Origin of the sequence: uncultured Veillonella sp. (genome assembly GCF_900545795.1) — a bacterium.
Classification (GTDB): domain Bacteria; phylum Bacillota; class Negativicutes; order Veillonellales; family Veillonellaceae; genus Veillonella_A.
Genome location: NZ_URAR01000003.1, coordinates 1 through 115343, shown reverse-complemented (window position 1 = coordinate 115343; position 115343 = coordinate 1). Strand labels below are relative to the sequence as shown.

The following is a 115343-nucleotide window of genomic DNA, read 5'->3' as shown; positions in this document are numbered from 1 at the left end:
ACCAATAGCTATCATGTAAATGTGCGCGAAGAAATCAATGTATTTGATAAATTTAAATTTGAGTCAGAATTTCAAAAGAAATCGACTGGTGGCTGCATTTCCTACGCTGAAATTCCTAACATGACCAATAATATTCCGGCTGTATTGACTATGATTCAGTATATTTACGATAATATTTCTTATGCTGAATTTAATACTAAATCTGATTATTGTCATGTATGTGGTTTTGATGGTGAAATCAAGGTTAATGATGACAATCAATGGGAATGCCCTCGCTGTCATAATGCAGATCGTGATAAACTCACCGTTATCCGTCGTACTTGTGGTTACTTAGGAGAAAACTTCTGGAATGAAGGTCGAACTAAGGAAATCAAAGATCGTGTTATGCACATTTAACACAGTTAGCATATAAAAATAAATAACAGGTCATGTATAGCATGACCTGTTATTTTATCTATAAAGGGATTCAATATATTGAAAAATATAGAGAAAACATAAAAAAACATAGAAAAATATAGAGAAAAGATTGGAAAAGGGATAGAGTTATAGACTCGTGATTAAGTAGTGCTCAAATAGGAGTTAAACTAGTAGTTTGGAGGCGAAATTATGAATTATGGTCAGATTAGAAAATACGATATTGCTAATGGCTCCGGCATTCGCACATCCATTTTTGTAACTGGTTGTACTCATAAATGTTTTAATTGTTTCAATGAAGAATATCAAAATCCTGAGGCAGGTCAGTTATGGACTGATAAGGAGACAGCCGAAGTTCTTTCTTATGTAACAGATCCTAATGTGGCAGGCCTAACTTTGCTTGGTGGAGAGCCCTTTCAAAATGTAGATGGACTTTTACCAGTTGTTCAAAAAGTGAGAGAAGCGGCCCCTACAAAAGACATTTGGGCCTATTCAGGGTATACTTGGGAGCAACTTATTGCCTGTGAAGCCAAGAAGGCCTTACTTGAACAATGCGATATCTTAGTAGATGGCCGTTTTGTTGATGAATTAAAAGATCCGAGCCTTCGCTTTAGAGGGTCTAAGAATCAACGTATTATTGACGTGAAAAAGAGCTTGGCGCAGGGGGATATCGTTATTGCTATGAATTAGGTCGCATTGGCAATTATAAGGGCAGAGGCATATACGGAGACTTATAAGGAGAGAGATGTACGAAGAATTAATAAAGAATTTTCATCAGATGTGGGATAATTTTCCAGGGATGGTTCGTTTAATCGATAGTAAAAATAAAGTATTAGCAGTTAATGAAAAGGCGGCTGCATTTGGCTTTGTAGCTGAAGGGAATTGTGCTCGTGTAGGTAGCCCTGAGATTCATCGAAATTGTAAGAAGTTTGCAGCGTTGAAACAGCAGGCCGCACAAGTTGATCGCCCTAGCGCTGATAAATTGCGAGGATGGATTCCTGTAGAAGGGTATCCAGAGGTTGTGGTTCACTTTACCTTAGGGATTCCACAGTTAGATGAGGAGAAATAAAAATAAGGCCACTCTAAGACTTACGAAATAAAGCAAGTCTTAGGGTGGCCTATTTATATATTAAATTTTAACGCTTATTCTAGACGATAGTTGAACCATCATAAGTTTCGCCATCTGCATCAGGAAGGAAGCCATATTTTTCAGTCCACAATTGCTTGTACTTTAACGCTTGGTTGTGAATGCGCTTAATCTGTGTTTCGTCTGTGCGAATGACTTTCGCAGGGCAGCCCACAACTAAGGAATGTGGTGGAATCGTTGTATTTTCTAATACTACAGCGCCGGCTGCAATAATAGAGCCTGTGCCAATATGGCAACCGCTGAGAACAACGGATCCCATGCCAATAAGAACATTGTCTTCGATAGTGGAGGCATGTACGATAGCTGTATGGCCAACAGTTACAAAATCCCCGAGAATGCAAGCTTTATCGGAATCTACATGGAGCACTGCATTATCTTGCACATTAGTATAGCGGCCTATAACGATTTTATTAATATCCCCTCGCACAGTCACATTAAACCATACAGAAGCATATTCTTTTAATTCTACGTCGCCAATTAACTGTGCACTAGGCATAACATGGCTTTTTTTATCTAATTTTGGATATTTTCCATTAAAACGCATCATGATTGACATCTCCGTTCTACGTATTGATACAGTATCTTGATAGTAGTTTTGAATAGGCCCTACTAATGGTGCGCAGTGCGCAAAATAGCATGGGCTTTATATCAATATTAGTATATCAAGTTTTTATATTAAATAAAACGTTGAGCGCTTTTAATGGCCGTTTTAGCTTCTTCAATAACAGTGTCTACAATAACTTTGGCAGGTTCTACCTTAGTAAGGCGATTTAAGCTTAAACCACATTGGACAGCACCGTTCACAATGTCGCCATCAACAGCAGCTAGTTTATTAGTGCCTTTAGCTAGCGTAGTTAGTTCGTCTTTAGGAGCACCATTTTTTTCAAGCTCTAAATATTTAGCTGTAAATTCGCTTTTTAAGGAACGCACACCACCATGACCGCTCATAAGGCCAGTAACGGCAGAGTCTGTATCGACAGCATTAATGATGGCTTCTTTACAATTGTCATGCATTTGGCATTCTTCAGCTAGGATAAAACGAGAACCCATTTGAACACCTTCGGCGCCCATTAAGAGGGCAGCGGCTAAGGCGCGACCATCCGCAATACCACCGGCGATGATGACAGGAATTGACACTTCTGGTAACACATTTTCCATGAGGGCCATAGTTGTTTGTGTACCAATGTGACCGCCTGCTTCGAGGCCTTCAACGATGAGAGCATCGGCACCAGCAGCGGCAACGCGCTTAGCTAATTTTACATTAGGAACTACAGGAATAACTTTAATTCCGGCAGATTGTAAAGGTTCGATAAATGGTACGGGATTGCCTGCGCCAAGAGTTACGAAGGCAGGTTTTTCTTCTAAAATTACATCTACAATTTCTTGCACATTATCTGCCATGAGCATTAAATTGATACCAAATGGTTTATCTGTAAGTGCTTTAGTATTGCGGATTTCTTGACGTACCCAATAGGCAGTGCGACCGCCTGATGCAATAACGCCAGTAGCGCCAGCATTGGCTACGGCAGCAGCTAATTTATGTTCAGATGTCCAAGCCATAGCTCCTTGGATGATGGGATATTGAATACCTAATAATTCGGTTAATTTTGTTTGCATAAAAGCCTCCTTTTATTAAATAGGATGGTGTAAGTTGGAGTTTTCATTACTAAAATGAAGTAACTGAAAATTAATATTAACTACTCTTATATTATAAAAGATTTTTAAGAAAAAATATAGAAAAATCTAGATATAGGAAATTATATATTCGTTGCCTTTATGTTATAGTAGGACAGGATTGAGACGTTTGACTGATATATTGAATTAATGTGTAGATTGAGTAGTTGGAGAGATTAAATTTTTGTATTTTAATTTTATCTTGTAGGAGCGTGCATAATATGCCTCTTTTCATGTGTGCCTTATGAGCCGGAAATGAGTAAATAATATAGGCTGAAAAGTGAGAGGTATAGTTTTTCTAATTAAGCAAAAAAATTATTTTAAGAACTTGAAAAAGGGCTAAAAACCTAGATAAAATAAGGGTTTTAAAAAAATGTAAAATTAGAAAAAAGATATTGAATATTATCGATGTTTGTGATACACTTAATTCATAGATAGAGTGTCTATTAAAAGTGAAAGGAGGCAAGTGAAGATGGATAAATATGTATGCGTAGTATGTGGTTGGATCTATGACGAAGCAGTTGAAGGTGTTAAGTTCGAAGATCAACCAGCTGATTACTTATGCCCAGTTTGCGGTGTAGGCAAAGATCAATTCGAAAAAATGTAATAACAACAAGTAATACTTGTTTAAGAAAAGCCTCCTAAATGGGAGGCTTTTTTCTTTAGGCGTATTGTGGCTAATTAAAGTCATAATACGCCTTGTTTTTTTGGCATTTTTACTTGATTTCTTTAAGAGTAAAAAATATATTTTATATATTTTACTAAGACAGAGCTCTGTCTACCTCTTACGATAAAATATGATTACATAAAAGTGCCCATATCTAAAGGCTTTAAAGTGCTTTTCTTACTAGTAAGCTTAATTAAAAAGTAAGCATATGGAAAGTGATATGATATGGAAAAATGATTTATAGCCTTATTTTCAAGTAAAAGATTTTTAAAGCTATAAATTTTTCAATGTAAAGTGTTATTGATATAATTGTGAATAAGTAATGAGGTGATGTACATAGTAATCTCTTAGTTTTAAAATATTTTAGCTAAAGGAGCTTAGTATGAGGAGAATAGTACCTGGCGATATTGTTTTTTGTAAAAGAACCGGTTATGAACATTACGGGATATATGTTGGAGGGAATAGAATTATTCATTACGAATCTTCTATTAAAGATAAAATAGAGGGGCGACCTAAGGTCGCCGAAACAACCATAGCAAAGTTTAAAGGGGAAGATATTATATTTACAATTAACCCTGAGCATTTGTTGTCGTTTTTCCAAGATTATGGATTATTTGATGAGGGGAATTATAAGTTTTATTCACCTAGTGAAACAGTAAGAAGAGCTAAGTCAAAGTTAGGAACTGCAGATTACAATTTGTTATGGAACAATTGTGAACACTTTGCATTATGGTGTAAAACTGGACTTGCTACATCTAGTCAAATTGGTACTGCAGCTGAGTTTTTAATAAGTGGTATACCTATTATAGGATTCATTATAAATTCAAAGCGTTTGGAGAAGCAGATTTTTATGGAGGAGGCTCAATATTAGTCCAATAAACTATAATATCAATTAAATTTGAACTTTAGGGCAATGGATATAAAATTATATTTTATTGAACAATTAACTCTATTTAAGTTTTTATTGTATTTTAATATAAGCAAGAAAGAAACACATATGTAATTACTTTTTTGTTTTATATATTAATTTTAAGGGGTTAAATTAATATGCGGTTAATGAAATTGATGGGTGTAGGAAGTTTGCTTTTATTTATGTTAGTTAGTGCTGGGTGTGGTGAAATACGCTCAGATTATACAGTTAACAAAGATGGAAGTATCAGTATTGTTAATGAAGTCGGGGTAGCATCTAGCGCTAAGAATATGTTCCCAGGGGTAAAACAAGCATTGGATGAAGAGGCTGAAAATGGGAGAAAACTGGGCTATGATGTAAATAGAACTGATACTGGTTTAACAGAGAAAAAAAGATTTACAACTATTAATGATGCAGTTAAGTCTGGGATTAACCTTTTAAATGGTGATGAAAATCATGGTGGAGTTAGAGTGAAGCGTGGTTATTTATATGATACGTATTCATTTGACTTATATATGAAAGGACAAACTTACGAAGCACCTAAATCAAATATTAAATTTGCTGTAGAGCCAGAGTTTAATAGAAGAGATCCTTATTGGGGGTTAAAAGCTAGAGAGGTAAATAAAGTTAATAATCAGCTTAATAGCATGGTAGATAACTCTGTTGCTGTAATAGTCGAATCTATGAAGGCGGAATTTACTCTTAACTTACCGTATAGTGCTGACTCAAATAATGCAGACAAAGTTAGTAATAATGATATGACATTGACTTGGGATGTGAAAAAAGCCATTGTTGATGGAAAAGATTTAGAAATAAAAACCCAATTTAGAATTTATCATACTTATAACATAATTGTAGCAGTGGCTGGATTAGTTGTTGTGATTGCTGTAGGTATTACGATTATTGTATTATCTTATAAAAAACGCGAACGAGTAAATCAATGGAAAATAGGAATTGCAGTAGGTGCTCTTATGATTATAGGGGGGATAGCAGGAGGTCTATACACTCGCTATTTAATTGATAATCCACCAGCATTAACTCCTGCCGATAGGGTCATAGCAGCAAATGCTAAAGATTCATCGGATAACGCCTTATCTGAAACTATGGAAAAAGCAAAAAAGCAAGGATTAAATTCCATAGACGATGCATCTTCAGTTTTAAGAGTAAAGGGGGTAAGTGCTAATATTTTAGCAACATCCAAGATTGATGATGATGGATTTATAGCATTAGCCAATACAAGTGATGGCATGACCATTTATGGGTATAATAAGAAATTCGATAAAGTATTTAATTTAGTTGATGTTAGAAAAACAACAGAAGAAAATATTTTCTCTAGTTATGGAAAGTTATATCCAAACAAAGAAAATAACTATCACTCTGTAGTAATTGGTTTAGTAGTTAATGATGCAGATAAAAACAATGCAGATGCAAAATATGGTGAATGGCGTGGTACAACTCAAATACTTCCAATCTATATGACATATAGTCAAAACGAGAAAAAAGAGTTTGTGATTCACAGATATTATACAGGGCCTGGTTTAAAGCCGTACCGATATGATTATATACAAGATGAACGAAATAAGGCATTATCAAATACGGTGTTTTTCCATTTGGAAAGTTTAAAATTAGATATGATTAATAGAGGAATGAATACATCCACACCTGAATTGTAATTTTATTCTATGATTATATCTAGGGACGTTATTATGAGTTAATTATGTATTTATTTAGAGGAATAGTTGGTAAAGGAGTGAGCTTTGTGGAAGGTGCTTTAAAAAGAAGGCCTACGGTATCAGATTTATTTAAAAGTTATGAAAGAACTATTTTACAAACAGCTATATCGACATTTGGCTTAGATGGTTTGTCGTCATATCAACATGGAGGAGATGTTGATACTGTACATACAGTTAGACAAATTGGCAAGGATAGTCAAATGACTTATAAAAATGAGAATAATAAGAAAGCATATAATAATAGAGGTATATATGACTCAAAAGAATATCACTCTCATGCTGACTATAGGGCTGCTAATAGAAATATAAGTATTTCAAAGAAAGAAGGAACATTATTTGATGGGTATACAGGAAAAAGAATTGCTAGGAATGGCAAAGTCGATCAAGACCATGTAGTATCTGCATATGAGATTCATAATGACCCGGGAAGAGTATTAGCAGAAGTTGATGGGGCCAGTTTAGCAAATAAAAGTGAAAATTTAGTAGGAACCGATCCTTCTATAAATCGCAGTAAAAAAGCATTAACTGTGGATGAGTATGTAGAGGGAAGAGGTAAAAACTTAAATAAACGAACTAAGTCTAATATGCGACGTAAAGATAAAATTGCAAGAAACGCAATTAATAATGACATACATACCACATATTATACAAGTCAAAAGTTTTGGAAAGATACAGGTACTGCCGCATTAAAGGCTGGAAGTACAATGGCAATACGTCAAGGATTAGGTTTTTTCCTTGTTGAAATTTGGTTTGGAATTAAAGAGAAGTGCGTTGATTGTTGGTCTGAAGTTAATTCTCTTAAAGCTTTTAGAATTAAATTAGTTGAGGGAATAAAACTAGGATTTAGTAATGCAAAAGCCAAATTAAAAGAGTTGTGGAATCATATTAAGAATGGTGCTTTAGGAGGAATTATTTCGGTCTTAGTAACAACTCTGATTAATACATTTACAAGTACTCTAAAATCTGTTGCTAGATTAATTATGCAATTAGGAAAAACAGTTGTAGAAGCATTTCGTATTTTAGTTTTTAATCCTGAGAAGCTTTCATGGGAGGATAGGATTGAGGCATTAATTAAATGTATTATAACTGGCGGCAGTATAGCTTTAGGCAGTGTAGTTACGGCTGCATTAGATGCGCAATTAGTAGGAGTACCATTTGGTGATTTAATCGGTACCTTTTTAGGAGGATTGGTATCTGGAATTACAATGGCAACAGGTTTTTACTTAATTGATAGATATGAAGTAGGGAGTTGGTTAAATAAAGTTTTTGAAGATCCATGTTTTGAATATTTAAAGCAAGTAGGAGCTAATATAGAAAAAACTACGAAGTTAATTTCTGATATGGTAGAGCGAATGGTTCACTATGATTGGGCGGCTTGCGAAATGGCTTTGCAAAAATATAAAACTAGTACAGGTAAAGTAAGGGCGGATGTATCTTTAGAAATTGCTAGGGCTTGTGGCGTTAAAGAGGATAAACTTGTAAAGTCAATAGAAGAATTAGATGAGATTTTTGGTTAAATTCAGGAGGTCAAAATGTTTAAAAATGATGAAAGAAAAGCGGCTATTAAAAAATTAGAAAGTGTTCATGCTCAATACGTAGAGTCAGTTAAGCATGCCATAAAAGGTGTAGAACGTTTACACGAAGCGAAAGTAGCATCTACAGAGGTTTTAGAATTAGCACATAAAACTTTTAATTTGATAAGTGATAAGCCTGTTGAATTAGAAACTTATAACGAAGAAATTAAATTATCTTTTGAACAGTTTAATAAAGAGGTAGAAGAAATAAAGCGTATGAATATAGAAGCACCGCAAGGTGGAAGTGCAGTAGGAGGTGTCGCTGTTGGAGCAGGAATTGCTACTTTGGGACCTACTGCGTTGATGGGACTTGCAACAACATTTGGAACGGCCTCTACAGGTGCAGCGATAGGGAGTTTATCTGGTGCAGCAGCGACTAATGCAGCGTTAGCTTGGCTTGGTGGAGGTACTCTAGCTGCTGGGGGAGGCGGAATGGCATTAGGTAATGCTTTTCTTGCATTGACTGGACCAATTGGTTGGGGAATAGCAGGGCTTGTTGGTGTAGGGGGAACACTTTTTGCTAGAAGTAAAAATACTAAAATAATAGAAAAAGCAAACCAACAAGTTAAGGAAATTAATCAAGCAAAAGTAGAAATAATGGATAAAATAAGCATACTTGAAGGATGTATAGGAAATATATATGAATTGAAGGATACCATTTTAGATGATTTAAATTATTTAAAGAATAATAATATGCCGCGGAGTTATAAAAAATTTAGTGATGAGGAGAAGGAATTTTTAAGAGGAACTTTTATGTTATGTAGATCATTAGGGGAAGCGATTAATGAAAAACTATCATAAAGGATAAAACTATATTATAGTAACTTAAAATATTAAAGTTTTGTTTAAAGACCGATTTGACAAAAATGTCATAATCGGTCTTTTTTCTTTTAATTTTTACCGTAAAAGATTACAAACAGATTTTTAGTCAGACAGAGGTTTGTCTATGCTGTAGTCTAAAATAGTCATAGATGAACCAGATTATTATACTCGCAATATAGACTTTTTATAGGAGGGTTCTTATGGATAAGGGTAATTTAGTGGGTGAAATTGTGAGGAACATTTGATTTTTAGGCTATTGGTAATAAATTTGAAAATATAGTAATGGGTGTTTAATAAGGAGGGCGTTATTATGAATAAAGGCGTAGTGTTTGCACAGGGAGAGCAAATTTCATTAAATCTGCAAGATAACATTAATAACAGGATAGATGAGATTATTGAGCTATATAAAAATAATGAACAAGTGATAATTAGGTTAACTTTTGAAAGTATTACATTGTTAACTTCTATAAACGAGGACTTAGGATTAAATAATAGAGGCATTCTTAAACGTATACTTGGAGAGTTTATAAAAATTCCATCAAGCGTGCAGAGTTATAGTAGTGAAGAGAAAAGCATTGCACAGTTTGTAGCAAAAACGATTTTAAAAATACTAGCTGAACAGAATTTGTTAACATTTGACTTAATTGAAGCAGTTAAAGTGAGATTGCATACATTAACAAGAAATTCAGAGGAGCAGATGGAGGCTCTCCATAAAGAAATAATAAATTATTTAAATTATTATCAAAGTGAAATTATTCAACTAGAGAGACGTTTAGAACGTGCGGAGTGTAGAACTGATATTTTAACATGGGCTACTTCGGTTGGATATTTGCAATTAGGGAATCGGCAATATAATGAATTGGATGAAGTGAGTAAGCTTGTTTGTATGGCTCATGACTTTTTTGAAATAACCAAAGGTGAATGGAAATCTCCAGAATTACTAATTTTAAAGAAAACTATGGATGATTTGGGGCTTGACTCTAATCAGCCGATTAACTACGCGGACGTTATAGAAGCTGTCGCATATAATCCCATATTGCAAGAAAAGTTATTTGAAGATACTGCTTTAAGTAAATATGAAGTGCCTAACTATTTATTAGGATTTACATTATTGCAAGAGATAGATGCATTGCAAGCGAATGAAGGTGATGTAGTAAATGCGATTACGGAGATTGTGCAGGAGAATAATGTAGATGTTGATCGTAAGACAATCATAAGTCAACTAGCTAAACACTTTTTAAGAAAAACTACCTTGTTCAATTTAAATGTAGAGGTTTCTAGTTTTTCTGTTTTAGTCGATTTATTGTTTAATTTAAAGAATATAAAAGTCGCAAAAAATAGTGCAATACCATTAATTGGTGGAACTGTTTATGACGAACAAGAGGATCTTGAATTTAAAAAAGGGGAAGATTTATTTATAAAAGGAAAATTGGTAGAAGCTTTGCCAATTCTAAAAAAGGCAGCAAAAGATGGAAATCCTAGGGCTATGTATTATTTAGGTGAATACCCTAAAATAAATGAAGCCTTCGGTATTATTAAAGAAGAAGGCGAATCGTGGACAAAAAAGGGCGCAATCTTAGGTGACGTATTCGCTATGTTAAATTTAACTTATATAAGCGAAAGGCTAGATGTAGAATATATAGAAATGATATATCCTCAAATATTAGAATTAGCTGAGGATGGCAATGTTGTCGCTTTAAATGAATTATATATTTGGGGATTATGCTTAAATAAGTTTTATTTAGAATCTATATTTAAGTCAGCTGAAAAAGGATATTGGCGGGCAAATGAGTATTTGTTTAGATTATATCGAAATGGCAATGCAAAACTTGGCATTGCTGCTGATAAGGCAAAAGCAATTGAATATGCTAAAAGAGCTTATGAGGGTGGCTATGTTGAAATTTTATTAGAGCTTGGTAATTTTTATAAGGATATAGAACAACCGAATAAGGCAATAGAGACTTTAACCCAGTATTATAATTTAGGCGGGCTTAACAAAGGTCAGGCGGCAAATCAAATAGGGGTACTAGAAGAAAAGGTCGAGAAAAAATTAGTATGGTATAAAAGAGCTGCAGACTTAGATGATTATTGGGGAATTAGAAACTATGCGCTATATTTATTAGGTGAAAATGATACTATAGCTATTGAATATTATAAAAAGCTCTTACAATTTTCAGACACTGATTTAGATAAAATATATAAAAATATTGGAATAGGTTATTTTAATTTAGAAAAACTGGAAGATGCTTTTGATAATTTATTGAAAGCTGCTGAATGTGGAGATATAGATTCTATGGAAATAGTTTCAGTTCTGTATTTAAAGGGACAAGGAACTAGTCTAGATGTAAAAGAATCTTTTTACTGGACTATGATGGCAGCAAAAAATGGAAATAAAAATGCAGCTAGTAGATTAAATGACTATATAGTAGTTGATAAGTAATGAAAAAATTATGCTTTAATGCTAGGCCTATTATGACTAATTGCAGTCATAATAGGCCTTCTTTTTTTGTCTTTATGTCTTGTTTTTTTGAATAAAAATTGTAATTAAAAAATGGGCATATATTTTTAATCGGACAAAGGTCTGTCTTTTATATACAGTACAATAAACTTGCAAGGGAAACACTAGATAGTAAGGGGCTGTGTGGTGTTATATAGAAAATAGTTTTTGAAGTAAATTGTCTGTATTCTTTATCTTGATAAGGAAAAATAGATTCGTATAAGAAATACAATGTCTAAATGGAGCAAGAAAGGACGAGGTTTTTCAATGTATAGTGGAATTGATATAATTATATAAGAGTGATGAAAAGGAGAAATAGACAACTAGATAGAAGTATAATAAAGAAATGATGACATAAGATAATTGCGTACACTTTATTTTTAAGACTAACATTAAATATGTAATTATAAGATGAAAATTACTATTTAGTAAGAGCGTAGCTTGAGGTGTTTTATGGAGAATAATAAAAATAATCTACTTGAAGGTCAAAGTAAAAGTATACATAGTCACGAGCAACACGGCATGAGTATTGACCAAGATATCAATGTTACAGTAGAAGATATTGTAGCTGCTAATAATGCTATATTTGAATCAGCCGCACATAATGATAGACTTAACCGATTTAATGGACATCAAGGGCATGGTTTTGCAGCAGAGCAAGCTAATCATCAAATTGATATTATAAAAGGGAGAGAGGCCCTTATTCTTGGTGATGATAATGCTAAAAATGGTGCAGATCGAATGGTTGATGGACAATTAATACAAACCAAATATTGTCAGACTGCAGCGGAGTCAGTTAATGCAGGATTTCGTGATGGAGTATACAGATATTTAGATGCATCAGGAAAGCCGATGCAGTTAGAAGTACCATTGGATCAGTATGATGAAGCTGTAAAATTAATGGCTGATAAAATTAGAAAAGGACAAGTTCCTAAAACTAAAAATCCTGATGATGCGGTAAAGCTTGTGAGAAAAGGGAATGTAACCCTTCAACAGGCTCGCAATATAGCTAAAGCGGGGAATATTGATTCTATTATGTTTGATGCAAGTAGTGGGGCCGTTATTGGACTGAGTGCAGCCGGGATTGCTGGCTCAATTACTTTAGCCAGAGCTCTTTGGAATGGGCAAGCCATAGAAAAAGCACTTGATTTAACCATATATTCGGGATTACAGGCTGGCGGGATTGCATTTACTTCTTCAATTTTAACGGCTCAGCTGACTAGAACTTCAATTAACAATGCATTAATGCAGCCGTCAGTAGCTCTTGTAAAATTACTACCAAGCAATGTTAGGCAATATCTTGTTAATTCAATGAGAACTAATGCGCCAATATATGGCTCAGCAGCTACGAAGAATTTGGCTAAGTTAGTTAGAGGTAATATAATCGCAAGTGCTGTTACGGTAGTTGTTTTATCCTCTGGTGATATTTATCAGTATTTCAATGGAAAAATATCAGGAAAGCAGTTGTTTAAAAATATAAGTGTATTAGGAACTAGTGTTGCTGTAGGTGGTGCAGTTGGTCTTGCCGTAGTTGGCGTGCCTGCTTTAGCAGGAGCCGCCCCTTATTTGGCTGCCATAATCGGTGGTGCCGCAGGGATTGTAAGTGGTGCAGGAGGAAAAAAGATATTAGACTCTTTTATTGAAGATGATGCTATTGAGATGGTTCGAATTATTAATAAATGTTTTATTCCTCTAGTGCAAGATTATTTATTATCAGAGGAAGAAATGAAACTTGTTGTAGATGACTTAAAAGTTGTATTGGGCAATAATGTGTTATTAGCTATGTTTGCAAGTGCTAATAGGGAACAGTATGCTAATGACTTGTTAATTAAATTAATAGAGCATACCATATCGTGGCGTACAAAGATTAGAGTACCAAGCCAAGAAGCGTTTACACATAGTATTGGTAGAGTTCTTGGGACTGCCTTGGATGGAGGTGACCTTGAGCGATTATTAATGCCTGAAAAGATTGATACAGTAGAACTAGGCAAACAGTTATTAAATACTGAGTTACCAGAACATAGTGCAAATAAGGCTTGGTATGTTACTAAACAGATGAATTTAACTCTTATGCAGGGAGAGATAACTTTACAGCGGATGTTAAAAAATGAAAAACTTTTCGAAGAAGAACATCAAAAATCATTAGAACGAATTGAAGATTATAAAAAAGAAATTAATCAACTGATGAGGAGGAATTAATTATGAGTAACGAATTATCTTTTGCAGTAGGGAATCAACTTCCAGTAGAAGTACAGGGGGAAATTAGTCAAAGAATTGATGAGATTATTAATGCACATAAAGATAATAGACAAGAGTTAAATCGACTCACATTTGAAAGTGTTGCAGCGTTAACTACTGCAGATGAAGCTACGGCAGAATTAAATAATAAGGGCTTTTTTAAGCGTATTATTGGAGAATTTACAGGAAGTAATCAAAAGACACAAAATCTTATTAATGAACAGCGATCTATTGTGCAGTATGCGGCCAAACAGTCTTTAAAAGCATTGGTTGAACAAAATATGCTATCTTTTGATTTAATTGAAGCGGTTAAAACAAAGTTAAATACATTAACATTAAAAGTAGATAATGAAATTGAGAATATTTATAAAGGGTTAAAAGAATATTTAAATTATAACCAAAGTCAAATTGTTCAATTAGAGCAGCGCTTGAATCGCATTGAACGCAGAACTGATATTTTATCTTGGAAAGCTTCGATAGGATATTTACAATTAGGAACAAAAAAATATAATGAATTAGATGAAATTAGTAAACTTGTTTGTATAGTCCGTGATTTTTATGACATAACAAAAGGGGATTGGAAGTCTCCAGAGCTATTAATATTAATGTCAACTATGGAAACATTAGGAATTAATCCTAACGCTCCAATCAATTATTCTAAAGTCATAGAGGCAGTTTCATATGATCCGTTATTACAACAAAAATTATTTGACAATAAGTCTTTAAATATGATTGAAGTGCCAGATTATTTGTCAGCCTTTACATTGTTACAAAAGACTGTTGCTTTACAAGAAGATGAAAGTGATGTAGTTGATACTATTACGGATATGATAGAAGAAAATAACCTTTCTGTTGATCGTAAGGCTATTATTAATAAAATGGCTAAAAACTATCTAGCTAAGGTAGCAATGGCAGATTTAAATGTAGAGCTCCCAAGTTTTAAGATATTAGTAGATTTGCTATTTAATCTTCATAATATTCATGATGCAAGTAACAACAATAGAGTGGAAGTGATTGAGAAAGCGAACTATAATGAACCAATGATGAGCCCCAAAAAGTTTGATTTTAAAAATATGGAATCTAAAAAAATAAAATCCTTTAAATTAAATACTGATGGGACACAAAATTTGATTCAAAAGAAACGATGTTTACCAGGAATATTGCCTAACGTACATATAGCGACATTGGGTGCAGTAGATCATGGAAAATCTACATTAGCTGCGGCTATTACAGCTATATTGTCTAGAGATGGAAAATGTAAGTACTATAGTGTTGAGGAAATTAATGATACAACAATATATAAATCTGATATAGGGCGGATAAAGTATTCACAAATAGTTTATGAAACAGATGATAATCGTTATACACATTTTGATTTTCCAACGCATTATGATTATTTAAAGTGTTTAATTTCATCGCAATTTAAATTAGATGGTGCTATCTTGGTTGTTTCAACTGGAGATGGTCCTATGAGACAAACAAAAGAGCAAATTTCTTTTGCGCAAAAATTGGGGATTCCAATATTGGCAGTATTTTTGAGTAAAACTGAATTAACCGATGTTGAAGAATTAAAAGAGTTAGTAGAAATGGAGATTAGAGACCTTTTAAATGATTATGGATTTTTAGGTGATGAAATTCCTATTATAAGTGGGTCTGCATTAATGGCGCTAGAAGGAGACGATGAGAGTGAGGAAGTAATTAGATATTTATTGGAATGTGTAGACTATGCTATTTCACAAAAACCGGTAGAAAACGAATCTTTTTATATGGAAATAGAAAATGTCTCTATTGAGGATGAGCAATTAGTTCTAGGAGGTGAAGTTATTAGAGGTGAAATATATGAAGGAGATACAATTGAAGTAGTTGGAGAAGAGCCTTTTTCAAAAGAGGTAGATATTATTGGAATGCGTTCGCTTAAAAAGTTGGGGAATGAAGCTTTAGAAGAGATAAATGGGGCTGATTTAACTTCTAGTAAACTTTATAAGTATCAGGCGGGTGAATTTTATAAATATGAGGATTGTAATTATGCATCAGTAGGTAGTTATATTAATATATTGATTGATAAAGAAAGTATGCCAGAGCTTTACTATGGTCAAGTTCTAGTTGAGCCGCAATCAATAACTTCTACAGTATCATTTGGGGCAGAGGTTTATGTATTATCTGTAGAAGATGGGGGGAGTACAACTGCACTTTTTAACAATTCTCGACCGAATTTTCTTTTTCATGGTGTTGAAGTTAATGGTGTAGTCACTTTACAAGATAATGAGGAGCTATGTTTATCTGGAGACTTTGTAACTTTGCATGTTGAGTTGTCGTACCCTGTTGCACTAGAGACAGGAATGGTTTTTTCGATTATAGAAAATGGGAAAAAAGTTGGAATAGGAACTGTTACAGAGGTGTGCGAATAAAAGGTAAAAGCATCGTAGCTAATTATAACGCCATTCATAAAGAACGCAGATGATAGTAGAGCTTTTCGTGTAAGGCGTTCTAGGTATATTATGAATTATTCATTTTCATAATAAGCCTTTTCCTGTAATAAAAAATGATAAGTAAGTTAGAAGTGTATTAGAAGCGATGCTATTGTTAAAACGGAGGACATGATTATGAGTAACGAATTATCTTTTGTAGCTGGAAACCAACTTCCAGTAGAAGTACAGGGGAAAATTAGTCATAAAATTGATGAGATTATTAATGCACATAAAGATAATAGACAAGAGTTAAATCGACTCACATTTGAAAGTGTTGCAGCGTTAACTACTGCAGATGAAGCTACGGCAGAATTAAATAATAAGGGCTTTTTTAAGCGTATTATTGGAGAATTTACAGGAAGTAATCAAAAGACACAAAATCTTATTAATGAACAGCGATCTATTGTGCAGTATGCGGCCAAACAGTCTTTAAAAGCATTGGTTGAACAAAATATGCTATCTTTTGATTTAATTGAAGCGGTTAAAACAAAGTTAAATACATTAACATTAAAAGTAGATAATGAAATTGAGAATATTTATAAAGGGTTAAAAGAATATTTAAATTATAACCAAAGTCAAATTGTTCAATTAGAGCAGCGCTTGAATCGCATTGAACGCAGAACTGATATTTTATCTTGGAAAGCTTCGATAGGATATTTACAATTAGGAACAAAAAAATATAATGAATTAGATGAAATTAGTAAACTTGTTTGTATAGTCCGTGATTTTTATGACATAACAAAAGGGGATTGGAAGTCTCCAGAGCTATTAATATTAATGTCAACTATGGAAACATTAGGAATTAATCCTAACGCTCCAATCAATTATTCTAAAGTCATAGAGGCAGTTTCATATGATCCGTTATTACAACAAAAATTATTTGACAATAAGTCTTTAAATATGATTGAAGTGCCAGATTATTTGTCAGCCTTTACATTGTTACAAAAGACTGTTGCTTTACAAGAAGATGAAAGTGATGTAGTTGATACTATTACGGATATGATAGAAGAAAATAACCTTTCTGTTGATCGTAAGGCTATTATTAATAAAATGGCTAAAAACTATCTAGCTAAGGTAGCAATGGCAGATTTAAATGTAGAGCTTCCAAGTTTTAATATTTTTATAGATTTGCTGTTTAATCTTCATAATATTCATGCTGCAAGTAAGAACAATGGCGTAGAAGTTGTTAATAAAGAGATAAGCTCTGAGTTTGAAAGTAGTGCAACAAGAAGCCTTGATTCAACAGAAGTGTTGCCTATGGTACATATAGCTACATTGGGACACGAAGGGCATGGTAAATCTACATTGACATCTGCTATTACGGCTTTGTTATCGAAAACCGGCAGAAGTAAATATTATAGGGTTAAGGAAATCAATGATGCGCCAAGATATAAAACTAATATAGGGGGAGTCAATTATTCACAAGTAGTTTATGAAACGGATACGTATCGATATACACATTTTGATAGTCCCACTCATGATGATTATGTACGATGCCTAATTTCATCACAGTTTAAGTTAGATGGTGCTATTTTGGTTATATCAGCTGCTGATGGTCCAATGGCACAGACAAGGGAACATATCCTGTTGGCGCATCAATTTGGGATTTCTTCATTGGTAGTATTTTTAAGTAAAACTGATTTAGTCGATGATGAAGAATTATGTGATTTAGTAGAAATGGAGATTAGCGACCTTTTAAGTACTTATGGGTTCCCAGGCGATGAAATCCCTATTATAAGAGGTTCCGCTCTAAAAGCATTAGAGGGCGATCTTTCTAACACTAAAAAAATTCAGGAATTATTGGATACAATGATTCCGCACATTAAGCCACATACTCTTGATAAGGAGCCATTTTATATGGAAATAGAAGATATAAGGAGTGATGACAATAATAAAGTAGTATTGAGTGGCGAGATTATTAGGGGTAAAATATATAATGGTGATACTCTTGAGTTAGTTGGTGTAAATAAAAGTGTACAAAAAATTGATGTTGTAGGACTAAGTTCTGGAGGTAATGAATGCCATAAAGCTCATGTTGGAAGTAATATTAGCATATTAATTGATAGTCATCCAAATCTTCATTATGGACAAGTATTAGCTGCACCGGGGTCAATTACTAATGCAACTTCATTTGAAGCCGAGGTGTATGTAATAAAGTCAGAAGAAGGAGGGCGTCAGATTCCTTTTTTTGATAATTATAGACCGAATATTTCTCTCCATGGTGTAGAAGTTAGTAGTGTAGTGACTTTACCAGATAATGTAGAGATTTGTTTCCCTGGTGATGTTGTAACTTTGTACATTGAGTTATCATACCCTATTGCACTAGAGCAAGGCATGGTATTTTCAATGATACAAGATGGTCGTAAAGTTGGTATAGGATCTGTTGCAAAGGTATATTAATAGTGGAGGGCAGACATGAAATTTTTGTTATGAATTTGATCAATGCCTACATAGGAATATTTATAGTAAGGCTGCATAATAAATAACTGAACAAATCATTTTTTAGATAAAGCTTTTTGAAAACTTTGGTCTCTTAAAACTTTTAAATTGACGCCCCAAACAAATATGCTATAATATACATACTCACAAAGAGTAGGTAACTACAAGATATAGTGACTACTGAAATAATCTATTAATAATAACTACAATAATTAGTGTATGCTTACTAGATTTTAGTAGTTGGACTATTGAATTGTGTTGCTTTTAGTAAGAACATTAGAATTTCTTCAATTTATAGGCTTATTTATTTGACAAAGCCTATATAGATAGCTATAATATTATAGTCGAGGTAAAATTATGAAACTGCAAGTAGAGCAAGCAAAAGAACACATAGGAAAATTATTTCCTTTTAAATTTACTGAGCCAGCCACGGTGCTTGGTGAGGTAACTGCTTTTCCTTGGAGCCATCATGATATAACCATTAGTGGTGATTTTCGTTACGATGGACAGAATTTCATTGTCAATGGCACGGTCCATACGCAAGGGGATTATGATTGTACGCGTTGTTTAGCGCTGGTGCAACATGAGGAGACGATTCCTTTTAGCGAAACTTTCGGAGTCTTGAAGGACTGGGAAGATGAAGAGGCAAGTGAGGTAGTTCCATTTGATGGTGAGACCATTGACTTAACGGAAGTCATTCGGGAAACATTAATCATCAATGAGCCCTCTCAAGTGTTATGTCAGGAAGATTGCAAAGGATTGTGCGTTCATTGCGGAGCAAACAAAAATGTTTCACCTTGTTCTTGTGAATCCTTTGTGGTGGATCCTCGATTGGCAGTGCTTCGTACACTGCTCGATGAAAAAGATGATGATTAATTTGTCCCAGTGATTATGTTAAGGAGGTGCAGATAATGGCAGTACCAAAGCGTAGATTGTCTAAATGTCGTCGCGACCGTCGTCGTGCGAACTGGAAGTTAACTGTTCCAGGTTATGTATCTTGTCCGCAATGCCACGAACCTATGATGCCTCATCGGGTTTGCCCTACATGCGGTCATTATAAAGGAACTCAAGTAGTTAACAAAGTAGCTGAATAAGACCTGCTGAGCTAGCTGATAGCTCTACTATAAAAGCGTGGATATCCAAGGGATGTCCACGCTTTTGTCGTTTTTAGGTTTTTATCAAATTCCGATGTATTTCATTGACTATGCACTTATTGAAAAGACATTCACCGTAACTACTTCATGTATTTTAGTATAAAAAATAGGCGCTAAGAACAGGCAATATGCTTTTTCTTTAGCGCCTAAAATTAAATTTCTTTAGTTTATTATACATGGAACTCTTTACTCAATGTATAGCATCTGATATAGTTAAATTACTAGATGGGTGGAGCTGAGTATCCAGTGCTGAACCCCTATCACTAGTTGGCGGTCGGCGATACTGCTACAGGCGGCCTTTTTATTTTTATAATCATATAGAGCTTATTTTAACACGCCCGTTGCTCTGAAAAATTTTTCATACGCAGCGGCTTTTTTATCTAAGCTTAAAGGATAAGCCCGTGATGTGGAAGGTAATCTTGTGAGTTGAATATAGCGTTCGCCAAATTGGAGCTCGATGGTTTCTCCAGTTTTAGGTAATTTAGGTTTATTATTGGACAATTCGATGAGCACTTCTGTTGCTTTACCGCCGGTGGTGCCAATATATTGGCAGTTTGGCATTTGATGTAACACTTCCTCGATGTGAACTGGATCAACAACGGTTAAGAAGGCATCGGATGCATTGCCCCGTTCGCGAATGGCTTTCCAGACTGTAGGGCATGAAGCAATGCCTCGTTCACTGAGAAACGCTTTGATTTTGTCAGCATCAAAGGCTTTTTCTTCGCCTTTTCTAAAATGTTCTTTATCGCCAAAGAACACTAGGCCATAGACACGCCACATATCATTTTGAAAGTTTGGATAATGGAATTGCATGGCTCTCTTATCAGCTGCTGGTGGAAAGGTTCCCATGCACATTACTGTTGCCTTTGGTGGCAGTAATGGTGGAAAGGGAAGTGATTCAATGGGCCGTGAAGTAGATTCTGTATTTAAGTCATTGTTAGTTGTATTAGATTGTATAGTATGATTTTGTTTAGACATAATAAAACCCCTCTTTGTTATACTTTGAGATCTTGCTTGGGCAAGAATAACTCATCTATAAGTATAGCATATAAGAGGGGCTTTTCTGTTGCTAAAGCTACGTTTGGAGCTTGATTAGTAGATAAAGTTTTAGTTTTGTTAGTACATACGCTTTGAATGTTCTACTAGTCGAGATTTAAGTTTTGCTACTAATTGTGTTATTAGTTTAGTTAGTCACTAAGCCTTAGGTTTTGTTAGTTCTTTCACAATCCAGTCAATCATGGCGTTGTTGACAACTTCGCCTTGGTAGCCATGCGGTGCTTCAGAGTTTGATACATATTCATTATTAATACGGTTGCTTAATAACGCTTGACGGAATCGCTCGCTTTGGGCGATTGGTACTAATGTATCTTTACCGCCATGGGCAATAAAGAATGGTGGTGTAGTTGGTGATACATGGTTAATAGGGCTTCCAGCAAGAGCTAGCTCTACATAGGGCCAATAAGGTGAACTTGTATCTTGTGTTTCGTAGAGATGGCGTAATACACCAACACCTTGACCCTCTTGGTCAAAGCCAAGTAGAACAGATTCTTTAGCGCTTGGTGAATCATGGGTAAGTGCGGCTTCTTCAGGCGCTTGTAGGGTTGGCGACATTTCTGGTCCCATAGTGAGCAAGTCAGTTGGACCATAATAATCCACTGCTGCTATAACTTCGCTAGAGACCTCTAGATTGCCGCCTACAGTGCCTTCAAAATTAGGATTATTATTTGTTGTAGCAGCAAGGGCGGCTAAATGGGCGCCAGCAGAGGTGCCGCTAATTGCAATGCGGTTTGGATTGATATTATAATCTTGTGCATGAGCTCTTAAATAGCGAATAGCGCCTTTTACATCATAAATTTGAGCAGGATAGGCAGCTTCGTCACTTAATCGGTATTCAATGGAGGCGAGGGCAATGCCACGAGGTATGACCTGTTTAAATACTTCTAAAGACGAGCGATTGTCGGCGGCCATAAGGGAATTTTGAGTTGTGTTATTTTGCGTTGAGTGATTAGTCGCATTATGAGTTGGTACTGCTGAGTTAGTAGACTTGCTAGTTTGGTTAGCAGTTAATGGGTCTGCATAGGTTCCCTTCGCCCAGGCGCCACCATGAACAAAGATAAGCAATGGCACGGGGCTTTTGGTATCTTTTGGCATATATAAATTGAAATGCAAGTTTTTGGCTTGCTCAGTTTTAGTTGTGACTTGGCCAAAGACTACATCCTGGTAGGTTGGTAAAATGGCTTCTTGTTGTTTTGTTGTTGCATTTGTATTTGTTTTCATAGTTGAATTTGACGTTGATACAATAGATTGTGAAATAGACATAGTCTGTTTTGTGCTAGAAGGGGATGAAAAATTAGCCTTTGTAGTTGTAATAGTGGCTAAGTTATTAGATTTGGATGGGGTGGTAAAGTTTACGCTGCTATTAAAATTGGCATCATTTAGTTGTGTAGTTGTGCTTACCGAATTGGCTAAGGCGCCGCTAGTAAATACGGCACTGCATAGACAGGATAAAACAGCTAGTTTTTGAAAACGATTCAATGCAAAAACCTCCTTGCATTACATATACTTGAGACTATAGTTATGATTAAGGTCTTGAAACGATAGATCTATTGATAAGATAATCTGTTTAAGATTTTATGTAGCATCTATTTAAGCTTTTATTTTATATAGGTTTTACTTAAGTTTTTATATAGAATCTATTTCAGACCTTATACCGTATATTATAAACGGATAATTTTAATTGGGCAAAACGCATAAAGAAACTCTTGCATTTCACGTTTATTCTGACAGAAGAATACAAATCTAATTAAAGTTAAAGTATATTGCATATATAAAAAGCCCCCTCTAGTAGGTACTAGAGGGGGCTTTTTGTAAGTTTCTTTTACATCAGATTAACTTGGACCACGTGGCCACTGTCAAAGCTGATGGCTTTGGGGGAAGTTTGTTTTATATCAGATTAACTCAGTCAACTTCACCAGGGTATATTTGTAGTTATTGGACTTTAGCTGTATCACGCTTGCTTTAGAGTGACTCAGTCTATTTCACTGTAGTATGTTTATATCTATTTGGCTTTGGTTATATCATGCTTACTTTAGATTAACTGTTACTATATTACTTGATGTGATGCATCTCAATATACTTAGCCACAGCCTGCATAAGGGTTTCTAAATTCATACCGGTGCGGTCAGCTGCTTTTTGTAAAGTCGCCTTTTTCGCCATAATTTTCCCAAAGGTTGTATTTAGCATGCTAAAAGAGCTATTGATTTGAGGCATGTGTTGACGAAGCCCCTCTACTTGGTCGAAGAGTTCAAAAAGCTTTGTATCCGGTGTGAGGGTAATACCCTTTACTGTGAGCGTATTCGTGTTGTTGATTCCTTGTGAAATATTGTTACTTTGTTGCTCAGTGTTGTTATGTTGGGTACTGCTTTCTTTGCTATTCATTTCTGTTGTAGAATCTTTTGTAGTGTTGAGAGCTTCTGTTTCAGTGGCTTCATCACTGCTAACAGAATTGCTTGTGTCGCCATGTACTTCATTGTCCCAGGTGAGTAATGTGCGTGATCCTTCAAGGCTGCGAATGCGCGTGCAATCCTGCATCATTTCTAGCACGCCTTTGAAAGTGCCTTGTTCATCGCGTACGGCAGTGTAAAGAATGTAAATGAAAGCTTCTGGTTTATTAATCCAAAATTCAGCTTTATCTTGCTCGCCGGAGCGGAATTTTTCAATAATTTCCTCTACTAAATGGACGCTTTTAGCTGGATGGCAATTGCGCACTTCACGGCCAATGACATTGGCACTGCGAGGGAAAATGCGATGCTTTGTATCGCTGTAGAACTTAACAAGCTCGTTTTCATCTACATAGGACAAATCTACTGGCATGTGTTGGAAGAGTAAATTGATGCGGTTTAATGAGAGTTTACCTGTAGCCACATCGAGGTCGGCATCGCGGTCTATAAGTAAGGTCCCGTTAGCAGTACTTGCTTTGGCGTGTACTTGTGCAGCTGAGCCCGAATTTGCTAGACCTGATTGGTTGTCACTTAAGTTCGTGCTAGTAGGATTAATATTGTATTTGCCGAGTAAGGCTGCTAATTCCGAAATAAAGTTTGCTTCTTGTGATGCTTGAGGAGCTGTAGTGTTAATTGTGCCTCCATTTACTGTGTTCCTATTAATTTCGTCTCCGCTTACTGCATTCTCGTTTGTGGTCTCCCTATTAGATGCTAAGGCATGTGTTGTTTGGGTGTGAGTCGCCGCAGGCGCTTCATAAAATGGTGGTGGAGTAATGAGTGCAAAGCCGATTTCGTGGTCGCCGCGGCTCATATATACAAAGTCTTCTTCAGAGCAAAGCTTTATAGCTGTTGGGAAGAGGACTTCTTGTTCTTTATCACAAAGGTCGCGGAAGGCGTCAATCATCTTAGGCTGTAAGGCTAAGAACTCATCCACTTGATCTGCCTGTAAGAGTCGCACACTTTCCTTGAGTAAATCGCGCACTTTATCATCAAAGGTCCACATGATTTTAGTAGGGCGGTCAAAGCCATATTTCTCTAAGGCTGGATATAATTGATTTTGTTTTCTCGACAAGTGTAAGAACCATTGAGTAAGCTCGTCGTATAGGCCTAACCAAGGATTTTTGATGAAGTGTTTCGCAGTGAGTAATTCATCAGCTTGCTCCATTCGTTGTAGTCCAGCTTTGATTTCCTCTACATAAACCCAAAGTGGATGATACATAGGATAGTCATTTTCAGAGCGCACTAAAATGCCATCAAACAATTCTAAGAGATCATCCATTCGATGTGTAATTTCCTCATCAGTGTAGCTACCTTTTAACTGCTGTTCGCCATAGGCAAATTCATCTGGCGTGCAAGTGCCAATATGTTCTTTTAATAATTGGCGTGCCGCTTCTAGTGTTAGTTCGCCACTTAAGTATTTATCCTTAATATCAATCATTGTTTCTAAACGTACATCGTTTTCTAAACCTAAGGTTGATTTCATCGTAGCCATAGTAAATGTCCCTTTCTGCATTACCATTTTGCATTAAATAGTTATAATATATAGGAAAAAAGATTTAGTATATACATATAATAGTGGTATAATAGAGTGATGCTTGAGTAGGCATCCTTAGTGTGAAGGCAAGTGCTGTAAAATGACCACTAAGTATTGTGTTATGTGTATGCTTTTATTATAATTAAGTTGAAAATAGTTTTCAGTAGCTATAGCTACAAGTTTTATTCGTTTAAAATATTGTGTGTAGTTTGGTTTTTAAGCTTTGAAATCTTCATAAGATAGCAGTAATAATGACATGGTCATAATGTCAAAGTAATTATAATACAAGTAGTAAAAAATTAATTAAATACAATATGTAGTAGTTTATAGTAAAATTTTAATATATTTACTTGCAATAATTGACTTGGTAGCATATAATTGTAATGAAGTATTATTACTTGGTCATAAAAGGTGGTACCATGAGTCGGATAAAGAAACAAGAGCGACAGCAGTTATTGCGAGAAAAACTGAATACAACGCCTTTCCTTACCGATGAGGAGCTGGCCATCTTTTTTAATGTCAGCGTTCCTACCATTCGCTTAGATCGGTTAGAGCTAGGGATCCCTGAGTTACGTGAGCGCATTAAAGCTAGAGCTGAGGGAAACGCACATGAGGCAAATGACCATGACCACATTGAAGTGGTTGGGGAGTTAATTGACTTGACAGTGGGACAGCAAGGTCTTAGCATATTACGTACAACAAGTGATATGACTGATTGTGCTGGTTATGTTGAGCCTCAGTATTTATATGCTCAAGCAGATTCGTTGGCGAAAGCTGTACTTGGTGAGCCAGCTGCCCTTGCGGGAGTGGGTAATATTAAGTATAAGAATCCTGTAAAAGCAAATTGTAACTTGGTGGCCAAAGCATCAGTTATGCGCCAACGAGGTGAAAAGCATTTCATCTGGGTTACAATCAAGGATAAAGTAAATGAAGTCTTTCGGGCTAAATTTATAATGGAGCCCATTGAGGATAGGATGTAGGTATATGAAAATTGCAATAGATGCTATGGGTGGCGATTTTGCTCCTTTAGAAATGGTTCTAGGGGCAATTGACGCTGCAAAAGCATTTCCACATATGGAAATAGTATTAGTAGGTGACGAACAACAAATTCGTGATGTACTAGTAGAACAAGGACAAGAAAATAACCCACAATTGACAATTCATCATGCCAGTGAAGTGATTGGCATGTGTGAGCATCCAGGCACAGCTGTGCGCAAGAAAAAAGATGCGTCAATTTTAGTTGCTACTCGTCTAGTTCGCGAAAAAGTGTGTGATGCAGTTATTGCACCAGGTAGTACTGGAGCAGCTGTAGCAGCTGCTTTGTTTGGACTTGGACGAATCAAAGGCATTGATAGACCTATGATTGCAACGCCTATACCAACAGCAACTGGCGTAACAGTTATGATGGACTCTGGTGCCAATGTAAATTGCAAGGCAAAACATTTGGTGCAAGGGGCTATTATGGGTTATAACTATGCTCGCTTGATGTTTGGTAAAGAACATCCTAGCATAGGCCTTCTCAATGTAGGTGAAGAAAATACTAAGGGCAATGAGCTATGTTTGGCTACATACCCTTTATTAGAACAATTAAAAACAATTCCTTTTTACGGCAATGTAGAAGGGCGTGACATTCCTAAGGGCACGGTTGATGTAGTGCTTTGCGATGGCTTCGTAGGGAATGTAGTCCTTAAATTTGCTGAAGGTCTTGTTGGTGCTGTGACTCAATTATTAAAAGACGGCATTAAAAATGGTGGCATATTTGCTAAACTAGGGGCTATGATGATTTACCCTGTTGTTAAGAAAGTGCGCCATCGCTTAGACCATACTGAAAATGGAGGCGCTCCATTGCTTGGTGTAAATGGTGTATTCCTAATTTCTCATGGCAGTTCTAAAGCAAAAGAAATTTTTACAGCCATTAAAATTGCCGGAGAATTAGTTGATCGTAAGATTATTGAAAACATTCAACATAGTATTGAAGAAGAAGGAGCAATAAAATATGACGATGTGGACTAAGCCAGTCGGAATAGTCGGAACTGGTAGCTTTTTACCAGATAATATTGTGACTAACGCGGATTTAGAGAAAATCGTTGATACTAGCGATCAATGGATTCGCGAGCGTACTGGTATTGAAGAAAGACGCATTGCCCCAGAAGGTATGAATGCTTCTGATATGGCTACAGAGGCAGCAAAACGTGCTTTAGAAGTGGCTAATTTAACCGCTGAAGACATTGATTGCATTATTGTAGCTACATTAACTGGCGACATGAGCATTCCTTCTACAGCCTGTTTAGTACAAGCTAATTTAGGTGCTAAACGAGCAGCTGCTTATGATTTAGGCGCTGCGTGCTCTGGTTTTGTGTATGGACTTATCACAGCTGGTAGCTATGTTAATTCCAATATTTTTAAAAATGTGCTAGTTATCGGCGTAGAGGTATTATCTCGCGTACTTAACTGGCAAGACCGAAGTACTTGTGTGCTTTTCGGTGATGGAGCTAGTGCAGCTATCGTGTCCACCGTAGCAGAAGGTTATGGCATGCTTGGCATGGACATGGGCGCTGATGGTACCGGGGGAATGAGCTTGTGCATTCCATCCAGTGGTACTGCTATGGTTCCTAATGATAAACGCGTTGAAGAAGGCCTCACCTATATTCATATGGATGGAGCCGAAGTATATAAATTTGCAGTAAAGACTATGGGACGTACCGTATTAACGGCTTTAGATCATGCGGGCTTAGAACTCTCTGACTTAGATTGTTTTATTCCACATCAAGCGAATACACGAATTATTGACTCTGCTGCACACCGATTAAAATTGCCTAGTGATAAAGTATTTGTGAATTTACCAAAGTATGGTAATACATCGGCCGCTTCTGTAGGCATAGCTCTTGATGAAGCATTGCGTTCAGGGTTTATAAAACGAGATGACATTGTAGCCTTTGCAGGTTTTGGTGCCGGATTGACTTGGGCTGGCTTGGTAATGAAATGGTACTAAGGAGGAGAAACCATGATAAAGACTGATATTTGTGATTTGTTAGGGATTGAGTATCCCATATTTCAAGGCGGTATGGCTTGGTTAGGTACAGCTGAATTAGCAGCCGCTGTTTCTGAAGGCGGCGGACTTGGTATCATTGGTGCCGGCCATATGCCACCAGATGTATTCCGCAATGAAATTCATAAACTTAAGGAACGTACTAATAAACCATTTGGTTGTAACATCATGTTGATGTCTCCTTTCGTTAAAGAAGTTATGCAAGTTGTGCTAGAAGAACGCGTACCAGTAATTACAACTGGGGCAGGTAACCCAAGTACATATGTGCCAGCATTAAAAGAAATTGGTACTAAAGTAATTCCAGTAGTAGCATCTGTATTATTAGCTAAACGTTTATTGCGCGGTGGCATTGATGCTGTTATTGCTGAAGGGACTGAGTCTGGCGGTCACGTAGGGGAAATTGCAACTATGTGTTTAATTCCTCAAATCGTTGACGCCGTTAATGTACCAGTTATTGCAGCAGGCGGTATTGGCGATGGTCGCGGTGCAGCGGCTGCATTCGCTCTTGGTGCTAGCGCTGTTCAGATGGGGAGCCGTTTCGTTTTATCTGACGAATGTATTGCTCATCCAAACTATAAAGAAGCTGTGCTTAAAGCTAAGGACCGTTCCACTATCATGACGGGCTTAACTACAGGCCATCCAGTTCGTATTTTAGAAAACCTTTTATCTCACCAATACCAAGAAATGGAATTTGGTGGCGCAACTAAGGAACAATTGGAAGAACTTGGTGCAGGTACACTTCGCAAAGCAGCAATTGATGGCGATGTAAAACATGGTTCTGTTATGATTGGCCAAATCTCCGGTATGTTACAAGATATTAAACCTTGTGCAGAGATTATTAAAGATATTATGAGTGAAGCTGAATCCGTTATTGGCGGCTTACAAACAATGGTTAAATAATACGGGAGGCAGTAAGGTGAAAACAGCATTTGTATTTCCAGGACAAGGTTCTCAAAAAGTAGGCATGCTTCAAGATTTATACAATGAGTATGCTATTGTTAGACAGCGTTTTGCTGAAGCCGATGAAGCATTAGGTTATTCAATTAGTAAACTTTGCTTTGAAGGTCCTGATACTGAATTAGTAAAAACAGCTAATACGCAACCAGCTATTTTAACAGCTAGTGTGGCATGTTATGAAGTATTAAAAGAAAAAGGCTTTACCCCTGATATTGTAGGTGGTCATAGCTTAGGCGAATATAGTGCTTTAGTAGCAGCTGGCGTATTAGATTTCAAAGATGCTGTGTACATTGTGCATAAGCGCGGTGAATATATGCAAGAAGCAGTGCCAATCGGCGAAGGCGCAATGGCGGCTATCTTAGCATTACCTCGCGAAACAGTAGTTTCCATTTGTGAAAAAATTGATAAAGAAGTAGGTTCTGTACAAGCAGTTAACTTTAACTGTCCAGGTCAGATCGTAATTGCTGGTGCTAAAGAAGCGGTAGAAAAGGCAGCTGAAGAAATGAAAGCAGCTGGTGCTAAACGCGCTGTTATGCTTCCAGTAAGTGCTCCTTTCCATAGCCGTTTAATGGAACCAGCAGCAGCTCGTCTTAAAGAAGAGCTTGATAAAGTAACAGTGAAAGATGCTCAAATTCCAGTAGTTGTAAATATTACTGGCGAAATCTTAACTGATGCTGATGCGATTAAAAAATCCTTGGTTATCCAAGCAGCTCATCCTGTGCTTTGGGAAGACTGCGTTGATACAATGATTAAAAATGGCGTTCAAAACTTCGTAGAAGTAGGCCCAGGCAAAGTATTAACAGGATTTACTAAGAAAATTAATAAAGAAATGCAATTAGCTAATGTAGAAGATGTAGAGTCCTTGGCTAAAACGCTTGAATTTTTAGAGGGGGTTCGATAAAATGCATTTAGGAGATAAAGTTGCTTTAGTAACTGGTGCTTCTCGTGGTATCGGTCGTGCCATTGCGATTCGCATGGCCCAGGTTGGTGCTGACGTAGTAGTTAACTACAGCGGCAGTGAAGCAGCAGCACAAGAAACAGTAGATGCTATCTTAGCACTTGGTCGCAAAGCGATTAAAATTAAAGCTGATGTGTCCAATGCTGATGAAGTAGCAGCTATGGTTGATGAAGCGCACAAGACCTTTGGTCATATTGATATTTTAGTAAATAATGCAGGGATTACACGCGATGGTTTACTTATGCGTATGAAAGATGCTGATTGGGATGATGTAATTAACATTAACTTGAAGAGCGTATACCTAGTAACTAAAGCGGTATCCAAGATTATGATGAAACAGAGAAGTGGTAAGATCGTCAACATGACATCCGTAGTCGGTGTAACTGGCAATGCTGGTCAAGCTAACTACAGTGCATCTAAAGCAGGTGTTATTGGTTTTACTAAATCTTGTGCTAAAGAATTAGCTTCTCGTGGCATTACTGTTAATGCCATTGCACCAGGCTTCATTCACACTGACATGACTGATGTATTGCCAGATAAAGTGAAAGATGCTATGGTAGAGACCATTCCAATGCATCGTATGGCTGAGCCAGACGAAGTAGCGAATGTGGCTGTATTCTTATCTAGTGGATTATCAAGCTATATTACAGGCCAAGTAATCAATGTTGATGGTGGCATGGTGATGTAGTATCATATATTAGATTCCATTGAAAGGAGGTGAAATCACAATGACCACGTTTGATAAAGTAAAAGCGATCGTTGTGGAACAGTTAGGCGTTGACGAAGCTGAAGTTAAAATTGATTCTACATTCATCGACGACTTAGGAGCTGACTCCTTAGACATCGTTGAATTGATCATGGCTTTCGAAGAAGAATTCAATGTAGAAATTCCTGATGATGTAGCTGAAAAAATTAAAACAGTTAAAGATACGGTAGAATATATTGATTCTATCAAAGAAGCGTAAGACTTGTGCACCGATAGGAGGCTTCGGCCTCCTAATCGGTATACGTAACAGGAGGAATTAATAGTGAAGCTCCCTGAACTTCGCATCGGAAATCTGGTGGCAAAGGTGCCTATTATACAAGGTGGCATGGCGATCAGATTATCTACAGCGCGCCTAGCGGCAGCTGTAGCTAATGAAGGTGGCATTGGTCTTATTGCGGCCTCCGGTATGCCATTTGATGAATTACGTTATGAAATAAGATTAGCTCGAAAATTATCACCTACGGGTATTATTGGTATAAATGCGATGGTAGCAGCCTCCGGGTTTGCTGGCCTAGTAAAAACTGCTATTGAAGAGGGCATTGACCTCGTAGTAGCAGGGGCAGGATTTTCCCGCGATATGTTTGGTATGGGTAAAGAGTCTGGAACTCCTATCGTACCGATTGTTTCAAGTGGTAAATTAGCCCGAATTTCTGAAGGCTTAGGAGCCGCTGCAGTAATTGTTGAAGGCAGTGAAGCAGGTGGACATTTAGGTACTAATCGTTCATCTCGTGAAATTGTGCCCGAAGTAGTGAAAGCAGTTAAAAATATTCCTGTTATTGGTGCCGGTGGGGTACTAGATGGGAATGACATTGTTGAAATGTTAAAGCTTGGCGCCAATGGCGTACAAATGGGGAGTCGCTTTGCAGCCAGTGTGGAATGCAATGCTTCAGACGAACTTAAGAAAATGTACGTGCGCGCTGATAAGCCTGAAGATATTGTTTTAATCGAGAGTCCAGTAGGCTTACCAGGACAGGCGATTCGCAATAAGTTTGCTTTATCCGTCTTGGATGGTACGGTAGAACCACCAAAAGTATGTGATCGCTGCTTAAAGCATTGTTCGCATAAATTCTGCTTAATTAAAGCTTTGGAACGGGCACAGCAAGGTGATGTGGAAACCGGACTTGTATTCTCCGGCAATAATATGAGAAAAGTAGATGAAATTTTGCCAGTGAAAGAGATTTTTGCAAAATTAATCAAAGAAGTCTCTGCTATTGATTAATGTATTTCAAAGCATAGTTTACATGTGAGGTGAATTAATTGGAAAAACGTGTTGTAATTACCGGTTTAGGTGCAGTGACACCTGTAGGGATTGGTAAAGAAGCATTTTATGAAGCGTTATTGAAAGGTCAATCTGGTATCGGCCCAATTACGCATTTTGACGCCACTGAATATGCTACACGCATTGCTGGTGAAGTTAAGGATTTTGATATTACAAAATATGGGGTAGATAAAAAAGAATCGCGTCGTATGGACCGTTCTTCTGCATTTGCTATCGCTGCTGCTGTACTCGCTCTTCAAGATTCTAAACTTGATTTAGATAAAGAAGATCGCGATCGTTGTGGCACTGTAGTAGGTACAGGCATCGGCGGGATTAACTCAATCCACGATGTATATGTAACTCTATTTGACAAAGGACCTAATCGTGTAAGTCCTTTCGCAGTACCTATGATGATTGCTAACATGGTGTCTGGCCGTGTATCCATTGAATTAGGTTTACAAGGTCCAGCTATTACTGATATTACTGCTTGTGCATCTGGCACAAACTCTATTGGTGATGCATTCCGCATTGTTGCTCGTGGCGACGCAGATATTATGTTCGCTGGTGGTACTGAAGCGGCTATTTCTCCAGCAGCTGTTGCTGGTTTTGCTGCTATGAAAGCTATGTCCACACGCAATGATGAACCTGAAAAAGCATCTCGTCCATTTGACTCTGAACGCGATGGTTTCGTAATGGGTGAAGGGGCAGGCATCGTAGTATTAGAAGAGTTAGAACATGCTAAAGCACGTGGCGCCCATATTTACGCTGAAGTGATTGGTTATGGTAGCAATGGTGATGCATATCACATTACTGCACCAGCACCAGGTGGCTTACAAGCTCGTAAATGTATGGAACTTGCTATTAAAGATGCAGGTATCGATCCTTCTGAAATCAACTACATTAATGCTCATGGTACATCCACTGGTCTTAATGATAAAAATGAAACTATGGCTATTAAAGAATTGTTCGGCGACCATGCAAAAGAACTCGCTATCAATTCCACTAAGTCTATGACAGGTCACTTGTTAGGTGCTGCTGGTGCTATTGAAGCTATTGTAATGGCAATGGCTATTGAAACTGGCAAAGTTCATCCAACAATTAACCTAACAAATCCAGATCCAGAACTTGATTTAGACTATGTGCCTGAAGGAGCTCGTGAGCTTAAAGTTAACTGTGCTCTTTCTAACTCCTTTGGCTTTGGTGGCCACAACGCGACTTTATTAGTTCGTCGCTATGAGGACTAATTGAAGGGCCGTAGAACACATAAGACAATGACGCACCAAGCTCGCGAAGCCTCGCTTCGAGAGCTTGTGGCGCATTTGCGTGTGCCGCTAACAGATTTGGCCTTACTTGATAGGGCATTTACGCATACGTCTTATGCCAATGAAAATCGCGCCAAGCGAGTACAGCATAATGAACGTCTGGAGTTCTTAGGTGATGCTGTATTGGATTTAATTATTGGCGAATATTTGTTTACAACATATCCTCAAATGACTGAGGGTGAACTGACTAAGATAAAAGCAGCTACTGTATGTGAAACGGCGTTGGCCGCTTGTAGTGCATCTCTAAACTTTGGCAATTATTTATTGCTAGGCCGTGGAGAAGCAACGTCTGGTGGACGAGCTAGAGCGTCTATTTTAGCTGATACTTTTGAAGCCGTTATTGGCGCTTTATATGTGGGCACTTCCTATGAAATTGCCTCTCAGTTTGTATTGAGTCATTTGCAAGGATATTTAGAAAAGGCTAAAGCAGGTAAATTAGGGAAGGATTATAAGACTATGTTGCAGGAGTATGTGCAACAAGCAGGGGAAAAACAAATCGTATATACCCTAGTTAGTGAAAAAGGTCCTGACCATGATAAAGTCTTCTGTATGGAAGTTCGCATTGAAGGCATTTCCTATGGTTCTGGTACAGGGAAGAGTAAGAAGGAAGCTGAGCAACATGCGGCTCAAGTCACTCTAGAGTACTTGGAAAGCAAGTCTTTATGCAAAGATATGATAGGTTAATAGATTAGATATAGGTATTTAGAGGAGCGGTTTTCCGCTCCTTTTTTCCATATGATGATTTCACTAGATATAGATTGAGCTTGTAGGGGTTAATAAATTTAGTGTTTAATTGGCAAGGTTTAGTTTGTTAGTGACAATGAAGTTAATCTTTAATTGCAGATATAGTAAGATCGTAATGTATTAGTAGGAGGCTCTATGAGTGCTAATCAAGAATTTTATACTAAGCCCTTAGGGCTAATCCCTTTTTATATTCCTCATGCTGGCTGTCCTCAGCAGTGCATATTTTGTAATCAGCATCACATTGCCAGTGATGGCGTGTTGGCTGTGCAAAGTGATATTCGAAAAACTATAGCAGACTATGTAGGCAGTAAGCGTGACGCAAAATATTGGGAAGTGGCTTTTTATGGTGGTAGCTTTACAGCTTTGCCAGTGGCGCTACAAGAGCAGTTATTAGCGCCCGCTTATGAAGCCTTACAAGTTGGCGAGATCGATGGTATTCGTTGTTCTACGCGCCCTGATGCATTAGAAGAGGAAGCTATTCATCGCCTTAAATCCTATGGTGTCAACACTGTTGAAATTGGTGTGCAGTCGATGGATGAGGAGATTTTACGACAAGCTAAGCGAGGCCATACGGCTCATGATGTAGTTTGCGCAGTACAGAGACTCAAAAAAAATAACTTGCGCGTCGGCATTCAGCTCTTGCCGGGCCTGCCGGGAGAGACTTGGCATACATTAGTGCATACTGCTGTGAGTATAGCGCGTTTAGCGCCAGATTTTGGCCGTATTTATCCTGTGTTGGTCATTGCTGATACAGAACTAGCCGAACAGATGGAAGCAGGCCTTTATACGCCATTGAGCGTGAACCAGGCAGTTGCATATAGTGCCTTTTTAAAAACATATTTAGAGTCTAAAGGCATATACATCATTCGTACGGGGTTACAGAGTACGGAAGAATTAGATGAGGGCGTGGGCTTAGTTGGTGGCCCCTATGAGCCAGCAATGGGAGAGCTAGTTGTAAATTACCAGTGGCGCTTGCGCATAGAAGCTTTACTATACGATTTAGACTTAGGTTCTTTTGGTCATAGCGTAGAGGATGGGGCGTCTAGTTTAAAGGGCGTGCAACATGACATAAGGGGCGTGCATCATGACATGAGAGGCGTCCATTATGAAATGAGCGTTGGCCATCATAATGTAAGGGAGATGCATTATGGTGTGAGGAATATGGACTCTCATCTTATTACTGTGCGATATGCGCGAAATTTAACTTCGAAAGTACGGGGCTTAAAACGAAGTAATATGAAATACTTTGAGGAACACTATGAGCAGCTTAGTTGGCAGTGGAAAGAAGATAATTCAGTGCCAGAGAATCATGTTCTTATAGAGTATGGTGGAGTAAACTATTTATTGTAAAAAATAGACAAATATCGATAAAATAGCTTATAATTAAGGGAAAACAAAATTTCGATATTATGATTTTATAGATAGATTCAATGGATTTACAAAGGTGGTATGCATGCAGCTTTTAAGATTGGAAATGAAGGGGTTTAAGTCCTTCGCAGACAAGACAATTGTAAAATTTTCTCCTGGCATGACTGCTATTGTAGGTCCTAATGGGAGTGGGAAAAGTAATATTACCGATGCTATGCGCTGGGTATTGGGTGAGTCAAATGTGCGACAATTACGCGGACAAAAGGCAGAGGATATTATTTTTTCAGGGACGGAAAAGCGTCGTCCCTTAAGCTCCGCAGAAGTAACGCTTGTATTTGATAATGCCGATAAAGGCTTACATCCTGATTTTCCAGAAGTGGCGATTACAAGACGTATTTATCGCAATGGGGACAGTGAATTTCTCATTAATCGGAAAGCTTGTCGCTTGAAAGATATTCATGCCATGTTTGCTGATACGGGATTGGGGCGCGACTCTATGGCCATTATTGGGCAAAATCGGGTTGATGCCATTTTAAATAGTAAGCCTGAAGAGCGCCGTTTAATTTTTGAAGAAGTGGCAGGTATCGCTCGCTCAAAAATGGATAAAGAAGAAGCACTTCGCCGCATGGGGCAAACTGAGCGCAATATGGAGCGCTTAGCGGATCTTATGGCCAATTTAGAAGAGCAGTTAGAACCTTTAGCTGAGAAGGCGGAGAAAACTAAGTTACATAGTCAATTGGGGCGTGAAAAGCGCCAGTATGATGGAGCCTTAGCCTTTCATGAGTATAAAGTGGCGGATCGCTTATTTACGAAACAAGAAAACGATAAGATACATTTGACTCAAGAAGACGTGGAGCTTCAAACTGAATTGTCGAAGCTAGATGCTAATTATCAGCGTTTAAAATTAGACACTGATAAAGAAGAAACTACCTTGCGCCAATTAGATGCAGAGTTTAATGAGGCGCAGCAGCAAGTGACGGCCCTGCAAGGGGATGAAAAATTAGCTGCTGAACGATTGCGCACAGCACAGCGTACGGTGGAAGATATGAGTCGCCGTGTTACGGAGTTGACCTTGTCACGTACTACGGATGAGCAAAAAAAGCTTATGCATGAAAAGTTAGTGGCTGACAGCGAAGGTGAATTAGCTGAGAAAACTAAGCAAGCCGAGGAATTGAAGCTTGTTCAGGAGCAGGCGCAAGCTGCGGTAGAACATAAGCAACAAGAGCTTACTAATTTACAAGCGGCAGAACAATCTCGTTATAATGAGCAAATTGATCTTGTATCTCAAGTGGAGCAAAGTAAGCAGGAAGTAGCTCGTTTGACTTCACAAATTGAAGAGATTCAACATATTATTAGCCAATTAGAAGAGGAATCGAAGAGCACTGGTGATGAACTAAGCGAATTAACTGCTACTCATGAGGCTTTAGTAGTTAAGTTAGAACATGCTCAATCAGGGCGTCACAATCAGCGTACTACTTTGGACTCATTAGTAAAGCAGCGTAAAGAAGCAGAACAAAACTTACAGACTTTACAACGCGAAGCCCAGCAACTAGATGGTCGCTTAGACATATTAAGCCAGTGGGCCGATGATTATGAAGGCTATACGGAAGGGACTCGCAATGTTTTGAAGTCTAAGGAGCCTTGGCGTCAAGGTGTAGCCGGAGCCATTGGGGATTTATTTACAGTTGATAAAAAATATGTAGTAGCTCTTGATATTGCCTTAGGTGGCTCTATTAATCATGTAGTGACGAACACGTCGCGCATTGCGTCTGAAGGGGTTAATTATTTAAAGCGCATACAAGGTGGGCGCGCTACATTTTTACCTATTGAAACGGTGAAAGGCCAAGTCGTGCAAACACCGGCGCTTGATGAATCTGGTGTATTAGGGCGCGCTGTAGACTGCATCCAGTTTGATACGGTTTATACAGGCATTTTTAATTATTTATTAGGTCGTATCCTAGTGGTAGATACTATGGAACGGGCTATTGCATTACAAAAGAAGTATAAACAACAATTGCGTCTTGTCACTTTAGAGGGGGAACAATTTCAACCTGGTGGATCCTTGTCTGGTGGTCATGTTAAGCGTCGTAAAGCATCTGTTATGGCTCGAAAAGATGAGTTGCAGCAATTGGAAGCCGCTAAAGAGACAAATCAAGCTAAGCGAAGCAGTCTTGAAGAAGATTTGCAGCGCTTAGCTGGTGAAATTGGAGCTGTAGAAACAGAATTACAGTCTCAAGAGCGAGATTACGAAGCAGGGCATTTAGCTGTGGTTAATGCAGCATCAGCACTTAAATTAGGTGAAGAACGCCATAGCCGTAAAGAGAGAATTTTAAAAGAGAATCGCCAAAAGGCTCAGGACTTAGGTGCTCGCATTGAGCAAGGGCGATTGCAACTCGAGCAAAGAGAATTAGCTTTAGCTAATTTTGATACAAGCAGCGATGGAACAAGCCGTCAAAGTCAGATTTTAGAAGAATTAAAGCAGTGTCAAAAGGCTCAGCAAGATGCGATGGAAGCGTATAATAAGGCTCATTTAGCTTGTGAAAGTCTACGTCAATTACAAGAGCATCGTCAAGAGCAAATTGAAGAATGGACACAGGCCATTGCAATGGCTACGGAGCGCTTGGAGCCTTTACAAATAGAATTAGCTGATGCTAAGACCTTAGCGGAGTCAACGATTCCTGCGAGCTTACAAGAATTACAGCAAACTATGCAAGACTTACAAAAGCGTGTTCAAGAGCTAGGTACTAAACGAGATGCTTTATTAGAAGCGACTAAAGAGCAAAAACTTAATTTAGATAGCATGAGTCATAGCCGTCATACCATGGAAGGGCGTTTGCGTCATATTCAGCAACGATTAGCCCAGATGGAAGGACAGTTGGCAAAATATGAAATTAATAGCCAGCAAGCCTTAGATCGTCTTGAGGAATTGGGCTTTACTAAGGAAGAAGGACAGGAGTTAAAGCCTGAAGGAGCTGTGTCGGATTGGCGTGCTAAAGAGGAAGCATTGCGGACTCAGATGGAAGCATTAGGGCCGATTAACCCAGCAGCTGTAGAAGAATATGAGAAAGCTCAAGAGAATCATACCTTCTATGAACATCAGCGCACTGATTTAGAAGAAGCAAAAGCTCAATTACAAACGGTTATTGGTGAAATTGATGCGGCTATGTCTGAAAAATTAAGTGAAGTATTGGCTAAGGTAGGCGTTCGTTTCCAAACCGTATTTGCTCAATTATTTGGCGGTGGTACGGCGCAGATTGCCTTGACCGATGAAGAGAATATTTTGCAAAGTGGCATTGATTTTTATATTCAACCGCCTGGAAAGAAGCGTCAACAATTAAGTCTATTATCAGGGGGCGAACGAGCCTTGACCGTTATTGCCTTGCTCTTCTCATTCTTAGATTTTAGACCAGCACCTTTCTGTGTGCTCGATGAAGTTGATGCGGCGTTAGATGAAGCTAATGTAGAGCGCTTTGGCCGCTATTTACAGCGCTTAGGTTCGGATACGCAATTTATTGTTGTATCTCATCGCAAGCGAACTATGGAAGCTGCTCAAGTGTTACAAGGTGTGACTATGGTGGAACGAGGGGTATCACGATTATTAACCGTGGCCTTTGAAGATGTGAAGGAGGATATGTAATGGGATTTTTTAATGCATTTAGTAATGCTTTAAAGGATACAAAGCAAAAATTTACTAAAACGATTGAGCATGTCATTATTGGCTATGCAGAGATCGATGATGATTTTTTAGATGATTTAGAAGTAGCTATGATTACCGGTGACTTAGGTGTTAAGACGACAGAATACTTGATGAAGGAAATTCGCCGTGGGGTTACGAGTGGTCAAATTAAGAACACAGGGGATGTAATGCCTACCATTGAAGCCTGCATCAAACAATTACTAGGGGATCAGGAAGAAGAATTAGAATTGCATTCTCCTGAAGTTATATTAGTAGTTGGTGTCAATGGTGTAGGTAAGACCACGACTATTGCTAAATTAGCAAATCATTATAAACAACAAGGTAAGTCTGTAATTTTAGCAGCAGCAGATACATTTAGAGCCGCTGCATCTGAGCAGTTGACTATTTGGGCTGAGCGCGTAGGCGTACCAATTGTAAAACATCAAGAAGGTGCTGACCCAGCAGCAGTCGTATTTGATGCATTAGCATCAGCTAAAGCGCGTCAAGCTGATATCGTGATTGTAGATACAGCTGGACGTTTACATACAAAGACAAATTTAATGGAAGAGTTAAAGAAAATTGGTCGTGTAGCAGATCGCCAAGTGCCAGGAGCACCTCATCAAACCTTGCTAATTTTAGATGGCACCACCGGTCAAAATGCGGTGAGTCAGGCTAAATTATTCGGTCAAGCGGTGCCGATTACTGGTATTGTAGTGACTAAGCTTGATGGAACGGCTAAAGGTGGCGTAGTTATTTCTGTAAAAGAAGAGCTAGGCGTACCGGTTCGCTGGATTGGCATAGGCGAAAAAATGGATGATTTAAAACCATTTAACGCGACTGATTTTGCAAATGCTTTATTTGAAAAGGACTGATTTGAGTGAAAGATAAATTGACGAGAGAGTCTCTCATGGCTTATGCGCGACTAGAAAATAAAAACAATGACTATGGCGCATCAGCTGAAGCCATTGAGTTATTGGGTGATTTAACTGAGTATATTGGCATCGAAATGTATCGCCCTGTAGTTCGCTTAGTATTGGCTAATTGGAAGGATTTAGATGAGCGTATTAAGAATTTTACGCCAGAACAATGGGAGATGCCTATGGATATTGCCTTGCAGATTGGGATTAACCAAAAGGCTGTGGCATTGCTCATTGAAGTATTAGAAGGGCCTGATACGGCTGCCCAACGAGATGAGATTCGACGGGAATTAAATGAGCGTGAACGTAAACAACTGCAGGACCATATTGATCGCGTGCGCGCTGAAGAAGCCGCGGCTGCAGCTGCGGCGGCTAACAAATAAGAGTTAGTGATTGGTAATAGCGTAAATAGTTTGATATTTTGGAAATAAAGTAAATAGATTATAATTTTTGTAATAAAGTAAATAGATTATAATTTTGGTAATGAGTAAATAATCCATAAGAATAAGCGCAGCTTCTATATGCTGCGCCTTAGTTTCGTTATACAATTCGTTATACAAAAAGAAGAGGATATATATGGCACATCCATCCATACATCGCAATTACGAAGGAACGGGTACACCGTTTAAAGTAGAGGCTCCCTTTCAACCTATGGGGGATCAACCGGCAGCGATTAACTCCTTGGTAAAAGGGGTGGAACAAGGCGATTGGGCCCAAGTATTATTAGGCGCTACAGGTACAGGTAAAACCTATACTATGGCGAAGCTTATTGAAGGGGTCCAGAAACCAACTTTGGTAATTGCACACAATAAGACTTTAGCAGCTCAACTTTGTAGCGAGTTTAAGAGCTTTTTCCCTAATAATGCAGTAGAGTATTTTGTATCCTATTATGATTTTTATCAGCCAGAGGCTTATATTGCATCGACTGATACTTATATTGAAAAAGATGCGTCAATTAATGACGAAATAGATAAATTGCGCCATAGTGCTACGATGAGTTTATTTGAGCGCCGCGATGTAATTATAGTGGCCTCTGTAAGTTGTATCTATGGCTTAGGTGATCCAGAAGATTATAGTGATTTAGTAGTAAGTCTTCGTTTGGGGCAAGAAAAAAGTCGCGATGAGATTTTGAAGAAATTAGTAGACATTCAATACTCACGCAATGATATTAATTTTACGCGCGGCACATTCCGCGTTCATGGCGATGTAATTGAAGTCTTTCCAGCAGCCTATAGTGAGCGTGTGGTTCGCATAGAGTTATTTGGGGATGAAATTGATCGCTTGTCTGAAATCGATGTCTTAACTGGCGAGATTATTGCGGAGCGCAAACATGTGGCTATTTATCCAGCCTCTCACTATGTAACAACGCAGGATAAATTGCGCGTTGCCATCGAGCGCATTGAGGCGGAGCTAGATGAGCAATTGGCTTACTTAAAGAGCCGTGATCGCTTGCTAGAGGCACAGCGCTTAGAGCAACGGACTCGCTATGACATTGAAATGATGCAGGAAATGGGCTATTGCTCAGGCATTGAAAACTATTCCCGCCTCTTATCTAATCGCAAGCCCGGTGAGGCGCCGTTTACTTTGATTGATTATTTTCCAGAAGATTTTTTGATTTTAATTGATGAGTCTCATGTGACGATTCCTCAGGTGCGCGCCATGTATAATGGGGACCGAGCACGCAAGGAAAATCTCATAGAATATGGCTTCCGCTTGCCTTCTGCATTAGATAATCGCCCTTTGAAGTTTGAAGAGTTTCAAGAGCGAATTAACCAGATTGTGTATGTATCGGCTACGCCTGGGCCCTATGAAATGGAAGTGCAGACGAATATTGCAGAGCAGATTATTCGCCCGACCGGCTTATTAGACCCAGTTGTAGAAATTCGTCCGATTAAAGGACAGATGGATGATTTGCTAGGTGAAATTAAAGATCGAGCAAAGAAAAATGAACGCGTCTTAGTGACTACGCTGACGAAGAAGATGGCAGAAGATTTGACCGAATTCTTAAAAGAAGTGGGCGTTCGCGTTCGCTATTTGCACTCTGATATTGCTACCATTGAACGAGCCGATATTATTCGCGATTTGCGGGCTGGTGTTTTTGACGTGCTCGTCGGTATTAATCTATTGCGTGAAGGTCTTGATATGCCAGAAGTATCTTTGGTGGCTATTCTTGATGCAGATAAGGAAGGTTTCCTTCGCAGTGATACATCATTGATTCAAACAATCGGTCGCGCTGCTCGTAATGAAAATGGCCGTGTTATTATGTATGCTGACCGCATTACTGGCTCTATGGAGCGCGCCATTGGTGAGACGGAGCGCCGCCGTGAAGTACAGGAAGCATATAATAAAGAACACAATATTACGCCTAAGTCCATTAAGAAGGAAGTTAAAGAATTAATTGAGCTCACTAAGCTAGAAGAAGGCGCTAATGAAGTGGCAGAAGTGACGGAAGTATATGGTGCTAGTGAGGGTAAATCTTCTACGGGCAAAGGGCGCGGTAAAGGCAAAGCTAAGGGTGCGAAGAGTAGTTCGACGGCTAAGGGTGGTAAAGGTACTACTGTAGCTACTGGTGGCCGCGGTAAAGCAGTTCAAGGCGTAGCGGCTGGCCCTGATGCCGATACGAATAAAGACATTCAAAACAGTGCTTTGGTTGTGCCAGAATTAACTGTAGAAGATGTATTTAATCAAATTCAAGAAACGACTCGCTTAATGAAGGCGGCAGCTAAACAATTAGAATTTGAAAAGGCCGCACAATATCGCGATGAATTAGGTTTATTGCGTCAGCAATTATCAGACTTACAAGATGTACGCGATAAAAAAGGCCGTAAGTAACTATAGAGAATCTTTAACCGGGAGGTTATGGTGAAAGAAGAAATTATTGTAAAAGGAGCAAGGCAACATAATTTAAAAAATATTGATGTAGCCTTGCCTCGCGATAAATTTATTGTTATCACTGGTCTCAGTGGTTCCGGTAAATCGTCCTTGGCGTTTGATACTATATATGCGGAAGGACAGCGCCGCTATGTAGAATCGTTGTCAGCTTATGCACGCCAGTTTTTAGGACAAATGGATAAGCCTGATGTAGACTATATTGAAGGCTTATCACCGGCTATTTCCATTGACCAGAAAACAACCAGTCGCAACCCGCGTTCTACAGTGGGGACTGTAACGGAAATTTACGACTATTTGCGACTTTTATTTGCCCGCGTAGGGAGAGCGTATTGCCCTAGTTGTGGTAAGCCTATTACGCAACAATCAGTAGAACAAATGGCTGATGCAGTCATGACGTTGCCAGAGCGAACTAAGATTTTAGTTTTGGCTCCTTATATTGTGGGTAAAAAGGGCGAACATAAGCAAGTATTGGAAAAACTTCGCAAAGAAGGGTTTGCTCGCGTGCGCGTAGATGGTGATATTCGCACTTTAGATGAAGATATTGATTTAGAAAAAAATAAAAAACATACTATTGATATTGTTATAGACCGTTTGGTTGTAAAAGACGGCATTGTGTCCCGCTTGACAGATTCCATGGAAACAGCGGCCAAGTGGGGCGAAGGTATGGTCATCGTGCAAGAAGTAGATGGACCACAACATATGTACAGTCAGCATTTTGCTTGTCCTGACTGCCATATTTCCTTGCCGCCAATCGAACCGCGCATGTTCTCCTTTAATAGCCCATTTGGTGCCTGTCCTGAATGCTTGGGCATTGGCAGCACTATGGAAGTAGATGAGGACCGAGTAATTCCTGATGGAGATGTGCCATTTATTGATGGGGCAGTTCGCGCCTTGAGCTCTAACACGAGCTCTTGGTTTATGTGTCAATTAGACGGCTTATTGAAGGAGCAGGGCTACGACTTGCATGCTACTTACAATGAGCTTCCTAAGAAATTACAGCAATTGGTGATGAATGGTAGCCCTCATATGGTGAGTTTTTCTTATGAAAATATGAGTGGTGAAATTAAAACCTATACACAGCCTTATGAAGGCATTTTGCCAATGGTAAAACGACGTTATAGTGAGGCATCCTCCGATAGCATGCGCGAAAGCTTTGAACCATTTATGGCGATTAAGCCTTGTAAGGCCTGTGGCGGCGCTCGCTTAAAACCGGAAACCCTTGCAATCCGCATTGGCGATAAAAATATTGTGGAAGTGACTGATTTTACTATTAGTGAAGCTGTAGATTATTTTAATACAGTGGAGCTAACAGAGCGCGAAAAATTTATTGGTGCACAGATTTTAAAAGAGATTAATGCACGACTTATGTTTTTAAATAATGTAGGCCTAGATTATTTAACTATGAGCCGTAGTGCTGGTAGTTTATCAGGTGGTGAAGCACAGCGTATTCGCTTAGCTACACAGATTGGTTCAGGCCTAGTAGGCGTGCTTTACATTTTAGATGAGCCATCTATTGGCCTTCATCAACGAGATAATGATCGCCTTATTGGCACATTGAAAGGCTTGCGCGATTTAGGTAATACTTTACTAGTTGTAGAGCATGATGAAGATACGATGCTGGCCTCTGATTATTTAGTCGATATTGGCCCAGGTGCCGGTGAGCATGGTGGCCAAGTCGTGGCACAGGGAACGGCTAAAGAAGTAATGGCTAATCCAAAATCTATTACAGGTCAGTACTTGAGTGGTCAGAAGTTTATTGCACTGCCAGAACAACGTCGTAAGTCTAATGGACATACACTAGAAATTCGTGGAGCTAAGGAAAATAACTTAAAGAATATTAATGTTAAATTCCCTCTTGGTGTATTTACTGTTGTGACCGGTGTGAGTGGATCAGGTAAGTCAACGCTTATCAATGAGATTTTGTATAAGGGGTTGTCGAATACTTTATATCGTTCGTATCACAAAGTAGGAGCGCATAAAGAAATTCGCGGTGTGGAATATATCGATAAGATTATTAATATTGATCAAAGTCCAATTGGCCGTACACCACGTTCAAACCCAGCAACGTATACAGGCGTATTTGACTCCATCCGTGAATTATATAGCCAAACACCGGAGGCTAAGATTCGCGGATACAAACAAGGGCGTTTTAGTTTCAATGTGCGCGGTGGCCGCTGTGAAGCCTGCCGTGGTGATGGCATTATTAAAATTGAAATGCACTTCTTGCCTGATGTATATGTGCCTTGTGAAGTATGTAAAGGCGCTCGCTATAATCGAGAAACTTTGGAAGTTAAGTACAAAGGTAAATCCATTGCTGACGTCTTAGATATGACGGTAGATGATTCCGTAGAATTTTTTAAGGCCATTCCTAAGATTCACCGCAAATTAGTGACGTTACAAGAGGTTGGCTTAGGTTATATTCGATTAGGGCAACCGGCAACAACTCTTTCAGGTGGTGAAGCACAGCGTGTTAAATTAGCTACTGAATTAGCTCGCCGCAGTACAGGCAAAACTTTATATATCTTGGATGAACCGACAACAGGGCTACATGCAGAAGATATTCGCAAATTACTAGATGTATTACAAAAACTCGTCGATGGTGGCGATACAGTCGTAGTTATTGAGCATAATTTAGATGTAATTAAGACGGCTGACCATATCATCGATTTAGGCCCTGAAGGTGGCAATCGTGGTGGTACAATTGTAGGTACTGGTACGCCAGAAGAAATCTGCAAGATTAAAGAAAGTTACACGGGGAAATTCTTAGCCCCTGTACTTGCTAAAACTCGTAAGTTTATGGATTTAGCCACTAGTGGTACAGACTTACGTGACAATAATGGCAAAGAAATCGATACCGATAGGGCTGAAGATTCTAAGATTAATAGCCATGATGAAGGTTCTAAGACAAATAATGGTGCTGAAGATTCTAACACTAATAATACTATTAAAGAATCTAAAACTAAAAAAGGCCGTGGTCGCACTAAGAAGGTAGGAGCTAATTAATATGGTTAGTGAAGACGTATTAGAAAAGATAAGTCATTTGCCTACTACGCCCGGTGTGTATTTGTGGCGCGATCAGTATAAGCGTATTATTTATGTGGGGAAGGCGATTAATTTACGAAATCGCGTTCGTTCTTATGTGCGTCAAGATAGTAATCGCGCCCCTAAGGTGACGGCCATGATGCGCCGTGCTGAAGATGTGGAAGTTATCCAAACTAAGACGGAAATGGAAGCCCTTATTTTAGAGAATACTTTAATTAAGGAGCATCATCCTAAGTACAATATTATGTTGCGCGATGATAAGACCTATCCGTATTTAAAAATTACTGTGCAAGAGGAGTTTCCGCGCATTATTATGGTGCGCCGCATGGAGCGTGATGGGGCTAAATACTTTGGTCCCTTCACTGACGTGACGGCAGTTCATCAGACTATAAAGCTATTTCGCCGTCATTTCCCTTTGCGCACTTGTCAAAGTATGAAAGTAGATAGGCCTTGCTTGCAATATCATATGGGCTATTGTGAAGCGCCTTGTGTAGGACTGGTTTCGGCTGACACCTATGGGAAGTATATTGACCAGATTGTGCAGGTACTAGAGGGGAAACATATTCCACTGTTAGATGAATTAAAGTCATCTATGGAACAAGCTGCTGAAGAGTTAGATTTTGAAAAGGCGGCTCTATATCGTGATCAATTGCAGGCTTTAGATAAATTGCGAGAAAAGCAACGCATGGTAACACAGCGTGGTGATATTGATGTCATTGGCCTTGCCTTAGAAGGCTTAATGGTATGCGTGCAAGTATTCTTCATTCGCCAAGGTCGCATGCTAGGGCGCGAAAATTTCTTCATTAAAAATGAAGGTGATAGTGCTGAAACTATTATGACTGATTTTGTTAAACAATATTATAGTGGTGCTAGCTTTGTGCCGAAAGAAGTGCTCTTGCCTTATGACACAGAGGAGCGAGCCTTATTTGAGTCTTGGTTTTCGGAAATGAAGGGACAGCGTGTGGAGGTCACTGTGCCACAGCGGGGATTTAAGCGCGATTTGTTGAAAATGGCAGCAGAAAATGCAGAGAACTTCTTGGCAGAACGACGTCGTCAATGGCAGTATGATTTAGATAAGAGTGGCGGAGCCGTGAAGAAGTTAGCTGAGGTACTGGATTTACCTCGCCTGCCAGAGCGCATGGAATGTTTTGATATTTCCCACACACAAGGCAGTGAGACAGTGGCGTCCATGGTAGTCTTTGAAGATGGTAAGCCAGCGAAAAAAGAATATCGTCGCTTTAAATTGAAAACAGTGCAAGGTAAGCCAGATGACTTTAAATCGATGGCTGAAATTATGGCTCGTCGCTATGGCAATGAAACAGATTGGCCTATGCCCGATTTGATTATCATCGATGGTGGTAAAGGACAATTGAATGCAGCTTTGCCATTAATTCGTGCCGTAGGGGTCACTGATGTGCCTGTTATTTCCTTGGCTAAGCGCATTGAAGAAGTCTTTGTAGAAGGGCAGTCAGAGAGCATTATCTTGTCTCATCACTCCCCAGAATTGCAATTGCTTCAACAAATTCGCGATGAAGCGCATCGCTTTGCCATTACATACCATCGCAAATTGCGTGGTAAGCGAAATTTAGAATCTATTTTAGATCATATTGAGGGGATTGGTCCTAAGCGACGCAAAGCGTTATGGGATGCGTTGGGGACCTTAGAAAAAATTAAAGAAGCTTCGGTGGAAGAGCTGAGTGCTGTACCGGGGATGAATAAAAAATCAGCAGAAGCAGTGTATGACTTTTTCCGATTGTCGAAAGAAGAAAAGCGTGCTACTATTGATGGAGAAAAAATTGATAGGAGGAACACTTAATGAATGGCAAGTTGAAGCTGAGTTCAGCTATTGTTATTGGTTCAATGTTATTTGGAATGTTTTTTGGCGCCGGGAATTTAATCTTCCCAGTGCATATGGGGCAAGAAGCAGGGACTTCGGTATGGGTAGCTACTATAGGTTTTCTCATCACAGCTATTGGCTTGCCTTTTCTTGGGGTAGTGGCTATAGGGATTTCTCGAAGCTCAGGCTTATTTGACTTGGCTTCGCGAGTTCATCCTACGTATGCTAAATTATTTACCGTATTATTGTATTTAACTATTGGCCCAGCATTTGCTTTGCCGCGTACGGCCACCGTATCATATCAAATTGGTTTAGCACCGTATATTGGTAGTGATATGCAGACTATGAGTTTGGCCATATTTACTTTTGTTTTCTTTGCAGTGGCTTTATTTTTTGCCATGAATCCAGGTAAATTAATGACCTATATTGGGAAAATTCTAAATCCTTTATTTTTGATTTTCTTGGCTATTTTATTAGTGACTGCTTTAATTCACCCTATGGGCTCTATTAGTACAGCACCGGTAAGCGGAGACTACCAAACGATGGCCTTCTTTAAAGGTTTTACAGAAGGGTATAATACAATGGATGCCTTGGCAGCTCTTGCCTTTGGTATTGTAGTAGTTAAAGCGATGCAGGCCGTGGGAGTAAGTGAGCTAAAAGATTTAGCTGTAGGCATGGTTAAATCCGGCATTGTTGTAGTTATCTTAATGGTTGTTATCTATGCGTTCTTAGCCTATGTAGGGGCTAGTAGCTTAGGTGTATTGGAATTATCTGCTAATGGCGGCATTGCTTTAGCGCAAACAGCAAGCTATTATTTTGGCTCTGTAGGAGCTATATTATTGGCTATTATTGTTACTTTGGCTTGCTTAAAAACGGCAGTTGGTTTATTCTGTGCTTGTAGCGAAACCTTTGTAGAATTATTCCCTAATTCCATTAGCTACAAAAAATATGTATATCTCTTTGGACTTATTTCATTCTTAATCGGCAATGTTGGTTTAACACAAATTATTGCCTTGGCTATACCTATTTTGATGCTATTGTATCCATTGACTATTACGATTATTTTATTGACCTTCTTGGCACCGATTTTTAAAGGTCGTCAAGCGGTATACTTGAGCACGACTATATTTGCTTTCCTGGCAGCTATTGGTGATGCTTTAAATACATTACCGGCCTTTTTAGGTAAGACGGCAGTGGTGCAGCAAGCGTTACAACTATACCATGGATTGCCATTCTTTGACTTAGGCATGGGCTGGATTGTACCGTCTGCTGTGGGCTTTGTATTAGGATTAATTTACATAGCTGTAAAAGGGTCAAATAAACCGGCAGTGTAAATGTATTGCTAACTAAAATTCAGATGTATTTGTTATTTCATTGGCTAAATTGGGCAAGTAGAGGAGGTGACTGGATGAATATTATTGTAACTGGCGGAGCTGGCTTCATTGGTTCGCACTTGGTAGACCGCTTACTAGCGGATCAACATGAGGTCTTAGTGATTGATAATCTCTCCACAGGGAGTCGCGATAATGTGAATAGTAAGGCTCAGTTTGTAGAGATGGATATTCGCAGTGCTGAATTGGAGTCTTTATTTAAAGAGTTTAAACCTCAATATGTATTTCATGAAGCAGCCCAAACCATGGTACCTATATCCATGGCTGACCCAGCTTTGGACTGTGATGTGAATCTCATGGGGCTTATCAATGTGTTAAATGCTTGTGTTGCGGCTAAGGTGGAGAAGATTATTATGCCTTCATCCGCTGCCGTATATGGCGATTTAACAAGTCTGCCTTTAGATGAAACTATGACAGGTCATCCAGCGTCTTTTTATGGATTGACAAAATTAACTACAGAAAGTTATTTACGTCTCTATGAAGAGAATTTTGGTCTTCCTTACATTTGTTTCCGCTATGCTAATGTATATGGTCCGCGTCAAGGCCATGGCGGTGAAGGTGGCGTTATTAGCATTTTCTGTGAACAGCTTCAACAGGGGCAAGAGCTCGTCGTTTTTGGCGATGGTGATCAAACTCGTGACTTTGTTTATGTAGCTGATGTAGTAGCCGCTAATATGCTAGCCTTGGAACATCCTGACATAACAGGTGTATACAATGTAAGCACGGAGACGAGCACTAGCCTTAATGAATTAATTGTTGCTTTTGAACAGGTTGTAGGGCATCCTATTACTGTGCAACATGAGCCTGCTCGAATAGGTGACATAAAGCATTCTTTGCTCAGTATAAAAAAGGTAGCGCGAGACCTTTCGTATAAGCCAAGTATAGAATTATTAGAAGGCTTAAAAGAAACTTTTAAATATTTCGATGATAAGTAAAAAATATTTTATAAATTTTATTAATTATGATTTATTTAAGAGGGTAAACTTCGATTTTATAATGGTTTAATTCTGATTTTTCTTATAGCCTAATGGCTATTACATATGATAAAATAATTGTATAATTAGGTTGTTAATATAAAGGAGATTTATTGTGGAAACTAAAGAGCAGAAAGAGAAAACGATTCAGTATATTATTTGCCGTGTTTGTGGGTATATTGAAACTGCAGATAAAGCTGATCAACCTTGCCCAGCTTGCAGCTTTCCTAAGACAGTGTGGGCTGAATACACACCTCGTCGCTTAAATCCTACACGTAAAAAATTATTGGATTTACACTTACATCCAATTGCTGTGCACTTCCCAATCGTGGGCTCCGCACTTACTTTCGGTTTACCTCTATTGGCATTATTTGTTCCTTATAACTTGTCTTATCGTCTATTTGACTTCACTATGATGGTAGCCTTTGTTATGCCTTTACTTTGCTTAGTAGGTGCTATCTCTGGTTATGTAGGTGGTAAATTACGTTATAAAACGGTTACGGCACCAGTATTAAAGTTAAAAATATACTTGAGTATTGTTTACTTTGCCGTTACAGTAGCCCAGTGTTATATGGCCTATGCCTATGGAGTCGATGCAGGCAATGCCCTTATTATGGCTGCACTAGGGGCCGTCGCTTCGTTCTTAGCAGCTACGCTTGGTAAAAAAGGGTCTTATTTATTCGCTGGTTTATTTGGTCCGTATGTACAAGGTTAAGCTTGCTTGATTCTGTAGCAATATAAATTGTTTTAGATTGTGTAGATTCATTTAGCTGTCTTAGTTAATAGCTAAATGCAAGAGCTTATTATTGTACTAGCATAGAGGATTAGCCTTGTTCCCACTTTGGTGGGACAAGGCTTTTTTCAAGCGTAAGTAGAAAGGGATAATCATGCAAATAAATAAAGCAGTACTTCAAATTTTTGATTTTCATTCATCCTTGGCGGTTTTTTCTGAAGGTGAACTCGAATTAGGTGAGGAAACGATCCAAGATTATATTAGTGCACATGTGGAAAAAGCCATTAAGGACCCAGGCTTACGACAAGGGCATCTAAATCCATCTAGCCCTGTAGGCCAGCTTATAAGTAAATATAGAGACGGTGAAGTGTCCATAGTAGAATTAGGAAAATCCTTAGGCGAAACGATTTTCAATTTTATGAAACAAGCGACTGAGCCTTGTTTAATGGATGCTATTATTTGTGAAGCAGCGGCGAATCACACTTATATTTGCGTACTTTTGTGTCAGGCTCATGATGGCTATACCCATGGCACTATGAGTGGTGAAAGTGGCGCCTTATCTACTAAGCTAGTGGCTAACCGGGCGGTTTTGCCAATGCCAAGCCAAAAATTGCGCTCTTTTTTAGCCATCAATGTAGAGGATTTTTCAGTTCGTCTCTTTGAGCCTAAAGGTGAATATGATGGCGAAGTAACTTATATTTTAGCTGATAGAGTACTGCAAATTGGCACCAATCCATCTTCTCGTGATACGGTAGCAAAGGTGCGCCGCATTGTCGATAAAGTGGCCAAAGCGCACGAAGGGGATGGCGTAGCCGAATTAGTGGAAGTGCGCTCGATGATTTCAAAAAATGCAGAAGTATCTGATACTATTAATCCAGAGATTATTGTCGAAACTGTATTTGCTGCGAATCCAGTACAAAAAGAGGCGGCTAAACAAGCTTTAGCAGAACAAGATATGCTTCGCCCCTTGCCGGTAAATCGCGAATTTGCCGCTAAAGTTGGGGAAAAACATAAAATTAAAACTGACACAGGCATTGAAATTAGTTTCCCCGTGGAATATATGAAAAATAGCGAATTCATCGAAATTGTAACCAATCCAGATGGCACATTGCGCATTGAATTAAAAAATATAAGTAAAATTTTAAACAAGTAGTAAAAGTTAAGAAATTACATAGCAGGAGAGTTCATATGAGCAAAAAAGATCATAAAAAAACAAATGCTATGCGCATGTTAGATACGCATAAAATAGATTACGAAGTCCTCACATATGAGGTAGAGGAAAGCGGTGGCAAACCACAACAGGTAGGGCGTAATGCAGGGGTTCATGTGGCGGAAGAACTTCATTTGCCAGAAGAGCGCGTATTTAAAACATTAGTAGGTAAGGGCAATGTAACCGGCCCAGTTGTGTTCTGCATCCCTGTTGCAGCTGAATTAAATCTCAAACAAGCAGCGCGCGTTAGTGGTAATAAATCAGTGGAGTTAATTCATGTAAAAGATTTATTAGGCTTGACGGGTTATGTGCGGGGAGGCTGTTCACCGATAGGCATGAAAAAATTATTTCCCACTTATTTTGACAGCACTATGGAGGCCTTTGATATGGTCTATGTTAGTGCAGGCCTTATAGGGAAGCAGGTTAAATTAAATCCTAAGGATTTACAAGCTGTTGTTAAGGCTGAATTTGCTGAACTTACTATGTAATGATTTAAAATATGAATTAGTACTCTATACAGTCTACTGTTAGTGTTATGAGCGCTCTGTAGGTAATTGACTGTTGGTAATACACGTAATCTATTGTGTTAATATTGTGAATAATCTAGCGGTAGTATTGCGAGTAATCTAATGGTAGCATTACTGGTAAACAGCTGTTAGTGATGACTAATTTACATTAGTATATGAATAATCTGTAAAAGGTGTTTTATGGCAAAAAAATATTATGCAGTGCAACAAGGTCGTAAGCCTGGTATATATGAAACTTGGGCTGATTGCGAGGCACAAGTAAAAGGCTATAGTGGCGCAATATATAAATCATTTCCAACTATGGTGCAGGCACAAGAGTTTTTACAGCCTCAAGAAAAGTCCTATAGTTTAGCGGATGCTATTGAATTAGGCGTTCTTCCTGTGGAGGAGAGTAGTACAGGTCATACCTCGTCATATGTAAATAAGGCAGAACGTAATAGGTCTACTAAAAAAGAGAATATAGCACCTCAAGACGCTAGTGCTGAAGCTATGGTAGCGTATATTGATGGAAGCTTTGATAAGCACAATGGCGCTGTAGGCTCTGGTGGTATCATTTTTTATAATGATGAGAGTTGGGAATTCTCTTTCGGTACGAAAGATCCATTTTATACAAACTATTGGAATGTGTCTGGTGAATTACTAGGCTCGATGCATGTTCTAAAAGAAGCAAAGCGCTGTGGTGCTAAGGTTGTTCATCTCTATTATGATTACATGGGGATTGAAATGTGGGCCTTAGGGCGATGGAAAACAAATAATCCATTAACTCAATATTATGCTAAATTTGTTAAAGCGTATTTGGCGAATATGGCAGTTCATTTTCATAAAGTAGCTGCTCATACAGGGGTTACCTATAATGAACGGGCTGATCAATTAGCTAAAGCCGGCACAACTCGAGTTTAATCTATTGTTCAGGGCATGCATGTATGATGAATGTGTAGAATGCATAGAAAACCATATACTACCTATTGCATGGTATATGCTGTAAGGGTACAATAGTATGTACGAATACATATTGAATGAATCAATATATTATTAAAACTAAAATGATGTATTACCACTGTTAGGTTTGTAAAGCAACTAGCAGGTAATAATTATTTATTGAATTATTGGATATAAGGAGGCTCTTTATGAGTAAGATTGTATTGCCTTCCGGTTTTACGTTTGATTATACTAACGTATTAAATGAGTGGGCTGTAACTGATGAAGATATGCGCAATGAATTTGATAATGTTGCTAATGCTGTAAAAGCGGCAGCGAAGGTGCGTTTTAATGGTGTAGTAGATGGTCATTTGTCAAAGGATGGCACTCCAGAGAAAGTATTGTTTCCTGAACTTCCTTACGTTGAAGATGATCATTTAAATTCTGAAGCCGTTTTAAAACGCTTAGAAGCTTTAGGCGCTCATGCTAAAGAATCTATAGATGCTGTAGTAAGCTTTGGTATTGGTGGATCCTATTTAGGTGGTAAAGTTTTATTTGATGTGCATTGCGGCGAGTTTTGGAATCAAAAAACAGCAGAGCAACGCAATGGATATCCACAATTATATTTTAGTGGCAATAATGCTGATTCTAAACGTACTAAAGAATTAATTGATGCGTTAAAAGATAGCGCCGCTCGCAAGGAGAGCGATTTTAAAGTAATGCTTATTGTCATTTCTAAATCTGGCTCGACTATTGAACCAATGTCTAATTTTATGGTGGTTCAAGAGGCTATGTTGCAAGCTGGCATTGGCGTAGAAGTTATTGCTGTAACAGATCCACGAGATGATGAAAAAGAAACCTTATTACATAAGCTTGCCGTATCTCAAAACTGGCCAATTTTTGCTGTACCTGATGGCGTAGGTGGTCGCTTCTCTGTATTTACTGAAGTAGGCCTTATCATCGGTGCTGTAATTGGCTTTGATATTCGTTCATTCTTAGATGGTGCCAAGGAAATTGACCAAGCTTGTAAGAGTGGTAATATGTTACAAAATCCAGCATTATTAAGTGCCATTCTAAAATATATTGCATCTGAAAAATATGGTCGTACCATTGAAGTTATGATGCCTTATGGCGACTCTTTAAAATCCTTGGCTGAATGGTATGTGCAATTATTAGCTGAATCTTTAGGCAAGGAAAAGGCTGACAAATCTGGTCGCTATGGCCGCACTCCAGTAGTTGCTGTAGGAACTACTGATATGCATGCACAAACTCAGGAACATCAAGAAGGCCGCTTAAACAAAGTAGTTACATTTGTGAAAGTAGCTGATTGGGAAACTGAATTAGTGGTGCCTCATACATATGCTGATATTCCAACTTTAGAAGCATTTAGTGGTCTTGATTTAGCGACTATTATGAACACTGCTTTAGAGGCTAATAGTGAGGCTTTAACAGGGGATAAGCGCTTCAATTTAACTATTGAACTGCCAACTTTAAATGCGTTCTTCTTAGGTGCATTTATGTTTATGCAATGTTGGGCTATTTTCTATGAAGGTCAATTGGCCAATGTAGATGCTTTTAATCAACCTGGCGTAGAAGTATATAAGAAATTATTAGGCCCTAAATTAGCGGCACATAAAAATAAGTAAGACTGTAGTGCTAGACGATACTAGGAATGTATATTAATCATTTACCATAAGGGGGATTTTACCATGAAGATTTTAGTTACTGGTGGGGCGGGCTATATTGGCAGTCATACGGTGCGTGCACTTTGCAAGGCAGGTCATACGCCCATTGTAGTGGACAATTTATCCCGTGCCCATGTGGAGTCTCTGCCAGCGGGTGTAGAATTCATTGAAATGGATATTGCGGATCCTTCATTAGCTCAAGTGATGCAAGATAAAGGCGTGGAAGGAATCATGCATTTTGCTGCGCATTCACAAGTAGGCGAATCCATGGTAAATCCCTCTATTTACTATGAAAATAATGTAGTTGGCTCCTATCGTCTCATTGAATCAGCTCGTAAGGCCAATGTAAAATATTTCGTTTTCTCCTCGACGGCCGCTGTATATGGGGAGCCAAAAGAAGTGCCAATTTTAGAGAGTTCTGAATTGAATCCTACTAATGTATATGGACGTACTAAGCTGATGATTGAACAGATGCTTAAAGATTATAGCTCCATTTATGGCCTTCGTTATGTAGCACTTCGCTATTTCAATGCAGCCGGTGCTGATGAAAGCGGTGAAATTGGTGAGGACCATACGCCGGAGACTCATTTAATCCCATTGATTTTAGAAGCTGCTTTAGGTAAGCGTGAAGCGATTACTATTTTTGGCACTGATTACGATACGGAAGATGGCACTTGTGTGCGCGATTATATTCACGTAAATGATTTAGCATCAGCTCATATTCTAAGCATGGAATATTTAAGAGATGGTGGCGAATCCAATGTGTTTAACTTGGGCAGTGGCAGTGGTTTTAGCGTGCAGTCCATCGTTGATACTACTAAGGCTGTTACGGGCATTGATTTTAAAGTGCTCTATGGAGAACGCCGTGCTGGGGATCCAGGCACATTAATTGCGTCATCTCAAAAAGCACAACAAGTATTGGGCTGGAAGCCAGTTCATAGCGAAGTTAAACAAGTAATTGGGGATGCGTGGAATTGGCACCAGAAACATCCTAATGGCTATAGCAAATAATTCATTTAACTAATAATTTGAGGATATACCTATGAAAAGACTGACCCTTCAAGATATGCGTTCTTTAATTAAAAAGAAAGGCCGCCTCTTGTACGGGGCGGTCTTTTTATTTTGCCTTGTTCTAATTTATGGTTTATATATGAAATGGCAGTCGCCATCAAATGAAGCGGCAAAAGCAGGACAGATGCAGGTAGGTAACGATTCAAAGTCTGCTACATCGGTGTATAATGCGCAGCCTAGTGCATCAATGGATAACTCGAATAATAGTGCATCAATGCATAATTCGAAGCCTAGTGCGTCAAAGTATAGTTCTCAGTCAGAAGGCGCGAAGGGGAAGCAGATTATGAGTTTATATGCTTCGCTTCGTGGACTACCTTTTAAAAATCCATTTTATAGAGACTTACAAAGTAAAGTGGTGGATTTGGATGGATTGGGGAATTTAGTAGATGAATCAAGGGGCTCACTTTATTCAAAGTTGAATCATAGTTCACCAAAGGGGCGACGCCAACTTGATTATGATAGAAATAGTTTGAATAATCGGTCTAATAATCGCCCCAATCGTAGGTCGAATACATATATGCCAGGAAATAATAAGGGCGCTTTAGGAGACGAATTAAATGGTGATTCAATAGAGCCAAGTAGTTTGATGAATAATTATGGAACTAGTCGCCATGATGTATTAAGTTCAGGTGCATTGCGAGGTGAGACTAGTCAAACTTTAAATTCTAGGTCTATTTCATTAGTAGGCATAATACAGGGCGTAGAGTTAGTTGCTATATTGCATAGTGCGCAAGGCGAGGGTGTCTATGCAGTGGGTGAAGGACCAGCAGGGGTGACAATTCAATATATTGGGGAGTCCTTTGTGGATATAATGATTGACGGTGCTTCACAGCGATTATATTTGCCATAAATATTAAATAAAATAAGGGGGAATGCAGATGTGTTGGTTTTGGCGTTTAGGGCGCCTAGGTTTATATATACTCATTGCAATGGGCTGCATGAATTTTTGTAGGCCACTGTCTGTGCAGGCGCTGAGTATGACTGTAAATGAGGGCAGTTTAAGTTCCTTAGTTACTTCTATTGCGCGCAGTGAAGGATTGAATATTATTGGCACCGAAACATTGGCTGGTAAAGTGAGTATTAAATTACAGAATGAAACAGCTCGTCAAGCCTTACAGCGCTTAGCACGGCTGAAGCATTTTAGTTTAGTTGAAGAAGAGGGCGTCATCATTGTTAATGGCAGCGGTTTAGAGGATAAAGAGCCACGCTATGCTGAACTCATAGAGCCGAAGCATATGAAGGCTAACTCTCTCGGTGAAGCCATTAAGGCAATTGTAGAGGAAAAGCATATTCATGTGCTAAGTGATACTAATCAGGTTTTAGTCTATGGTACTGATGCGGAGTTACGTCATGTAAAAACTGTTTTGAATCAAATTGACCGCGTGCCACAGCAAGTCAGGTTTGAAGCTGCCATTGTAGCTGTGGAACATTCTTATTTAAAGGAGACGGGTATTCAATGGTCGTGGCAAAGTTTTACCGGTCATGGTCAGGATGAGACGGGGACCTATGGCGGTATTCGCTTTGGTAAAGCACCTAGTGGTGAGCCCTATAATTTTTTTGTAAAGCCGGAGCTTAAGGCTCAAGAAAATAAAGGCAATACGGTTCTTATTGCAAGACCTTCTATTACGACAGTAAATGGAGAAAAGGCTAAAATTCTCATCGGTGATCGTATTCCTGTGCTCGTAGAGACTAAGGAGGGCACAGACAGTCGCACCACGGTAGAATATGAGGAAGCTGGGATACGCCTTACCTGTGTACCTACAATTAGTGCTGACTCAGGGGTAGATGCGGACATCTATGCAGAAGTGAGTAGTCCCACTATGGTTAATGAATTAAAGGCCTATCGCATTACGACGCGTCAAGCTGAGACGCGGGTGCATCTCAATAAAGGTGATGTACTAGTAATTGGGGGGTTAATGGATAATCGCTGGAGTAAACAATCATCAAAAATCCCTTTACTAGGAGATATTCCTCTATTGGGGAAATTATTTCAGCATGCTAGAAAAACTAAGGACACGGTTGAATTATATATTTTTGTAAAAGCGGAGCTCTTGCCCCAATCAAATTCCTCTGGACTGTGATATAATAAGCAGTGATAGTGTAGAACGGAGGAATTAAGGAATGGAACGAATCCGTATGATTGGTTTATCCAAGTCCTTTGGGATTCGCAGCGTGTTCTCCAATGTTTCATTTGAGATTAAACGCGGCGAACGAGTAGGTCTCGTAGGTCCTAATGGGGCTGGGAAATCAACATTGATGAAATGTATTTTAGGTATTGAAGAATTAGATGATGGCCAAGTTGTAAAAGATTCAGTAACTACGATTGGCTATTTACAACAAGATATTAATTTAGGCGATGAAAGTTTGGCCGTAGAAATTCAGAAAGCTTTTGCCGATGTACAGCATTGGGAAAAAGAGCTACAGGCTGTTACAGCAGCGTTAGAAACAGATCCTCAAAATGAGAGTTTACTAAAGCGGTTGGAGCAAATTCAAGACCGCTTAGAGTGGTTAGGTGGCTATGACTATGAAATGCAAACTCGCCGGATTGCTTATGGTCTTGGTTTTAGTGATGAGGATTTGACTAAATCAGTTTCAGAATTTTCTGGTGGTCAAAAGACTCGTATCAATCTAGCTAAGGCCTTAGTTCGTCGCCCACATTTTTTGTTTTTAGATGAGCCTACCAATCATCTCGACATGGATATGTTGGAGTGGTTAGAAAACTATTTAACTTCTTATGGTGGCGGCATTTTAATTATTAGCCATGACCGATATTTTTTAGACCGTGTAACTACGCGAATTGTTGAGCTTGACCATGAGGTGGCACAAAGTTATCGCGGTAATTATAGTCGTTATGTGGAGCAGCGAGAAGCACAGCGTAAAGCTCAGCAAACAGCCTATGATAAGCAACAAGAATATATTCGAAAAACAGAAGAATATATTGATAAATACAGAGCTGGCATTAAGAGTAAAATGGCGCGAGGTCGTCAGTCCCAATTAAATCGCTTGGAGCGGTTAGATGCACCAGAAACATCTGAAAATTTAAAATTTGTATTCCCTAAAGCTCAAATTAGTGCTGACAAAGTGCTCACTGTGGAAGAACTCTTCTTATCCTATGGGGCGCGCGATATTGTAGAAGATGTGAGCTTTATGGTTCGTCGCGGAGAAGCAGTAGCCTTAATTGGGCCTAATGGTGCTGGCAAATCGACTATTTTAAAGTCTATTGTTGGCGATCTTGTGCCAGAAGCGGGCTTTATTGATATCGGCAGTCGTGTTTCTATCGGTTATTTTTCGCAAGACCATGAGGAATTGCATCCTAATTGGTCGGTGGCGGAAGAAATTATGAGCGAGTTTAATTATAGCGAAGAAAAGGCTCGAAATGTATTGGGCATGTTCCTTTTTAGAGGGGATGATGTATTCAAACTGGTTAAGGAATTATCTGGTGGCGAGCGCGCTCGCTTGAGTTTGTTGAAATTATTTTTGCAAGGCGATAATTTCTTAATTCTTGATGAACCGACAAACCATTTAGATATTCCCACTCGTGAAGTGGTGGAAGAGGCTCTCATGGAATTTACTGGCACTTTACTAGTCGTATCACATGACCGTTATTTTTTAGATAAAGTAGCAAAGCGCACCTTAGTTTTACAGCCGGAGGGTGTAGATTCTTATGAAGGTAACTATTCTTACTACAAGGAAAAGTTGAACGAGCAAAAGGCGCTAGCTGCTAAAGAAGAAGAGTCTCGACTGCTAGGAAGTTCGAAATCGAATAACAATACTAGTGAAACCAATCATCATGGTGTAGGCAATAGTAATGATGGGGGAGATAGTAGCGTATCTACAGGGCCTCAAGGTCAATTAAGCGAAGGGCAAAGTTCGTCAGGTCTCCAAAATAATGAATCAGGACCGACTAAAAAAATTAATGCTTTTATGCAAGCTAAGAAATTGGCGGAAGTGGAGACGGAGATTAGCCGTTTAGAAGCGACGATTAAAATGTATGAAGTGCAATTACAAAATCCTGAAGTCATTAATGATCCAGACTTACTCAGTGAAACTTCAAAGGCCATGGAAGAGACTAATGCCTCTTTAGAAAAATTGTATGAAGCCTGGGAAGAATTAGCGTCCGTCTAAGGCGTTCCTTCTGAACATGGTTTGTACCTGGTGGGGCAAGTAGACCAGTCAGAAGGAGGTGTGCTATGAAAGGTCGTTTTGCACCGAGTCCTACGGGACATTTACATTTAGGCAATATTTGGGTTGCTTTACTGTCTTGGTTGCATTGCAAGCAGCAAAAGGGCACTTATGTGCTAAGGATGGAAGATATAGACACGCAGCGTTCTAAGCGAGACTTAGGGGAACAGCAGATGGATGATTTGGAATGGCTTGGCTTTACATGGGATGAAGGGCCTCGTGTAGGTGGTCCTAATGGCCCTTATTGGCAAAGTGAACGCTCCCATTTGTATGAATCAGTTCTTTCAAAATGGCGTGAAGCAGGGCAGATATATCCTTGTTTTTGTAATCGTGCACGTCTTCATAGCATTAGTTCTGCCCCTCATGGAGCGGAGGGGATTGTTCATTATGATGGTCATTGTCGTGATTTAACAAAGAGCGAGCAAGATTTGTTAAGGGAGAAAAAAGATCCTTCTTGGCGGTTAAAAGTAAAAGCGCGTGAATACACCTTTAATGATATATGGCAGGGCACGCAGCAGGCTGTAGTTCGACCTTTATATGATGATTTTGTAGTTAAGCGGGCGGACCAGATGTACGCGTATAATTTAGCCGTAGTGTATGATGACATTCATATGGGCATTACTGAGGTCATAAGAGGCTATGACTTGCTACCAGCAGTGGGAGCTCAATTGTGGCTCTATGAAGTATTTAATGAGCCCGCGCCGACTTATGGTCATGTTCCTTTAGTAGTAGATGAAGATGGCTATCGTTTATCAAAGCGTCAAAAGAGTATTACCATTAAAGAATTACGTGAAGCTGGCTATAGTAGTGGTATGATTTTAGGCCATTTGGCCTTAGCAGCAGGGATTGTAAAGGAGAGTCAATTGGAGCGTTTTCACAGCTTGTCATTAGATTCCCTAAAAGATGTTTATTTTGAGAATTCATATCTAAAAGAAAAAGAAATCAAATTGACAAATTTCGATATTGAGATATAATAAGAGAAGGGAATTGAGGTGACAAAATGAACCTTACTGAAGTAATTCAAAAGAAAGTATGGGCTGTTCTTGGTGCTACGAGTCGCAAAGAAAAATTTGGCTATAAAATTTTAATGCACCTTCGTAAACATGGCTACACTGTATATGCAGTGAATCCTAATGTAGACGAAATTGAAGGCGAGCCTTGTTACAATTCATTGCGTGACTTACCAGAAGTACCGGATGTTGTTGACTTTGTGGTGCCAGAAATAGTAGGTCTTGTCGCTCTTGATGAGTGTAAAGATTTAGGTATTTCTACTGTGTGGTTACAGCCTGGTGCGGATAAGCCATCCGTAGTAAAGAAAGCAGAGGAATTAGGTTTTGATGTAATTCAAGACTGTGTATTAGTTCAGATAAAGTAAAGTGCTAGGTAGCACTGAATCTATCAATTCGTTAATATGGTTATATATTCGTAAGAATATCAAATACAAGGAGGTCATTATTATGGCAGACATTAAAGAATTAACAGTAGAAAATTTTAAAGCAGATGTATTAGAATTTGACGGTGTATCCATCGTTGATTTCTGGGCTCCATGGTGCGGTTATTGCGTACGCATGATGCCAATTTTCGAAGAATTAGCTGGTGAACTTGGCGATAAAGTAAACTTTGCAAAAGTTAACACTGATGAAGTAGCTGCTCTTGCTCAACAATTCAATGTAGAAGTATTACCTACATTTGCAATTGTTAAAAATGGTGAAGTAGTAGATCGCAAAATTGGTTTCGTACCAAAAGAAGAATTAAAAGCTGCTATTGAAGCACATGTATAAGAGCAAACTATATTGCTTTTAAAGTGAATATATGAGGTTCAGTTTTTCTGAACTTGTAAATTTTGCTTCATAAACAAATTTTGTTTAACATAATATAAGCCCTCTGTGTTGAAGTTGGAATAACTTTACACAGAGGGCTTTTTGTCGATTATTAAAGTAGGTTTATGAAACGATTCATGGATAGCTTGAATATTTGTAGCATTTTATAAAATGGGGAGAACTTTTGATAGCTAACCACGTTGACGGCGTGCATGAATGAACTTGAGTAAGTTCTTTTCTTTCTTACGATCCAAATAGCCTCGCGCTAAAATGTGAGGAATGGACACGCCAATAGCAATACAAATAATGATTAAGGCACCGGTAATACCACTGCGCAAAATAGACATGAATGTATCAGGTGTTAATGTATTAATGGTAAGGACGCCATATAAAAAGCGGTATAAGAGGACCCCAGGAATCATAGGTATGACTGATGGGATAGCTATAATCAATGGAGCGGTGCGCACCTTTTTGTAAATGCTCAGAGCTAGTAAACCAATAATAGCAGCCGCTACAAAGCTAGAGCCAATAGTGGTAAAACCAAGTTCAACAATTAGGAAGTTTCTCACAAAAATGCTAATGGCACCACCGATGCCGATGATATAAAGCAAACGAAATGGTGTATTAAAAATCAAGGAGAAACCTATGGCGCCTACGGCACCAGCTACCATGTGAAGTGGCGAAATATGAACGGGCGTTACGCTTATATCTGTAAAGGTAGATATGTGGTCAAAATATAAAGCCGTTGCAATGCCCACAGACATACTGCCAACGATGAGTAAGGTGTTGATAGCGCGGGTCATACCGGACATAATATGATTATTTATAGTGTCGTCCACCGCATTAATGAGTGGTATACCAGGCACCATGAAGAGGGTACAACTAATCATAGCGTATAGCAAAGTATTCCACCCTGTTAAGGCATGTAATAGGAATGAAATAGCAGTAGCTACAAATGAGGCAATAGCAATTCCAAAGTAGAAATTGATTTGCATTTGATTGCACCAGCGTCGCGCATAAAAACCTACTAAGGCGCTAATGATTGTACCTATGGCTGATAAGAGATCGCCACCGAAATTAATGGCGAAGGCACCACAGGCAGTGCCAGCGGCTACCGCGAGGAGTGGCGTAGGATATTTAAGTGGTGTTGATGCAATTTCATTTAATTGTGACTCAAATTCATCTAAGGTGTAATTTTGATCCAGTGCACGCCAAGTTAATTTACTTAAAAATGACAACGTTGTCATATTAACACCATGATGTAATGTTTTGTGAAAGGCTGTATAGGATCTTTCATCAGTGTGAATATTTAACATTAAGGTGGTGTAAGTAATATGCATATGTACATAATTGCGTGGTATTCCCATATACGTGGAGGCACGCATTACATCGCGGACAATTTGGTTTGTATTGGCCCCATTTTCCATTAATAGGCGGCCTAAAAAAAGCAGCAAGTCCATCTTCCGGTGAATTTCTGTAAAAGGATGATTAAAGACTTGTGATGGAGGACATTCTGTTGTTCTACCCATAAAAATAAATCCTTTCTATATTTGATATTATAATCAGTATAACATAGGACTGTGGGAATAAATAGAAAGGGACAAAACTATAGAGTTTGTAGTATACGAAAGAACAAAGCCTTAAAAGCGAGAACAAAACACTAAAATATAGAATTAGAATTAACATTAGAATAAAGATAAAGTTAAAGAGATTTCAAGTTAAAGTTAAAGTAATTTAAAGTTAACGTTAAAGAAATTATATGTAAACATTAAGAAGAGATATTAAATAGAGAAATTAAGTGTAGAAATTAAGTGTAAGAATTAGGTGTAGAAAATAACTAAGAATTTTAAAGTAAAATTTAATAAAGTGGTAATTTGTGGTTTCAATTTTTCGCTAGTGGTGGGAAGTGGTGGAGACCACTTTTTTTATTGCTTTAAAAGTAGAACATATAGGCTTTATTTAAGTACAAAATATCGAAAAAAAGGAGAAAAACAGAGATAAAGTGAAGGTAAAAATAAATTTTTTGACAAATTTAAGAAAATTTTGTATATATTGTTGTTAATAAGTGGGGAATTGTGGTAGAATTTAGCATATAGTGGAGGATTAGAAAGAAGAAGTGTAAGGAGGTGAGACAATTATGTTTTTAGGCAATCATTCACATACGATTGATACAAAGGGACGTATGATTATCCCTGCTAAAATGCGCGAAGACTTAGGTGATCGTTGTATTATCACGCAAGGCTTCGATAATTGTCTCGCCGTGTATTCTCTTGAAACCTTCCAAAAGAAAGCCGATAAACTAAATGCCTTACCTAGCACTAAAGCAAATGTTCGTGCTTTACAACGTCACTTCTTTGGCAATGCAGCAGAAGTGGAGTTTGATAAACAAGGGCGAATTTTAGTGCCCGCACCTCTACGTAAACATGCCTCCTTAGGTAAAGAAGCAATTGTAGTGGGGCAAGGTGGGTTTATTGAAATCTGGAGTCGTGCACAATGGGATGCTTACAATGAAGCTACGGCTGGTAGCATCGAAGAGCTGTCTGAAAATATGGAAGACTTAGATTTTTAGCATAAAATCCACAAAGATAGCATAAAGCCATAAATACTTAGATTTTTAACATAAAGATTTAAATTATTAAAATTATGTGGTGCAGTACATAGAAAGGAGTGCCAACGTGGAATTTAATCATGTTAGTGTGTTACTAGCAGAAACTGTTGAAGCTGTGATGACAAATCCTCATGGCACATATGTAGACTGTACCTTAGGTGGGGCAGGTCACTCCTTAGCCTTAGGGTCAAAATTAAGCGACGATGGATTACTCATCGGCTTAGATCAGGACCGTGATGCTTTAGGCGTAGCTAGTGAACGATTAAAGGACTTAGCTTGCCAGGTTATGACTATACCAACTAATTTTAGAGATTTAAAAGCAGCGTTAGAATCTAAGGGGATTTATGAAGTTGATGGCTTTATCTTCGATTTAGGCGTTTCTAGCTATCAACTAGATACGGCAGATAGAGGCTTCTCCTATATGCATGATGGTCCATTAGACATGAGAATGAATCAAGAGTCACAATTGAGTGCAGCTACAATAGTTAATACTTATAGTGAAGCTGATTTAGCTCGCATTATTTGGGACTATGGGGAAGAGCGATGGGCTAAACGGATTGCAAAATTTATCGTTGAAGCGAGAGCGGAACAGCCTATAGAGCGAACTGGGGAATTGACGTCAATCATTAAAAAGGCGATTCCTGCAGGAGCTAGACGAGAAGGCCCTCATCCAGCAAAGCGTACATTTCAAGCGATTCGCATTGAGGTAAATCAGGAGTTAACAATTCTGCATGATAGCTTTGTTGATGCGGTGAGTATGTTAAAGCCGGGAGGCCGTATCGGTGTTATAACCTTCCATTCACTGGAAGATAGAATAACAAAACAAACCTTTAAGGAATTAAGTCAGGGCTGTATTTGCCCACCGAATATTCCGGTGTGTGTATGTCACCATGAAGCCGTTGTAAAAGCTCGAAATAAAGCAATTGAGCCTAGTGCAGAAGAAGTGGAAGTCAATCCACGGGCACGAAGTGCTAAATTGCGGGTAGCAGAAAAACGATAATTTAAGTTTAAATAGGATGTTAATCGACAGAGTTAAGTCGGTGTAGATAGAAGTTGTGGGGGATGATGGTATGTTGGCGAGAAAGACGGTAGATATGAGGACCTTAGCGCCACAAGCAAAAGCGTATGTTCCAGCTCAAGTGGGTGCTAAACAAAGGGCCGGCACTATAAGCTTAGGCTTTATGAGTCGTGAGTTGAGATCAGTTTTTATGCTTATTGCGTTAGCATTTGGCTTTTTATTGGGCTATGAATATTTAGCTCATGCAAAAATTGACTCTGGCTATGAGTTAGTAAAGATGCAAAATGAAATTGTACAACTTTCAAGAGATAATGATGAATTGAGTTTAAGTGTGGCTGAGCTTCGTTCACCTACGAGAATTCAACAAATAGCGCAAGATAAATTGGGAATGGTTTTGCCCGATGCTTTTGTGTTTAATAGCAAAGGTACTACTGTAGAACGTGAGGTACAAGTGACGAAACCAATCGTTGATTAACTATGGTATGAGGCAGCTCTAAGGGAGCTGCTTTTCCTTGTTTGAAGTGGAGGAAGTAATTTTGAAAACTGTAAGAGAATTGCTACAGAGTATACATGGTGCGACATTAACCAGCGGTGCAGATACAATTGAAGTCAAACAAATCACAGCGGATTCGCGTGAAGTAAAAGAAGGCAGTTTGTTTATTTGTCTAAGCGGCGCACATGTTAATGGACATACTTTTGTGGATAAGGCAGTAGCCTCTGGAGCAGTAGCATTGTTAGTATCAGAGCCAGTATCGGCCCCTGACCATGTGGCTGTTATTACCGTGGCTGATACAAGAGTGGCCATGCAAGAATGTGTGCCATTTTTTTATGATTATCCAGCTAATAAAATGCGCATGATTGGTGTAACTGGCACAAATGGTAAGACTACAACGACTCATATAATTGGACATATTTTACGAGCTCAAGGTCATAAAGTGGGAATCATTGGTACCGTTCACACCTTAATTGGCGATACAGCCTATCCGATTCATAACACTACGCCAGATGTTGTAGATTTACAACATATTCTATGTCAAATGGTAGCAGAAGGGGTAACGCACTGTATTATGGAAGTATCGTCTCACGCCTTAGCTTTAGGTCGTGTAGCCGGTGTAGAATATGACACAGCTGTGTTTACGAATTTAACGCAAGATCATTTAGATTTCCATAAGACATTTGAAAATTATTTAGCAGCTAAATGCAAATTATTTGAACAAGTGAGTGCTCCTAATCAATTTAAAAAGAATAAGGGCGCCGTTATAAACATTGATGATCCTTATGGTGAGCAAGTAATGGCTAAAAATAGTGCGCCACTTATTACGTATAGCACTAAAGGCCAAGGTACATTAGAAGGGGAGAAGTTGACTATTACGTCTAAAACATCCTCCTATGATGTAGTGTATGAAGGGAAAGAATATCCTATTCATATGAAAATTACCGGTCTATTCAATGTATATAATACATTAGCTGCCATTGGAGCTGCCCTATTTGAAGGTGTATCCATGGAAGCCATTGTAGAGGCATTGAAAAACTTTACGGCTGTACCAGGACGTTTTGAGCTTGTGGAAGAAGGGCAAGATTTTGCCGTTGTTGTGGATTATGCACATACCCCAGATGGTTTAGAGAACATCTTGGAAACAGCGAAGAAAATTGTAGACCGTCAAATTCTCGTTGTCTTTGGCTGTGGTGGTGACCGGGATGCCACTAAGCGCCCAATTATGGGTGGTATAGCTGCCAAATACGGCGATAAAATTTATGTCACTTCTGATAATCCACGTACGGAAGATCCAGAGCAAATTGTGGCACAAGTGGCTGAAGGGGTAAAAGAGCATTTACGTGACAACTCTTCGTATAAGGTGATTACTGACCGTCGCGAAGCTATTTTTGAAGCTATTCGCGATGCTCAAAAAGGCGATGTAGTGATTATTGCTGGTAAAGGTCATGAAGATTACCAGATTTTAAAAGATAAAACGATTCATTTTGATGATCGTGAAGTAGCAAGAGACGCATTAAAGGAGAGATAATATGGCAGAGTTTACGCTTCAGGAGGTGTTGTCAGTAACCGGTGGCACCTATGAGGGCAAAGCAATAGATACAACACAATTTACTTCTGTATCAACGGATACGCGCACCATTGGAGCAGACTCTTTGTTTGTAGCGCTCACTGGTGATACATTTGATGGCCACGATTTTTTAGGTCAAGCAAAAACGAATGGTGCTGTAGGGGCCCTCGTAAAAAAGGGCAAGACCTTTGAAGGCCTTATCTGCATTGAAGTGGAATCCCCTTTGTTAGCCTATCAACAATTAGCTAATTATCATCGCCGCCGTTTTGAAATCCCTGTGGTGGCTATTACAGGTTCTTCTGGAAAAACAACGACTAAAGAGATGGTAGCGGCTGTATTGAGTACAAAATATAATGTGCTTAAGACAGAAAAGAATTACAATAATGAAATTGGCTTGCCTAAAACTTTATTACAATTAACGCCAGAGCATGAGGCTTGTGTAGTAGAAATGGGCATGCGTGGGCTAGGGCAAATTGATGAGCTAGCGCGCATTGCAGAGCCTACTATGGGGATTATTACAAATGTAGGTAACAGCCATATTGAACTTTTAGGGTCGCGCGAAAATATTGGTAAAGCTAAAGCAGAATTGATTCATCACATTAAGGCTGATGGAGTAGCTATTTTAAATCAGGACGATGATATAGTTCGTGAAATGAGTCAATATACTGAAGGTAAAACAATTTTTTATGGTATTAAAGAGCAAGCGACTATTTCGGGCTTTAATCTTCGCTATAAAAAAGACGGCATTAAATTTACTTGCCGTGCCTTTGATGAAATCTTTGATGTGTTCTTACCTATGATAGGGGAACATAATGTATATGATGCGTTGGCGGCTATTTCAGCTGGTCGCGCTTTGGGCATTTCCGCACAGAAAATTGCTAAAGGCTTAGGAAACTTTAGTGGTATGCCAATGCGTCAAGAGATTATATCCTTCCCTGATATTGTGATATTGAATGATTCTTATAATGCCAATCCAGCGTCTATGGCAGAGGCAATTAAAGCCTTAGGCCAATTAGAGGGGAAGCGAAAAATTGCCATGCTTGGCGATATGTTAGAACTTGGTGAATTCACTGAAAGCAGCCATCGCGACATTGGTGATTTACTAGTAGCAGAAGGCTATAGTGAAGTATATACTTTTGGGGAAGCGGCTCGATTTATTGCTCGTGAGGCGAAGGCGAAAGGGCTTAAGGCCTCCTATGTATGTTCAAGTCATTTAGATATGGCAAATATGTACTTTGACAATCGTCAAAAAGGTGATGTTATTTTAGTAAAAGGATCTCGTGGCCTTCGCATGGAACGAGTAGTAGCTGAAATAAAAGAACGTGAAGCAGGCCTATAATCGAGTTTAATTAAGAGTGGACGTAGAGTATTTTTCAAAAAGTGGGGAAATATATTTGCATTACTTCTTGTAATGTACTACCATAGATAACGGCCTATAGTAATAAGGCCTTTAGCTATAGAAAGTAAGGAGCGAAATTTGGAATGACCATGCAGTTGTTATATACGTTTATTACCGCTTTGGTATTAACGCTATTATTAGGAAAAATAGGAATACCGATGTTACGGAGTTTACATGCGCAGCAAAGTATTCGTGAAGAAGGACCAAAGGCGCATCAAGCAAAAGCAGGAACCCCGACTATGGGCGGTATTTTCATATTGCTTGCATTGGTACTAGCGGTACTTATTTTTGCCCCTTGGACTATGTCTACATGGGTGTTGTTATTTCTCACCATTGGCCATGGATTATTGGGATTTTCTGATGATTTTATTAAATCAGTAAAAAAACGTAATCTCGGCTTGACGGCTAAGCAAAAATTATTAGGACAGATCATTATGTCGGCTATTTTTTGCTATATTGCTACAGAAGTAATGACTTTGTCGACGGCTTTGTGGATTCCACTTTTGAATATATCTGTAGACCTAGGTTTATTCTATTATGTATTAGTATTTATCATTATTGTAGGTACTACTAATGCAGTTAATTTAACTGATGGCTTAGATGGTTTAGCCGCTGGCACATCGGCAGCAGCTGCTATAGCATACACAGTTATTGGCATGCTCGTATTCCAGGATAATGTAGCAGGTGCTATTGTATCATTTTTCAGCATTGCCTTATGTGGTGCTGTACTAGGCTTTTTATATTACAACTCCAATCCGGCTAAAGTATTTATGGGTGACACAGGGTCCCTCGCTTTAGGTGGAGCCTTTGCAGGCATGGCAATATTGACTAAAACAGAGCTTTTGTTAATTCTTATTGGCGGCGTTTTTGTTATGGAAGCCTTATCGGTAATTATCCAAGTTATATCATTTAAAACACGTGGTGTTCGCGTGTTTAAAATGAGTCCAATTCACCATCATTTTGAGTTGTCCGGTTGGGGCGAGCAAAAGGTGGTAACACGCTTTTGGCTGGCTAGTTGCCTTTGTGCAGTTGTAGGTTTATTATTATTTGCTTTACGATAGGTAGGCGTTATTATGGAATTTAAGGGTAAGCAGATTCTCGTCTTAGGTGCTGGACGCAGTGGCATTGGCGTAGCTCATGTATTAGCTACTGTGGGAGCACAGGTGGTGCTAAATGATTATAAAGAAGTACAGCTTGCTACTTCAGAGCAAGCATTGCTGACTCGTAGTGGCGTTACAGTCATTACAGGGCATCAAGAAAATGAATTGCTTGATAGTGTAGACTATGTTGTAGTATCACCAGGGATTGCCCTTACGATTCCTATTTTAGAGGAAGCTAAAAAGCGTCAAATTCCGATTGTGGGGGAAGTAGAAGTAGCCTTCAAACTTTCTAAGGCGCCTATATTAGGTGTTACAGGAACAAATGGTAAAACCACAACTACTACATTATTAGCTAAGGCTATGGCTAAGACGGGGAAATCTATTAAAGTTGGCGGTAATATTGGGCAATCTTTAAGTGAAGAAGCCTTAACTATTGATTCAAATGGTTATTTGGTGGCCGAGCTATCAAGTTATCAATTAGAAAGTGTAATTGAATTTAGACCTGTTGGGGCTATTATGCTCAATATTACACCTGATCATTTACAGCGCCATAAAACTATGGAAGCTTATCAAGCGGCAAAGGAAAATATATTTAAGCACCAAGGGCCAAGTGATGTTATAGTTTTAAATATGGATGACCCAGTGGTGGCACGTATGGCAGATTATGTGCCGAGCAAAGTACTTTGCATCAGTCAAACACAGCGCGTCACTGATGGAGCGTATTTTGCTAATAATACTTGCTATGCTGTAAAAAATGGAGAATCAGAAGTAGTAATTACAGCGGATCGTATTCACATCCCAGGTCAGCATAATATTGAAAACATATTAGCAGTTATTGCCTTAGCTTATCATTTTGGAGTGAGTGCCCATGATTTAGGTGAAGTCATCGAACAGTTCCAAGGCGTTGAACATCGCATAGAGCGCGTGTTTACCATTGATGGCGTTACTTTTTACAATGATTCTAAGGCTACGAATACTGATTCTGCTATAAAGGCTTTAGAAGCTTTCAAAAAGCCGGTTATCTTGCTAGCTGGAGGCTATGATAAGATGACTGATTTAACAGATTTTATGGCAGAAGTAAAAGTAAATGCTAAAGTATTGATTTTAATGGGCGCTGCGGCGCAACGTTTTGGTGAAGCGGCAAAAGCGGCCGGTGTAGAGTCAATTTACTTTGTTGATTCCATGAAAGAAGCAGTAGCTAAAAGTTTTGAATTAGCTACTACTGATGATATTGTATTATTGTCACCAGCTTGTTCTAGTTATGATTGGTATCATTGTTTTGAAGAACGCGGTGATGATTTTAAACAGGAAGTACAGGCCTTAGCTCAGTGTTATAACAGCACAGGAGGCAAAGAGCAGGCTATACATAAAGGAGCACAGTAATGAAGCGTATCATTATTTCTGGTGGTGGCACGGGAGGCCATATATATCCTGCCATCACTATTTATAAAGAAATAGCAGCTATGACCGATGCAGAATTTTTATATATTGGCACGGAGCATGGTCTTGAGGCAACTTTAGTGCCAAAGGAAGGAATTCCTTTTAAAACCTTGCCAGTGCAGGGGTTGGATCGTAACTTGTCATGGCGCGCGCTAGTTACTTTAGGAAAGACAATGGGGGCCTTGTTCAAGGCCAATAAAATTATTTCTGATTTTAAACCAGATGTTGTTATTGGCACTGGCGGTTATGTATGTGGTCCTATTTTATTAGCGGCCGCTTTAAGAAAAGTGCCGACTTTGATTCAAGAGCAAAATACCATTGCAGGGGTGACTAATAAAATTTTAAGTCGCTTTGTTGATGTAGTAGCGGTTGGCTTTGAAGAAGCAAAAGCAGCCTTTAAAAAAGCTAAGCGAGTGGAGTACACTGGAAATCCAGTGCGTCCAGAAGTTTTAATTGACTCTCGTGAAGAAGGGCGCGAATTCTTCAATCTTAAAGATGGTGAGTTCACCGTATTAATTGCTGGTGGCTCGCGCGGCGCACGGAGTATTAATACGGCTATGATTGAAGTGCATAAGCATTTCAAAGATGTAAAGGGCATAAAGCTCATTCATGTAACAGGTACGAATGAATATGATTCTGTACTTAATGCACTGGGGGCGACGGCTGGTGATTCGTATAGTGAATCGTCCTTGATTATGCCTTATTTACACGATATGCCCAAGGCTTTAGCTGCAGCAGACTTAGCTGTGTTTAGAGCTGGTGCGGTAGGTTTAGCAGAGCTTACTGTGCGCGGTATTCCATCTTTATTAATTCCATATCCTTATGCAGCAGAAGATCATCAGACTTATAATGCACGCGCTTTAGTTAGTGCTGGTGCGGCGCGTATGATTGTAGACAAAATGTTAAGTGGTAAGGATTTAATCAGTGAAATCGAATACTATAAGCAAAATCCAGGCGAATTAGTGCGCATGTCAAAAGCGGCGAAATCTTTAGGGAAGCCACAGGCAGCACATCATATTGCAGCCTTAGCATTAGGAATTGCTAAATAATTAAAATATATATTGTAAGGAGTTATTATCCATGTTAGAAGGCATACATAAAATACATCTCATCGGCATTGCTGGCTCAGGTATGCGAGCTATTGCCAATATTTTAATCAGCCAAGGCTTTGATGTGTCTGGTTCAGACATTCAAGAGTCGGCTACAACTGAAAAATTTCGCCAAATGGGTGCTACTATCCATATTGGTCATAATGCTGACTATGTAAACGGTGTTGACGCCGTTGTGCGTTCAACAGCGATTCATAAGGATAATCCAGAGTTAGTGGCAGCACAGGAAGCGGGGATTCCTGTATTGCATCGCTCCGATATTGTTAAAGCTGTGCTTGATGTAACAAAGGGCATTGCTGTAGCAGGGGCTCATGGAAAAACAACCACGACCTCTATGTTAGGACAAATTTTTGTGGAGGCAGGCCTTGACCCTACTGTTATTATCGGTGGTGAAGTAGACTATTTAGGTGGCAGCAGTGCATGGGGAAAAGGTGAGTATAGCATTGCTGAAGCTGATGAAAGCGATGGTTCATTCTTGAAGCTTAATCCACAGTTTATTGTGATTACCAATATTGAAAATGACCATATGGACCACTATGGAACTATGGAAAATTTACTACAAGCTTTCACTGAATTTGTGGAAAAGATGCCACAAGATGGCTTAGCAGTAGTCTGCGGTGATAATAAGAATATTCGCCATATTATGAGTCAAGTAGATCGTCAATTTGTGACCTATGGTTTAGAAGACGGTAATGATGTATTAGTAAAGAATGTACATTATGAAAAAGGCATCCTTGTATATGAAGCCACTACTAAGGACGGCGAGGTGCTAGGAGAAGTGCGCTTACGTGTGCCAGGTACTCATAATGCACTTAACTCCTTAGGGGCTTTAGTATTAGCTCGTCAATGTGGAATTCCAATGGACTACATTTTAACAGCCTTGAGCAAGTTTACTGGTGCGAAACGTCGCTTTGAAACCAAGGGGCATGAAAAAGGCGTATGGGTTGTAGATGACTACGCTCATCATCCTACTGAAATCAATGCCACATTAAGTGCTGCTAAAGCCTTGGAGTCACATCGCGTAGTGTGCGTATTCCAACCACATCGATATACGCGTACTAATTTATTATTAAAGGAATTTGGCTCTGCCTTTGCAAAAGCTGATGTATTATTTATTACGAATATTTACAGTGCCGGTGAAGAACCTATTGAAGGTATTGATGGTCATTCCATTCCGAACATGGTGGAAGCTACTACAGGGCAAACGGTACATTATATTCCAAATATCGATGATGTGCCAGCTAGGGTAGCTGCTGTATTAAAAGCTGATGATTTAGTATTGACTATGGGTGCTGGTAGTATTAATCAGTATGGTCCTAAAATACTTGATGTATTAAAGAACGAGGCTTAAGATGAAAGAGAAACATATAATTGTATTAATGGGCGGCCCTTCAAAGGAAGCCGAAGTGTCTCGCCGCACTGGTGAAGCTATTGCCGAGGCTTTGAAGAGTTTAGATTATAAAGTAACCGCTTTGGAGTTTGAACCTACTACAGTAATCGAAGATATTAAACGCCTTAAGGGCGATGTTGTTTTTATCGCCATTCATGGTAAATTTGGCGAAGATGGTGCTGTTCAAGGCTTACTGGAGATTGCTGGTATTCCATATACTGGCTCTGGCATTATGGCGCAAGCTGTAGGCATGAATAAAAAAATCAGTAAAGCTGTATTCTTAGGTGCACAGATTCCGACGGCGCGCTCTATTTCCTATGATGCGAATAAGACGCCAAAAGAAGATATTGTGGAGCATATTGAAGAGCATTTTGATTTGCCTGTAGTGTTAAAACCGGCTACGCAAGGATCCAGTATTGGTGTAACAATCGTGCGCGATGCTAGAGTATTGGCTAATGCAGTTGCTGAAGCAGTGGCATATGACCCTATTTTAGTGGTGGAACAATATCTAGATGGTCGTGAGTTTACCGTGTCCGTCCTAGATGGTAAAGCTTTGCCAGTCATTGAAATCCGCCCTCATTCTGGGGAATATGACTATGAGTCTAAATACACTACTGGTGCCACTGACTATATTGTGCCTGCTCCCATTGATGAAGACTTAACTGCAAGAATGCAGGCCATTGGGGAGCAAGTATATAATGAGCTACAATGCGCAGGTACGATTCGCGTAGACATAATGACGAATGCAGAAGGTGAGCCATTTGTATTGGAATATAATACGATTCCAGGTATGACGGCTACCTCGCTTGTGCCTAAAGCAGCCCGTGCGGTAGGGATTGACTTCCCTGAGCTTTGCGAGCAGATTTTACATTCTGCTGGTGTTGGCAAATTTTAAACAGATAGATTTTACTATGGAGAATAGATATGAGTGAAGAGCATGGTCGTGATTCGTCAAATTCTCATATTGTAGCCCCAAAGCATATGAGGTCCTTTGCAGAAGATTTAGAGCGAGGCCGTAGCGATACGCGCCGACCTTTATATGATTTTGACCAAGAGCCTCTTCATGAAGTTGGTGATGAGCCACAAGATACGAGACCTACTAGGCCGACGGGAGCAATGCCACCGGTGCCACCAAAAAAGTCTTGGCGCAGACGCTTGACAATTATTGGTCTTTCTTTATTAGCCCTATGGCTTTTATTGCTTATTTTGCCCATACCATTTGGGACAATACAAGTGATAGGTAGTCAAAAGGTAACTGTGGCAGATGTAATGGCAGCAGGAAATATTCGCAATCCTATTAATTTAGTACAAATCAATCCCAATCATTTAGAGGAGCGATTGCAACATGATTTGCGCGTTGAGACAGCGAAGGTTTCCTATGCATTTCCATTAACTTTAGAAGTGACAATTAAAGATCGCAAGGCAGCCGCTGTTGTGGCTACGCAATTTGGTTTTGCCACATTAGATCGAACTGGTCGCGTTATTAATATTGGACCAGCCATTGAAGATACGACAGCACCTATTATTTCTGGCGTAAAATTAGGTAATGTATTGCTTGGTGATATGATTGAAAGCCAAGCGATTAAAGGTGCCTTAACTTATTTGTCCTCCTTAGGTGAAGAGGGACAGAAGAGTATTTCAGAAATTAATGTAGGTGACACTAAGCAATTAGTTGCGTATACGGTAGATGGTTTGCCTCTCCGTTTGGGAGATATGACGGATTTAGATAAAAAAGGGCCTTTATCTGAAAATATGCTGCGAGATATTAAGGCTCGTGGAGTAGCAGCTGAATATGTTGATGTAAATATTAAGGCGCCTTTCATTAAGACGCCATGATGGAAGAGGAATCATGTTAAAGCAAGGTCGTTGGGCCATAGCGGCCGTAAGTATGCTCATGGGCCTTATGTTTGTCAGTCAGTACCGAATGACGCAAACGATTGCACAGAGCAATGTTAACTTACAACGTGCAGGAGATTTAGCACGAGAATTAACGGCAGCTCAAAAAGAACGTGATGAGCTGCGCGAGCAATTAGAACAAATTCAACAAGGTGGTGCCTCAGCCAGTGCGGTTAAGGATATCAACTTGCTAAAACAACGAGCAGGGCTTACTGATGTAAGCGGACCTGGCGTTGTCATTACAATTAATGATAGTAAAGTGCCTGTGAAGGACAATGAAAATCCTAATTTATATTTAATTCACGATGAAGATATTTTACGTGTACTCAATGAATTGCGGGCTGGCGGTGCTGAAGCCATCGCTGTGAATGACCAGCGATTACTGGGCATCTCAGAGGTTCGCTGTGCAGGACCGACTATAATGGTTAATGGTAAAGTTTTTGGTCCTCCTTTTGTGATTAAAGCGATTGGCGACCCTAAAACCTTATCGGCTTCCCTCACTATGCGCGGTGGTGTAGTAGATACACTTAAGTATTGGGGTATTGAGCTTAAGATTCAAAGAGAAGAACAAATTGTTGTACCAGCTTTCTCTGGCACATTTAGAGAAGATCATGTGAAGACCATGGCTGAAGGAGGCGGTAAAAAATCATGATTTATGTATTTATCGCCGGTGGATTAATTATAGGGATTGTGTTAGGGGTAATGTCGCCTATCGAGATTTCTCCTATTTATGCTAAATATACTTCAGTTGCTTTACTCGCTGCTTTAGATAGTGTATTTGGTGGTACTCGAGCTGCCTTAGAGCGAGTATTCAATTTATCAATCTTTTTAACTGGTTTCTTTTCTAATTCATTATTAGCAGCCTTGCTTGTTTTTTTAGGTAATATTGTAGGCATCGATTTATACTATGTGGCCTTAATTAGCTTTGGCCTTCGCCTATTTCAAAATATGGCAGCCATTCGCCGCTTGATTTTATCGAGACGAACTAAGTAATTTTTTGTAGATAAAGTAAGGTTGTCTAATAGGTGAAGTAAGCATTTTACAATACGCTTAAAGGAACAAGAAAAAGTAGTACAATAAATTAATTTTAAAATCAAAATTATGGAATCGCTATTTTCTGAATTTATAGATTTTTACAAAACAAAATGTATAGGCTGTATAGAAACAGTAGCTAATTTCAAAAAAATAGTGTAAAATGAAATGAAACTAGTTATAATAATACTGAATATTAATCATTTACTATACATAGGAAAACTTACGGGCAACAGGAGGAGGAACGTAAATGTCAGATTTCGCAAACATTAAAGTTATTGGTGTAGGTGGCGGCGGTAGTAATGCCGTTAATCGCATGATTGATATGGGTCTACAAGGGGGGGACTTTTTAGTAGCAAATACAGAAACTCAAGCCCTAGAAAGCTCTAAAGCAGAAGTAAAACTTCAAATTGGCGAAAAAGAAACTAAAGGCCTTGGTGCAGGCGGTAACCCAGAAGTAGGGGAAAAAGCTGCTCAAGAAAGTCGCGAAGAAATTATGAAAGCCTTACAAGGCGCTGATATGGTATTCGTAACTGCTGGTATGGGCGGTGGCACTGGTACTGGTGCAGCTCCAGTAGTAGCAGAATGCGCTCGTGAACTTGGTGCATTAACTGTTGGGGTAGTTACTAAGCCATTTACTTTCGAAGGTAAAAAACGTAAAGGTCAAGCTGAAGGTGGCGTAGATATGCTTACTAGCAAGGTTGACACTATTATCGTGATTCCAAATGATAAATTATTACAAGTTGTAGATAAGAAGACTAGCTTACAAGATGCATTCCGCACTGCTGATGATGTACTTCGTCAAGGTATTAAAGGGATCTCCGATTTAATCACTGTAAATGGTCTTATTAACTTAGACTTTGCTGACGTTAAATCCATTATGTCCAATCAAGGGGAAGCTCTTATGGGCATTGGTATTGGCGAAGGCGAAAACCGCGCTGTGGAAGCAGCTAAAATGGCAATTAACAGCCCATTACTTGAAACTTCCATTGAATGCGCTAAAGGCATTCTCTTAAATATTACTGGTAGCAATGACTTAAGCTTATTTGAAATCAATGAAGCGGCTGAAATTATTTCTGAAGCAGCTGATCCAGAAGCAAATATTATCTTTGGTTCTGTAATTGATGAAAATTTAGGTGATCGCATTCAAATTACAGTAATTGCTACAGGTTTTGGCAACAAACCAAAAACTGGCGTAGTTAAATCTCCTTTCGGCAGAATTAACAATGAGATTCCTAGCTTTTTAGAAAAACGCTAATATAAGGCATTACCATAAAAACTTACTACTTTTAAAGATGTTTAATTTTAAAGAATAGATTAAAATATACTTTCAAAGTTGTTTGTTTTTTGATACACTATATAAAGAATAAGTATTCAATAATTAATGTAGTAAAAGGGAGGAATTACAATGAAGAACAAATTTTTAGTAACTACCTTAGCAGCTATGATGGTAACTGGTGCAGCATTTGCAGCATCCGTACCTGTAACTCAAATCGAAGAAGGTCAAAACAAAGTAGCAGTAGAATACTCCTTTGACCAAAAAGTAACTGGCGAAAGTGGTCATGCTGATGGCTTCGGTGCTTCCTTACAAACTGGTTTAAATGATAAATGGGGTTTACAATATTCCTACAATCGTGTAAATCTTGACCATGGTAGCGATTTAAAAGATCATGAATTAACTGCTGTGTACAATATTCACCCTAACTTCAACCTTTATGCAGGCGGTACTTATGTACGCGTAGATGGCGAACATGAAACTGGTATCCAAGCTGGTGTAATTGGTTACATGCCATTCACTGATCGTTTAAATGGTTATGCAAAAGTAGGTTTTGGTAATGACATTAAAAACACTTACCAAATCGGTGCTACTTATGCATTAAATCATGAATGGGATCTTAACGTATACTATCAATACGATAAATACGATATCAATGGCAACGATAGCACAGTTAAAGGTTTCCATGCTGGTTTAGGCTATAACTTCTAATTTTAAATTAGTATAAGTAGTCAAATTGTAATGAAATAATGAAGGAGTATCTCCGCAAATCAAGATTTGTGGAGATACTCCTTTTCTTTTTTATAAATACCATAGTGTATACAATATTCTTTCTTGAAAATACAAAAATCTTGCTCATTTGGACTTTTTCCTCTTGTAAGAGACCTTTATTTTCGCTATTATAAAAGAGTGAATTACTTATGATGATGGGAAGGTGTAGTATATGACTATGAGTATGGCAGCCTCACAAGCGCGTGGAAAAAAATCTAAAGATTGTATTTTTGCTTTAAATTCTAGAGCGCAAGAAGAGGCAAAGGTATTAGGTAAAGATAAGGTAATCAATGGTACCTTAGGATCCATCATGGATGAAAATGGGGATATTGTATTTTTGAAAACAGTGGAGCAAGAGTATTTAAACTTGCCAAGAAATGAATATGTTGCGTATGCTCCTATTGCAGGCTTACCAGAATATTTGGATGCGGTAGTGAAAGAGTGCTTTGGAGAATCTAAACCTGATGCATTTATTGAAGCTGTTGCTACTGCTGGTGGCACTGGTGGCATTCACCATTTAGTACATAATTATACTGACCCTGGCGATACTGTATTAACTGCTGATTGGTATTGGGGCGCTTATAATCAAATTTGTAATGACAATCATCGCTATTTGAAAACCTATCGTCTATTTGATGAACAGCGACAATTTAATTTTGCTAGCTTTAAAGAAGAAACTGATGCTATTGCCGCATCGCAGGAAAATGTAGTGCTCATTTTCAATACACCTGGTAACAACCCAACAGGCTTTAGTTTAACTGATGAAGATTGGGACAAGGTAATTGAATATGTAAAAGAGCTCGTTAAAAATGGTAAAAATAAAGTTATCATTGCTTGTGACGTAGCTTATATTGACTATTCCGGTGAAAAGCAGACAGTTCGTCGATTCTTCAAAAAGTTTAGTCATTTGCCAAAAGAAATTTTAGCAGTTGTATGCTATAGTTTATCTAAAGGCTTTACAATGTATGGTCAGCGTGTAGGGGCTATGTTAGGCGTAAGTTCTGAAGAAGAAATTGCGAAAGAGTTTAAAGAAGTAAATTCCATTACATCTCGTGCTACATGGTCTAATATTTGTCGTCCTGCTATGCGCACTATGGCTAATATTGTAAATGATCCAGCTAAATTAGCGGCTTATGAAGCAGAGCGCAATGAATATTGTGAGCTCATTCAGGAGCGTGCTCGTATTTTTGCGGAAGAAGCAGATCAAGTAGGCTTGCCATGTTTACCATATTGTGGCGGATTCTTCTTAACGATTCCTACTGAAAATAGCATGGATATTGTAGAAGCTTTGGCTAAACAACATATCTATGTGGTGCCACTTGGCCATGGTGTTCGCGTAGCTGCTTGCAGTATTACTAAAGCAAAAATGAAGGGATTGGCAACTACTATTTATAATACAATGAAAGAGTTGGGCTCTTTATAACATAATAAAAGACAGGTTCTGCTAGGCTATAAGCTAGTAGGGGACCTGTCTTTTTGTTTAGTTTAGTTTTTTGTCTGTTTTTGATGTGTTGGAACTAGGTTCTTCATCTACAAATTCAATACGGTCTAATTGATCTTTCACTTGATTGCGAATGAAGCTTAGGTACACAGCATAGAGTTCTTTTTTTTCAGCTAGTTCTTCTTCAGTTAAAGGAATACCAGATTTCTTTTTATGTGCTAATTCATTAATTCGTTTTAATGTATCATTTATATTCATAGAGACCTCCTATTTATATTTTCAATTATACCATACTTTGTAAATGCTATGAGAGTGTTGTATTTTTTATCTTATAAAAGTCAGATATAAGACAGAAGCTACTAAAATAGGTAGAGTAGATTTAAAATAGATAGATTAGATTTAAAATAGATAGAGTAGCTTTAAATTAGATACAGTAGGTACTAGAATAGATAGGGCAGATATTAGATTTGATACAGCACATACTAGGTGGTAAAATTTTGATAAATTCGAAAATATAGTGCTATAATAAAGTATTGTTATTATATAATTTCAAAGTTGGAGATAAATATGCGCGTAACAAAAGCGATAAAAAGTGAACAAATTCATATATTAGAAACTGTATATAAAGATGCGAAGGTAGCTCTTGACTATAATAATCCCTTTGAGTTATTAGTAGCCGTTGTTTTGTCCGCACAATGCACAGATGAGCGCGTAAATATTATTACTAAGCGCTTGTTTCCAGCGTATGATCATCCCGCTAAAATGTTAGCCTTAGGTGTTCCTAAGTTAGAAGTGTTGATTCGCGACTGTGGTCTGTATCGTGCTAAGGCGGCGAATTTAATAAAAACCTGCCAAATATTATTAGAAAAATACCATGGCGAGGTGCCAGAACAGTTTGATGAGTTAGTTACCTTGCCAGGGGTAGGGCGAAAAACTGCTAATGTATTGATTTCTGTATTGTTTAATACCCCGGCCATTGCCGTAGATACACATGTATTTCGCGTATCCAATCGATTGGGTCTAGCTCGTGGCAAAACTCCTGATGAGGTAGAGGAGAAACTGAAGAAGGCCATCCCTATGGATAAATGGAGTGCCGCTCATCATTGGATTATTTGGCATGGACGTAAAATATGTAAGGCGCGCAAGCCTTTATGTGGCGAATGCCCATTGGCTCAGGTGTGCCCTTCGGCAGGAAAGGAATAATGAATGACTGAAATAAAAAATAGCCAGCTTCGTAAATTCTCGTTACAACCCTATGAAGCACTAGGGATACGAGGCGAGAATGTAATTAATGAGATTATCCGCTGTATAGCGATGAAACATATACTTGAAGAGGCACATCCGGCGTATAAAGAGGCACCAGACACTGTAGATGTACAGGATTTATTTGATGCTGCTAAGGCGACGGAAGCTGATTTTGGCCCTTTGCCATTTAATGAAGTGTTAGTTGATCGCGAAGCAGTAAAGCAAGTCTATATAATGTCTATTCCTAATGAAAAAGACAGTGGTTCATTACCTAGGATTGTAAGTGAAACGGGGTACAGTGAAGGCCTCGCTGGTGGGGCACTTTTACGAGAACCGTTGGAGCGTATTGTAGAGACATTAGCGACAAGTGAAGGAATGATTTTATTTGCTTATGTAGAAGAGTATTTAGATCTCTTGCCTTTTATTATGAAGCAAATTCCAATGGAGCGCTTGTTATTATATGTTGTGTCTGAGGCAACAGCTCATATGATAAAAGCATTATATCCTTTGGCACCTGTCATTACTGATTGGCCAGAAGATGTAGTATTTGACCATATTGTAGCAGCTACTACGGGGCTTTTCCGTGCACCAGTAGCTATTATGGAAGAATTAGCATTGCGCGTAGGCAATATTACACCGGAGGGAACGGCTCATTTTTTAATTCCTATTAGTGCTGTGCAAGATCAAATGGGTGTTAATCGCATGGCCATTCAATTTATGCTCTTGCAAAAGCGCTTGGAAGTAGTGCGTGAATGGGCGCCTTTAGGTGTGTATGAATTTGCTTATACAAATCATGACATCAAAAAAGTTAGACTTGAAATAGCTGAACTTGTTGCAGACGGGATTGCTAGCCAAGGCGTGACTCCGGGGAGTATGGTGCGAACTACGCCATTTATTGCTTTGCCTCATGAAGTACTAGCTAGCATGGATACGTTCTCGCTAGTGGCTTATGGATTGTCTCTTTGTGGCATTGCACCAGCTTTGCAAGCTCAATTGCCAACCCTTGGTGAAGACGGTTACATGACGGTGGACAGCAAATTGCCTGCGTATCGTCAAAAACTTATGTATGCCGCTGGTGGCATGAAGTTATTGGTAAAACGAAAAGGCACTGATGTGACTATATCCCTTGAAGTAGTGGAACCAAAACGTGACTTTACAGCGTCTATGACTGAAGAGGCCTATGATGCCATTGTAAATGAAAGCCTGCCTACGATGAGTGAAGCAGAATCGTATTGGTTTTTCCCTGATGAACGAGCGGCTTTTTTATGGCATGCCTTCTTTAGCAGTGAAAAAGGGAAAATTATTTTAAAAACATTAGCTCAAATGGTCATTTCTACGCCTGCTTTATTGCAGTTGATGGGCAGTATACGTCGTCAAATAGTAAAAGAAGAGGGCTTAAATGAATTGACTACAGCATTGAAGGCGGCAGCCACTGCTTATGAACAGGAGCTTGTAGCGATTAAGTCTAAATATGAGATGCAAATCGATTCATTGAGTGAAGGCATAATTCCAGACACTATGCGATTTGATAAAAAATAAAAATCTAAATTGACAGACCTAAGTAATTAAGCTACAGTATAACAATAGACGAGGAGGGATACTATGGCAGTTGTAAATTTTGAAATATATAAAGTATTAGGCACTTTATCTGAAAATAAAGATGGTTGGAAGAAGCAATTAACTTGCACAAGTTGGGGACGTTATAACCCAAAATTTGACCTTCGCTCTTGGGATAGCGAATACAATGGTATGACTAAAGGCATTACTTTATCTTTGGAAGAAATCATTGCACTTCGCGATTTATTAAATGAAGTAGATTTAGAAGAAGCCATGGAAGAATCGCTTAAAGAGCGCGCTGAAGCTAAGGCCGCTGAGAAAGCGGCTGAACAAGCAGGGGAATAAGAATAATTTTTCTTCTTTAGTTGCATTAAGTGATTGACCATGATATAATCAATAAGCATAGTTTTGGACAGTGGAAAGAGGTGTATAGAATGAAAGAAGGAATTCATCCTAATTATGGTGAAGCTACCGTAACATGTGGCTGTGGCAATACATTTAAAACTGGTTCTGTTAAGAATGATCTTCGCGTTGACGTTTGCTCCAACTGCCATCCGTTCTTCACAGGACAGCAACGTACTGCTCAAGCTCGCGGTCGTATCGAACAATTCAACAAGCGTTACGGTAAATAATTACTGTAGTCTAGCTATACAAATAATACGGCAGAGCTTCGGCTCTGCCTATATTTGTTTATGGGAGGAGACGCTTTGGAAGAAAAAAGAGTTAAGAAATTTGTTGGAGGCCAGGCCGTCATTGAAGGTGTAATGATGCGTGGCCCAAGATATACAGCTACAGCAGTGCGCGAGCCAGATGGCAATATTGTGGTCGATTCTTATACGACTTCGTCCATTAGTGACAAGTATCCTATTTTGAAGAAACCTATGTTACGCGGCTGTGTAGCCCTATATGAATCCTTGGTTATCGGCATGAAAGCCTTAGCGTTTTCAGCGAAAGCGGCCGGTGAAGAGGAAGAAGAAATGACTAATAAAGAGATTGCTCTGACTATGGCATTTTCAACTGTAGTGGCGATTGGCTTGTTTTTAGCCTTGCCAACTTATGCAGCAAAACTTATTCCTGGCATAGGAGATAATCATTTCTTACTAAATATAATTGAAGGTTGTATACGTTTAGTCTTGTTTTTAGCCTATATTTGGGGCATTGGACAGACTAAGGATATTCAGCGCGTGTTTCAATATCATGGGGCTGAACATAAGACGATTCATACTTATGAAAATGACATGCCATTAACCGTGGAAAATGTGCGTCGCCATTCAAGATTACATGCTCGTTGTGGCACTAATTTCTTGTTGATAGTAATGGTGACCAGTATTTTTGTTTTTGCCTTCTTGGGCTGGCCTAGTTTATGGGAGCGAATTGTATCACGTGTAGTACTCATGCCTGTAGTGGCAGGGATTGCGTATGAATTAATTCGTTTAGCTGGTCGCAGTGAAAATGGCTTTGTAAAATTCCTCATCACACCGGGTTTGTGGTTGCAGTATATGACAACTCGTGAGCCAGAGGATGATCAAATTGAAGTGGCCATTAGAGCCCTAGAAGCAGTGCGCCCAAGTGAAGCAGAAGCGTACGAAAGTTAAGCGTTAGTTAACACCTGAAAGGGGTATCTTTTTCGATGGTATTAGTTGATAAACTACAAGTAATTGAAGATAAATATATGGACTTGGAACAGCGCATTAGTGACCCTGAGGTAATTGCCCGTCAACAAGAGTGGCAAAAACTTACGCGCCAACATGCTAGTCTTACGGAGACAGTAACTGCTTTTAGAGAGTACAAACAAACCTTAGCAGGGATTGATGAAGCTCTTGAAGTATTAGAAGATAAGTCCATGGATGAAGAATTTCGTGAAATGGCACAGGAAGAACTTAAGGAACTTAAAGAGAAGAAAGAAGAGTTAGAAGAACGCTTGCATATTCTCTTATTACCTAAAGATCCTAATGATGATAAAAACGTTATTGTGGAAATTCGCGGTGGTGCTGGCGGCGATGAAGCGGCTCTCTTTGCGGGGGATTTATTCCGCATGTATACTAAGTATGCAGAAGCTCAAGGTTGGCGTTGTGAAATTATTGATTCTAATGCGCCAGAATTGGGCGGCTTTAAAGAAGTGGTGTTCTCTGTAGATGGGAACAGCGCTTATTCTAAGCTTAAGTTTGAATCTGGTGTACATCGTGTACAGCGCGTACCAGAAACTGAATCATCCGGTCGTATTCACACGTCTACAGTGACTGTAGCGGTACTTCCTGAAGCAGAAGATGTGGATATTGAAATTAATGACAAAGATTTACAAATTGATACATATTGTGCCAGTGGCGCTGGTGGACAGCACGTTAACCGTACGGAATCAGCTGTACGTATTACGCATAAACCAACTGGTATCGTAGTAGCTTGTCAGGATGAACGTTCACAATTAAAAAATAAAGATAAGGCAATGCGCGTTTTACGTGCGAAGTTGCAAGATAAAGCGGAACAAGAAGCGGCTGCTAGCTTAGCAGCAGATCGTAAGAGTCAAGTAGGGACTGGGGATCGAAGCGAGCGTATTCGTACCTATAATTTCCCTCAAGGCCGTGTTACTGATCATCGCATCAATTTAACCCTTTATAAATTAGATCAAGTTTTAAATGGCGATTTAGATGAATTAATTCAAGCGCTAATTGCAGCTGATCAAGCAGCTAAGATGCAGGAGACGGATAACAATGCCTAAGGAGCTTTGGACTATAGGTCGACTGCTCCAATGGACAGAGCAGTATTTTCACACCAAAGGCGTCGAATCAAGTCGCTTGGATGGGGAAGTACTGCTTTCTCACGTTTTAGGCGTCGATCGAATTTATTTATATACTCATTATGATAAGCCTATGACAAAGGAGGAACTAGATAAGTTTCGCCCTTTAGTCGTAGAGCGCGCCAGTGGTTATAGTGTAGCTGCTGTAACTGGGAAGAAAGAATTCATGGGTCTTATGTTTTCTGTTTCTAAAGATGTGCTCATACCGCGTCCTGATACAGAGACGATTATTGAAGATTTATTGAGTCAAATTTCACCTGAGGCAGCGCCCTATATATTGGATGTTTGCACAGGTCCGGGCACTATTTTATATAGCTTATTGCATTATTTACCAAAGGCGACAGGCCTTGGCCTAGATATTTCAAAAGAAGCCTTGCAGATGGCAGCTATTAATCGGGAGCAGCTTCAATTAACTGAGCGCGCTAAATTATGGCAATCAGATATGTTGACTGCTTTAGAAACTGATGTGAATACGTATAAAGAAGCCTTTGATGTTATCGTGTCAAATCCACCTTATATTCCGAGTAAGGATATGGCGGATTTGGCTCCAGAAGTTTTAAATGAGCCTCATATTGCCTTAGATGGTGGTGAAGATGGTCTTGATTTTTATAGACAGCTTTTAGCAAAGGCACCACAGTTTTTAAGATCAGGTGGCTTCTTAGCCTTTGAGATTGGCATTGGCCAAGAATCTGAAATAATCGAACTAGCAAAGGCAACTGGTGCCTATGGTGAAGTTACTATGACTAAAGATTTAGGAGGCATAGTACGGGCCTTGCGGTGGAATAAGAAATAACGAACAAGAGACCCATTATGGGGAGGTCGAAATAACTGGATGAGTAATCAAGAAGTAAAAGAAGACAATCAAACTGAAGTAGATAATCAAGTAAAAGAAGAGAATCAAACTAATCTAGATAATCAAAAAAGAGCAGATAATCAAAAAAGAGCAGATAATCAAATAAGTACAGATAATCAAGTAAAAATAGATAATCAAGTAAAAATAGATAATCAAGTAAAAATAGATAATCAAGTACAATCAGCTAGTCAAACAGCAAAACGCACTGTTGATAATCTAGCCCCTGGTGTGCTAGCAGACTTTGATGTAGAGACGGTAATTTATAAAGACTTTACGCCAGAAGTAATTGCTGAATTAGGGCAGCTGCTTCAAGAGGGGAAATTGGTAGCCATTCCCACTGAAACGGTATACGGCTTAGGTGCCAATGGCTTAGATGAAGTGGCTATGGGGCGCATTTATGAGGCCAAAGGGCGACCATCAGATAATCCTCTCATTTTGCATGTTCCTAATAGCGAGGCTGTGGCTCCTCTAGTACAAGAAGTACCATTAGTAGCTAAGCGATTGATGGAGGTTTTTTGGCCAGGCCCTTTAACTATTATTATGCCTAAGTCAGAGGCAGTGCCTTTGCGCGCTACAGGTGGTCTCTTAAATGTAGCTTTACGCTGCCCAGATCATGAGATTTGTCGCCAGATTTTATTAGCTGCTGGTGTGCCGGTGGCGGCCCCAAGTGCTAATATATCGGGACGGCCTAGTCCTACGACAGCCTCTGATGTATATGAGGATATGAAAGGACGCATTGAAGCCATTGCTGATGCTGGCCCTTGTGAGGTAGGTCTAGAGTCGACGATTGTAGAATGCCATGCTAAGGGTGTTACAATTTTACGTCCTGGGGCGATTACGAAGGCTATGCTAGAAGCTGTATTAGGTGAAGGGCAAGTTGATTTTGACGAAGCTCTTACGGCTCCTGAAGTAGCCCCTAAGGCACCAGGCATGAAATATAAGCACTATGCACCTAATGCTAATTTAATCACTCTTGTAGGGACTAATAAGGAACTCAGTAAGGCATTAGGTGAAGTATTAGAGACTAGAGGACGTTTTGTGTCCTGTATGATAGACTATAAAGATTCATCGCAGTTTAAAGTGGCTGTCACTCCATTTAGTGAAGCTGATAAAATTGGTCTTTTGGTGAGTGAAGAGGTAGCTGCTGAATTAAAGGGGACGCTGGACCATTTCGCTTTGCCTTATCATCTAATTGTGTATGGCAAGTCTTCTGACTATAAAAGTTTAGCTCGCAAATTATATCGTTCGTTATTGGAGTTCAATGAAGCTAAGGTAACTCGTATTTTTGCTACTGGTGTTAAGCCAGAAGGGCTAGGCAAGGCCATTATGAATCGCTTAGATAAAGCCAGTGCGCACCAAGTATTTTATATCTAATGTATACTTATTGGCCACTTAGTAATTTGACAGAAGTTTAGTAGTAAGTTATTGGTAACTTAGCAGTAGCTTATTAGAAGCTTAGTGGTAGTTTGTTGGGCGCTTACTGATAGTTTTGAGCAGATTATTGGTACTTTACTGATAGCTTAGCAGTAGGCTAGTGTAAGCGTATCGATAGTGTCACAGTATCTTGGTGCACTTGTATCATAAAATATTGCTTTTAATTTTATGTAGAAGAGGTTGTATTATGAATATATTATTTGTTTGTACCGGCAATACTTGCCGTAGCCCTATGGCAGAAGGTTTGCTTCGCGCTAAAGCGGAGAAGGAACAACAGAATATTGTGACTTTGTCTGCAGGCTTATTCTGTGTTCCTGGTGGTACTGTATCACCTTATGCGCGAGAGGCCGTGAAAGACTTAGTAGATATTTCCAGTCATCAAACACGACCACTTTCCATTCCTCTTATTGACGCCGCTGATTTAGTGGTAGGACTTTCAAGTGATCACAAAAATACTTTGTTGCGACAATTTCCTAATTTAAAGGATAAAATTGTGAGTCTTGGCGAATTAGCTGGCACTGGTGAAGATGTGCAGGATCCATTTGGTGGTACACAGGAAGAATATATAGAATGTGCTAAGCAAATCGAGGCGCTTATTGAAAAAAGTTGGCCTCATATTATTGAAAAAATGTAAATCTATTATTTGTTTAACTTTGCTTTGATGTTTTGAAATAAACTAAATGATGGAAAAAGTATTAAGGATATAGCTGTAGAGAAGCTATATCCTTTTTTACGTTTATATGGATGGTATCCAAGTAATATACAAAGGATATTACTGCTGGACATATGTATTATAAAAATACTATATAGATGGAGAGGACAAATGTGTAAATTATACATAGTAGAATCATCGTAACTATAGTATAATAATAAAAACAAAAGGCAAGCTACATATTTGGTAGCATATACATCAATATATACTAGGAGGAACTCATGAAAGTAGCGATTGGGGCAGACCATGGCGGATTTCGATTAAAAGAAGCTATTAAGCCTGTATTAGATTCATTAGGAGTGGAATATAAGGACTTTGGGACTCATTCAGAAGATTCAGTAGATTATCCTGATATTTCCGCGCCAGTAGCGCAAGCGGTAGCCACTGGTGAATATGATCGAGGTATATTAATTTGTGGTACCGGCATTGGCATTGGTATTGCTGCTAATAAAGTGCCAGGTATTCGCGCTGCTTTATGCCATGATACCTTTTCAGCTCATGCGTCACGGGAGCACAATAATGCAAACATATTAACAATGGGTGAACGCGTTATTGGTCCAGGACTGGCTAGTGATATTGTTAAAATTTGGTTAACCACTGAGTTTGAAGGTGGCCGCCACGAGCGTCGTATTGCTAAAATTTCAGCGTTAGAAGAACATAACTAAGCTTGAAATAGGTTAACAAGAATTGTAGGAGGTAATGTGATGAGCACATTAAAAGTACAAGATCCAGAAATCGCAAAGTATATTGAATTAGAATTAGGTCGTCAACGCAATAAGCTTGAAATGATTGCGTCTGAAAATTTCGTATCTCCCGCAGTTATGGAAGCACAGGGCAGTGTATTGACTAATAAATATGCGGAAGGCTACTCTGGTAAACGCTATTATGGTGGCTGTGAATATGTAGACATGGTAGAAACATTAGCTATTGAACGCGCTAAAAAACTATTTGGCGCTGACCATGTAAACGTGCAACCTCATTCTGGTTCGCAAGCTAATTTTGGTGTATATTTTGCTTTATTACAACCTGGTGACACAATCATGGGTATGAATTTATCTCATGGTGGACATTTAACTCATGGGTCCCCAGTGAATGTATCTGGTTCTTATTTCAATATCGTACCTTATGGTGTGGATGAAGAGACTCAAGAGATTGATTATGATGAAATGCGTAAAATTGCTCTTGAAACTAAGCCAAAACTTATTATTGGTGGTGGCAGTGCATATTCTCGCATTATTGACTTCAAAAAAATGGCTGATATCGCTCATGAAGTAGATGCTATCTTCATGGTAGACATGGCTCACTTCGCTGGTCTTGTGGCAGCTGGTGTACATCCAAATCCAGTAGAGTATGCTGATATTGTAACAACTACTACACATAAAACTTTGCGTGGCCCACGTGGTGGTATGATTCTTTGTAAAGAAAAATATGCGAAAGCGATTGATAAAGCAATTTTCCCTGGCATTCAAGGGGGCCCTTTAATGCATGTCATTGCAGCTAAAGCGGTTGCTTTTGGTGAAGCATTACAACCTGAATTTAAAGAATATGCGAAGCGCGTAGTAGCTAATGCCAAAGTATTAGCTGATGCACTGGCAAAAGAAGGCTTTAAAATTGTATCCGGTGGTACTGATACACATGTTATGCTCGTGGATGTTCGCAGCTGTGGTTTAACTGGTAAAGTAGCTGAATTCCTTCTTGATGAAGTAGGTATTACTTGCAATAAAAATACGATTCCATTTGATCCTGAAAGCCCATTTGTAACGAGTGGTATTCGTCTTGGCACACCAGCTTTGACAACTCGTGGTTTAGGCGAAGAGGATATGAAGGAAATTGCTTCCATTATTGCCGATGTTCTTAAACATTCTGAAGACAAGGATGTACATGAAGTTGCTCGTAAGCGCGTAGCTGCACTTTGTGAAAAATACCCAATGTACCCTAATTTATAATCCTTTTATACGAGAAATGAGAGAGACATATAGGTCCTATGTTTGTCGATACTGTTTAGAGTAGAAACTATTTTACATAGTTTTATAGTAGATACATGCATGGTAATATGTTATAATCGTTTAGATAAGAAAGTGTTAAGGCCTATAAGGCCGTTGACTAAACGATAGAGTATATGAGGAGGTTTACAAATGAATGTAAATGTTATGACACATCCCTTAATCCAACATAAGGTAACCTTGATCCGCGATGTAGAAACTGGTTCTAAAGATTTTCGCGAGCTCTTAGAAGAAATTACCTTGCTTATGGGATATGAAATTACTCGTGACTTGCCACTTGAAGAAGTGGAAGTGCAAACACCGCTTGTAAAAACAATGGGTAAACGCATTGCTGGTAAAAAATTAGCTATTATTCCAATTTTACGCGCTGGTCTTGGCATGGTGAGTGGTTTACTAGATCTTATGCCAATGGCTAAAGTAGGTCATATTGGTTTATACCGTGACCCTGAAACTTTAAAACCAGTGGAATACTATTGCAAATTACCTTCTGATTTATCTGACCGTCGTATTATTGTTACTGATCCAATGCTTGCTACTGGTGGTAGCGCTGCAGCAGCCATTACTTTACTAAAAGAAAAAGGCTGTAAAGACATTCAACTTATGTGCCTTGTGGCAGCTCCAGAAGGCGTTGAAGTAGTGAACAAGGAACATCCTGATGTTCGTGTATACGTAGCTGCTTTAGATGAAGGCTTAAACGAGCACAGCTATATCCTTCCAGGTCTTGGCGATGCTGGTGACCGTATTTTCGGTACAAAATAATAGAATAAAAATAAAAGTATATATATGTAAACCATAGGGCGGTTTATATAGTTTCTTATAAAAGAGCTGTAATACAGTAGTGAATCTAGTGTGTTACAGCTCTTTGCTTTTATAGGGGGAGTTTATATTGCTTTATAATTCTGTGGAAGCACTAAAAAGGCTAAGGTGATGGGAGATATCCTAAAGTAGTGGGTTAATGTAAAGCTAAAGTAATGGGCAATGTAAAGTTAAGGTAATGGGGAATATAAAGCCTAAGATAATGAGGGATATAAAGTGTAAGGAAATATATACTTTCCCTTTGTGCATAATTATAATGAAAAAAAATCAATAGACAATCATCGATATATCTAATAAAATAGATATATCGATAATTATTGTAAATTGTTGCCATGGCTGAAGGTTTTCTTTGGGGGCTTCTTAACATATTGCGATACAGCTTTATTACTTTAAGAAGGCAAGCAGTGGCGACAAATGTATTAGTATTAAAAGCGAGGTTAATTATGAACAAGACTATGAAAGCATTAGCATTATCCTTTGTAGCGGCCGGCGTATTTTCTTTTGCTCAGGCTAATACTGAAATCACAGTAGATCAAGCAACAGCTGTAGCATTAGCAAAAGTACCAGGTGCTAACGCATCTCATTTATACAAAGTACATCCTGACTATGAAAATGGTCGTAAAGTATATGAAGGTAAAATCTTCTTTGACGGTGTAGAGTATGAATTCGAAATCGATGCTCTTACTGGTGAAATCACTGAGTGGGATGTAGACCGCGACTAATTAAGGGATTAAGTGCTATCATTTTATAATGTACAGATTTAAGCATATTGATAGCAAGTAAAGCCTATAATAGATTGTTACTTATAGAGTACCTAAGAATACATAAGTAATAGTAAACAAAATAAATAAAGAGCCGAGCAATTGCTCGGCTCTTTTTATTACTTAAGTTTAAAAATGATACTGTACTTATTCATATACTAAATATATTAATGATTATGTTTGCAATGAATATCTCTTTGGAATATACAAGCACTTCTAAAAAAATAGTTGTAATTTTTACAGAGCTAATATAATTTTTATATACCCACTGAAATTCTTACATAGCTGCTGTTAAGAAACGCATTACAAACATGGCCAAGATAGTATTGACAACGCTCAATAAGATGAGTAGTGGCCAATATTTTACAGGTACATCAGCTACCCCAAGAAGACGGCCCATGTACTGTAATTGTGAACCAATTAAGAAGATGGCTGGCATAAGAATTGTAGCACCTGTGCCATCAAGGATGCCATGGCTCATTAAACCAACGGCAATACCAACGCCGGCAGAAGATGATAACCAGGAAGTGAGTAATACTGTAATAGCTTCACCTGGTAAGCCGAAAACGCCCATAATAGGACCGAAGACAACACCGATAAAATCAAGTACGCCTAACAGTTTTAAGATTAAGGCAAGCGTGTAGGCCATCAATACATTTGGTAACAAGTTAGTTGTACCTACTGTAAAACCTTTACGCGCGCCTGCAATAAATATATCAAAAGGATTTTTGCTTTTTTTATTGTTGCTCATCGGTGAAATCCCCCTTGTAAATAGTATTTAAGGCTAGACGGCAGAGCACAGCGCCTACGAATTTAAAAACGAAAATAAGTACTAGTGGAATCGACAATGGCAATGTAAGAACACCGAATAAGGCGGCCCCATTGGAGAAGTAGTTAGAGATCATACCAGCACCACTATATTGCCATTGTGTGATGATAATCAATTCCTTCATAGTTACTTGCTTATTATCATATAATTCTTTAGTGAGTGCAGCGCCTGCGTCTGTACTTTGTAAGTCAGTAATTAAGGCAAGACCGGTACGGCCAGGTACACGCATAATAGGATATAATAGCGGAGTTAATAATTTATGTGCTGCGCGTATCGCACCATACTCAGTGAGTACTTCCAGTACACCTAGAGCTAACATGATGGACGGAATTAAAGATAGGGCAAAAATAAAACCTTGGCGAGCCCCTTCACCTTTAGCACCGAGGAAGTTAACTTTACTGCCTTCGCCACCGATTACGCCGAATTTACCACCTAAAGTAGTGAAGTCGAAAGCACCGAGCCATTCATAGCCTTGTACCTTCATAAAAACCCCAGAGAAGAAGAGGATAGCAACTGCTAAGGCAATGTAGTCAGTCCACTTCGTTTTGGGGTTCCAATCTGTTTGAGTTCTTTCTTGGTCGTTCATTTGTTACCCTCCTTGAATATATATGTACTTGTACAGTAGATATTTTTATTATAATATATACATAGAAAGACTTTCAATACTTCCATAAAAAATATTTAATAAAACATTAAATAAACGATATAGTATATAGAATATTGTTTAGCTTGTTTTATATGTAATAAATAGTGGGAACAGGGAAAGTGAGAGAAAACTGATAAAAGAGATATTATTAAGGAGGCATTACTATGAGTCATGTATTAGATTATTATAATCATTTGCACACAATTCCAGAATTAGGTTTTCAAGAGGTAAAAACATCTAAGTTTATTGCCGATAAACTAGCTGAGTTTGGCTATACAGATATTCAAACTGGTGTAGGTGGCACTACTGGTGTAGTAGCTACTTTGGACAGTGGAAAACCAGGTCCGACTGTATTGCTTCGCGCTGATATGGACTGCTTAGCTCACAATATTAATGGTGAGACTGTGTTGCGCCATACTTGTGGTCATGATAGTCATTCTTCTATGGTCTTAGCAACAGCAGAAGAAGTAATTAAATACTATCCAGTAGCTAATGGTAAATTAAAATTTTTATTCCAACCAGCTGAAGAGTTGGGCACTGGCGCTCATGCAATTGCTGATGCAGGTGTATTAGAAGGTGTGGATTATGCATTTGGCGCTCATGTGCGTCCTATTGAAGAAGCCAGCAATGGTCAAGCTGTAGCCGCCATCTATTATGCTTCTTCGGCAACAATTCAAGCTACCTTTACAGGTGTTACAAGTCATGCAGCACGCCCACATTTAGGCGTTAATGCTCTTGATGCAGCTGTATTGGCGATTAATGCAGTAAATACAATTCATTTGCGTCCTACTGAGTCCTATAGTGTAAAAGCAACTCAATTCCATGCTGATAGCGGTGTAACAAATAGTATTCCTGAGAAGGCCTTTGTTACTTGGGACTTGCGTGCACAGCTAAACCCAACGATGAAAGAGCTTCATCAAAAAGTAATTACAGCTATAACTAATGCAGGTCAAGCTAATGGCTGTACTGTAGAATATGATGATAGCAAAATGCTAACAGCAGCAGAACATAATGAAGAATGTATTGATCTATTAAAAGAAGCTATCTCAGAAGTATTGGGCGAAGAAAATATGGTGCCAGAAGTTATTACACCAGGTGGGGAAGATTTCTGGGTATATACAAATCGTTATCCCAATTTAAAAGCCGGTTTCTTTGGTTTAGGTTGTGATTTAAAACCAGGTTTACATCACCCAGATATGAGCTTTGATACTACTGCATTAGAAAATGGTGTTAAGATTTATCTAACTGTACTTAAAAATATGGGTATTATTGCTTAATAAAATCTGAGGAGTATGGCGCAATAAAACCTGAGGCTTATTGCGTAATAAAACCTGCGGAATATTGCGTAATAAAACTTGAGGAGCACTGCGTAACGGAGGATTGTTGCAAAATAATCTGATGGAATAAGACGAAACAATATAGGTTAACCAATATAAGGGCTAAGTCGTAAAGGCTTAGCTCTTTTTCTGTCAATTTTTAGTAAAATGACTTGCACATTACTCACCATATGGGGTATTATATAAGCGAGGATATTTTTTTGTATTGTGTGGGACGATTTTTGCTCCGGTGGGATGAAAGAGGTACAACGTGAAAGATTTATCAGAAGTGTATCAGCGAATAGCGCCAGAGTTAATGCGTATCGTAGAGGAACGCTATTTACTTCTAAATCACATATCCTATGCCCAGCCTATTGGCCGGAGAATGCTAGCAACGCTAAGCAAGCTGTCTGAGCGCGTAGTGCGGTCGCATGTGGAGATTATGAAGGATAATGGCTTAGTTGCGTTTACTCAGCAAGGTATGGTATTAACTGAGGAAGGCAAACGCATTTTACCAGAGTTAAATTCGTCGATGCATGAACTTAATAAAATCAGTGAATTAGAGACTAAGATTAAACAAGCCCTTCAAATTGATGAAGTGATTATATCGGGAACAGATAGTGATACGCCAAAAGATCGCAAGGAATTAGGCTTTAAAGCAGCTAAAACTTTACAGCGTGTTTTAAAACCTAATACTGTGTTGGCCGTTAGTGGTGGCAGTACTATGGCTGTTATGGCCCAATCATTGCCAGCTAAAAAATGTGATGTCACAGTGATTCCAGCTCGTGGTGGCATTGGCGAACGCGTAGAATATCAAGCGAATGTAATTGCTTCGGTCATTGCAGAGAAACTAGATAGCTCGTATCGCATGATTCACTTGCCTGATGGCTTGTCTCAAGAGTCTCTCAATATATTGATGAATATGGAGCCTCAAATTAAAGAAGTTATGGAATTAGCGACGCAAACTGAAGTTCTTATTTTCGGTATCGGTGAAGCTATGCACATGGCGGCACAGCGTCATATTAGCGATCAACAACGAGCTGTTTTGAAAAATAAACGTGCCGTTGGCGAAGCATTAGGCTATTATTGTGATGTGGCTGGTAATATTGTGTACGCCACTAATAATGTGGGTATTGCACTTGCAAATGTACCTAATATTCCACATGTTATCGCTGTTGCTGGTGGTGCTGAAAAAGCCAAGGCTATCATTGGTGTTATGAGAGCTTGCCGTAAAGGTACGCTCATTATTGATGAAGGAGCTGCTGAAGCAATGTCAGCGCTACTGCATCTTAACTAATTGTTATTTTCTAAGTCATTTTTCGAGGATAGTGGCTTAGTAAGTATAAATTTATAAATTACAGAGTAGTTTATATTGGGTATTAATCTTAGGAGGAATGAATCATGGCAGTAAAAATTGGTATTAATGGTTTTGGTCGAATCGGTAAATGCGTAATGCGCGCCACTTTAAATAATCCTGATGTAGAAGTAGTAGCAATCAATGACTTAGGTGACATTGAAGGGTCTGCACTTCTTTTTAAACATGACTCTGTTCACGGTAATTTAAAAGAAGAAGTTACAGTTGATGGCGACTATTTAATCGTTGACGGCAAACGTGTTCGCGTATTCCACGATCCAAACCCATCAAATATTAACTGGTCTGAAGAAAATGTAGATATCGTTGTTGAAGCGACTGGTCGTTTCCGCAAGGGCGAAGAAGCAGCACAACATTTAGGTGGTACTGTTAAAAAAGTAATCATTTCTGCACCTGCTAAAGATGAAGACATTACCATTGTAATGGGCGTAAACCAAGATAAATATGATCCTGCAAAACATCATATTATCTCCAATGCAAGTTGTACAACAAACTGCTTAGCTCCTTTTGCTAAAGTTCTTAATGATAAATTTGGTATTAAACGCGGCTTGATGACAACTGTTCATTCCTATACTAATGACCAACGTATTTTAGATACTCCACATAAAGATCTTCGTCGTGCTCGCGCAGCGGCTCTTTCTATCATTCCTACAACAACTGGTGCAGCAAAAGCAGTAGCATTAGTATTACCTGAATTAAAAGGTAAGTTAAATGGCTTTGCTCTTCGCGTGCCAACTCCAAATGTTTCTATCACTGACCTTGTAGCAGAGTTTGATAAAGAAACAACTAAAGAAGAAATCAATGCAGCACTTCGCGAAGCAGCTCAAGGCGAATTAAAAGGCATTTTAGGCGTGTCTGATTTGCCACTTGTTTCCCATGACTTCAATGGCGATTCAAGAAGCTCTATTGTGGATGCTGATTTAACTATGACAATGGAAGGCAATATGGTAAAAGTTGTTTCCTGGTACGATAATGAATGGGGCTATTCTAACCGTGTAGTTGACTTAGCTAAATTCATTGGTGAAAAAGGCCTATAATTAAACGGGGGACTTAATAGTCCCCTTTTTTCACATGCTATTTTAAGTTACATAGTATAGCAGTGGTATTAGAAGTTTTATACATAATGCTAGACATTCTAGGTGTAATGGAAGCCATTATGAATGTGGCGTCGGTCCTAGAATCGTAGCTATTCTAAAACTGACTTGGAATACAAAGGAATGTGTAATTACTTTACGAAGTTTATAATATAAGCCATGTACTGTGGAGGATTATATGAAGAAAACATTAGAAGCAATTGAAGTAGCTCATAAAAAAGTCTTTGTCCGCGTAGATTTTAATGTGCCTTTAAAAGAGGGTGTTATTACTGATGATACGCGTATTCGCGCTACGTTGCCAACGATTAATTACTTAATTGGCAAAGGCGCCAAAGTTATTTTAGCCTCTCATTTGGGTCGACCTAAGGGAGAACGTAAACCTGAGTTTACTTTAGCTCCTTGTGCTAAACGCTTGAGTGAACTTCTTGGCAAGGAAGTGGCGTTTGCCAATGATTGTGTAGGTCCTGAAGCAGAAGCGGCAGTGGCAAAACTACAAGATGGGGATGTGCTATTATTAGAAAATCTTCGCTATCATAAAGAAGAAGAGAAGAATGGTGCAGACTTTGCTAAAGCCTTGTCTAATTTAGCAGACGTTGGCATTAATGATGCCTTTGGCGTATCTCATCGCGCTCATGCTTCTGTGGAAGGGATTACCACATATTTACCAATGGTAGCAGGCTATTTATTGGAGAAGGAAATTAAATATGTGGGCGGTGCCGTAGCTAATCCAGAGCATCCATTTGCAGCCATTATTGGGGGCGCCAAAGTAAGTGATAAAATTGAAGTTATTTCAAATTTATTGCCAAAAGTTGAAGTTCTCATTATTGGCGGTGGTATGGCAAATACTTTCATTGCAGCCAAAGGATATGCTACAGGGTCCTCGCTAGTTGAAAGCGATAAAATTGAGCTCGCTGCGTCTTTAATTAAACAAGCAGAAGAAACTCATACTAATTTATTATTGCCTACTGATTTTGTAGTGGCCGATGCATTTAGCAATGATGCCAATCATAAAGTAGTGCCCGCTGATGGCATTGAAGAGGGATGGATGGCTCTTGATATTGGCCCAGACAGTCAAAAAGCCTTTGCCGAAGCTTTACACTCTATGCGCATGATTGTATGGAACGGTCCAATGGGCGTATTTGAAATGGACAATTTTGCCGCTGGTACAAATGCGGTGGCTAAAGCAGTAGCTGAAGCGGAAGCCATTACTATTGTAGGCGGTGGTGATTCGGTAGCAGCTATTGAAAAGAGTGGTCTAGCAGATAAAATTTCCCATATTTCCACTGGTGGTGGCGCTTCCCTTGAATACTTAGAAGGTAAGGCTTTGCCAGGCATTATGGCATTACAAGACGCATAGGAGGCATTATGAGACAACAAATTATTGCAGGCAACTGGAAGATGCATACAAACTTAGCTGAGGCAACAATTTTGGTGGAAGGCTTAAAAAAGGCTCTAGCAGAAGCTAAGACTGAACGCGAGGTTGTAGTATGTCCCCCATTTACTGGGCTTAGCACAGTATGTGATTTAGCCGATGAAACAACGATTCGCGTAGGCGCTCAAAATATGCACTATGAAGTAAGTGGTGCTTTTACTGGTGAAGTGGCTCCAACTATGTTGACAGATCTAGGCTGTCATTATGTTATTTTAGGCCATTCTGAACGCCGTCAATACTTCGGTGATACTGACGAGCTAATCAATAAAAAAATAAAAGCAGCTTTTGCGAATGATATTGTACCAATTCTTTGTGTAGGTGAAAGCTTAGAGCAACGCGAAGCTAATGAAACACAGGCGTTTATTGATAGTCAGTTGGAGCAAGGTCTTGTTGATCTTACGGCTGAACAAGTAGGGCAAATGGTCATTGCTTATGAGCCTATTTGGGCCATTGGAACGGGTAAAACTGCTACTGCTGAACAAGCTGGTGAGGTATGTACAGCAATTCGTAAAAAAGTGGCTTCTTTATTTGGTGCCGATGCAGCTGAAGCGGTGCGCATCCAATATGGTGGCAGCGTGAAGGGCAGCAATGCGAAAGAAATTTTATCTCAAGCAGATATTGATGGTGCTCTTGTGGGCGGTGCATCACTAAAAGTGGAAGACTTTATGGCCATTATTACGGCTTAAGTAATGTTAGCTGTGAGTGTAGATTACTAATTAGGTGAAATCTACTTTAACGGCTATTTAGTTTAGATTGTATTCCAGAAAGGCAGTATTCAGTTTAGCTTGAATATAGTTCACGTAGTACCTAGTGTAGTCTGAATATAGTCTAGTTAGTATCTAGTGTAGTCGCTATTCAGTTTAGACAATGGATAGTCTAACTTAGTATTACACAGATTTGATGAGTAAAATAAATTTATGGTGGGGCGATTGCTTAGAATATTGTGGTAATGCCCTTCCTGTGAGAGAACATGAGATAAGAAAGGGACTATATGGCAAAATTAAAAAGTCCAGTTATGTTAACTATTTTAGATGGCTTTGGCTTAGGGGACTTGCAAGATGCTACTAATGCAGTAGTGCAGGCTCATCCGGAGAATTTTAAAGCGCTCTATGAGGCGCATCCTCATACGCAATTAGAAGCTTCTGGTCTTGCAGTAGGCCTTCCGGATGGACAAATGGGTAACTCTGAAGTGGGCCATTTAAATATTGGTGCTGGACGCATTGTATATCAAGAATTAACGCGAATTACTAAAGACACCGAAGAAGGAACTTTCTTTGAAAGAGCTGTTATTAAAGATTTATATGCCCATGCTAAAGGAAGTCGTCTTCATATTATTGGCCTTTTATCAGATGGTGGCGTTCATAGTTCCTTAGATCATATAAAAGCGATTTTAAAAGGAGCTAAAGAAGCCGGTATCAAAGCTGTATATGTACACGCTTTATTAGATGGCCGTGATGTGCCACCAAAGAGTGCATTAACTTATGTAGCAGATTTAGAGGCCTTTATGAAGGACTTAGGTTTAGGTAGTATTGCTACGATAGGTGGTCGCTACTATGGTATGGATCGGGATAAGCGTTGGGAGCGTGTAGAAAAGGCTTATAATGCTATTGTAGATGGTGTAGGTCCTACTGCTGAATCCGCTACAGCTGCAGTAGAAGCATCATATGCACAAGATGTGGTAGATGAGTTTGTAGTGCCAGTGGTCTTACAAAAAGAAGGTTCTATTGAAGCCAATGATGGCGTAATTTTTGCAAACTTTAGACCAGACCGTGCTCGCCAATTAACTCGCGCCATAGTGGATCCAGAGTTTACGGGCTTTCAACGCAAGAAAGGTGTTGTGCCAGTATATTTTGCCACTATGACAAAATATGAAGATGGTTTGCCAGTTCATATTGTATATGAGAAAGAAGTGCTTACCAATACATTAGGGCAAGTACTATCTGAAGGAGGCTATACACAGCTTCGCATTGCAGAAACAGAGAAATATGCGCATGTTACCTATTTCTTTAATGGTGGTGAAGAGGTGCCATTTGAAGGAGAAGAGCGCATTTTAGTGCCTTCACCTAAGGTGGCTACTTATGATATGCAGCCTGAGATGAGCGCTTTTGAAGTTACTGATAAAGTAGTGGCAGCTATTGAAAGCAAAGCTTTTGATATGATTGTGTTAAACTTTGCAAATCCAGATATGGTTGGTCATACAGGTGATTTTGAAGCAGCAAAAAAAGCTGTGCATACAGTGGATACCTGTTTAGGTCGCATCGTAGAAGCAATCGAGAAAGTAGAAGGTCATTTGCTGATTACAGCAGATCATGGTAATTCTGAAATGATGATTGACCATAGCACCGGCGCTCCACATACGGCGCATACAACTAATCCAGTGCCACTAATTTTAGTTAGTCAGGCATATACTAAGGAAAACTGTGAATTAACACCAGGTCGCCTATGTGATTTAGCACCGACTATGCTGGCTTTAGGTGGGATTGAGCAACCGAGTGAAATGACAGGTAAGAGTGTAGTGCCGAAGAAATCGGGCCCACCACGGTAGAACTTGTTCCCTGTAATAAAGGCAGGTTCTACCTAGGTAGGGTATAATGAAAGTATATAAGGGTTAACGTATTGAGGTTAACATATTAAGGAGGTCATATTATGGCAATTATTACAGATGTTTACGCAAGAGAGATCCTAGATTCCCGTGGCAATCCAACAGTGGAAGTAGAAGTGTATTTAGAAGACGGCACAATTGGTCGTGCTGCTGTTCCATCTGGCGCGTCCACTGGTCAATTTGAAGCAGTAGAGCTTCGCGATGGCGATAAAGGTCGCTACTTAGGTAAAGGCGTAGAACAAGCTGTTCATAATGTAAATGAATTAATTGGTCCTGCTATTCTTGGTTTTGATGCATCAGAACAAGTAGCTATTGATAAATTAATGATTGAGCTTGATGGTACTCCTAATAAAGGTAAATTTGGTGCCAATGCGATTCTTGGCGTATCTATGGCAGTAGCTCAAGCGGCAGCTGCTTCTTATGATTTACCATTATTCCAATACTTAGGTGGTACAAATGGTAAAGAATTACCAGTGCCAATGATGAACATTTTAAATGGTGGTGCTCATGCTGACAATAATGTGGACATTCAAGAGTTCATGATTATGCCAGTAGGTGCAGAGTCCTTCAAAGAAGCATTACGCGCTTGTGCAGAAGTATATCACACACTTAAAAATGTATTAAAAGCTAAAGGTCTTGCTACTGGTGTGGGCGATGAAGGTGGTTTTGCACCAAATCTTGGCTCCAATGAAGAAGCATTACAAGTTATTTGTGAAGCGATTAAAGATGCTGGTTATGAACCTGGCACTGATTTCAAATTAGCTATTGATGCGGCGTCTTCTGAATTCTTTAAAGATGGAAAATATAATTTAGCTGGTGAAGGCAAAGTTAAAACTGCCGCTGAAATGGTTGATTTCTATGAAGCACTAGTAGAAAAATATCCTATCATCTCTATTGAAGATGGTTTAGCTGAAGAAGATTGGGAAGGCTGGAAATTATTAACAGAGCGCCTTGGCAAAAAAGTTCAATTAGTAGGTGACGATTTATTTGTAACAAACACAGAACGTTTGGCTCGAGGTATTCAAGCTGATACAGCAAACTCTATCTTAATTAAAGTAAACCAAATCGGTACTTTAACAGAAACTTTTGATGCTATTGAAATGGCTAAACGCGCAGGCTATACTTGTGTTATTTCTCACCGTTCTGGCGAAACAGAAGATAACACTATCGCTGACATTGCCGTAGCAGTGAATGCGGGCCAAATTAAAACTGGTGCACCAGCTCGTAGCGAACGCGTAGCTAAATACAATCAATTACTTCGCATCGAAGACTTATTAGCTGAAACAGCTCAATATCGTGGTCTTGATGTATTCTACAATTTAAAACATAAATAATATATAGATTCATCACTTAGATGTATCTATAGTTAAAAGTTTACATCACATAATAATGCTTAGATGCAATTCTACAAGGCTGATACAAGGCCTTAAGGAGTTAGCATCTAAGCATTTTATTTGGGCCATATTTTCCACTTTCCTAAAGATGGAGTATAATAGAAACTGTTCTTAGTACTTTACTAGCATTTTGTAATAGTAAACTACATAATATAAAAGCACCTAAGTGTCTAAATATAAAAGCATGTAAGAACTAAATGTAAAGCAGCTAAGGTATTAAAATGAATCTAAAGTACTAAAATGCAACTAAGGCATTAAAAACATCTAAGGCACTAAATATTAAGCATTTAAGATGCTAGCTATAAAATCAGTAAGGCGCTAACTATTAAGGGTCTAAAGCTTAAATGTGAAGTATTTAAAGCACAAATTTGAACGCACATTACAAGGAGGGACGGCATTGCCTAATTTATATATCGGCCTGGTACATTATCCAATTTACAATAAACATATGGATGTGATTACAACGGCAATAACTAATTATGATATTCATGATATTGCTCGCGCGGCGATTACTTATGACGTGAGCCGCTATTTTGTTATTCACAATATTCCAAGCCAAAGAGAATTAGCGGCTAAAATAATGGAGCATTGGCAACAAGGCTTTGGCAGTACCTACAATCCTGACCGCAAAGAAGCGTTTAATGGGGTAGAATTAGTTAATTCTATTAAGGTGGCCATTGATAAGGTTATAGAGCTTGAAGGGAAGCGCCCCTTAGTTTGTACTACTGATGCACGTACCTATGATAATACAATTACCTATAGTGGATTGCGTAAAAACCTTGAATTTGGGGACCTTCCTGTGTTAGTATTATTTGGTACCGGCTATGGTATGACAAAAGAAACAATGGAAGAATTTGACTATATATTAGAGCCTGTATATGGGCATGGTGAGTACAATCACTTGTCAGTGCGAAGTGCTGTTTCAATTATTTTGGATCGTCTTCGCGGTGAAGCTTGGTGGGAAAAAGCCTAATAGTCAATATGTAAGACCTAGTGAAGCGTGATATATAATATCTATTGCACTAGGCGCATTTTTATAGGAGGTAATACAATGTCTGGACATTCAAAATGGGCCAATATTAAACATAAAAAAGGAAAAACTGATGCGATTAAAGCAAAAGTAACGACTAAAATTAGCCGTGAAATCACTGTTGCTGCTCGCATGGGTGGTGGCGATCCAGTAGGTAATATGCGTTTAAAATTAGCGCTTCAAAAAGCTCGTGAAAATAATATCCCTAAAGATAATATTCAACGTGCGATTGCTAAAGGCGTAGGCGCTACTGAAATGGATAATTACGAAGAGATTACTTATGAAGGCTATGGTCCTGGCGGCGTGGCACTAACTGTAGAGTGCTTAACAGATAATCGCAATCGTACAGCGGCAGATGTGCGCCATGCATTCTCCAAAAATGGTGGTAATCTTGGCGAAACAGGCTGTGTAGCATGGATGTTTAAGCGCAAAGGTATCTTCGTTATCGCTGCAGAAGGTCATGATGAAGAAGAATTAACTCTACTTGCTTTAGAAGCAGGGGCAGAAGATTTAAAATCTGAAGACGATTCGTTTGTTATTTATACCTCTCAAGAAGATTATGATGCAGTAGAAGCTGCTTTAGCTGAAGCGGGCATTGAAACAGAAGTAAGTAAAATTACTATGGTGCCGGATAATAATATCGAGCTAGAAGGCGAAAATGCTGAAAAAATGCAAAAAATGCTCGATGCATTAGATGATCTTGACGATGTGCAAGATGTCTACCACAATGCTATTCTTCCTGAGGAAGAAGAATAAATTCAATATAATAGCGCCATTACAGTGTTTTAAGTTTTAAGGCTCTGTGATGGCCTTTTTATTTGCGATTATAGGCGTATTATTTGAATTCTGCAAGTATGCATTTACTTCACTATATTTATATCTATCAATATGATATAATTAATTGGTAATCGCTATTGATTATTAATGATAGTATAATTATTTTTACTTGTTAGTCATTGTGAAAGGATGATAGGTAAAATGAAGCAATATGATATTATTGTAATCGGCACTGGTGGTGCTACCATCGTTGCTGATGCGGCTATAAAAAAGGGAAAGAAAGTAGCTATTATTGAAAAGGCTAAATTTGGTGGCACTTGCTTAACTCGTGGCTGTATTCCTACGAAGGTTATGGTTACTGTAGCCGATGCAGTGCGCGAGATTGAAGAGCTTCCTAAAATTGGCGTTAAAGTTGAGCCTGCCAGCATTGACTGGGATCTTATGTCCAAGCGCGTGTGGCAAAAAATTGATGAAAGCATTGGCATGGAAGCATACTACAAAAAGTTCGATAATGTAGATGTATATAATGGGGCTGCCTCTTTTGTTAAAGATAAAGTGGTAACTGTTACTTATACTGAAGGTGGTGTAAGTGAAGAGATTACAGCGCCAATTATTATTCTAGGTGTAGGTGGCCATACTAAAATCAATCCGATTAAAGGCCTTGAAGAAGCTGGTTATATGAGCAGTGAATCTTTATTTGGCAATAAGTACCCTAAGAAGCCATTTAAGAAACTCATCGTAATGGGTGGTGGTCCTATTGGTACAGAGTTTGCTCATGTATTTGCTGCAGCAGGTACAGAAGTAACGTTGATTCAACACAATGTGCGCTTATTACCTAAAGAAGACGAAGAAATTTCTGAACAGATTTATAAAGACATTACGCGTCTAGGCATTGAAGTGATTCTTAACCAAGAGCCGCAAGAAGTGCGCGTAGAAAATGGCGAAAAAGTAGTTGTTATTGAAGACCGTAAAACAGGTGAAATCCGCGAAGTACGTGGAGAAGAAATTCTCATGGCATCTGGTATCAAACCAGCTACTGAGGAGTTAAAATTAGAAAATACATCTATTGAAACTATGCGTGGTGGCTGGATTAAAACAAATGAATTCTTAGAAACCTCTGTAGAAGGCGTATACGCTATGGGCGATGTGAATGGTGAGGCACCATTTAGACATAAGGCTAATTATGAAGCTGATATTATCGCGCATAATTTATTCTTTGCTGAGTCACCGCAAGATTTCCGCTGGGCACGCTATGATTTAGTGCCAGCTGTTACCTTTACTTATCCTCAAGTAGGTCATGTAGGTTTAACAGAAACTCAGGCTAAAGAATTAGGCTATGAAGTTAAAACTGGTAAAAACTATTATTCCGCATCGGCTAAAGGCTTTGCTATGGGCTTTGATCCAGGTGATGAAAATGATGGATTTGTTAAAATTGTTGTAGATACTAAGACTAATCATATTTTAGGTGTTCATGTAATTGGCCCTCAAGCGTCTATTTTATTCCAACCATATGTGAACTTGCTCAATAGTGGAGATACTCCATTGACTCCAATTAATGAAGAGATTGGTTCACCATTGACGAAACAATTGCGCAGTGAAGGGTTAGTGCGTAAAATGGATCCTCATTCTGTTATTACTGTTGGGGAAACTATGACACCGCATCCTACTTTGTCTGAAATCGTTATGTGGACGCAAGTATATTACGAAAACCGCTGGTAAGCCGTTTTGTTTAAATGATAATTGATAGGCTTCTGGTCATTAAGGCTATGAGAGCGTATCATGGCTAGGCGAATATGGATTCGTTTTGTAGTAAAAAATAACAACCTAATGGTTTAAAACTCATATAAATTAGATGAAAAAATCATAAATAAAACATAAAATTCTTATTGATAATTATTGAGAAAAGGTGTACAATGATTTCAATGAGAATAATGATAATCCGTTAGCTCCTTATGTGCTAACGGATTATCTATTATATATGGTATTGTAAAGAATATGAAAAGTTTTTATTGATTATTCATTATAAAGATGAGTGGGGTAAATGATGCAAGACTTATTAATACGCATGTATGTGCCAAATCGCGATTGTGTAAAATCACCTATGGTTCGCACAAAATATGGCGATTTAGCTAGTATAGCAGGCATTGTAATTAATCTATTGATCTGTATTGGGGAAGTGGCTGTAGGATTTTTAATAGGCTCTTTAGCTATGATTAGTGACGGTATACATAATATTACAGATGCCGGTGGTTCTTTAATCTCCTTAATTAGTTTTCGTCTCGGTGCGAAGAAAGCAGATGAAGCGCATCCTTTTGGCTTTGGGCGCATGGAGTATTTGCTTTCCATTGGATTTGCTTTATTGTTATTCGTCTTAGCCATTCAGATTCTCATTGAAGCAGTGCATCGCATTATGAATCCAGAAGTAGTGCCATTTTCCCTTACTTCAGTAATTGTTATGCTCTGTGCGATGGGATTGAAACTTTGGCTCTATAGTTTTTTAAAATATATTGGAGAGCTAGTTGATTCACCTATTTTAAGAGCTAATAGCTTAGAAACTTTGTCTGATATTTGGGGTATTGCAGGTGTTACAGTGGGCTTGGTTATAGGTGGACTATTTGCATTACCTGTAGATGGCTATTTGAGCTTTTTAGTGGCCTTACTTATTGGTCGAGCGGGTTATCATGTATTGTCTGATGCGATTACTCGTATTTTAGGACAAGAGCCAAGTCCAGAGCTTGTATCGTCTATTGTAACCCTTGTAAAATCCTATAAAGGGGTAGAAGGTGTTCATGATTTAGTTGTTCATGACTATGGACCAGGCAATGTGTTTGCTAGCATTCATGTTGAGGTAGATGCTAAAGTAGATGTGATTAAAAGTCATGCCCTAGTTGATCGCATTGAACGTGATGTGGCAGATAAACTATATGTAAACTTAACGATTCATATGGACCCACGTATTATTAATGATGAAATGATTAAACTTTATAACATGGTAGATAAAGTGGCAAAAGCGTATAATCCTGATATTTGTGTATATGATGTACAAGGCATTCAAGATGGTGAGCGAACGAGAGTGTCCTTTGATATGACCGTACCTTACTCTAGTAATGCGAATATTGAAGATGTGTCTAATAGCATTAAAAGCATTTTAGAAGCAGTTCATCCTAATTTTGATGTTCATATCAATGCAGGTAGGCGTTATACAGGGAATCAACACATTCACCCATAATCTTTGGATAAGAGGAATCTGCATTTAATTTATTGAAAGCATTCATAAGAAAAGCCTTACTCAAGTAATGTTACATATATTGTAAACATTATAATGAGTAAGGCTTTTAGTTTATGTAAAAGGAGATTAGTTGTTTAAGCTAGCTTCTTGAACAGATTGTTCAACTGTATCTTCTATTACTACATGGTTGATATCGCTAGGGTAGCCGTGTTTTGCAAAATCAGCAGCGGCTGTGAAGAGAATATCAGTGGAAGAGTTGAGTGCTGTTTCAGTGGAGTCTTGAAGAACTCCGATAATGAAACCAACACCTACGACTTGCATGGCAATGTCATTGGAGATACCGAATAGGCTACATGCTAGTGGAATAAGCAATAAGGAACCGCCAGCAACACCAGAGGCACCACATGCACCAATAGTAGCAATAATGCTAAGAAGTAGGGATGTTAAAAAGTCTACTTGAATATTGAGCGTATTGGCAGCGGCTAGTGTCATGATAGTGATAGTAATGGCTGCACCTGCCATGTTGATAGTAGCGCCTAAAGGAATGGCAATGGAGTAAGTATCAGGGGAAACGCCGAGGCGTTTGGCAAGATCCATATTGATAGTGGCTCCCAGCGGAATCGACACAGAATAGGTGTCCTCATCCAATCCCAAATCCTCACATAATTTCATATTTACCGGAATATTAGCTGCTGAGCTGCGAGTAAAGAAGGCATAAATACCAGATTCACGCAAGCATTTTAAGGTAAGTGGATACGGATTGCGGCGAATAGCCCAGAATACAATAATTGGATTGATTACAAGGGCTACAAAGAACATACTGCCTAATAATGTAGCAAGTAATACACCATAATCTAATAATACTTCAATACCATTGGTAGCAATTGTTTCAGCTACAAGGCCCATAATACCAAATGGAGCTAAGCGGATAACCCATTGCACACAGGTAGTAACAGCATCTGAAATATTAGCAAATACTTCTTTTGTTTCATCTGGTGCATGGCGAAGAGCGAAGCCGATGACTACGGCCCAGCTTAGAATACCGATGTAATTACCAGTCATAATGGCATGGAGTGGATTGTCCACAGCATTTTTTAATAGTGTAATGAGGACTTCGGCAATCCCTTCTGGCGCTGCTGTTTCCTGAGTGGCATTAACTAAATGCAAAGTAGTAGGGAATACAGTGCTTACTACTACTGCTAACGCAGCGGATAGGAAGGTACCTACAATATACATGCCAATGATTTTTCTCATTCCCGATTGCTGCCCCGCACGGTGGCGACATACAGCGGCGATAACTAAGAAAAATACGAGAACTGGTGCAATCCCTTTTAGGGCACCTACGAAAATAATGCCGAGTAGGGATAAATTTTTACCTATGGTAGGATTAATGAGCGCTACCGATATACCGATAATAAGGCCAATAATGATTTGTTGGATGAGGCTCAATCGGTTTAGCACTTGTAAAACATATTTCATCACAATCTCTCCTTTTTGAATATACATTTCCTTGTAATGGACATATGTCATTATAGAACGGATAAAAAAGATTGGCAAGTGTTTTTTATTGATTTTTTTATAAAATAAAATTATATTAGTGTTTTTTGTGATGACTTTACAAGGGGCTTTTAATTTTTGTATACTAAAGAGACGCAGTAAGGGTTTTGTATTATTAGTAAAGCGATGTGAAGATGATGAATGATGTGAAAGTAAAAACTGTATCGCCTATAGATTCCAAAGCAGATGTAGATCTTGCACAGGAAGTAATAAAAAAGGGCTTGCAGTTTGAAAATAATCAAGATAAAGAAGTATATGTACAACATGTATTTTCTCATATTGCTAAACACTATGATTTGATGAATACGATTTTAAGTTTTCATCAAGATGCTTATTGGCGCCGTTTTGCCGTTTCGAAACTTAAATTAGAAACAGGCCATCGCTTACTTGATGTAGCGTGTGGCACTGGGATGTTAACTATTGAAGCACTGAGACAACATTCAGATATTTCTATTGAAGCACTCGATTTCAGTCCTGAAATGTTACGCCGTGGACAGGCGCGCTTGGAAGAATTAGGCCTTCTTGATAAGGTGAGCTTAGTGGAAGGCGATGCTATGGACTTACCTTATGAAGATAATAGCTTTGATTCCGCTATGAGCGCTTTTGCACTACGCAATGTGCCGAGCATTGAAGTGACTTTACAGGAAATGATGCGCGTAGTTAAGCCTGGTGGCTATGTGGTCACATTAGAACTAGCTAAGCCAACGATGATTGGTTTTAAACAGTTATATTATTTATATTTTGAAAAGATTTTACCTATTCTTGGTAAGCTCAGTAAAGATAAGTCCTCCTATGCGTGGCTTCCAGAATCATTGCGACGCTATCCTCATCAGTCTAAGGTGCTAGATATTTTTAAAGCCGTAGGCTATGAAGAGGCGGAGTATTTTGAATTAACTGGTGGCATAGTGGCTGTTCATGTAGGTCGTGTACCAGAAAAGTAAAAAATGAGTTTGAGGAGATAGCAAAAAGGGCTGTCACCGTAGTGCTGAATATAATCAGCACAGGGTGACAGCCCTTTGTTAGTTATTACGAAAAAGTAATGACTAATAGATAGTAAGACTATTTACAGAATGAACGATTATTGTACATAGAATACAAGATTTACTGTTTTTACTACAGATAAATCGCCTTGCTCTACAGGTGTTGTAGTTTCTAGAGCACTAGCAGCCATTTTATACATACGAGGTGTGTTGTCTAATGTATAAGTGTTAGTAGAGTTTACAGACGCTTCTTTGATGCCTTTGATTTGTTGACCTAATGCAGCAGCGATAACTTCAGCTTGATGACGGCCATTTTTAACAGCTTCTGTAGTCAATTGATCGCTAAGGGATTGGTTTACATCAGCTTCAAAAGAAAGGGATTGAATGTCATTAGCACCAGCACCTACTGCGCGGTCAATGATTTGGCTTACTTTGCTTAAATCATTAATGCGAACAGTTACATTGTTAGATACAGTGTAGGATTGAATAGAATTATCGCGTTGACCTTTTACAGTTTGGTAATCGTACTGTGGGTTAACGGAGAAGTTAGAAGTTTGGATATTGTTTTTAGTCACACCTACTTGAGCTAAGCTAGCAATTAATTGGCTCATAATGCGATCATTTTCGCTCTTAGCAGTCATAACATTATTAGCATTGCTAGTGATACCTAAGCGCAATGTAGCATAAGTCGGTGCAATAGAGCGGTTAGCCATGCCAGTTACTTGGATTTGAGATTCAGGTACATCAGCACCTTGTGGAGCTGCTAGAGCAGCGCCAGTAACACCTAGTGCAAGAGTGGCAGCTAAAATTGTACGGGTTAATTTTTTTGTTAATTTTAAATTCATAATAAACTCCTTTGTTACTCTTTCTAAAAAAAGTATAAGAATGTTAATAGAACTTTACACTTCATTAGTTCTTTACTGGTAGTATACCAAATAAAAAAGAAAAAAGCAAAACTTAATGGACAAATTCAGTTTTTTGTCCATTATCAAAAGATAGATGTTTTTAAAAATTTTTGTTGATGTAATTAAAAAAGAGAGTATAATAATAACGTACATATTTTCTGTATTATAGAAAGTATGATCTTCAAGTTATGTGTTAATATTTGGAATACTAATGTTAGACTATTTGGGAATGAAAGGCCTAAATACAAAAGAGGTAATTAATATAAGAGGTGATATGATATGAAATATTGGAAACAAATTATGCTTGTGTTAGCAGTAGTGGGTGGTGTTCAATTGGGTATGGCTCAACAGGTAATGGCTGCCGATTGGTATTATATTGGAGCCAGTGCTACGGAAGAGCAATATAGTGTTGATAATAGTCGAGTAGAGAAAAATGATAAAGAAGCAACCATGTGGATTCGCGTAAATCAACTTAATAAGGATTATTATGAGCAAAAGATAAAGCTTAATAAGGAAGATAAGACGATTCAGATTTTAGAGTTGCGTTTATTTCACACTACTGGAATTCCTTATAATGATGATGAATTTACTTATGATAAGTCGGTACAACCGATTGTACCTGAGACAATGGGGGAAGAGATTTACAAATTGGTATGGAATAATTAGATTGTATACTAGACAAGGGGTACAATCCGTGGTACTGTAAAAAGAGAAATTTAGATATTTCGATATGTTCACAGTAAAGGAGTTTTGTATATGAATCCTATTGATATATTATTAAATCACCGTACTATTCGTGAATTTAAATCAACACCTATTACACCGCAGCAATTAAATGTGCTATTAGATGTTGCTAAGCGTACCGCTTCTAGCCAAGGTATGCAGAGCTTTAGTATTATTCGTATTACTAAGCCTGAATTGAAAGCTGCTATTGCAGAAATTTGCAACCAAGAGTATGTAGCGCGTGTGCCTGAGTTGTTAATTTTTGTAGTAGACTCTTATAGAAATTCTCGCATCGCTCGTGAACAAGGCGTTGTAAATGATAATGAGCGCGATAGCGATCGCTTCTTCCAAGGTTGGACTGATGCAGCTCTAGCAGCGCAAAATGTAGTGGCTGCAGCTGAGCTTGCTGGCTTTGGAACTGTATATTTTGGCAGCATTTTAAATAATGTGCCTAAGATGATTGAATTATTAGGTTTGCCAGAGCTTACATTCCCTATGTTAGGTCTTGGTATTGGGGTGCCAAATCAGGAACCTCAAGCAAAACCACGCATGCCAAAAGAAGCGAATATTTTTGAAGACTCCTATAAAGTATTTGACTCTTATATGGATTTGTTAGAAGAGTATGATGAAGAAATGGGCCAGTATTACGATTTACGTGATACAAATCGCCGCGTTGACTCATTTACCTTGCAGATTGCGAAGAAAAGCCAAAATCCTACGCCTATGCGTCAGAAGTTAATTCAACAGGCTGAAGCTCAAGGCTTTAAATTCAATTTATAATTTCTATAACTAAATGAGGGCTTTCTTTAATTTCTGAGATAAAACTCTCATAGATTATAAGCAGCACATTATAAGTGATGAGAGATTATAACTCATTGCTAAATAATAAGAGTCTTGAAATTGAATTATGAACATAGCCAACTTTATATGTTGGCTATGTTTTTCTATATAAATTAAAGAGTGAGCGCAGCATGACTCTAAATTATAGGGGGAATTAGTATGGTATATGATATTGCCATTGTCGGAGGTGGTCCGGCAGGTTTGTCGGCGGCAGTAACAGCGCGTGTACGTGGCAAATCTGTTGTTTTGTTTGAGTCCGGTGGCTTTAGTGATAAGTTAAGAAAAGCGGAGCGCATTGACAATTATTTAGGATTTCATACCATAAGCGGTACTGATTTAATGGATACATTAGTGGCTCAAGCATTAACCTATGAACCAACGATTGTGAATGAACGAGTGCAATCCATCTTTCAGGGAGAGCCTTTTACAATTCTTACGGAAGAAGGCGTGTATACAGCACATAGTGTAATCTTAGCAACAGGGGTAAGTATGAATGGTACCATCCCTGGAGAAAAACAATTACTAGGGCGAGGCGTTAGTTATTGTGCTTCTTGTGATGGCCAATTTTTTAAAGAAAAAGAAATAGCTATATATATTAATACTGAACATGGGTTAGATGATGTGAAATTGTTGGCAAGTTTAGCAGCTACAGTAGCATTATATGTAGATCCAAGTTTATCTTTAGATATATTTAAGGAGAGTAACTTACCAGGATCAGTACAACTCTATCATGAGCGAATTCTGGGGATAAATGGAGACGGTCGTGTTGAAGCTGTTCGAAGTCGAAACGAGGAGCGCGCAGTAGATGGTATTTTTATATTGAGAGATTCCAATCCGCCAGATAATATGATTGATGGATTGGAAGTTAGTAATAATGCGATAGAAGTAAATCGTTTTATGGAAACAAATTTTGCCGGACTCTTTGCTGCTGGTGATGTAGCTGGGGCCCCTTTGCAAGTATCTAAAGCAGTAGGGGATGGGCAAATGGCTGCATTCAGTGCTGTAGCATATGTAAATAAACGTTAGAGGATGTTTCAATCGAATGGTAAGACGAAGAGACATAAGTATAAAAAATATATAGTAGAGCTACATATAAGTAGAAATACATAAGCAGAAAGAGTTGCGCTGAAAAACATAAGTTAAAAAACATAAGTACAAAGATATAAACAATAAGAAAGTAATAAAAAAATAAGTATAAAAATATAAATATAAATACTTAAGACATATAAATACTTAAGACATATAAATACGAATAAATACAAATAAATACGAAGATGTTTATATACTATATCATTTTCAAATTATTGTAGGGAAAGATATTAGTTACTTATGTATCAATTGAGTTTAATTAGAGAAATTCGCAGATAGCAAAATATTTGCGAATTTTTTTAATTTAGGGGTTGACTAAATATTCTGAAATGGGTATACTAACAAAGTCGCTGTTAACGAAAGCTAATTACATGCTACTTTTTACTAAATAGAGAGTAGCTTGTAAATACATTACATAAATTAGGAAATATAAAATTTTCGAAAAATTTATGTAAAAAAGTAGTTGACATGAAATGTGTGACATGGTAGTATATACAAGACGTCGCATCAAGCGACATCAGATCTTTGAAAACTGAACAATGTAAGGTAATCATTTCAATACGAAATGAACATATGCCAGAGTGCGGGTTTCACTAAGTTGAAACCAACCAAAAAATTCTAAGTTAGATAGCAATGCTAAACTAACAGACAACAAATAACGAGCTAGCAAATAGCTTCAAGATATCTTGGAGAGTTTGATCCTGGCTCAGGACGAACGCTGGCGGCGTGCTTAACACATGCA

Annotated in this window: 99 protein-coding genes, 1 rRNA gene and 1 pseudogene (1 of these 101 running past the window's edge); 90 read left to right on the top strand and 11 right to left on the bottom strand. The window is 38.7% G+C overall.

Annotated elements, in window-relative coordinates; genetic code table 11:
* The 3 genes from nrdD to QZR90_RS02740 form a co-directional block, all read left to right on the top strand.
* On the top strand, nucleotides 1-396 hold the final stretch of the coding sequence (nrdD, locus tag QZR90_RS02750) for an anaerobic ribonucleoside-triphosphate reductase (protein WP_295788511.1). 1755 nt of this gene lie to the left of the window's left edge; the window shows 396 of its 2151 coding nt (coding positions 1756-2151); the start codon falls outside the window, past its left edge; the stop codon is at nucleotides 394-396.
* A 210-nt stretch (nucleotides 397-606) separates the two neighbouring features.
* Nucleotides 607-1104, top strand: a complete 498-nt coding sequence (gene nrdG / locus QZR90_RS02745; protein ID WP_295788509.1) for an anaerobic ribonucleoside-triphosphate reductase activating protein — start codon at nucleotides 607-609, stop codon at nucleotides 1102-1104.
* 55 nt (nucleotides 1105-1159) lie between these two features.
* Nucleotides 1160-1483, top strand: a complete 324-nt coding sequence (locus QZR90_RS02740) for a hypothetical protein (RefSeq protein ID WP_295788507.1) — start codon at nucleotides 1160-1162, stop codon at nucleotides 1481-1483.
* 79 nt (nucleotides 1484-1562) lie between these two features.
* On the opposite strand, the gene QZR90_RS02735 is transcribed toward QZR90_RS02740, so the two are convergent.
* Nucleotides 1563-2108: a gamma carbonic anhydrase family protein gene (locus tag QZR90_RS02735; protein ID WP_307984882.1), complete on the bottom strand. Its 546-nt coding sequence runs from the start codon at nucleotides 2106-2108 to the stop codon at nucleotides 1563-1565.
* Between the two features lie 128 nt (nucleotides 2109-2236).
* On the bottom strand, nucleotides 2237-3178 hold the full coding sequence (locus tag QZR90_RS02730; RefSeq protein WP_295788503.1) for a nitronate monooxygenase: 942 nt from the start codon (nucleotides 3176-3178) through the stop codon (nucleotides 2237-2239).
* Between the two features lie 529 nt (nucleotides 3179-3707).
* On the opposite strand from QZR90_RS02730, the gene QZR90_RS02725 reads away from it, so the two are divergent.
* The 11 genes from QZR90_RS02725 to rpmF all read left to right on the top strand — a co-directional run bounded on the left by QZR90_RS02725 (nucleotide 3708) and on the right by rpmF (nucleotide 19677).
* Nucleotides 3708-3842 carry a rubredoxin gene (locus QZR90_RS02725; protein WP_295788502.1) on the top strand — a complete coding sequence of 45 codons (135 nt, stop codon included), beginning with the start codon at nucleotides 3708-3710 and terminating at the stop codon, nucleotides 3840-3842.
* Between the two features lie 442 nt (nucleotides 3843-4284).
* The gene (locus tag QZR90_RS02720; protein ID WP_295788500.1) at nucleotides 4285-4773 is read left to right on the top strand and encodes a lecithin retinol acyltransferase family protein; all 489 of its coding nucleotides are present in this window, start codon (nucleotides 4285-4287) and stop codon (nucleotides 4771-4773) included.
* A 176-nt stretch (nucleotides 4774-4949) separates the two neighbouring features.
* On the top strand, nucleotides 4950-6485 hold the full coding sequence (locus QZR90_RS02715; protein ID WP_295788498.1) for a hypothetical protein: 1536 nt from the start codon (nucleotides 4950-4952) through the stop codon (nucleotides 6483-6485).
* 86 nt (nucleotides 6486-6571) lie between these two features.
* Nucleotides 6572-8062 carry a hypothetical protein gene (locus QZR90_RS02710; protein WP_295788496.1) on the top strand — a complete coding sequence of 497 codons (1491 nt, stop codon included), beginning with the start codon at nucleotides 6572-6574 and terminating at the stop codon, nucleotides 8060-8062.
* 15 nt (nucleotides 8063-8077) lie between these two features.
* Complete coding sequence (locus QZR90_RS02705) at nucleotides 8078-8920, top strand: hypothetical protein (RefSeq protein ID WP_295788494.1); 843 nt, start codon at nucleotides 8078-8080, stop codon at nucleotides 8918-8920.
* A 331-nt stretch (nucleotides 8921-9251) separates the two neighbouring features.
* Entirely contained in the window at nucleotides 9252-11381 is a 2130-nt protein-coding gene (locus QZR90_RS02700) for a tetratricopeptide repeat protein (RefSeq protein ID WP_295788491.1), read from the top strand.
* 510 nt (nucleotides 11382-11891) lie between these two features.
* Complete coding sequence (locus tag QZR90_RS02695; RefSeq protein WP_295788490.1) at nucleotides 11892-13637, top strand: hypothetical protein; 1746 nt, start codon at nucleotides 11892-11894, stop codon at nucleotides 13635-13637.
* A gap of 2 nt (nucleotides 13638-13639) precedes the next feature.
* Entirely contained in the window at nucleotides 13640-16084 is a 2445-nt protein-coding gene (locus QZR90_RS02690) for a GTP-binding protein (RefSeq protein ID WP_295788487.1), read from the top strand.
* 195 nt (nucleotides 16085-16279) lie between these two features.
* On the top strand, nucleotides 16280-18544 hold the full coding sequence (locus QZR90_RS02685; protein ID WP_295788484.1) for a GTP-binding protein: 2265 nt from the start codon (nucleotides 16280-16282) through the stop codon (nucleotides 18542-18544).
* A gap of 396 nt (nucleotides 18545-18940) precedes the next feature.
* The gene (locus tag QZR90_RS02680; protein ID WP_295788480.1) at nucleotides 18941-19459 is read left to right on the top strand and encodes a DUF177 domain-containing protein; all 519 of its coding nucleotides are present in this window, start codon (nucleotides 18941-18943) and stop codon (nucleotides 19457-19459) included.
* A gap of 35 nt (nucleotides 19460-19494) precedes the next feature.
* The gene (rpmF, locus tag QZR90_RS02675) at nucleotides 19495-19677 is read left to right on the top strand and encodes a 50S ribosomal protein L32 (RefSeq protein ID WP_295788478.1); all 183 of its coding nucleotides are present in this window, start codon (nucleotides 19495-19497) and stop codon (nucleotides 19675-19677) included.
* 384 nt (nucleotides 19678-20061) lie between these two features.
* Here rpmF and QZR90_RS02670 read toward each other — a convergent pair whose 3' ends face one another.
* From QZR90_RS02670 to QZR90_RS02660, 3 genes are all read right to left on the bottom strand, one after another.
* Nucleotides 20062-20592, bottom strand: a complete 531-nt coding sequence (locus tag QZR90_RS02670) for a DNA glycosylase (RefSeq protein WP_295788580.1) — start codon at nucleotides 20590-20592, stop codon at nucleotides 20062-20064.
* 339 nt (nucleotides 20593-20931) lie between these two features.
* The gene (locus QZR90_RS02665; protein WP_295788474.1) at nucleotides 20932-22272 is read right to left on the bottom strand and encodes an alpha/beta hydrolase; all 1341 of its coding nucleotides are present in this window, start codon (nucleotides 22270-22272) and stop codon (nucleotides 20932-20934) included.
* 573 nt (nucleotides 22273-22845) lie between these two features.
* Nucleotides 22846-24729 carry a DUF438 domain-containing protein gene (locus QZR90_RS02660; RefSeq protein WP_295788471.1) on the bottom strand — a complete coding sequence of 628 codons (1884 nt, stop codon included), beginning with the start codon at nucleotides 24727-24729 and terminating at the stop codon, nucleotides 22846-22848.
* Between the two features lie 461 nt (nucleotides 24730-25190).
* On the opposite strand from QZR90_RS02660, the gene fapR reads away from it, so the two are divergent.
* The 31 genes and pseudogenes from fapR (at nucleotide 25191) to trxA (ending at nucleotide 62029) form a co-directional block, all read left to right on the top strand.
* Nucleotides 25191-25751 (top strand): transcription factor FapR, encoded by a 561-nt coding sequence (fapR, locus tag QZR90_RS02655; protein WP_295788468.1) that lies wholly within the window; start codon nucleotides 25191-25193, stop codon nucleotides 25749-25751.
* 4 nt (nucleotides 25752-25755) lie between these two features.
* Nucleotides 25756-26784, top strand: a complete 1029-nt coding sequence (gene plsX / locus QZR90_RS02650) for a phosphate acyltransferase PlsX (protein ID WP_295788465.1) — start codon at nucleotides 25756-25758, stop codon at nucleotides 26782-26784.
* Nucleotides 26768-27763: a beta-ketoacyl-ACP synthase III gene (locus QZR90_RS02645; RefSeq protein ID WP_295788461.1), complete on the top strand. Its 996-nt coding sequence runs from the start codon at nucleotides 26768-26770 to the stop codon at nucleotides 27761-27763. Before plsX ends, QZR90_RS02645 begins: the two co-directional genes overlap by 17 nt.
* Before the next feature lie 12 nt (nucleotides 27764-27775).
* The gene (fabK, locus tag QZR90_RS02640) at nucleotides 27776-28720 is read left to right on the top strand and encodes an enoyl-[acyl-carrier-protein] reductase FabK (protein ID WP_295788457.1); all 945 of its coding nucleotides are present in this window, start codon (nucleotides 27776-27778) and stop codon (nucleotides 28718-28720) included.
* Nucleotides 28721-28736: 16 nt separating this feature from the next.
* Nucleotides 28737-29678, top strand: a complete 942-nt coding sequence (fabD, locus tag QZR90_RS02635) for an ACP S-malonyltransferase (protein WP_295788454.1) — start codon at nucleotides 28737-28739, stop codon at nucleotides 29676-29678.
* Nucleotide 29679: 1 nt separating this feature from the next.
* A complete protein-coding gene (fabG, locus tag QZR90_RS02630; protein ID WP_295788452.1) occupies nucleotides 29680-30423 on the top strand; it encodes a 3-oxoacyl-[acyl-carrier-protein] reductase in 744 nt (247 codons plus the stop codon).
* Nucleotides 30424-30463: 40 nt separating this feature from the next.
* Nucleotides 30464-30700, top strand: a complete 237-nt coding sequence (locus QZR90_RS02625; protein ID WP_006554975.1) for an acyl carrier protein — start codon at nucleotides 30464-30466, stop codon at nucleotides 30698-30700.
* Between the two features lie 63 nt (nucleotides 30701-30763).
* Nucleotides 30764-31720: a nitronate monooxygenase family protein gene (locus QZR90_RS02620; protein WP_295788450.1), complete on the top strand. Its 957-nt coding sequence runs from the start codon at nucleotides 30764-30766 to the stop codon at nucleotides 31718-31720.
* A gap of 38 nt (nucleotides 31721-31758) precedes the next feature.
* Nucleotides 31759-33003, top strand: coding sequence for a beta-ketoacyl-ACP synthase II (gene fabF, locus QZR90_RS02615; protein WP_295788447.1), 1245 nt, complete (start codon nucleotides 31759-31761; stop codon nucleotides 33001-33003).
* Between the two features lie 27 nt (nucleotides 33004-33030).
* Nucleotides 33031-33765: a ribonuclease III gene (gene rnc / locus QZR90_RS02610; RefSeq protein WP_295788446.1), complete on the top strand. Its 735-nt coding sequence runs from the start codon at nucleotides 33031-33033 to the stop codon at nucleotides 33763-33765.
* Between the two features lie 195 nt (nucleotides 33766-33960).
* Nucleotides 33961-35175 carry an elongator complex protein 3 gene (locus QZR90_RS02605; RefSeq protein ID WP_295788445.1) on the top strand — a complete coding sequence of 405 codons (1215 nt, stop codon included), beginning with the start codon at nucleotides 33961-33963 and terminating at the stop codon, nucleotides 35173-35175.
* A gap of 103 nt (nucleotides 35176-35278) precedes the next feature.
* On the top strand, nucleotides 35279-38830 hold the full coding sequence (gene smc, locus QZR90_RS02600; RefSeq protein ID WP_295788442.1) for a chromosome segregation protein SMC: 3552 nt from the start codon (nucleotides 35279-35281) through the stop codon (nucleotides 38828-38830).
* Nucleotides 38830-39741 carry a signal recognition particle-docking protein FtsY gene (gene ftsY, locus QZR90_RS02595; RefSeq protein WP_295788441.1) on the top strand — a complete coding sequence of 304 codons (912 nt, stop codon included), beginning with the start codon at nucleotides 38830-38832 and terminating at the stop codon, nucleotides 39739-39741. Before smc ends, ftsY begins: the two co-directional genes overlap by 1 nt.
* 5 nt (nucleotides 39742-39746) lie before the next feature.
* Nucleotides 39747-40169: a hypothetical protein gene (locus QZR90_RS02590; RefSeq protein WP_295788439.1), complete on the top strand. Its 423-nt coding sequence runs from the start codon at nucleotides 39747-39749 to the stop codon at nucleotides 40167-40169.
* 193 nt (nucleotides 40170-40362) lie between these two features.
* On the top strand, nucleotides 40363-42618 hold the full coding sequence (uvrB, locus tag QZR90_RS02585) for an excinuclease ABC subunit UvrB (RefSeq protein ID WP_295788438.1): 2256 nt from the start codon (nucleotides 40363-40365) through the stop codon (nucleotides 42616-42618).
* A gap of 30 nt (nucleotides 42619-42648) precedes the next feature.
* Nucleotides 42649-45477: pseudogene (gene uvrA / locus QZR90_RS02580) on the top strand (excinuclease ABC subunit UvrA); the annotation flags it as partial.
* 205 nt (nucleotides 45478-45682) lie between these two features.
* Nucleotides 45683-47536, top strand: a complete 1854-nt coding sequence (gene uvrC, locus QZR90_RS02575; protein ID WP_295788433.1) for an excinuclease ABC subunit UvrC — start codon at nucleotides 45683-45685, stop codon at nucleotides 47534-47536.
* Nucleotides 47536-48891, top strand: a complete 1356-nt coding sequence (brnQ, locus tag QZR90_RS02570) for a branched-chain amino acid transport system II carrier protein (RefSeq protein WP_295788431.1) — start codon at nucleotides 47536-47538, stop codon at nucleotides 48889-48891. Before uvrC ends, brnQ begins: the two co-directional genes overlap by 1 nt.
* A 74-nt stretch (nucleotides 48892-48965) precedes the next feature.
* Entirely contained in the window at nucleotides 48966-49883 is a 918-nt protein-coding gene (locus tag QZR90_RS02565; protein ID WP_295788429.1) for an NAD-dependent epimerase/dehydratase family protein, read from the top strand.
* A gap of 154 nt (nucleotides 49884-50037) precedes the next feature.
* Nucleotides 50038-50637 carry a rubredoxin-like domain-containing protein gene (locus tag QZR90_RS02560; RefSeq protein WP_295788427.1) on the top strand — a complete coding sequence of 200 codons (600 nt, stop codon included), beginning with the start codon at nucleotides 50038-50040 and terminating at the stop codon, nucleotides 50635-50637.
* Nucleotides 50638-50809: 172 nt separating this feature from the next.
* Complete coding sequence (locus QZR90_RS02555; protein ID WP_295788425.1) at nucleotides 50810-51808, top strand: nucleoid-associated protein; 999 nt, start codon at nucleotides 50810-50812, stop codon at nucleotides 51806-51808.
* A 35-nt stretch (nucleotides 51809-51843) separates the two neighbouring features.
* Nucleotides 51844-52353: a Cys-tRNA(Pro) deacylase gene (ybaK, locus tag QZR90_RS02550; RefSeq protein WP_295788423.1), complete on the top strand. Its 510-nt coding sequence runs from the start codon at nucleotides 51844-51846 to the stop codon at nucleotides 52351-52353.
* A 219-nt stretch (nucleotides 52354-52572) separates the two neighbouring features.
* Nucleotides 52573-53292, top strand: coding sequence for a ribonuclease H family protein (locus tag QZR90_RS02545; RefSeq protein ID WP_295788420.1), 720 nt, complete (start codon nucleotides 52573-52575; stop codon nucleotides 53290-53292).
* Nucleotides 53293-53519: 227 nt separating this feature from the next.
* Complete coding sequence (locus QZR90_RS02540; protein ID WP_295788418.1) at nucleotides 53520-54956, top strand: glucose-6-phosphate isomerase; 1437 nt, start codon at nucleotides 53520-53522, stop codon at nucleotides 54954-54956.
* A gap of 63 nt (nucleotides 54957-55019) precedes the next feature.
* Nucleotides 55020-56006, top strand: a complete 987-nt coding sequence (galE, locus tag QZR90_RS02535) for a UDP-glucose 4-epimerase GalE (RefSeq protein ID WP_295788417.1) — start codon at nucleotides 55020-55022, stop codon at nucleotides 56004-56006.
* A gap of 31 nt (nucleotides 56007-56037) precedes the next feature.
* Nucleotides 56038-56916 (top strand): hypothetical protein, encoded by an 879-nt coding sequence (locus QZR90_RS02530; RefSeq protein WP_295788415.1) that lies wholly within the window; start codon nucleotides 56038-56040, stop codon nucleotides 56914-56916.
* 28 nt (nucleotides 56917-56944) lie between these two features.
* On the top strand, nucleotides 56945-58147 hold the full coding sequence (locus QZR90_RS02525) for a type II secretion system protein GspD (RefSeq protein WP_295788413.1): 1203 nt from the start codon (nucleotides 56945-56947) through the stop codon (nucleotides 58145-58147).
* A gap of 40 nt (nucleotides 58148-58187) precedes the next feature.
* Entirely contained in the window at nucleotides 58188-60191 is a 2004-nt protein-coding gene (locus QZR90_RS02520) for an ABC-F family ATP-binding cassette domain-containing protein (protein ID WP_295788411.1), read from the top strand.
* A gap of 65 nt (nucleotides 60192-60256) precedes the next feature.
* Nucleotides 60257-61222 carry a tRNA glutamyl-Q(34) synthetase GluQRS gene (gene gluQRS, locus QZR90_RS02515; protein WP_295788409.1) on the top strand — a complete coding sequence of 322 codons (966 nt, stop codon included), beginning with the start codon at nucleotides 60257-60259 and terminating at the stop codon, nucleotides 61220-61222.
* 26 nt (nucleotides 61223-61248) lie between these two features.
* Entirely contained in the window at nucleotides 61249-61623 is a 375-nt protein-coding gene (locus tag QZR90_RS02510; RefSeq protein ID WP_295788406.1) for a CoA-binding protein, read from the top strand.
* An 82-nt stretch (nucleotides 61624-61705) separates the two neighbouring features.
* Entirely contained in the window at nucleotides 61706-62029 is a 324-nt protein-coding gene (gene trxA, locus QZR90_RS02505) for a thioredoxin (protein WP_295788404.1), read from the top strand.
* Nucleotides 62030-62259: 230 nt separating this feature from the next.
* Here trxA and QZR90_RS02500 read toward each other — a convergent pair whose 3' ends face one another.
* Nucleotides 62260-63597, bottom strand: a complete 1338-nt coding sequence (locus QZR90_RS02500; RefSeq protein ID WP_295788402.1) for a threonine/serine exporter ThrE family protein — start codon at nucleotides 63595-63597, stop codon at nucleotides 62260-62262.
* Between the two features lie 608 nt (nucleotides 63598-64205).
* On the opposite strand from QZR90_RS02500, the gene mraZ reads away from it, so the two are divergent.
* The 16 genes from mraZ to QZR90_RS02420 all read left to right on the top strand — a co-directional run bounded on the left by mraZ (nucleotide 64206) and on the right by QZR90_RS02420 (nucleotide 80593).
* On the top strand, nucleotides 64206-64637 hold the full coding sequence (gene mraZ / locus QZR90_RS02495) for a division/cell wall cluster transcriptional repressor MraZ (RefSeq protein WP_295788400.1): 432 nt from the start codon (nucleotides 64206-64208) through the stop codon (nucleotides 64635-64637).
* Nucleotides 64638-64743: 106 nt separating this feature from the next.
* Complete coding sequence (gene rsmH / locus QZR90_RS02490) at nucleotides 64744-65676, top strand: 16S rRNA (cytosine(1402)-N(4))-methyltransferase RsmH (protein WP_295788399.1); 933 nt, start codon at nucleotides 64744-64746, stop codon at nucleotides 65674-65676.
* A gap of 70 nt (nucleotides 65677-65746) precedes the next feature.
* The gene (locus tag QZR90_RS02485; RefSeq protein WP_295788397.1) at nucleotides 65747-66169 is read left to right on the top strand and encodes a septum formation initiator family protein; all 423 of its coding nucleotides are present in this window, start codon (nucleotides 65747-65749) and stop codon (nucleotides 66167-66169) included.
* A gap of 61 nt (nucleotides 66170-66230) precedes the next feature.
* Nucleotides 66231-67718 carry a UDP-N-acetylmuramoyl-L-alanyl-D-glutamate--2,6-diaminopimelate ligase gene (locus tag QZR90_RS02480; protein WP_295788395.1) on the top strand — a complete coding sequence of 496 codons (1488 nt, stop codon included), beginning with the start codon at nucleotides 66231-66233 and terminating at the stop codon, nucleotides 67716-67718.
* A 1-nt stretch (nucleotide 67719) separates the two neighbouring features.
* A complete protein-coding gene (gene murF, locus QZR90_RS02475; RefSeq protein WP_295788393.1) occupies nucleotides 67720-69096 on the top strand; it encodes a UDP-N-acetylmuramoyl-tripeptide--D-alanyl-D-alanine ligase in 1377 nt (458 codons plus the stop codon).
* Between the two features lie 143 nt (nucleotides 69097-69239).
* A complete protein-coding gene (gene mraY, locus QZR90_RS02470; RefSeq protein WP_295788391.1) occupies nucleotides 69240-70217 on the top strand; it encodes a phospho-N-acetylmuramoyl-pentapeptide-transferase in 978 nt (325 codons plus the stop codon).
* A gap of 12 nt (nucleotides 70218-70229) precedes the next feature.
* On the top strand, nucleotides 70230-71639 hold the full coding sequence (gene murD, locus QZR90_RS02465; RefSeq protein ID WP_295788390.1) for a UDP-N-acetylmuramoyl-L-alanine--D-glutamate ligase: 1410 nt from the start codon (nucleotides 70230-70232) through the stop codon (nucleotides 71637-71639).
* Nucleotides 71639-72745: an undecaprenyldiphospho-muramoylpentapeptide beta-N-acetylglucosaminyltransferase gene (murG, locus tag QZR90_RS02460; RefSeq protein WP_295788388.1), complete on the top strand. Its 1107-nt coding sequence runs from the start codon at nucleotides 71639-71641 to the stop codon at nucleotides 72743-72745. The genes murD and murG overlap by 1 nt, the downstream gene beginning before the upstream one ends.
* A 31-nt stretch (nucleotides 72746-72776) precedes the next feature.
* Nucleotides 72777-74156 (top strand): UDP-N-acetylmuramate--L-alanine ligase, encoded by a 1380-nt coding sequence (murC, locus tag QZR90_RS02455; protein WP_295788386.1) that lies wholly within the window; start codon nucleotides 72777-72779, stop codon nucleotides 74154-74156.
* 1 nt (nucleotide 74157) lies between these two features.
* Nucleotides 74158-75090, top strand: a complete 933-nt coding sequence (locus tag QZR90_RS02450) for a D-alanine--D-alanine ligase (protein WP_295788384.1) — start codon at nucleotides 74158-74160, stop codon at nucleotides 75088-75090.
* Nucleotides 75091-75119: 29 nt separating this feature from the next.
* Nucleotides 75120-76031: a cell division protein FtsQ/DivIB gene (locus QZR90_RS02445; RefSeq protein ID WP_295788382.1), complete on the top strand. Its 912-nt coding sequence runs from the start codon at nucleotides 75120-75122 to the stop codon at nucleotides 76029-76031.
* Between the two features lie 13 nt (nucleotides 76032-76044).
* Nucleotides 76045-76743, top strand: a complete 699-nt coding sequence (locus QZR90_RS02440) for a DUF881 domain-containing protein (protein WP_295788379.1) — start codon at nucleotides 76045-76047, stop codon at nucleotides 76741-76743.
* On the top strand, nucleotides 76740-77084 hold the full coding sequence (locus QZR90_RS02435; RefSeq protein WP_295788378.1) for a small basic family protein: 345 nt from the start codon (nucleotides 76740-76742) through the stop codon (nucleotides 77082-77084). The genes QZR90_RS02440 and QZR90_RS02435 overlap by 4 nt, the downstream gene beginning before the upstream one ends.
* A gap of 289 nt (nucleotides 77085-77373) precedes the next feature.
* Entirely contained in the window at nucleotides 77374-78381 is a 1008-nt protein-coding gene (ftsZ, locus tag QZR90_RS02430) for a cell division protein FtsZ (protein WP_295788377.1), read from the top strand.
* A 150-nt stretch (nucleotides 78382-78531) separates the two neighbouring features.
* Nucleotides 78532-79110: an outer membrane beta-barrel protein gene (locus QZR90_RS02425; RefSeq protein ID WP_295788375.1), complete on the top strand. Its 579-nt coding sequence runs from the start codon at nucleotides 78532-78534 to the stop codon at nucleotides 79108-79110.
* 232 nt (nucleotides 79111-79342) lie between these two features.
* Nucleotides 79343-80593 (top strand): aminotransferase class I/II-fold pyridoxal phosphate-dependent enzyme, encoded by a 1251-nt coding sequence (locus QZR90_RS02420; RefSeq protein ID WP_295788374.1) that lies wholly within the window; start codon nucleotides 79343-79345, stop codon nucleotides 80591-80593.
* Nucleotides 80594-80650: 57 nt separating this feature from the next.
* Here the strand turns inward: QZR90_RS02420 and QZR90_RS02415 are convergent, their stop codons facing one another.
* Nucleotides 80651-80869, bottom strand: coding sequence for a DUF896 domain-containing protein (locus QZR90_RS02415; protein ID WP_295788372.1), 219 nt, complete (start codon nucleotides 80867-80869; stop codon nucleotides 80651-80653).
* A gap of 309 nt (nucleotides 80870-81178) precedes the next feature.
* Between QZR90_RS02415 and nth the strand changes: the two genes are divergently transcribed.
* From nth to QZR90_RS02350, 13 genes are all read left to right on the top strand, one after another.
* Nucleotides 81179-81814 (top strand): endonuclease III, encoded by a 636-nt coding sequence (gene nth / locus QZR90_RS02410; RefSeq protein ID WP_295788370.1) that lies wholly within the window; start codon nucleotides 81179-81181, stop codon nucleotides 81812-81814.
* Nucleotides 81815-81817: 3 nt separating this feature from the next.
* A complete protein-coding gene (locus QZR90_RS02405) occupies nucleotides 81818-83395 on the top strand; it encodes a hypothetical protein (protein ID WP_295788368.1) in 1578 nt (525 codons plus the stop codon).
* Between the two features lie 63 nt (nucleotides 83396-83458).
* Nucleotides 83459-83758 (top strand): YdbC family protein, encoded by a 300-nt coding sequence (locus QZR90_RS02400; RefSeq protein ID WP_295788367.1) that lies wholly within the window; start codon nucleotides 83459-83461, stop codon nucleotides 83756-83758.
* 89 nt (nucleotides 83759-83847) lie between these two features.
* Complete coding sequence (gene rpmE, locus QZR90_RS02395; RefSeq protein WP_295788365.1) at nucleotides 83848-84045, top strand: 50S ribosomal protein L31; 198 nt, start codon at nucleotides 83848-83850, stop codon at nucleotides 84043-84045.
* A gap of 60 nt (nucleotides 84046-84105) precedes the next feature.
* A complete protein-coding gene (locus tag QZR90_RS02390; RefSeq protein ID WP_295788363.1) occupies nucleotides 84106-85008 on the top strand; it encodes a DUF1385 domain-containing protein in 903 nt (300 codons plus the stop codon).
* Nucleotides 85009-85043: 35 nt separating this feature from the next.
* Nucleotides 85044-86129, top strand: coding sequence for a peptide chain release factor 1 (prfA, locus tag QZR90_RS02385; protein WP_295788360.1), 1086 nt, complete (start codon nucleotides 85044-85046; stop codon nucleotides 86127-86129).
* Nucleotides 86122-87000 carry a peptide chain release factor N(5)-glutamine methyltransferase gene (prmC, locus tag QZR90_RS02380; protein ID WP_295788358.1) on the top strand — a complete coding sequence of 293 codons (879 nt, stop codon included), beginning with the start codon at nucleotides 86122-86124 and terminating at the stop codon, nucleotides 86998-87000. The genes prfA and prmC overlap by 8 nt, the downstream gene beginning before the upstream one ends.
* Nucleotides 87001-87039: 39 nt before the next feature.
* Nucleotides 87040-88434, top strand: coding sequence for an L-threonylcarbamoyladenylate synthase (locus tag QZR90_RS02375; protein ID WP_295788354.1), 1395 nt, complete (start codon nucleotides 87040-87042; stop codon nucleotides 88432-88434).
* 247 nt (nucleotides 88435-88681) lie between these two features.
* Complete coding sequence (locus QZR90_RS02370; protein ID WP_295788352.1) at nucleotides 88682-89128, top strand: low molecular weight protein arginine phosphatase; 447 nt, start codon at nucleotides 88682-88684, stop codon at nucleotides 89126-89128.
* A 299-nt stretch (nucleotides 89129-89427) separates the two neighbouring features.
* The gene (gene rpiB, locus QZR90_RS02365; RefSeq protein ID WP_295788350.1) at nucleotides 89428-89871 is read left to right on the top strand and encodes a ribose 5-phosphate isomerase B; all 444 of its coding nucleotides are present in this window, start codon (nucleotides 89428-89430) and stop codon (nucleotides 89869-89871) included.
* A gap of 39 nt (nucleotides 89872-89910) precedes the next feature.
* A complete protein-coding gene (gene glyA / locus QZR90_RS02360; protein WP_295788348.1) occupies nucleotides 89911-91152 on the top strand; it encodes a serine hydroxymethyltransferase in 1242 nt (413 codons plus the stop codon).
* A 189-nt stretch (nucleotides 91153-91341) separates the two neighbouring features.
* Complete coding sequence (gene upp / locus QZR90_RS02355; RefSeq protein ID WP_295788345.1) at nucleotides 91342-91968, top strand: uracil phosphoribosyltransferase; 627 nt, start codon at nucleotides 91342-91344, stop codon at nucleotides 91966-91968.
* A gap of 389 nt (nucleotides 91969-92357) precedes the next feature.
* The gene (locus QZR90_RS02350) at nucleotides 92358-92747 is read left to right on the top strand and encodes a PepSY domain-containing protein (RefSeq protein ID WP_295788344.1); all 390 of its coding nucleotides are present in this window, start codon (nucleotides 92358-92360) and stop codon (nucleotides 92745-92747) included.
* A 316-nt stretch (nucleotides 92748-93063) separates the two neighbouring features.
* Here QZR90_RS02350 and QZR90_RS02345 read toward each other — a convergent pair whose 3' ends face one another.
* Entirely contained in the window at nucleotides 93064-93537 is a 474-nt protein-coding gene (locus tag QZR90_RS02345; protein ID WP_295788342.1) for a YjiG family protein, read from the bottom strand.
* Nucleotides 93524-94201, bottom strand: a complete 678-nt coding sequence (locus tag QZR90_RS02340) for a nucleoside recognition domain-containing protein (RefSeq protein WP_295788340.1) — start codon at nucleotides 94199-94201, stop codon at nucleotides 93524-93526. Before QZR90_RS02340 ends, QZR90_RS02345 begins: the two co-directional genes overlap by 14 nt.
* A gap of 224 nt (nucleotides 94202-94425) precedes the next feature.
* Here QZR90_RS02340 and QZR90_RS02335 point away from each other — a divergent pair, with 224 nt between their 5' ends.
* From QZR90_RS02335 to QZR90_RS02285, 11 genes are all read left to right on the top strand, one after another.
* Complete coding sequence (locus QZR90_RS02335) at nucleotides 94426-95538, top strand: amidohydrolase (RefSeq protein ID WP_295788337.1); 1113 nt, start codon at nucleotides 94426-94428, stop codon at nucleotides 95536-95538.
* A 310-nt stretch (nucleotides 95539-95848) separates the two neighbouring features.
* On the top strand, nucleotides 95849-96874 hold the full coding sequence (locus QZR90_RS02330) for a sugar-binding transcriptional regulator (RefSeq protein ID WP_295788335.1): 1026 nt from the start codon (nucleotides 95849-95851) through the stop codon (nucleotides 96872-96874).
* Nucleotides 96875-96978: 104 nt separating this feature from the next.
* Complete coding sequence (gap, locus tag QZR90_RS02325; protein ID WP_295788333.1) at nucleotides 96979-97986, top strand: type I glyceraldehyde-3-phosphate dehydrogenase; 1008 nt, start codon at nucleotides 96979-96981, stop codon at nucleotides 97984-97986.
* Between the two features lie 235 nt (nucleotides 97987-98221).
* Nucleotides 98222-99400: a phosphoglycerate kinase gene (locus QZR90_RS02320; RefSeq protein ID WP_295788331.1), complete on the top strand. Its 1179-nt coding sequence runs from the start codon at nucleotides 98222-98224 to the stop codon at nucleotides 99398-99400.
* Nucleotides 99401-99405: 5 nt separating this feature from the next.
* The gene (tpiA, locus tag QZR90_RS02315; protein WP_366208657.1) at nucleotides 99406-100161 is read left to right on the top strand and encodes a triose-phosphate isomerase; all 756 of its coding nucleotides are present in this window, start codon (nucleotides 99406-99408) and stop codon (nucleotides 100159-100161) included.
* A gap of 305 nt (nucleotides 100162-100466) precedes the next feature.
* Nucleotides 100467-102020 (top strand): 2,3-bisphosphoglycerate-independent phosphoglycerate mutase, encoded by a 1554-nt coding sequence (gene gpmI, locus QZR90_RS02310; protein ID WP_295788327.1) that lies wholly within the window; start codon nucleotides 100467-100469, stop codon nucleotides 102018-102020.
* Nucleotides 102021-102121: 101 nt separating this feature from the next.
* A complete protein-coding gene (gene eno / locus QZR90_RS02305) occupies nucleotides 102122-103411 on the top strand; it encodes a phosphopyruvate hydratase (RefSeq protein WP_295788325.1) in 1290 nt (429 codons plus the stop codon).
* Between the two features lie 457 nt (nucleotides 103412-103868).
* On the top strand, nucleotides 103869-104444 hold the full coding sequence (locus QZR90_RS02300) for an RNA methyltransferase (protein ID WP_295788578.1): 576 nt from the start codon (nucleotides 103869-103871) through the stop codon (nucleotides 104442-104444).
* Nucleotides 104445-104522: 78 nt separating this feature from the next.
* A complete protein-coding gene (locus QZR90_RS02295; protein WP_295788322.1) occupies nucleotides 104523-105257 on the top strand; it encodes a YebC/PmpR family DNA-binding transcriptional regulator in 735 nt (244 codons plus the stop codon).
* Nucleotides 105258-105479: 222 nt separating this feature from the next.
* Nucleotides 105480-106997: an NAD(P)/FAD-dependent oxidoreductase gene (locus QZR90_RS02290; protein WP_295788319.1), complete on the top strand. Its 1518-nt coding sequence runs from the start codon at nucleotides 105480-105482 to the stop codon at nucleotides 106995-106997.
* A gap of 322 nt (nucleotides 106998-107319) precedes the next feature.
* Nucleotides 107320-108507, top strand: a complete 1188-nt coding sequence (locus QZR90_RS02285) for a cation diffusion facilitator family transporter (RefSeq protein WP_295788318.1) — start codon at nucleotides 107320-107322, stop codon at nucleotides 108505-108507.
* 126 nt (nucleotides 108508-108633) lie between these two features.
* On the opposite strand, the gene sstT is transcribed toward QZR90_RS02285, so the two are convergent.
* On the bottom strand, nucleotides 108634-109986 hold the full coding sequence (gene sstT, locus QZR90_RS02280; protein ID WP_295788317.1) for a serine/threonine transporter SstT: 1353 nt from the start codon (nucleotides 109984-109986) through the stop codon (nucleotides 108634-108636).
* A 206-nt stretch (nucleotides 109987-110192) separates the two neighbouring features.
* Between sstT and QZR90_RS02275 the strand changes: the two genes are divergently transcribed.
* Nucleotides 110193-111005: a class I SAM-dependent methyltransferase gene (locus QZR90_RS02275; RefSeq protein ID WP_295788314.1), complete on the top strand. Its 813-nt coding sequence runs from the start codon at nucleotides 110193-110195 to the stop codon at nucleotides 111003-111005.
* A 137-nt stretch (nucleotides 111006-111142) separates the two neighbouring features.
* Here QZR90_RS02275 and QZR90_RS02270 read toward each other — a convergent pair whose 3' ends face one another.
* On the bottom strand, nucleotides 111143-111889 hold the full coding sequence (locus QZR90_RS02270; protein ID WP_295788312.1) for an SIMPL domain-containing protein: 747 nt from the start codon (nucleotides 111887-111889) through the stop codon (nucleotides 111143-111145).
* Between the two features lie 339 nt (nucleotides 111890-112228).
* Between QZR90_RS02270 and QZR90_RS02265 the strand changes: the two genes are divergently transcribed.
* The 4 genes from QZR90_RS02265 to QZR90_RS02250 all read left to right on the top strand — a co-directional run.
* Entirely contained in the window at nucleotides 112229-112615 is a 387-nt protein-coding gene (locus QZR90_RS02265) for a hypothetical protein (RefSeq protein ID WP_295788310.1), read from the top strand.
* A 90-nt stretch (nucleotides 112616-112705) separates the two neighbouring features.
* The gene (locus tag QZR90_RS02260; protein WP_295788307.1) at nucleotides 112706-113452 is read left to right on the top strand and encodes an NADPH-dependent oxidoreductase; all 747 of its coding nucleotides are present in this window, start codon (nucleotides 112706-112708) and stop codon (nucleotides 113450-113452) included.
* 219 nt (nucleotides 113453-113671) lie between these two features.
* Nucleotides 113672-114538, top strand: a complete 867-nt coding sequence (locus QZR90_RS02255) for an NAD(P)/FAD-dependent oxidoreductase (protein WP_295788305.1) — start codon at nucleotides 113672-113674, stop codon at nucleotides 114536-114538.
* A gap of 746 nt (nucleotides 114539-115284) precedes the next feature.
* A 16S ribosomal RNA gene (locus QZR90_RS02250) occupies nucleotides 115285-115343 on the top strand; the annotation flags it as partial.

Excerpts from the sequence above, each read along its gene's own strand:
- nrdG (WP_295788509.1), top strand. The coding sequence starts at position 607 with ATGAATTATGGTCAGATTAGAAAATACGATATTGCTAATGGCTCCGGC.
- QZR90_RS02740 (WP_295788507.1), top strand. The coding sequence starts at position 1,160 with ATGTACGAAGAATTAATAAAGAATTTTCATCAGATGTGGGATAATTTT.
- QZR90_RS02735 (WP_307984882.1), bottom strand. The coding sequence starts at position 2,108 with ATGATGCGTTTTAATGGAAAATATCCAAAATTAGATAAAAAAAGCCAT.
- QZR90_RS02730 (WP_295788503.1), bottom strand. The coding sequence starts at position 3,178 with ATGCAAACAAAATTAACCGAATTATTAGGTATTCAATATCCCATCATC.
- QZR90_RS02725 (WP_295788502.1), top strand. The coding sequence starts at position 3,708 with ATGGATAAATATGTATGCGTAGTATGTGGTTGGATCTATGACGAAGCA.
- QZR90_RS02720 (WP_295788500.1), top strand. The coding sequence starts at position 4,285 with ATGAGGAGAATAGTACCTGGCGATATTGTTTTTTGTAAAAGAACCGGT.
- QZR90_RS02715 (WP_295788498.1), top strand. The coding sequence starts at position 4,950 with ATGCGGTTAATGAAATTGATGGGTGTAGGAAGTTTGCTTTTATTTATG.
- QZR90_RS02705 (WP_295788494.1), top strand. The coding sequence starts at position 8,078 with ATGTTTAAAAATGATGAAAGAAAAGCGGCTATTAAAAAATTAGAAAGT.
- QZR90_RS02700 (WP_295788491.1), top strand. The coding sequence starts at position 9,252 with ATGAATAAAGGCGTAGTGTTTGCACAGGGAGAGCAAATTTCATTAAAT.
- QZR90_RS02695 (WP_295788490.1), top strand. The coding sequence starts at position 11,892 with ATGGAGAATAATAAAAATAATCTACTTGAAGGTCAAAGTAAAAGTATA.
- QZR90_RS02690 (WP_295788487.1), top strand. The coding sequence starts at position 13,640 with ATGAGTAACGAATTATCTTTTGCAGTAGGGAATCAACTTCCAGTAGAA.
- QZR90_RS02685 (WP_295788484.1), top strand. The coding sequence starts at position 16,280 with ATGAGTAACGAATTATCTTTTGTAGCTGGAAACCAACTTCCAGTAGAA.
- QZR90_RS02680 (WP_295788480.1), top strand. The coding sequence starts at position 18,941 with ATGAAACTGCAAGTAGAGCAAGCAAAAGAACACATAGGAAAATTATTT.
- rpmF (WP_295788478.1), top strand. The coding sequence starts at position 19,495 with ATGGCAGTACCAAAGCGTAGATTGTCTAAATGTCGTCGCGACCGTCGT.
- QZR90_RS02670 (WP_295788580.1), bottom strand. The coding sequence starts at position 20,592 with ATGTGCATGGGAACCTTTCCACCAGCAGCTGATAAGAGAGCCATGCAA.
- QZR90_RS02660 (WP_295788471.1), bottom strand. The coding sequence starts at position 24,729 with ATGGCTACGATGAAATCAACCTTAGGTTTAGAAAACGATGTACGTTTA.
- fapR (WP_295788468.1), top strand. The coding sequence starts at position 25,191 with ATGAGTCGGATAAAGAAACAAGAGCGACAGCAGTTATTGCGAGAAAAA.
- plsX (WP_295788465.1), top strand. The coding sequence starts at position 25,756 with ATGAAAATTGCAATAGATGCTATGGGTGGCGATTTTGCTCCTTTAGAA.
- QZR90_RS02645 (WP_295788461.1), top strand. The coding sequence starts at position 26,768 with ATGACGATGTGGACTAAGCCAGTCGGAATAGTCGGAACTGGTAGCTTT.
- fabK (WP_295788457.1), top strand. The coding sequence starts at position 27,776 with ATGATAAAGACTGATATTTGTGATTTGTTAGGGATTGAGTATCCCATA.
- fabG (WP_295788452.1), top strand. The coding sequence starts at position 29,680 with ATGCATTTAGGAGATAAAGTTGCTTTAGTAACTGGTGCTTCTCGTGGT.
- QZR90_RS02625 (WP_006554975.1), top strand. The coding sequence starts at position 30,464 with ATGACCACGTTTGATAAAGTAAAAGCGATCGTTGTGGAACAGTTAGGC.
- rnc (WP_295788446.1), top strand. The coding sequence starts at position 33,031 with ATGACGCACCAAGCTCGCGAAGCCTCGCTTCGAGAGCTTGTGGCGCAT.
- QZR90_RS02605 (WP_295788445.1), top strand. The coding sequence starts at position 33,961 with ATGAGTGCTAATCAAGAATTTTATACTAAGCCCTTAGGGCTAATCCCT.
- smc (WP_295788442.1), top strand. The coding sequence starts at position 35,279 with ATGCAGCTTTTAAGATTGGAAATGAAGGGGTTTAAGTCCTTCGCAGAC.
- ftsY (WP_295788441.1), top strand. The coding sequence starts at position 38,830 with ATGGGATTTTTTAATGCATTTAGTAATGCTTTAAAGGATACAAAGCAA.
- uvrB (WP_295788438.1), top strand. The coding sequence starts at position 40,363 with ATGGCACATCCATCCATACATCGCAATTACGAAGGAACGGGTACACCG.
- uvrC (WP_295788433.1), top strand. The coding sequence starts at position 45,683 with ATGGTTAGTGAAGACGTATTAGAAAAGATAAGTCATTTGCCTACTACG.
- brnQ (WP_295788431.1), top strand. The coding sequence starts at position 47,536 with ATGAATGGCAAGTTGAAGCTGAGTTCAGCTATTGTTATTGGTTCAATG.
- QZR90_RS02565 (WP_295788429.1), top strand. The coding sequence starts at position 48,966 with ATGAATATTATTGTAACTGGCGGAGCTGGCTTCATTGGTTCGCACTTG.
- QZR90_RS02555 (WP_295788425.1), top strand. The coding sequence starts at position 50,810 with ATGCAAATAAATAAAGCAGTACTTCAAATTTTTGATTTTCATTCATCC.
- ybaK (WP_295788423.1), top strand. The coding sequence starts at position 51,844 with ATGAGCAAAAAAGATCATAAAAAAACAAATGCTATGCGCATGTTAGAT.
- QZR90_RS02545 (WP_295788420.1), top strand. The coding sequence starts at position 52,573 with ATGGCAAAAAAATATTATGCAGTGCAACAAGGTCGTAAGCCTGGTATA.
- QZR90_RS02540 (WP_295788418.1), top strand. The coding sequence starts at position 53,520 with ATGAGTAAGATTGTATTGCCTTCCGGTTTTACGTTTGATTATACTAAC.
- galE (WP_295788417.1), top strand. The coding sequence starts at position 55,020 with ATGAAGATTTTAGTTACTGGTGGGGCGGGCTATATTGGCAGTCATACG.
- QZR90_RS02530 (WP_295788415.1), top strand. The coding sequence starts at position 56,038 with ATGAAAAGACTGACCCTTCAAGATATGCGTTCTTTAATTAAAAAGAAA.
- QZR90_RS02525 (WP_295788413.1), top strand. The coding sequence starts at position 56,945 with ATGTGTTGGTTTTGGCGTTTAGGGCGCCTAGGTTTATATATACTCATT.
- QZR90_RS02520 (WP_295788411.1), top strand. The coding sequence starts at position 58,188 with ATGGAACGAATCCGTATGATTGGTTTATCCAAGTCCTTTGGGATTCGC.
- gluQRS (WP_295788409.1), top strand. The coding sequence starts at position 60,257 with ATGAAAGGTCGTTTTGCACCGAGTCCTACGGGACATTTACATTTAGGC.
- QZR90_RS02510 (WP_295788406.1), top strand. The coding sequence starts at position 61,249 with ATGAACCTTACTGAAGTAATTCAAAAGAAAGTATGGGCTGTTCTTGGT.
- trxA (WP_295788404.1), top strand. The coding sequence starts at position 61,706 with ATGGCAGACATTAAAGAATTAACAGTAGAAAATTTTAAAGCAGATGTA.
- QZR90_RS02500 (WP_295788402.1), bottom strand. The coding sequence starts at position 63,597 with ATGGGTAGAACAACAGAATGTCCTCCATCACAAGTCTTTAATCATCCT.
- mraZ (WP_295788400.1), top strand. The coding sequence starts at position 64,206 with ATGTTTTTAGGCAATCATTCACATACGATTGATACAAAGGGACGTATG.
- QZR90_RS02485 (WP_295788397.1), top strand. The coding sequence starts at position 65,747 with ATGTTGGCGAGAAAGACGGTAGATATGAGGACCTTAGCGCCACAAGCA.
- murF (WP_295788393.1), top strand. The coding sequence starts at position 67,720 with ATGGCAGAGTTTACGCTTCAGGAGGTGTTGTCAGTAACCGGTGGCACC.
- mraY (WP_295788391.1), top strand. The coding sequence starts at position 69,240 with ATGACCATGCAGTTGTTATATACGTTTATTACCGCTTTGGTATTAACG.
- murD (WP_295788390.1), top strand. The coding sequence starts at position 70,230 with ATGGAATTTAAGGGTAAGCAGATTCTCGTCTTAGGTGCTGGACGCAGT.
- murG (WP_295788388.1), top strand. The coding sequence starts at position 71,639 with ATGAAGCGTATCATTATTTCTGGTGGTGGCACGGGAGGCCATATATAT.
- murC (WP_295788386.1), top strand. The coding sequence starts at position 72,777 with ATGTTAGAAGGCATACATAAAATACATCTCATCGGCATTGCTGGCTCA.
- QZR90_RS02450 (WP_295788384.1), top strand. The coding sequence starts at position 74,158 with ATGAAAGAGAAACATATAATTGTATTAATGGGCGGCCCTTCAAAGGAA.
- QZR90_RS02445 (WP_295788382.1), top strand. The coding sequence starts at position 75,120 with ATGAGTGAAGAGCATGGTCGTGATTCGTCAAATTCTCATATTGTAGCC.
- QZR90_RS02440 (WP_295788379.1), top strand. The coding sequence starts at position 76,045 with ATGTTAAAGCAAGGTCGTTGGGCCATAGCGGCCGTAAGTATGCTCATG.
- QZR90_RS02435 (WP_295788378.1), top strand. The coding sequence starts at position 76,740 with ATGATTTATGTATTTATCGCCGGTGGATTAATTATAGGGATTGTGTTA.
- ftsZ (WP_295788377.1), top strand. The coding sequence starts at position 77,374 with ATGTCAGATTTCGCAAACATTAAAGTTATTGGTGTAGGTGGCGGCGGT.
- QZR90_RS02425 (WP_295788375.1), top strand. The coding sequence starts at position 78,532 with ATGAAGAACAAATTTTTAGTAACTACCTTAGCAGCTATGATGGTAACT.
- QZR90_RS02420 (WP_295788374.1), top strand. The coding sequence starts at position 79,343 with ATGACTATGAGTATGGCAGCCTCACAAGCGCGTGGAAAAAAATCTAAA.
- QZR90_RS02415 (WP_295788372.1), bottom strand. The coding sequence starts at position 80,869 with ATGAATATAAATGATACATTAAAACGAATTAATGAATTAGCACATAAA.
- nth (WP_295788370.1), top strand. The coding sequence starts at position 81,179 with ATGCGCGTAACAAAAGCGATAAAAAGTGAACAAATTCATATATTAGAA.
- QZR90_RS02405 (WP_295788368.1), top strand. The coding sequence starts at position 81,818 with ATGACTGAAATAAAAAATAGCCAGCTTCGTAAATTCTCGTTACAACCC.
- QZR90_RS02400 (WP_295788367.1), top strand. The coding sequence starts at position 83,459 with ATGGCAGTTGTAAATTTTGAAATATATAAAGTATTAGGCACTTTATCT.
- rpmE (WP_295788365.1), top strand. The coding sequence starts at position 83,848 with ATGAAAGAAGGAATTCATCCTAATTATGGTGAAGCTACCGTAACATGT.
- QZR90_RS02390 (WP_295788363.1), top strand. The coding sequence starts at position 84,106 with ATGGGAGGAGACGCTTTGGAAGAAAAAAGAGTTAAGAAATTTGTTGGA.
- prfA (WP_295788360.1), top strand. The coding sequence starts at position 85,044 with ATGGTATTAGTTGATAAACTACAAGTAATTGAAGATAAATATATGGAC.
- prmC (WP_295788358.1), top strand. The coding sequence starts at position 86,122 with ATGCCTAAGGAGCTTTGGACTATAGGTCGACTGCTCCAATGGACAGAG.
- QZR90_RS02375 (WP_295788354.1), top strand. The coding sequence starts at position 87,040 with ATGAGTAATCAAGAAGTAAAAGAAGACAATCAAACTGAAGTAGATAAT.
- QZR90_RS02370 (WP_295788352.1), top strand. The coding sequence starts at position 88,682 with ATGAATATATTATTTGTTTGTACCGGCAATACTTGCCGTAGCCCTATG.
- rpiB (WP_295788350.1), top strand. The coding sequence starts at position 89,428 with ATGAAAGTAGCGATTGGGGCAGACCATGGCGGATTTCGATTAAAAGAA.
- glyA (WP_295788348.1), top strand. The coding sequence starts at position 89,911 with ATGAGCACATTAAAAGTACAAGATCCAGAAATCGCAAAGTATATTGAA.
- upp (WP_295788345.1), top strand. The coding sequence starts at position 91,342 with ATGAATGTAAATGTTATGACACATCCCTTAATCCAACATAAGGTAACC.
- QZR90_RS02350 (WP_295788344.1), top strand. The coding sequence starts at position 92,358 with ATGGCTGAAGGTTTTCTTTGGGGGCTTCTTAACATATTGCGATACAGC.
- QZR90_RS02345 (WP_295788342.1), bottom strand. The coding sequence starts at position 93,537 with ATGAGCAACAATAAAAAAAGCAAAAATCCTTTTGATATATTTATTGCA.
- QZR90_RS02340 (WP_295788340.1), bottom strand. The coding sequence starts at position 94,201 with ATGAACGACCAAGAAAGAACTCAAACAGATTGGAACCCCAAAACGAAG.
- QZR90_RS02335 (WP_295788337.1), top strand. The coding sequence starts at position 94,426 with ATGAGTCATGTATTAGATTATTATAATCATTTGCACACAATTCCAGAA.
- gap (WP_295788333.1), top strand. The coding sequence starts at position 96,979 with ATGGCAGTAAAAATTGGTATTAATGGTTTTGGTCGAATCGGTAAATGC.
- QZR90_RS02320 (WP_295788331.1), top strand. The coding sequence starts at position 98,222 with ATGAAGAAAACATTAGAAGCAATTGAAGTAGCTCATAAAAAAGTCTTT.
- gpmI (WP_295788327.1), top strand. The coding sequence starts at position 100,467 with ATGGCAAAATTAAAAAGTCCAGTTATGTTAACTATTTTAGATGGCTTT.
- eno (WP_295788325.1), top strand. The coding sequence starts at position 102,122 with ATGGCAATTATTACAGATGTTTACGCAAGAGAGATCCTAGATTCCCGT.
- QZR90_RS02295 (WP_295788322.1), top strand. The coding sequence starts at position 104,523 with ATGTCTGGACATTCAAAATGGGCCAATATTAAACATAAAAAAGGAAAA.
- QZR90_RS02290 (WP_295788319.1), top strand. The coding sequence starts at position 105,480 with ATGAAGCAATATGATATTATTGTAATCGGCACTGGTGGTGCTACCATC.
- QZR90_RS02285 (WP_295788318.1), top strand. The coding sequence starts at position 107,320 with ATGATGCAAGACTTATTAATACGCATGTATGTGCCAAATCGCGATTGT.
- sstT (WP_295788317.1), bottom strand. The coding sequence starts at position 109,986 with ATGAAATATGTTTTACAAGTGCTAAACCGATTGAGCCTCATCCAACAA.
- QZR90_RS02270 (WP_295788312.1), bottom strand. The coding sequence starts at position 111,889 with ATGAATTTAAAATTAACAAAAAAATTAACCCGTACAATTTTAGCTGCC.
- QZR90_RS02265 (WP_295788310.1), top strand. The coding sequence starts at position 112,229 with ATGAAATATTGGAAACAAATTATGCTTGTGTTAGCAGTAGTGGGTGGT.
- QZR90_RS02260 (WP_295788307.1), top strand. The coding sequence starts at position 112,706 with ATGAATCCTATTGATATATTATTAAATCACCGTACTATTCGTGAATTT.
- QZR90_RS02255 (WP_295788305.1), top strand. The coding sequence starts at position 113,672 with ATGGTATATGATATTGCCATTGTCGGAGGTGGTCCGGCAGGTTTGTCG.